The sequence below is a fragment of the Salinibaculum sp. SYNS191 genome, assembly GCF_037338445.1.
In the GTDB taxonomy this organism is placed as follows: Archaea; Halobacteriota; Halobacteria; order Halobacteriales; family Haloarculaceae; genus Salinibaculum; species Salinibaculum marinum.
In genome coordinates this window covers 984360-1093512 of sequence record NZ_CP147838.1, presented here as the reverse complement: position 1 = coordinate 1093512, position 109153 = coordinate 984360, and the positions used below count along the sequence as shown (strand labels likewise).

General features: G+C 67.7%; 111 protein-coding genes and 1 tRNA gene (2 of these 112 only partly in view). 65 read left to right on the top strand and 47 right to left on the bottom strand.

Annotated features, from left to right (window positions below; genetic code table 11):
- Positions 1–452, top strand: partial view of a ferredoxin Fer gene (fer, locus tag WDJ57_RS05910; protein ID WP_338904749.1) — the 3' portion only. 190 nt of this gene lie to the left of the window's left edge; 452 of the gene's 642 nt are visible here — the last part of the coding sequence; its start codon lies off the left edge, out of view; its stop codon occupies positions 450–452.
- Between the two features lie 105 nt (positions 453–557).
- Here fer and WDJ57_RS05905 read toward each other — a convergent pair whose 3' ends face one another.
- Both WDJ57_RS05905 and WDJ57_RS05900 read right to left on the bottom strand, forming a co-directional pair.
- Entirely contained in the window at positions 558–809 is a 252-nt protein-coding gene (locus WDJ57_RS05905; protein WP_338904747.1) for a hypothetical protein, read from the bottom strand.
- A 205-nt stretch (positions 810–1014) separates the two neighbouring features.
- Positions 1015–1488 (bottom strand): NUDIX hydrolase, encoded by a 474-nt coding sequence (locus WDJ57_RS05900; RefSeq protein WP_338904745.1) that lies wholly within the window; start codon positions 1486–1488, stop codon positions 1015–1017.
- Between the two features lie 114 nt (positions 1489–1602).
- Between WDJ57_RS05900 and glyA the strand changes: the two genes are divergently transcribed.
- Positions 1603–2850, top strand: coding sequence for a serine hydroxymethyltransferase (gene glyA / locus WDJ57_RS05895; RefSeq protein WP_338904744.1), 1248 nt, complete (start codon positions 1603–1605; stop codon positions 2848–2850).
- A gap of 184 nt (positions 2851–3034) precedes the next feature.
- Here glyA and WDJ57_RS05890 read toward each other — a convergent pair whose 3' ends face one another.
- The gene (locus WDJ57_RS05890) at positions 3035–3247 is read right to left on the bottom strand and encodes a YgaP family membrane protein (RefSeq protein ID WP_338904742.1); all 213 of its coding nucleotides are present in this window, start codon (positions 3245–3247) and stop codon (positions 3035–3037) included.
- 45 nt (positions 3248–3292) lie between these two features.
- Positions 3293–3532: a DUF7542 family protein gene (locus WDJ57_RS05885; RefSeq protein ID WP_338904740.1), complete on the bottom strand. Its 240-nt coding sequence runs from the start codon at positions 3530–3532 to the stop codon at positions 3293–3295.
- Positions 3533–3613: 81 nt separating this feature from the next.
- On the opposite strand from WDJ57_RS05885, the gene WDJ57_RS05880 reads away from it, so the two are divergent.
- Positions 3614–4141, top strand: coding sequence for a hypothetical protein (locus tag WDJ57_RS05880; RefSeq protein ID WP_338904739.1), 528 nt, complete (start codon positions 3614–3616; stop codon positions 4139–4141).
- Between the two features lie 389 nt (positions 4142–4530).
- Here WDJ57_RS05880 and WDJ57_RS05875 read toward each other — a convergent pair whose 3' ends face one another.
- The 3 genes from WDJ57_RS05875 to WDJ57_RS05865 all read right to left on the bottom strand — a co-directional run bounded on the left by WDJ57_RS05875 (position 4531) and on the right by WDJ57_RS05865 (position 8532).
- Positions 4531–7953, bottom strand: a complete 3423-nt coding sequence (locus tag WDJ57_RS05875; RefSeq protein WP_338904738.1) for a GAF domain-containing protein — start codon at positions 7951–7953, stop codon at positions 4531–4533.
- Positions 7954–8080: 127 nt separating this feature from the next.
- Complete coding sequence (locus WDJ57_RS05870) at positions 8081–8236, bottom strand: hypothetical protein (protein ID WP_338904736.1); 156 nt, start codon at positions 8234–8236, stop codon at positions 8081–8083.
- Complete coding sequence (locus WDJ57_RS05865) at positions 8233–8532, bottom strand: HalOD1 output domain-containing protein (protein ID WP_338904735.1); 300 nt, start codon at positions 8530–8532, stop codon at positions 8233–8235. Before WDJ57_RS05865 ends, WDJ57_RS05870 begins: the two co-directional genes overlap by 4 nt.
- Before the next feature lie 186 nt (positions 8533–8718).
- Between WDJ57_RS05865 and WDJ57_RS05860 the strand changes: the two genes are divergently transcribed.
- The gene (locus tag WDJ57_RS05860) at positions 8719–9612 is read left to right on the top strand and encodes a bifunctional methylenetetrahydrofolate dehydrogenase/methenyltetrahydrofolate cyclohydrolase (RefSeq protein WP_338904733.1); all 894 of its coding nucleotides are present in this window, start codon (positions 8719–8721) and stop codon (positions 9610–9612) included.
- On the opposite strand, the gene WDJ57_RS05855 is transcribed toward WDJ57_RS05860, so the two are convergent.
- Together WDJ57_RS05855 and WDJ57_RS05850 are read right to left on the bottom strand one after the other, a co-directional pair.
- Positions 9609–10313: a TFIIB-type zinc ribbon-containing protein gene (locus WDJ57_RS05855; RefSeq protein WP_338904731.1), complete on the bottom strand. Its 705-nt coding sequence runs from the start codon at positions 10311–10313 to the stop codon at positions 9609–9611. The two genes, WDJ57_RS05860 and WDJ57_RS05855, sit on opposite strands and share 4 nt — an antisense overlap.
- A 297-nt stretch (positions 10314–10610) precedes the next feature.
- Positions 10611–10892 carry an amphi-Trp domain-containing protein gene (locus tag WDJ57_RS05850; RefSeq protein ID WP_338904729.1) on the bottom strand — a complete coding sequence of 94 codons (282 nt, stop codon included), beginning with the start codon at positions 10890–10892 and terminating at the stop codon, positions 10611–10613.
- A gap of 451 nt (positions 10893–11343) precedes the next feature.
- Between WDJ57_RS05850 and WDJ57_RS05845 the strand changes: the two genes are divergently transcribed.
- Both WDJ57_RS05845 and WDJ57_RS05840 read left to right on the top strand, forming a co-directional pair.
- Entirely contained in the window at positions 11344–11619 is a 276-nt protein-coding gene (locus tag WDJ57_RS05845; protein WP_338904727.1) for a PadR family transcriptional regulator, read from the top strand.
- A gap of 14 nt (positions 11620–11633) precedes the next feature.
- Positions 11634–11867, top strand: a complete 234-nt coding sequence (locus WDJ57_RS05840) for a hypothetical protein (RefSeq protein ID WP_338904725.1) — start codon at positions 11634–11636, stop codon at positions 11865–11867.
- Here WDJ57_RS05840 and WDJ57_RS05835 read toward each other — a convergent pair.
- On the bottom strand, positions 11864–13096 hold the full coding sequence (locus tag WDJ57_RS05835; protein WP_338904723.1) for an AI-2E family transporter: 1233 nt from the start codon (positions 13094–13096) through the stop codon (positions 11864–11866). The two genes, WDJ57_RS05840 and WDJ57_RS05835, sit on opposite strands and share 4 nt — an antisense overlap.
- A 186-nt stretch (positions 13097–13282) precedes the next feature.
- Between WDJ57_RS05835 and WDJ57_RS05830 the strand changes: the two genes are divergently transcribed.
- Entirely contained in the window at positions 13283–14623 is a 1341-nt protein-coding gene (locus tag WDJ57_RS05830; RefSeq protein ID WP_338904721.1) for an aspartate aminotransferase family protein, read from the top strand.
- A 6-nt stretch (positions 14624–14629) separates the two neighbouring features.
- Here WDJ57_RS05830 and WDJ57_RS05825 read toward each other — a convergent pair whose 3' ends face one another.
- Positions 14630–15058: a universal stress protein gene (locus WDJ57_RS05825; RefSeq protein WP_338904719.1), complete on the bottom strand. Its 429-nt coding sequence runs from the start codon at positions 15056–15058 to the stop codon at positions 14630–14632.
- Positions 15059–15240: 182 nt separating this feature from the next.
- On the opposite strand from WDJ57_RS05825, the gene WDJ57_RS05820 reads away from it, so the two are divergent.
- Positions 15241–15975, top strand: coding sequence for an SIMPL domain-containing protein (locus tag WDJ57_RS05820; protein WP_338904718.1), 735 nt, complete (start codon positions 15241–15243; stop codon positions 15973–15975).
- Positions 15976–16038: 63 nt separating this feature from the next.
- On the opposite strand, the gene WDJ57_RS05815 is transcribed toward WDJ57_RS05820, so the two are convergent.
- A complete protein-coding gene (locus tag WDJ57_RS05815; protein WP_338904716.1) occupies positions 16039–16368 on the bottom strand; it encodes a hypothetical protein in 330 nt (109 codons plus the stop codon).
- A 157-nt stretch (positions 16369–16525) separates the two neighbouring features.
- Between WDJ57_RS05815 and WDJ57_RS05810 the strand changes: the two genes are divergently transcribed.
- A complete protein-coding gene (locus WDJ57_RS05810) occupies positions 16526–16672 on the top strand; it encodes a rubrerythrin-like domain-containing protein (protein WP_338904714.1) in 147 nt (48 codons plus the stop codon).
- A 3-nt stretch (positions 16673–16675) separates the two neighbouring features.
- Here the strand turns inward: WDJ57_RS05810 and WDJ57_RS05805 are convergent, their stop codons facing one another.
- The 3 genes from WDJ57_RS05805 to WDJ57_RS05795 form a co-directional block, all read right to left on the bottom strand.
- Positions 16676–17131: a hypothetical protein gene (locus WDJ57_RS05805; RefSeq protein WP_338904712.1), complete on the bottom strand. Its 456-nt coding sequence runs from the start codon at positions 17129–17131 to the stop codon at positions 16676–16678.
- Between the two features lie 42 nt (positions 17132–17173).
- Complete coding sequence (locus WDJ57_RS05800) at positions 17174–17608, bottom strand: acyl-CoA thioesterase (protein ID WP_338904710.1); 435 nt, start codon at positions 17606–17608, stop codon at positions 17174–17176.
- Between the two features lie 65 nt (positions 17609–17673).
- On the bottom strand, positions 17674–17949 hold the full coding sequence (locus WDJ57_RS05795; protein ID WP_338904708.1) for a PadR family transcriptional regulator: 276 nt from the start codon (positions 17947–17949) through the stop codon (positions 17674–17676).
- 113 nt (positions 17950–18062) lie between these two features.
- Between WDJ57_RS05795 and WDJ57_RS05790 the strand changes: the two genes are divergently transcribed.
- The 6 genes from WDJ57_RS05790 (at position 18063) to WDJ57_RS05765 (ending at position 25970) form a co-directional block, all read left to right on the top strand.
- Positions 18063–19637 (top strand): TraB/GumN family protein, encoded by a 1575-nt coding sequence (locus WDJ57_RS05790; protein ID WP_338904707.1) that lies wholly within the window; start codon positions 18063–18065, stop codon positions 19635–19637.
- Positions 19619–20278 (top strand): metalloprotease, encoded by a 660-nt coding sequence (locus WDJ57_RS05785; RefSeq protein WP_380630221.1) that lies wholly within the window; start codon positions 19619–19621, stop codon positions 20276–20278. The genes WDJ57_RS05790 and WDJ57_RS05785 overlap by 19 nt, the downstream gene beginning before the upstream one ends.
- A 67-nt stretch (positions 20279–20345) precedes the next feature.
- A complete protein-coding gene (locus WDJ57_RS05780; protein ID WP_338904703.1) occupies positions 20346–21398 on the top strand; it encodes a hypothetical protein in 1053 nt (350 codons plus the stop codon).
- Positions 21399–21455: 57 nt separating this feature from the next.
- Positions 21456–22448 (top strand): phosphoribosylformylglycinamidine cyclo-ligase, encoded by a 993-nt coding sequence (gene purM / locus WDJ57_RS05775; protein ID WP_338904701.1) that lies wholly within the window; start codon positions 21456–21458, stop codon positions 22446–22448.
- A 47-nt stretch (positions 22449–22495) separates the two neighbouring features.
- A complete protein-coding gene (locus tag WDJ57_RS05770) occupies positions 22496–23431 on the top strand; it encodes a metallophosphoesterase (RefSeq protein ID WP_338904699.1) in 936 nt (311 codons plus the stop codon).
- Between the two features lie 136 nt (positions 23432–23567).
- Complete coding sequence (locus WDJ57_RS05765) at positions 23568–25970, top strand: PAS domain S-box protein (RefSeq protein WP_338904697.1); 2403 nt, start codon at positions 23568–23570, stop codon at positions 25968–25970.
- Positions 25971–26006: 36 nt separating this feature from the next.
- Here the strand turns inward: WDJ57_RS05765 and WDJ57_RS05760 are convergent, their stop codons facing one another.
- Positions 26007–26549, bottom strand: a complete 543-nt coding sequence (locus WDJ57_RS05760; RefSeq protein ID WP_338904695.1) for a CBS domain-containing protein — start codon at positions 26547–26549, stop codon at positions 26007–26009.
- A 48-nt stretch (positions 26550–26597) separates the two neighbouring features.
- A complete protein-coding gene (locus WDJ57_RS05755; protein WP_338904693.1) occupies positions 26598–26960 on the bottom strand; it encodes a DUF555 domain-containing protein in 363 nt (120 codons plus the stop codon).
- Positions 26961–27234: 274 nt separating this feature from the next.
- On the opposite strand from WDJ57_RS05755, the gene WDJ57_RS05750 reads away from it, so the two are divergent.
- From WDJ57_RS05750 to WDJ57_RS05735, 4 genes are all read left to right on the top strand, one after another.
- Positions 27235–27405 (top strand): hypothetical protein, encoded by a 171-nt coding sequence (locus tag WDJ57_RS05750; protein ID WP_338904692.1) that lies wholly within the window; start codon positions 27235–27237, stop codon positions 27403–27405.
- A gap of 233 nt (positions 27406–27638) precedes the next feature.
- On the top strand, positions 27639–28355 hold the full coding sequence (psmB, locus tag WDJ57_RS05745) for an archaeal proteasome endopeptidase complex subunit beta (RefSeq protein WP_338904690.1): 717 nt from the start codon (positions 27639–27641) through the stop codon (positions 28353–28355).
- Positions 28356–28402: 47 nt separating this feature from the next.
- Complete coding sequence (locus WDJ57_RS05740) at positions 28403–29497, top strand: DUF445 family protein (protein ID WP_338904689.1); 1095 nt, start codon at positions 28403–28405, stop codon at positions 29495–29497.
- Between the two features lie 60 nt (positions 29498–29557).
- Positions 29558–30904: a phosphomannomutase gene (locus WDJ57_RS05735; RefSeq protein ID WP_338904688.1), complete on the top strand. Its 1347-nt coding sequence runs from the start codon at positions 29558–29560 to the stop codon at positions 30902–30904.
- A 105-nt stretch (positions 30905–31009) separates the two neighbouring features.
- Here the strand turns inward: WDJ57_RS05735 and WDJ57_RS05730 are convergent, their stop codons facing one another.
- Positions 31010–32083 carry a molybdopterin-dependent oxidoreductase gene (locus WDJ57_RS05730; RefSeq protein WP_338904687.1) on the bottom strand — a complete coding sequence of 358 codons (1074 nt, stop codon included), beginning with the start codon at positions 32081–32083 and terminating at the stop codon, positions 31010–31012.
- Positions 32084–32195: 112 nt separating this feature from the next.
- Here WDJ57_RS05730 and cdd point away from each other — a divergent pair, with 112 nt between their 5' ends.
- Together cdd and WDJ57_RS05720 are read left to right on the top strand one after the other, a co-directional pair.
- Complete coding sequence (gene cdd / locus WDJ57_RS05725; protein ID WP_338904685.1) at positions 32196–32600, top strand: cytidine deaminase; 405 nt, start codon at positions 32196–32198, stop codon at positions 32598–32600.
- Positions 32597–33442, top strand: coding sequence for a nucleoside phosphorylase (locus WDJ57_RS05720; RefSeq protein WP_338904683.1), 846 nt, complete (start codon positions 32597–32599; stop codon positions 33440–33442). Before cdd ends, WDJ57_RS05720 begins: the two co-directional genes overlap by 4 nt.
- An 80-nt stretch (positions 33443–33522) precedes the next feature.
- Here the strand turns inward: WDJ57_RS05720 and WDJ57_RS05715 are convergent, their stop codons facing one another.
- The 3 genes from WDJ57_RS05715 to WDJ57_RS05705 form a co-directional block, all read right to left on the bottom strand.
- Positions 33523–36462, bottom strand: coding sequence for a hypothetical protein (locus WDJ57_RS05715; RefSeq protein WP_338904681.1), 2940 nt, complete (start codon positions 36460–36462; stop codon positions 33523–33525).
- A 48-nt stretch (positions 36463–36510) separates the two neighbouring features.
- Positions 36511–38643, bottom strand: a complete 2133-nt coding sequence (locus WDJ57_RS05710; RefSeq protein WP_338904679.1) for a hypothetical protein — start codon at positions 38641–38643, stop codon at positions 36511–36513.
- A gap of 403 nt (positions 38644–39046) precedes the next feature.
- Positions 39047–39577, bottom strand: coding sequence for a hypothetical protein (locus WDJ57_RS05705; RefSeq protein ID WP_338904677.1), 531 nt, complete (start codon positions 39575–39577; stop codon positions 39047–39049).
- A gap of 315 nt (positions 39578–39892) precedes the next feature.
- Between WDJ57_RS05705 and WDJ57_RS05700 the strand changes: the two genes are divergently transcribed.
- The 11 genes from WDJ57_RS05700 to hypF are packed head-to-tail and all read left to right on the top strand — an operon-like array spanning position 39893 to position 50242.
- Positions 39893–41014 carry a hypothetical protein gene (locus WDJ57_RS05700; protein ID WP_338904676.1) on the top strand — a complete coding sequence of 374 codons (1122 nt, stop codon included), beginning with the start codon at positions 39893–39895 and terminating at the stop codon, positions 41012–41014.
- A 6-nt stretch (positions 41015–41020) separates the two neighbouring features.
- Positions 41021–42562, top strand: coding sequence for a nickel-dependent hydrogenase large subunit (locus WDJ57_RS05695; RefSeq protein WP_338904674.1), 1542 nt, complete (start codon positions 41021–41023; stop codon positions 42560–42562).
- A complete protein-coding gene (locus WDJ57_RS05690; RefSeq protein WP_338904672.1) occupies positions 42555–43484 on the top strand; it encodes a cytochrome b/b6 domain-containing protein in 930 nt (309 codons plus the stop codon). Before WDJ57_RS05695 ends, WDJ57_RS05690 begins: the two co-directional genes overlap by 8 nt.
- A complete protein-coding gene (locus WDJ57_RS05685; RefSeq protein ID WP_338904671.1) occupies positions 43474–44040 on the top strand; it encodes a hydrogenase maturation protease in 567 nt (188 codons plus the stop codon). The genes WDJ57_RS05690 and WDJ57_RS05685 overlap by 11 nt, the downstream gene beginning before the upstream one ends.
- Positions 44037–44207, top strand: a complete 171-nt coding sequence (locus WDJ57_RS05680) for a hypothetical protein (RefSeq protein ID WP_338904670.1) — start codon at positions 44037–44039, stop codon at positions 44205–44207. Before WDJ57_RS05685 ends, WDJ57_RS05680 begins: the two co-directional genes overlap by 4 nt.
- Positions 44207–44569, top strand: a complete 363-nt coding sequence (locus WDJ57_RS05675) for a HypC/HybG/HupF family hydrogenase formation chaperone (protein ID WP_338904668.1) — start codon at positions 44207–44209, stop codon at positions 44567–44569. Before WDJ57_RS05680 ends, WDJ57_RS05675 begins: the two co-directional genes overlap by 1 nt.
- Positions 44559–45671 carry a hydrogenase formation protein HypD gene (hypD, locus tag WDJ57_RS05670; RefSeq protein WP_338904666.1) on the top strand — a complete coding sequence of 371 codons (1113 nt, stop codon included), beginning with the start codon at positions 44559–44561 and terminating at the stop codon, positions 45669–45671. Before WDJ57_RS05675 ends, hypD begins: the two co-directional genes overlap by 11 nt.
- A 41-nt stretch (positions 45672–45712) precedes the next feature.
- Entirely contained in the window at positions 45713–46765 is a 1053-nt protein-coding gene (gene hypE, locus WDJ57_RS05665; RefSeq protein ID WP_338904664.1) for a hydrogenase expression/formation protein HypE, read from the top strand.
- Between the two features lie 2 nt (positions 46766–46767).
- Complete coding sequence (locus WDJ57_RS05660) at positions 46768–47157, top strand: hydrogenase maturation nickel metallochaperone HypA (protein WP_338904662.1); 390 nt, start codon at positions 46768–46770, stop codon at positions 47155–47157.
- A 2-nt stretch (positions 47158–47159) separates the two neighbouring features.
- A complete protein-coding gene (hypB, locus tag WDJ57_RS05655; RefSeq protein ID WP_338904661.1) occupies positions 47160–47963 on the top strand; it encodes a hydrogenase nickel incorporation protein HypB in 804 nt (267 codons plus the stop codon).
- A 2-nt stretch (positions 47964–47965) separates the two neighbouring features.
- On the top strand, positions 47966–50242 hold the full coding sequence (gene hypF / locus WDJ57_RS05650; protein WP_338904659.1) for a carbamoyltransferase HypF: 2277 nt from the start codon (positions 47966–47968) through the stop codon (positions 50240–50242).
- A 164-nt stretch (positions 50243–50406) separates the two neighbouring features.
- On the opposite strand, the gene WDJ57_RS05645 is transcribed toward hypF, so the two are convergent.
- Both WDJ57_RS05645 and WDJ57_RS05640 read right to left on the bottom strand, forming a co-directional pair.
- A complete protein-coding gene (locus tag WDJ57_RS05645) occupies positions 50407–51573 on the bottom strand; it encodes an NAD(P)/FAD-dependent oxidoreductase (RefSeq protein WP_338904657.1) in 1167 nt (388 codons plus the stop codon).
- Between the two features lie 124 nt (positions 51574–51697).
- Positions 51698–52231 (bottom strand): Rrf2 family transcriptional regulator, encoded by a 534-nt coding sequence (locus WDJ57_RS05640; protein WP_338904655.1) that lies wholly within the window; start codon positions 52229–52231, stop codon positions 51698–51700.
- Between the two features lie 122 nt (positions 52232–52353).
- Between WDJ57_RS05640 and WDJ57_RS05635 the strand changes: the two genes are divergently transcribed.
- From WDJ57_RS05635 to WDJ57_RS05615, 5 genes are all read left to right on the top strand, one after another.
- Positions 52354–53271: an NAD-dependent epimerase/dehydratase family protein gene (locus WDJ57_RS05635; RefSeq protein ID WP_338904654.1), complete on the top strand. Its 918-nt coding sequence runs from the start codon at positions 52354–52356 to the stop codon at positions 53269–53271.
- Between the two features lie 73 nt (positions 53272–53344).
- On the top strand, positions 53345–54259 hold the full coding sequence (gene rocF, locus WDJ57_RS05630; protein ID WP_338904653.1) for an arginase: 915 nt from the start codon (positions 53345–53347) through the stop codon (positions 54257–54259).
- A 44-nt stretch (positions 54260–54303) separates the two neighbouring features.
- A complete protein-coding gene (locus WDJ57_RS05625; protein ID WP_338904652.1) occupies positions 54304–56139 on the top strand; it encodes an acyl-CoA dehydrogenase family protein in 1836 nt (611 codons plus the stop codon).
- Between the two features lie 37 nt (positions 56140–56176).
- Entirely contained in the window at positions 56177–56875 is a 699-nt protein-coding gene (locus WDJ57_RS05620) for an SDR family NAD(P)-dependent oxidoreductase (protein WP_338904650.1), read from the top strand.
- Between the two features lie 43 nt (positions 56876–56918).
- The gene (locus WDJ57_RS05615) at positions 56919–57749 is read left to right on the top strand and encodes a hypothetical protein (protein ID WP_338904648.1); all 831 of its coding nucleotides are present in this window, start codon (positions 56919–56921) and stop codon (positions 57747–57749) included.
- Positions 57750–57770: 21 nt separating this feature from the next.
- On the opposite strand, the gene gyrA is transcribed toward WDJ57_RS05615, so the two are convergent.
- From gyrA to WDJ57_RS05600, 3 genes are all read right to left on the bottom strand, one after another.
- Complete coding sequence (gene gyrA / locus WDJ57_RS05610) at positions 57771–60293, bottom strand: DNA gyrase subunit A (protein ID WP_338904646.1); 2523 nt, start codon at positions 60291–60293, stop codon at positions 57771–57773.
- Positions 60290–62215: a DNA topoisomerase (ATP-hydrolyzing) subunit B gene (gene gyrB, locus WDJ57_RS05605; protein WP_338904644.1), complete on the bottom strand. Its 1926-nt coding sequence runs from the start codon at positions 62213–62215 to the stop codon at positions 60290–60292. The genes gyrA and gyrB overlap by 4 nt, the downstream gene beginning before the upstream one ends.
- A gap of 293 nt (positions 62216–62508) precedes the next feature.
- On the bottom strand, positions 62509–62664 hold the full coding sequence (locus WDJ57_RS05600; RefSeq protein WP_338904643.1) for a hypothetical protein: 156 nt from the start codon (positions 62662–62664) through the stop codon (positions 62509–62511).
- A 231-nt stretch (positions 62665–62895) separates the two neighbouring features.
- On the opposite strand from WDJ57_RS05600, the gene WDJ57_RS21585 reads away from it, so the two are divergent.
- Both WDJ57_RS21585 and WDJ57_RS05580 read left to right on the top strand, forming a co-directional pair.
- Complete coding sequence (locus tag WDJ57_RS21585; RefSeq protein ID WP_380630207.1) at positions 62896–67002, top strand: DNA topoisomerase VI subunit B; 4107 nt, start codon at positions 62896–62898, stop codon at positions 67000–67002.
- The gene (locus WDJ57_RS05580) at positions 66999–68090 is read left to right on the top strand and encodes a DNA topoisomerase IV subunit A (RefSeq protein ID WP_338904641.1); all 1092 of its coding nucleotides are present in this window, start codon (positions 66999–67001) and stop codon (positions 68088–68090) included. The genes WDJ57_RS21585 and WDJ57_RS05580 overlap by 4 nt, the downstream gene beginning before the upstream one ends.
- A 23-nt stretch (positions 68091–68113) precedes the next feature.
- Here WDJ57_RS05580 and WDJ57_RS05575 read toward each other — a convergent pair whose 3' ends face one another.
- The 4 genes from WDJ57_RS05575 to WDJ57_RS05560 form a co-directional block, all read right to left on the bottom strand.
- Positions 68114–68866, bottom strand: a complete 753-nt coding sequence (locus WDJ57_RS05575) for an MBL fold metallo-hydrolase (RefSeq protein ID WP_338904639.1) — start codon at positions 68864–68866, stop codon at positions 68114–68116.
- A 51-nt stretch (positions 68867–68917) separates the two neighbouring features.
- Positions 68918–71383, bottom strand: coding sequence for a type II secretion system F family protein (locus WDJ57_RS05570; RefSeq protein ID WP_338904637.1), 2466 nt, complete (start codon positions 71381–71383; stop codon positions 68918–68920).
- Position 71384: 1 nt separating this feature from the next.
- Positions 71385–73037 carry a type II/IV secretion system ATPase subunit gene (locus WDJ57_RS05565; RefSeq protein ID WP_338906256.1) on the bottom strand — a complete coding sequence of 551 codons (1653 nt, stop codon included), beginning with the start codon at positions 73035–73037 and terminating at the stop codon, positions 71385–71387.
- 73 nt (positions 73038–73110) lie between these two features.
- A complete protein-coding gene (locus tag WDJ57_RS05560) occupies positions 73111–73686 on the bottom strand; it encodes a DUF7549 family protein (RefSeq protein ID WP_338904635.1) in 576 nt (191 codons plus the stop codon).
- Positions 73687–73789: 103 nt separating this feature from the next.
- Here WDJ57_RS05560 and WDJ57_RS05555 point away from each other — a divergent pair, with 103 nt between their 5' ends.
- Positions 73790–74230, top strand: coding sequence for a DUF5793 family protein (locus tag WDJ57_RS05555; RefSeq protein ID WP_338904633.1), 441 nt, complete (start codon positions 73790–73792; stop codon positions 74228–74230).
- On the opposite strand, the gene WDJ57_RS05550 is transcribed toward WDJ57_RS05555, so the two are convergent.
- Positions 74225–75004: a Sir2 family NAD-dependent protein deacetylase gene (locus WDJ57_RS05550; protein WP_338904631.1), complete on the bottom strand. Its 780-nt coding sequence runs from the start codon at positions 75002–75004 to the stop codon at positions 74225–74227. The two genes, WDJ57_RS05555 and WDJ57_RS05550, sit on opposite strands and share 6 nt — an antisense overlap.
- A 96-nt stretch (positions 75005–75100) precedes the next feature.
- Between WDJ57_RS05550 and WDJ57_RS05545 the strand changes: the two genes are divergently transcribed.
- Positions 75101–75403 (top strand): hypothetical protein, encoded by a 303-nt coding sequence (locus tag WDJ57_RS05545; RefSeq protein WP_338904629.1) that lies wholly within the window; start codon positions 75101–75103, stop codon positions 75401–75403.
- A gap of 6 nt (positions 75404–75409) precedes the next feature.
- Here WDJ57_RS05545 and WDJ57_RS05540 read toward each other — a convergent pair whose 3' ends face one another.
- Entirely contained in the window at positions 75410–75859 is a 450-nt protein-coding gene (locus WDJ57_RS05540; RefSeq protein WP_338904627.1) for an SRPBCC family protein, read from the bottom strand.
- A 114-nt stretch (positions 75860–75973) separates the two neighbouring features.
- Between WDJ57_RS05540 and sucC the strand changes: the two genes are divergently transcribed.
- Complete coding sequence (sucC, locus tag WDJ57_RS05535) at positions 75974–77119, top strand: ADP-forming succinate--CoA ligase subunit beta (RefSeq protein ID WP_338904626.1); 1146 nt, start codon at positions 75974–75976, stop codon at positions 77117–77119.
- Complete coding sequence (sucD, locus tag WDJ57_RS05530) at positions 77119–77988, top strand: succinate--CoA ligase subunit alpha (protein WP_338904625.1); 870 nt, start codon at positions 77119–77121, stop codon at positions 77986–77988. Before sucC ends, sucD begins: the two co-directional genes overlap by 1 nt.
- Before the next feature lie 40 nt (positions 77989–78028).
- On the opposite strand, the gene WDJ57_RS05525 is transcribed toward sucD, so the two are convergent.
- A complete protein-coding gene (locus WDJ57_RS05525) occupies positions 78029–78310 on the bottom strand; it encodes a hypothetical protein (RefSeq protein WP_338904624.1) in 282 nt (93 codons plus the stop codon).
- Between the two features lie 204 nt (positions 78311–78514).
- Here WDJ57_RS05525 and WDJ57_RS05520 point away from each other — a divergent pair, with 204 nt between their 5' ends.
- Positions 78515–78751, top strand: a complete 237-nt coding sequence (locus tag WDJ57_RS05520; RefSeq protein ID WP_338904622.1) for an HVO_2901 family zinc finger protein — start codon at positions 78515–78517, stop codon at positions 78749–78751.
- 9 nt (positions 78752–78760) lie between these two features.
- Here WDJ57_RS05520 and WDJ57_RS05515 read toward each other — a convergent pair whose 3' ends face one another.
- Positions 78761–79183, bottom strand: coding sequence for an SRPBCC family protein (locus tag WDJ57_RS05515; RefSeq protein ID WP_338904620.1), 423 nt, complete (start codon positions 79181–79183; stop codon positions 78761–78763).
- A gap of 74 nt (positions 79184–79257) precedes the next feature.
- Between WDJ57_RS05515 and WDJ57_RS05510 the strand changes: the two genes are divergently transcribed.
- Genes WDJ57_RS05510 through WDJ57_RS05500 form a run of 3 tightly spaced genes read left to right on the top strand, consistent with a single transcriptional unit; the run spans position 79258 to position 83087 of the window.
- The gene (locus WDJ57_RS05510; protein ID WP_338904619.1) at positions 79258–80142 is read left to right on the top strand and encodes an ABC transporter ATP-binding protein; all 885 of its coding nucleotides are present in this window, start codon (positions 79258–79260) and stop codon (positions 80140–80142) included.
- Position 80143: 1 nt separating this feature from the next.
- Positions 80144–82015, top strand: a complete 1872-nt coding sequence (locus WDJ57_RS05505) for a PrsW family intramembrane metalloprotease (protein ID WP_338904618.1) — start codon at positions 80144–80146, stop codon at positions 82013–82015.
- The gene (locus WDJ57_RS05500) at positions 82008–83087 is read left to right on the top strand and encodes an ABC transporter permease (protein ID WP_338904617.1); all 1080 of its coding nucleotides are present in this window, start codon (positions 82008–82010) and stop codon (positions 83085–83087) included. The genes WDJ57_RS05505 and WDJ57_RS05500 overlap by 8 nt, the downstream gene beginning before the upstream one ends.
- Before the next feature lie 27 nt (positions 83088–83114).
- Here the strand turns inward: WDJ57_RS05500 and WDJ57_RS05495 are convergent, their stop codons facing one another.
- On the bottom strand, positions 83115–83999 hold the full coding sequence (locus WDJ57_RS05495) for an ArsR/SmtB family transcription factor (RefSeq protein ID WP_338904615.1): 885 nt from the start codon (positions 83997–83999) through the stop codon (positions 83115–83117).
- Between the two features lie 128 nt (positions 84000–84127).
- Here WDJ57_RS05495 and WDJ57_RS05490 point away from each other — a divergent pair, with 128 nt between their 5' ends.
- Positions 84128–85102 (top strand): aldo/keto reductase, encoded by a 975-nt coding sequence (locus tag WDJ57_RS05490; protein ID WP_338904613.1) that lies wholly within the window; start codon positions 84128–84130, stop codon positions 85100–85102.
- A 12-nt stretch (positions 85103–85114) separates the two neighbouring features.
- Here WDJ57_RS05490 and WDJ57_RS05485 read toward each other — a convergent pair whose 3' ends face one another.
- Positions 85115–85630, bottom strand: a complete 516-nt coding sequence (locus tag WDJ57_RS05485) for a macro domain-containing protein (RefSeq protein WP_338904612.1) — start codon at positions 85628–85630, stop codon at positions 85115–85117.
- A gap of 109 nt (positions 85631–85739) precedes the next feature.
- On the opposite strand from WDJ57_RS05485, the gene WDJ57_RS05480 reads away from it, so the two are divergent.
- Together WDJ57_RS05480 and WDJ57_RS05475 are read left to right on the top strand one after the other, a co-directional pair.
- Positions 85740–86396, top strand: a complete 657-nt coding sequence (locus WDJ57_RS05480; RefSeq protein WP_338904610.1) for a PH domain-containing protein — start codon at positions 85740–85742, stop codon at positions 86394–86396.
- The gene (locus WDJ57_RS05475; protein ID WP_338904608.1) at positions 86393–87856 is read left to right on the top strand and encodes a PH domain-containing protein; all 1464 of its coding nucleotides are present in this window, start codon (positions 86393–86395) and stop codon (positions 87854–87856) included. Before WDJ57_RS05480 ends, WDJ57_RS05475 begins: the two co-directional genes overlap by 4 nt.
- Positions 87857–87883: 27 nt before the next feature.
- Here WDJ57_RS05475 and WDJ57_RS05470 read toward each other — a convergent pair whose 3' ends face one another.
- The 3 genes from WDJ57_RS05470 to WDJ57_RS05460 all read right to left on the bottom strand — a co-directional run bounded on the left by WDJ57_RS05470 (position 87884) and on the right by WDJ57_RS05460 (position 89619).
- Entirely contained in the window at positions 87884–88348 is a 465-nt protein-coding gene (locus WDJ57_RS05470) for a pyridoxamine 5'-phosphate oxidase family protein (protein ID WP_338904606.1), read from the bottom strand.
- 81 nt (positions 88349–88429) lie between these two features.
- Entirely contained in the window at positions 88430–89125 is a 696-nt protein-coding gene (locus WDJ57_RS05465; RefSeq protein ID WP_338904604.1) for a cytochrome c biogenesis CcdA family protein, read from the bottom strand.
- A complete protein-coding gene (locus WDJ57_RS05460; protein ID WP_338904602.1) occupies positions 89125–89619 on the bottom strand; it encodes a TlpA family protein disulfide reductase in 495 nt (164 codons plus the stop codon). The genes WDJ57_RS05465 and WDJ57_RS05460 overlap by 1 nt, the downstream gene beginning before the upstream one ends.
- A 103-nt stretch (positions 89620–89722) precedes the next feature.
- Here WDJ57_RS05460 and WDJ57_RS05455 point away from each other — a divergent pair, with 103 nt between their 5' ends.
- The 12 genes from WDJ57_RS05455 to WDJ57_RS05400 all read left to right on the top strand — a co-directional run bounded on the left by WDJ57_RS05455 (position 89723) and on the right by WDJ57_RS05400 (position 101150).
- A complete protein-coding gene (locus WDJ57_RS05455; RefSeq protein WP_338904600.1) occupies positions 89723–90871 on the top strand; it encodes a DUF3179 domain-containing protein in 1149 nt (382 codons plus the stop codon).
- A gap of 64 nt (positions 90872–90935) precedes the next feature.
- Positions 90936–91550, top strand: coding sequence for a DUF998 domain-containing protein (locus tag WDJ57_RS05450; RefSeq protein ID WP_338904598.1), 615 nt, complete (start codon positions 90936–90938; stop codon positions 91548–91550).
- A gap of 27 nt (positions 91551–91577) precedes the next feature.
- Entirely contained in the window at positions 91578–92330 is a 753-nt protein-coding gene (locus WDJ57_RS05445; protein ID WP_338904596.1) for an ABC transporter ATP-binding protein, read from the top strand.
- A 34-nt stretch (positions 92331–92364) separates the two neighbouring features.
- A complete protein-coding gene (locus WDJ57_RS05440) occupies positions 92365–93768 on the top strand; it encodes a hypothetical protein (RefSeq protein ID WP_338904594.1) in 1404 nt (467 codons plus the stop codon).
- A 98-nt stretch (positions 93769–93866) separates the two neighbouring features.
- Positions 93867–94913, top strand: coding sequence for a hybrid sensor histidine kinase/response regulator (locus tag WDJ57_RS05435; RefSeq protein WP_338904592.1), 1047 nt, complete (start codon positions 93867–93869; stop codon positions 94911–94913).
- Position 94914: 1 nt separating this feature from the next.
- Positions 94915–97272 (top strand): penicillin acylase family protein, encoded by a 2358-nt coding sequence (locus tag WDJ57_RS05430; RefSeq protein WP_338904590.1) that lies wholly within the window; start codon positions 94915–94917, stop codon positions 97270–97272.
- Entirely contained in the window at positions 97269–97619 is a 351-nt protein-coding gene (locus WDJ57_RS05425) for a hypothetical protein (protein WP_338904588.1), read from the top strand. The genes WDJ57_RS05430 and WDJ57_RS05425 overlap by 4 nt, the downstream gene beginning before the upstream one ends.
- Before the next feature lie 48 nt (positions 97620–97667).
- Positions 97668–98459, top strand: a complete 792-nt coding sequence (locus WDJ57_RS05420) for an HAD-IIA family hydrolase (RefSeq protein WP_338904586.1) — start codon at positions 97668–97670, stop codon at positions 98457–98459.
- A gap of 68 nt (positions 98460–98527) precedes the next feature.
- Complete coding sequence (locus WDJ57_RS05415; protein WP_338904585.1) at positions 98528–98779, top strand: MTH865 family protein; 252 nt, start codon at positions 98528–98530, stop codon at positions 98777–98779.
- A gap of 45 nt (positions 98780–98824) precedes the next feature.
- A tRNA-Gln gene (locus WDJ57_RS05410) sits at positions 98825–98927 on the top strand.
- A gap of 231 nt (positions 98928–99158) precedes the next feature.
- Positions 99159–100403 (top strand): hypothetical protein, encoded by a 1245-nt coding sequence (locus tag WDJ57_RS05405; protein WP_338904583.1) that lies wholly within the window; start codon positions 99159–99161, stop codon positions 100401–100403.
- 42 nt (positions 100404–100445) lie between these two features.
- A complete protein-coding gene (locus WDJ57_RS05400) occupies positions 100446–101150 on the top strand; it encodes a DUF502 domain-containing protein (protein ID WP_338904581.1) in 705 nt (234 codons plus the stop codon).
- Here the strand turns inward: WDJ57_RS05400 and WDJ57_RS05395 are convergent.
- Positions 101141–101869: a GNAT family N-acetyltransferase gene (locus tag WDJ57_RS05395; RefSeq protein WP_338904579.1), complete on the bottom strand. Its 729-nt coding sequence runs from the start codon at positions 101867–101869 to the stop codon at positions 101141–101143. The two genes, WDJ57_RS05400 and WDJ57_RS05395, sit on opposite strands and share 10 nt — an antisense overlap.
- Before the next feature lie 458 nt (positions 101870–102327).
- On the opposite strand from WDJ57_RS05395, the gene WDJ57_RS05390 reads away from it, so the two are divergent.
- A complete protein-coding gene (locus WDJ57_RS05390; RefSeq protein WP_338904577.1) occupies positions 102328–103008 on the top strand; it encodes an HD domain-containing protein in 681 nt (226 codons plus the stop codon).
- On the opposite strand, the gene WDJ57_RS05385 is transcribed toward WDJ57_RS05390, so the two are convergent.
- The 6 genes from WDJ57_RS05385 to WDJ57_RS05360 form a co-directional block, all read right to left on the bottom strand.
- Positions 103009–103692, bottom strand: a complete 684-nt coding sequence (locus tag WDJ57_RS05385) for a LysE family translocator (RefSeq protein WP_338904575.1) — start codon at positions 103690–103692, stop codon at positions 103009–103011. It lies immediately after the preceding gene.
- 46 nt (positions 103693–103738) lie between these two features.
- Positions 103739–104401 (bottom strand): hypothetical protein, encoded by a 663-nt coding sequence (locus tag WDJ57_RS05380; protein ID WP_338904574.1) that lies wholly within the window; start codon positions 104399–104401, stop codon positions 103739–103741.
- Complete coding sequence (locus tag WDJ57_RS05375; RefSeq protein WP_338904572.1) at positions 104398–105030, bottom strand: hypothetical protein; 633 nt, start codon at positions 105028–105030, stop codon at positions 104398–104400. The genes WDJ57_RS05380 and WDJ57_RS05375 overlap by 4 nt, the downstream gene beginning before the upstream one ends.
- 46 nt (positions 105031–105076) lie before the next feature.
- Positions 105077–105997, bottom strand: coding sequence for a metal-dependent hydrolase (locus WDJ57_RS05370; RefSeq protein ID WP_338904570.1), 921 nt, complete (start codon positions 105995–105997; stop codon positions 105077–105079).
- 122 nt (positions 105998–106119) lie between these two features.
- Complete coding sequence (locus tag WDJ57_RS05365; RefSeq protein WP_338904568.1) at positions 106120–106425, bottom strand: DUF7116 family protein; 306 nt, start codon at positions 106423–106425, stop codon at positions 106120–106122.
- A 75-nt stretch (positions 106426–106500) separates the two neighbouring features.
- The gene (locus WDJ57_RS05360; protein ID WP_338904566.1) at positions 106501–106740 is read right to left on the bottom strand and encodes a DUF5816 domain-containing protein; all 240 of its coding nucleotides are present in this window, start codon (positions 106738–106740) and stop codon (positions 106501–106503) included.
- Positions 106741–106828: 88 nt separating this feature from the next.
- On the opposite strand from WDJ57_RS05360, the gene WDJ57_RS05355 reads away from it, so the two are divergent.
- A complete protein-coding gene (locus WDJ57_RS05355; RefSeq protein WP_338904564.1) occupies positions 106829–107230 on the top strand; it encodes a universal stress protein in 402 nt (133 codons plus the stop codon).
- Here WDJ57_RS05355 and WDJ57_RS05350 read toward each other — a convergent pair whose 3' ends face one another.
- The gene (locus tag WDJ57_RS05350) at positions 107231–108328 is read right to left on the bottom strand and encodes a mechanosensitive ion channel family protein (RefSeq protein ID WP_338904562.1); all 1098 of its coding nucleotides are present in this window, start codon (positions 108326–108328) and stop codon (positions 107231–107233) included.
- Between the two features lie 85 nt (positions 108329–108413).
- On the opposite strand from WDJ57_RS05350, the gene WDJ57_RS05345 reads away from it, so the two are divergent.
- A protein-coding gene (locus tag WDJ57_RS05345) for an RtcB family protein (protein ID WP_338904560.1) crosses the window boundary here: on the top strand, positions 108414–109153 show its 5' portion. Its footprint extends 736 nt past the window's final position; 740 of the gene's 1476 nt are visible here — the first part of the coding sequence; the start codon lies at positions 108414–108416; its stop codon lies off the right edge, out of view.

Sequence of the window (109153 nt, the reverse complement as noted above, 5' to 3'; positions counted from 1 at the left end):
CCGAGACCGGTCCCACTCGCCGGCGGGCCAGGACGGAGGTGACCTATCTCAACTACGACGTCCTCGCCGACCACGGCTGGGCCGTCGACGACGACACCCTCTTCGAGAAGGCCGCGGCGGCGGACCTCGACACGGAGGACTACGGCCGCTTCTACGCGGAGCCGGGCGAGTCGCTGCTGGAGGCGGCGGAGAACCGCGGGTTCGCCTGGCCGTTCGCCTGCCGTGGCGGGGCCTGCGTCAACTGCGCCATCTTGCTCCACGAGGGGGAACTGTCGATGCCCGTCAACCACGTCCTCCCGACCGAGATGATGGAGCGCAACATTCGCCTGTCGTGCAACGGCATGCCGATAACGGACGAACTGAAGGTCGTCTACAACGTCAAGCACATGGCCGACCTGGAGGAATTGCTCCTCCCGCCGAAGCCCTTCGAGGCGGCTTACGCGGGGGACTGACCACCTTTTTCGCGGTCCTTCATTCAGTATGGTTGCATATTGTGCGGCCGGCCCAGACTCTACCGATCGAGAATACTGTCAGCTAATGGTGAGTATGTCCCTTGTTCAATCGTCTGACGTGGGGCTCGTAGTCTCCTTGTTGTTCAGCTCGATCCAGTTGCTCTCGGCGTAATCCAGCCACTGCCGGATCATCACGTACGTCACCATCGTCTGGGCGATGGCAAACGCCGATAAGTACGCCAGCAGTTGCGCGTGGAGTGAGTCACCGAGTGGAACGTTGCTACCGACGTAAACGGCGACAATTGTCATGAAGACTGCCATACCGATAAAAAGGAACAGGGAGGGCTGTTCGTCCATATAATATCATCTCTCACCGCTCTCAAAAATTGTTAGGGTCGAGTACTTTGATATTGCATGATAAGTAAGGGCGCGGTTACAACGACGAGCCAATACGACTCGCCATTCAGGCCCATCAGCAACAGTTGCCTGCTGACTGTGTGAGCTGTACTGTACACTGACTCCCTTCGTACGAACCGCTCGGTCACCATTCCAGCCGATTGATTCACTCCCTGCCGACGGCTTCGATTGCGCGCTGGCCGATTTCCACCACGTCCGACGCCAGTTGCTCGGCGCGTTCCTCCAGGTCTGCCGGCGTGAACCACTCCCAGTCCTCCGCGGGCTGTTCGCCCGCGGACGGCGTGATGTCGCGGCTGTCGACCGCGCCGTAGAAGACGAAGTCGATGTGCTGGTGACCGACCTCGCCGTCGCAGACGTTGATATCTTCGAGCAGGAAGTGCTGTGGCTGTGGAATCGACTGGACGGTAGCGGATTCGATTGCCTCCTCCGGTGCGACGAGGTCCGGGTCCAGTCCCAGTTCCTCGCGGACTTCCCGCACCGCCGCCCGGTGGGGCACCTCGTCGCGGTCGATGTGACCGCCGGGCGGGAGCCACATGTCGAGTTTGTCATGGTGGTGCAGGGCTGTCGCGCCGTCGTGGACGACGTAGACGGTCGCGACGAAGTGACGCGTCGTCTCCATGGTCGCGGGCAGGGACCGTCGGCGCTTGTGTGTTACCTTCTCTCTCCGTGCACGTCCCTCGCATCTCTCGGCCGGAAAGGTAGATTCTTAGCCCCCACTCCCCTGGCTTGCCACATGAGCTACGACACGGTACGTGACGTGGACCCCGCCGTCGCCGACGCCCTGGAGGGCGAACGCGAGCGGCAGAACGACACGCTGGCGATGATCGCCAGCGAGAACCACGTCAGCGAGGCCGTCCTCGAAGCGCAGGGCTCGGAACTCACCAACAAGTACGCTGAGGGCTACCCCGGCGAGCGCTACTACGCGGGCTGTGAGTACGCCGACGAGGTGGAGACCCTGGCAATCGAGCGCGCGAAGGAACTCTGGGGCGCGGAACACGTCAACGTCCAGCCTCACTCGGGCACGCAGGCGAACATGGGCGTCTACCTCGCGATGCTCGACCCCGGCGACAGGATTCTCTCGCTGGAACTGGAACACGGCGGCCACCTCTCCCACGGCCACCCCGCGAACTTCACGGGCAAGACCTACGAGGTCGAGCAGTACCACGTCGACGCCGAGACGGGCTACATCGACTACGAGGAACTCCACGAGCAGGCCGAGGCGTTCCAGCCGGACATCATCGTCTCCGGCTACTCCGCGTACCCGCGGGACATCGAGTGGGAGGAGATACAGCGCGCGGCCGACGCCGTCGACGCCTACCACCTCGCCGACATCGCCCACATCACCGGCCTCGTCGCGGCGGGCGTCCACTCCTCGCCGGTCGGCATCGCCGACTTCGTGACCGGCAGCACCCACAAGACCATCCGCGCCGGCCGCGGCGGCATCATCATGTGCGACGAGGAGTACGCCGACGCCGTCGATTCCGCGGTGTTCCCCGGCGGGCAGGGCGGCCCGCTGATGCACAACGTCGCCGGCAAGGCCGTCGGCTTCGAGGAGGCCCTGGAGCCCGAATTCGACGAGTACGCCCGGCAGGTCGTCGACAACGCCGTCGCGCTCGGCGAGCAGCTCCAGGACCACGGCTTCTCGCTGGTCTCCGGCGGCACCGACAACCACCTCGTGCTGGTCGACCTGCGCGACTCGCACCCGGACACGACCGGCAAGGAGGCCGAGGCGGCCCTGGAGGAGGTCGGCATCGTCCTCAACGCCAACACCGTCCCCGGCGAGACGCGCTCGGCGTTCAACCCCTCGGGCATCCGCGCCGGCACGCCCGGCATCACGACGCGCGGGTTCGACGAGGAGGCCACCCGCGAAGTCGCGGACCTCATCGCCCGCGTCGTCGACGACCACGACGACGAGGACGTGAAAGCCGAGGTCGCAGACCGCGTCGCCGAACTCACCGACGAGTTCACGCTGTACGAGTAACGACGCTTCTCAACTCACTGCAACCGTCACCGCGGCGACGTCGCGCGTGACCACACCGACTCCGCGACGAGCGGGCCGGGTGCCGCCGGGTCACCAGGAACCCGACGCCGTAGCAGGCGAACCCGACGGTGACGACACAGGGGCTCCTCGTGGTCGGGCGACGAAGGAGAAGGCGCGGTCGCGTTCAGTCGCTTTGCTCGGCCGTGTCGATGCCCAGCGCCTCGTTGGCTCCGCAGTAGCCCGTCGTGACGGTGAATCCGAGTATCAGCGCGCCGATGCCGGTAAGCAATCCTTTCTTGCGCTTCCCGCCGCGGAGCGCGCTGACAGCGACAGTTGTCAGCACGGCGGTGAGGAGCGCGCGGACGATACGGTCGCGGCCGCCGACGTTTCTGTCCATGTGCGTCCAGCGGTACGGCCCGCAGCCATTTGAATTTTCGACTCCCTACTCGCCGTCGTCGGCACCGAGGTCCGCGAAGCCGTCCGCGGACCCGGGTATCCCGCAGACCCCCGCAGCGTCACCGGCGCGGACGACCCCCTCCGAGAGTTCACCCAGTTCCCATATCGGGTCGTGGCCCGTCTCCCGGCGGTGCTGTTCGATGCGCTCGCGGGCCGGGCCGAGTTTCTCGAACGCCTCGGCGAGGTCGCAGTCCGGACAGGTGACGGTCGCGCGGGTGGATGCCATCGTCGACTCTAGCCCGAGAGGGCGGTAAGGTGTTTCGCCCGCAGGTCGACCTTTTTGTCCCGCCGACCCGACTGTGTGGGTGTGTCACCCGAAACTCGGCCAACGCGCCGCCGCTTTCTCGCCGCCGGCGGGACGGCTCTCGCCGCACTCGCCGGCTGTACCGGCGACGGTGCGACGCCGGCGCAGGACCGCGACACCACTACGCCGACGGCCAGCGACGGGACCACTATGACACCCGAACTCGACCTCCGGGAGGCGAACGTCGTCGGCGTCGCCGTCGAGCGCCAGGGCGGGTCGGTCTCCTTCGACGTGACGCTGCACCACGACGACGACGGCGAGGACGGCTACGCGAACTGGTGGCAGGTGGAGACGCTGGACGGCGAGCGACTGGGCCGGCGCGTCCTCACGCACCCACACTCCCGCCAGCCGTTCACGCGCTCGGACACCTACGAGATTCCGGCCGAGACCACTTGCGTCGTCGTCCGCGGCCACGACCAGACCCACGGCTACGGGGGGCAGGCGATGGTGGTGTCCCTCGACACCGGCGCGACGCGGGCCGTCCGGCAGGGCAGCGAACAGCAGTCGCTCTCCGACGCGGCGTGTCCGTGAAAATCCGTAGCGGTCGCTGGTGTCTCTGGAGAGAGAGTATCCGGCGTGATGCTCGTCGTCGAGCGACAAGTCCTCGTCGGCCAACACCGGTCTACTGAGTGTGGTATGGTCCCGCAACGCGCCCCGTTCGGGAGATGTGCCGTGGTGTCCAGACACGACGTGAGGGGGGTTGTCCAGTTCGGTGACGCGCGACGGGGCAATCCGTACCTCTGACAGTATGGTAACCCATCCGGCGGTACGACACGACGTCGACAGCCCACAACTCCTCGTCCGACCGCCGACTACAGGTAGTAGTGTCACGTGTTTATCCTTGCTTACTAATATGCTGCATCCAGCCCCGGAGTAGGGACTAACTATCTAGAGGAAGGCAGTCGCTTCCGGCCGTGCCGTCAGTCGGTCTCCTCGTAGAGCGTCTCGAAGAGGCGGCGCTGGGCCTCGCGGAGGTGGTGTGTGAGCGTCGGCTGGGAGATACCCAGCAGCGTCGCCAGTTCCGCGCCGGTCGTCTCCCGCGGCGACTCGAAGAACCCGCACTCGTAGGCGGTCACAAGCACCTCGCGCTGGCGGTCGGTCAGCTTCGCCTCCAGCGCCTCCCGGACGTCGCTGCGTATCCGCGGCTGGCGTTCGACATCTTGGCGGGAGAGCAGTTCCGTGTCCTGGTAGCTCGTCCGGACCCGGTCGAGGAACACCCGGACGTCCAGTTCCTGGGGGAGGCGGACCACCGCCCGTGTCTCGTCGGCGGTTGCCACGACCTCGCGGGGAATGCTGCCACAGCGGAGGAGCGTGGCGGCGACCGTCTCCCCGCCGACCGTCGCGCGGAAGAGGTGTTCCTCGCCCGCGGCGACGTGCGTGAGCGACTCGACGGAGACGAACTCCTCCTCCAGGGCCAGCACCGCCTCGACCGGGGCGTCCGCGAGCGCGAACAGCACCTGCGCTCTCCCGCCCCGTTCTGGCAGTATCTCCCGGTACGTGACGGGCTGGTCCGCGATTCCGGCGACGGCGTTCAGGAAGGTCCCTGCCCCGCCGATGCGCAGTTCCAGTTCCGTCACCTGCTCCGCGAGGATGCCCCGCCTGGTCTCGGTGGTGTTGATGCCGTAGGCAATCAGTTCGCCGAGGTCGCCGAGCACGCCGGCGACCGGTTCCGCGAAGGCGTCCGGCTCCGTCCCGTAGACGGCGAGGACGCCGTAGGTCGTCTCGCCGTGGACCAGCGGTACGGCGGCCGCCGACTGGAAGTTCCGGTCCAGCGCCGCCCGCGCCCAGGCTGCTCCACGGATGTCGTCCGCGACGTTCGAGACGACCGTCGCGGAACCGGACTCGGCGGTCCTGGCGGCCGGTTCGGCTCCGTCGACGGCCAGGGACACCGCGTCGAGATAGCCGTCGCCGGCACCCGCCCACGTCTGGGGCTCCACCCGGTCGCCGTCCGGCGGGACGGTGCCGATCCAGGCGAAGGTGTAGGGCTCCATCCCGGTCAGTCGCTCGCAGACCTGCTGCTCGATTTCCTCCCGGGTCCCGGCGCGGACGAGCAACTGGTCGACGTCGCGGACGAACTCGAGCATGCCCTCCGTGCGGTCCAGGCGTTCGGTCCGGTCGGCGAGAATGCGGTCGCGCTCGCGGATGCCGGCCCGCCCCGCGACGCGGTCCAGCGCGGCCTCCGTCGTCGCCGCGAGGAGGCCGACGAGCCGCTGGATGCGGTCCTCCAGCCCGCCCGGTTCCGGCGACGAGGCGACGAAGATGCCGTGGTCGCCGAGCGGGACCAGCATCACGCTCCGTGCGTCCGTCTCGGCATTGGAAGCCCGGTCGTCCGTCCGGACGTCCGCGAAGGTCTGTGTCTCGCCGCTGACGTACGTCTGCCAGGCTATCGAGTCCTCGTGGCCGGGGCCGAAGACGATGGGCTCGCCGTAGTACTCCATGAGCGTCTCCGTCGCGGCCGCCGGCGCGAGCACGTTCTCCTCGTCGTCGAACAGGAAGATGCCCACGCCGGGGAGTCCCAGCACGTCCGCTGCGGCGTCGACGACGACCTCGCAGACCTCCTGTTCGGTCTCGACGCCGAGCAGGTCCTGCGTGGTCTCGTACAGGCGGGTGAGCATCTCCTCGCGCTCCCGGCGTTCGACGGCGGCGATGGCGTAACCGACGGTGTCGCCCAGTTCACCCAGCACTTCCAGTTCCCGCTCGCTGAACACGTCGGCCTCCTCGGCGTAGACGGCGATGACGCCGTAGCGCGTCCCCTCGTACGTGACGGGGATGGCGGCGACCGACTCGACGCCGGCCGCGCGCATGTCGGCGTGCCAGTACGGTGCCGCCGCTTCGTCCGGCATCGAGTGGACGACCTCCACCTCCTCGCGTTCGAGCGCGCGCCGGCCGGGACTCGTCTCCGGGTTGGACGCGTCGGTCGGAAACACCTCCTCGACGAACTCCTCGCCGGCGGCCGTCCACGCGTGGGGAATGAAGGTGTCGTCGCCGCGCAACCGGAGCGCGAGCGCGAACCCGTAGCGGCCAGCGCCGGTCAACCGGTCACAGACCGCCTGTTCGACGTCGGCCCTGGTGGTCGCTCTGACCAGCGCCTGGTCGATGGCGCGGATGACGTCGTTGATGCGGTCGAGTCGTTCGAGCGCGTCGCGTTGTTCGGCTATCTTCCGCTCGCGCGCCCGGCGGTCGGTAACGTCCTGGACCGTGACGACCACTCTCGTCACATCGCCGTCGTCGTCGACCATCGGTGCGCTGTTGAGCGAGACCCTGCGCTCGTCGCCGCCGGGCTGTCTGACGACCGCCTCGTAGCCGTAGGCGGGCTCTCCGGTTTCGAAGCTCTCCGCGACCGGGAACTCGGCGGACGACAGCGACTCCCCGTCCGCGTCGTAGACCTCCCACTGCTGGTCGTCGAACGTCCGCTCGGCCAGTTCCTCGGCCGACAGCCCGAGCACTTCCCTGGCCCGGTCGTTCGCGCGGACCAGCGACCCCTCCGGGCCGTAGACGCAGATGCCGACCGGGCTGGTGTCCAGAATCCCCTCGACGAGGTCGCGCTCCGCCTGCAGTTGTCGCTCCCGCTCGCGCTGCTCCGTGACGTCCCGTATCACGCCGACCGAACCCGTCAGCTTCCCGCCGACGGTCACCACCGCGATGCGCGTCTCGCAGGGCACCGCCCGGCCGTCCCTGGTCAGCAGGTCCATCTCCAGCGTGTCGACGCGGTGGTCGTCCGCACGGAGCTGACTCCGTATCAGTTGCTCGCCGTCCTCGATGTGGTCCTGACGCATCACTTTCGAGACGTGTTCCCCGATGAGTTCGGACCGCTCGTAGCCCGTCAGGGAGACTGTCGCGTCGTTGACGGCCACGATGGTGCCCTTCGCGTCCAGTTGATAGATGGCGTCGCCGGCCGTGTTCAGAAGCGTCTCGTAGCGTTCGAGCCGTTCCCGGTGAATGCTTCCGGCCACCGGCGTCCCGACGACGCTTTGCAGCCGCGTCACCACCAGCGACGGGGGCGTCGAGGCGGGTCCGGACTGGATGACGTCGGCCGCCCCCGCCCGGAGCAACTCGCTCACGTACCTGCTGGTGGCGTCCGGGGCGAAGACGACGACCGGAAGGCCCGGCTGTTCGGACTGCAGTTCCCTGACGAGTGCCAGGCACTCGTTCCCCTCGCCGGGGTCACAGAGGACAGAGTCGAAGGTTCCACGCTCCAGTTCGGCGGCGGCGTCGTCGATGGACGTCGCGACCGTGAGACGGAGCGCGTCCTCGTCGAACCGCAGTTGGTCCACTATCGCTGCCCCGTTCGTATCGTCTGCAGCGACGTACAGGACGTCGAGCGTCGTCGTGGTCGTATGCATCTGGACAGTGGACACCGGCTGCTGTCACACGCTCCCGAACGTGTATTGTGGGGTTCAATTGGTCACGACTCCACATAACAGTCTCGGCCAGCCCTGCTGTCCCGCCCGGAGTCGTCAGGGCGCTGGTCTACGGGCGCACGCGCTCGGCGACTGTAGACTGTATCCAGGCGTGCTCGTTCAGCGGGTCGGAAATCATGGCCACGGTCGAGGACCCGACTTCGAACTCGTCGTACTCCTCCCTGATGCGTTCGCCGTCGTGGGTGTCTGTCGTGCCTTTCGTCATCTGTGCTTCCGGGAGTCCGGCCCCGGCTGGCCGTGTTCGGTCAACTGCACCGTTCCGTCGCGATGGACGTGGACCTGCCAGGTGCCGTAGGCGAACGTTACGCGCAGGTTGCTCGCCCGGGAACGGTCGGGCTGGGCGTACAGCAGTTCCAGTGCGTCGGGGTCGACGACGTCGTACAGGCTCGGCCGGAGTTCGATGGGGTCGATGCCCTCCGCCTCCGCGACCGCCTCGACGATGGCTTCTGTGAGCGTTTCCGGGGATTCCTCGGGGACGACCGCTCGCGCCTCTGTATCCATACCCAGACCAGGCCTCCGTTCCCCTTAGCTATACACTCGATATAACCAAACTGCCGCGGGTGGGTGACCCTATGAGTATAGGGCCCTCCATACGCGTCTATAGCTGGCCCTTCGCCGAGTGGTGTCCGGGTCCCGCGACGCGGGATTCCGGGACGTTGAAGGCTGGTCGCCTCCCCACCCCAGGTAATGACAGCAATTATCGACGGCGACGCCGTCGCCAGCGACGTCCGCGACGGCCTCGGCGACGCCATCGACGCGCTTGCCGACGCGGGCCAGACGCCCGCACTCGCCACCGTCCTGATGAGCGACGACCCCGCGAGCGAGACGTACGTCTCGATGAAGCAGGACGACTGCGAGGAGGTCGGCATCGAGGCCATCGACATCGAAATCGACCCCGACGCGCCCGCGGCGGAGCTGTACGACACCATCGACGACCTGAACGCCGACGACGACGTCAACGGCATCCTCGTCCAGATGCCCGTCCCGGACCACGTCGACGACCGCGAGGTGTTGCGCCGCATCGACCCCGAGAAGGACGTCGACGGCTTCCACCCCGAGAACGTCGGCCGCCTGGTGGCCGGTAACGCCCGCTACAAACCCTGCACGCCACACGGTATCCAGAAACTACTCGCCCACGCCGGGGTCGAGACGGAGGGCGCGGACGCCGTCGTCGTCGGCCGGTCCGACATCGTCGGCAAGCCGATGGCGAACCTCCTGATGCAGAAGGCCGCGGGCGGCAACGCCACGGTGACGGTCTGTCACTCCCGGACTGAGGACCTGGCCGCGAAGACCCGCGGGGCGGACATCGTCATCGCCGCCGCCGGCGTCCCCGAGATGATAGACGGCTCGATGCTCGCGGAGGGTGCGACGGTCATCGACGTGGGCGTCAACCGCGTCGATGCTGACAACGACAAGGGCTACGAACTGGTCGGCGACGTGGACTTCGAGAGCGCCAGAGAGGTCGCCGGCGCAATCACGCCCGTCCCCGGCGGCGTCGGCCCGATGACCCGCGCGATGTTGCTCTACAACACGGTGAAGGCGACCAGCCGCCAGACCGGCGTCGAGGTAACCCTCCCCTAACTCCCCTCGAAGCGGTCGCCGGCGCGGACCAGCGCCGTCTCGTCGCCCTCGCGGAGGTACGCCGACAGGTCCCGGACTGCGCGGACGATTCGCTCTGCTTCTTCCGGTTCCACGTCCCCGTCAAGCGCCTCGATTCGCTTGCGCCGGTCGCGCACTGCCGACAGGACCTCCGCGACGGGACGTTCAGGGTCCTCCTGCACCCGCCGCAGGTCCGAGACGTAGGCGTCGACGGCGGCCGCGACGGCCAGTCCGCGCTCGGCGCGCAGCGAGTCCGGGACCTCCGCCGGCGGCGGGCGCTCGCCGTCCGCGCCGCCGCGCAGCAGCGAGAGGAGGTACAGTTCCTCGTCGTCGTCGACCCGCATCGCCCGCGAGAGCGTCGCGCCGACCCGCCGCAGTTCCGCCGCGACGAGATAGGTATCGCCGAAGGGCTTCAGCCGACCGGCGTCCACGAACCCGGCCCTGTGGAGGTACTGGCGGGCCTGGTCGGCCGCGGTCTCCGCGACGGTCCCGAGCGGTTCGGTGTCGACCTGTTCGATGGCGGGCTGGAGGTCCAGTTCGACCGGGCTGTCCGTGTGCTCTGCATGGTCGCCGACGCCGACGCTGCGCACGCTGCCACACTCCGGGCAGGTTATCTCGCCGGTCTCGTAGTACGACCACCGCGTCCCGCAGTCGGTACACTGGCGCTCGCCGCGGAGTTTCATATCACCGCTTACGGCCCCGAATACAATAAATGACTGTCGCTTAGCTAACACCTAATCGGCCGACACCGGTCGGCACGTGACTCGCTTTGCGTCAGGCCGTTACACTTAAGTTCCTACCCGCATTTGCTCCAAGTGACGCTTCGCTTGGAGGGCCGAAGCGTCAGCGGGGACCAATTCAGGGCGGCAAGCGTTCGCGTGGCCTTTTCCGCCACGCGAACTGCTTTCCATTCCGTTTCAACGTACTTCGGAGCGACAGCGCTTCGCTCAGGAGATGTTCAGCGAGCCGTTGCTCTCGCCTCAGGAGATACTCAGCGAGGTGTCGCTCTCGCCGTCGGCGTTCTCGTCCCACTCGATTTCCAGTTCCAGGCTCAGTTCGCCGGCCCCGTCGGCCGGCCCCTCGCGCTCGGCCTTGACCTCGAACTCGACGGTCTCCGGCGGGTCGAGCGTGACGGACTCGCCGCCGGCTTCCAGCGTCACCGGGTCGCCGGATTCGAGTTTGTCCGCGACCGTCCGCATGTACGACGCCACGGCGGCGAGGGTCTCTTTCCGCTCGCTCTCGAAGAGGACAGTTTCTGGCATACGAACACGTAAGCCGCGAGCGAGAATAAGAGTGTCTGGTTTCCACCGGTCCCGACTCGTCATCGAACGGGCCCGGCGATTGCCGTCTCGTGGACATCTCGCAGAGGCGAACAGTATCCCGAACTATCGCAGGGTTGATTACTTCTGGGGCCGTGCGCCTTGCCGGCAAAACCGCGACGGCCGTTCCTGGCGATGACAGAACCCCTTTCACCGCTCGCCCGGGCGTGACGTCTCGCCGTCACTCGAAACCGCTCGTTTTCGCCGGACTGCGACCCGACAATTTCGGGTTCGAGTCGATTGCTACCAAGGAACATGTGACATCTTCTCCGACTGTTTGCATGGTTCACCAACCTGGCGAGACAACTCCTGTCCCTGACCCGTCAGCTCTCGCACGTATTTGGAACGACATATTTAAGATAATCAGACACGAATAGGTAGTCAGACTATATCGATGTACGACCTGACAGGATTCCAGCGTGACCTGCTGTACGTCATCGCGGGGAAGGAGGAGCCGCACGGACTGGCAATCAAGGAGGAACTGGAGGACTACTACGAGAAGGAAATCCACCACGGGCGGCTCTACCCGAACCTGGACACCCTGGTCGACAAGGGGCTCGTCGAGAAGGGCCAGCGCGACCGGCGGACGAACTTCTACAGCCTGACGCGTCGCGGCCGCCGGGAGATAGAGGCCCGGCGCGAGTGGGAAGGCCAGTACATCGACTACTGAGGCTCCCATCCTCGATGGTCTCGTCGCGAACAGCCACTGCCGTCGCCGGACTCCTGCTCAGCCTCGCGGTCAGCGTCATCCTCTGGTGGCAGTTCGACACCTTCCTGTTCTTCCTGGTCGTCCCCTTCGTCCCCTTCCTGTTCCGGAGCCAGGAGCGACCGCCCGTCAGGGAGTGTCCGGTCTGTGGCTTCCGGACCCGCAACGAGGAGTACGACTACTGTCCCCGCGACGGCCACCGCCTCGACTAGCCGTCTGCTGCCGGGTCGCTGTCGGGGGTGCCGGGCGGACTCTCCTCGGCCGACTCCTCCTCGGGAGCGTCCGACGTGTCGGCCGGGACCGCGGCGTCCGTTCCGTCGCCGGCAGTGTCTCCACTGTCCGGCGGTGCCGCCTCGCCAGTCAGACCACCCGGGTCGACGGCGTCGGCCTCGATGGGTTCGCCGGCGAGCAGTTCCGGGAGCACCAGGCGGACGAAGTGCGCGACGAGCACGAGCACGAGCGGTCCGAGGAAGAGCCCGTACCAGCCAAAGAGGACGGGACCGAGGATGTACGCGAACATGACCGTCCCGGTGTGGAGACCCCTGCCGGAGACGTACGGTCGCAGGACGAGGTCGGGTATGAGGTCCACGATGACGATGGAGACGACGGCGACGAGCGCGACGAATCCGAACCCGGACCCGGTGAGCGCGGCCCGCCCGCCGAGGTAGAGCACGAGCGGGACGTAGACGATTTTCATGCCGACGACGGGGATGAGACTCCCGGCACCGGCGAGCACGCCGACGAGCGCGGGGGAGGGCACCGCCAGGTCCGGCGGGGCAGCGAGGTTCAGCAGGCTGTAGGCGATAGCGCCGATGACGCCCGTCAGGAGGGCGTTGAGGATGTTGCCGAAGTAGACGTCACGCAGGCTCTCGTCGACGGCGCGGCCGTAGGACTCCAGCGTCCCGCGGTCGTCGTTGAGCAACGTGCCGTAGCCCGCCAGCCGGTGGCCGTCCCGGAGCAGGTAGAAGGCGATGGCGAAGGCGACGAAAAGCGAGAGCAGGCCGGAGCCGACGAGGCCGAGATAGCCCAGCGCGGAGGCCAGCACGTCGAGTGCGGCCTGGGGGTCGCCGACCTGGTCGAGTGCGGCCTGGGGGTCGTCGACGACAGTCGAGACGTTGAGGTAGGGCTCGATCGTCGAGGCGTAGGGGCCGAAGTCGATGTTGCTGGCGACGGTGGCGAGTTCCTGGAGGGCGACCGCGGCGGTGTAGGCGACGAGCAGGACCAGCGGCAGCGCGAGCACGACCAGGGCCAGCGCCGCCGACACCGTCGGCTGGCCGACGAACCGGCGGATTGCCCGGTGTGCCGGACGGGTCGCGTAGTACAGGAAGATGCCGAAGACGACTGTCCCGAGGAAGGCCAGTGCCACCCACGCCAGCAGCGCGGCGAGCGCGAGACCCACGGCAGCCCAGGCCGCCCGGTACGTGTCGAACCGGTCGAACATGCCTCCCGGTTCCACGTCTCGGGTGAAAAGTGCGTGGGTCGTCCTGGTACCCGCGCGGTCCTGCGCCGGCCCACGACTTGGCACGCGGACTCGTGTTGCTGCCCGACGACGCTGAGGTGATTCCTACGCCAGTGCGTGTCACGTGCTGGCACATAACTTATCTCGTGGCTGCCCCAACGTCGTGGTATGGACCGCGACAGCGCCGAGCCGCAGGTTGCGGGCGTCCCCGGCGACGCCGCCCGGCAGTGGGTCGAGTACCACCACGAGTACGCCGCCCCGAGTACGTACGTCTACGACTTCGTCTGGGACCACACCGCGCCCGCCATCGGCCCCTTCTGTACCGACGTCGACGGCAACGTCCTCATGGACTTCACCGGCCACGTCGGCGCGATGCCGCTCGGGTACAACAACCCCAAGATTCTGGACCCGCTCGCGGAGTTCGACCTCGTCGAGCCGACGAAAATCGCCGGCCAGGACTTCTACACCCGGGCGGGGACCGGCGGCGACACCGTCCCCGACGTCCCAGGCCCGGCGGGCCTGATGGAGCGGCTGACCGACGCCTGCAGCCACTACGGGCTGGACACCGTCTTCCTCTCGAACACCGGCGCGGAGGCCGTCGAGAACGCCATCAAAATCGCCTACGACCACACCAGCGGGAAGTACGCCATCACCTGCGAGGGGGCCTTTCACGGCCGCACGCTCGGGGCGCTCTCGCTGAACCGCTCGAAGGAGATTCACCGCCGGGAGTTCCCCGAGATTCCGAGCGTCCACGACGTCCCCTTCTGCACCGACCGGGCCTGTTGCCCCGACACGTGCGACTGCGGGTTCTTCTTCGCGGAGACCTCGCGACTCCGCCGGATGGTCGGCGAGGGCGGCTACGTCAACCCCGCGGAGACGGCGTATCTCATTCTGGAACCCGTCCAGGGCGAGGGCGGCTACCGCTTCCCAAGCGACGCCTTCATGGACGAGGTGGCGGCCGTCGCAGACGCGTACGACATCCCGATCGTGGTCGACGAGGTCCAGTCCGGGCTCGGACGGACCGGCGAGATGTGGGCCTCGGACCACTACGCCATCGAACCGGACGTCATCGCCAGCGCGAAGGCGCTGCGGGTGGGGGCGACCATCGCCAGCGAGGACGTCTTCCCCGACGAGCAGGGACGGCTCTCCTCGACGTGGGGGGCCGGCGACATCCTCGGCATCGCCCAGGGCGCGCTCACCATCGACGCCATCCACCAGTACGACCTGCTCGACAACGCCACCGAGCGCGGCGCGCAGGCCAGGGAGTTGCTGGCGCAGGCGGCGATGTCCGGTGTCGTCGACGTGCGCGGGAAGGGGCTGATGCTGGCCGTCGAGTGGGAGTCGCCGGACCGACGGGACGCGGTGATGGAGGCGGCGCTGTCGCGGGGACTGCTCACGATGGGCTGTGGACGGAAGACGATGCGGCTGCTGCCGCCGCTGGACGCGACGCCCCGGGAGATACGTCTCGGGACCGGGCTCCTGGCGGAGGCCGCCGAGACAGCGGCCTGACCCGGCTCACCTGACGACCGTCACCGGCACCGGCGACCGACGGATGACTGTCTCGGCCACGCTTCCCAGCAGGACGCGGGTCGTGCCCCTCCGGCCGTGGCTCCCGATGACCACGTGGTCGATGTCGTTGTCCTCGACGTAGTCCACGATGGCCCGGCCGGCCCGCCCGCTCAGCCGCTCCGTCTCGATGTCGACGCCGCTGGCTTCGGCCGTCTCCCGGGCCTTGTTCAGAATCCGTTTGGCTCGTTTCTCGTAGTTCGATATCAGTTCGTCGTAGCTCCCGATGGTCTCGATGCCGGTCATCGGCTCCAGGTCGTGCGGGTCGATGGCGTGCACGGCGACGAGTGTCGCCTCCGGGTACTGCTCGACGGCGAAGTCGAGCGCCTTCTTCGACGGGTCCGATTCGTCCAGCGGCACCAGTATCCTGTCAGGCATGGTCAATTGCGGGAGTTTCCGTCGCTCCTATTTTGTTATCCTTCACGTACTTCTGACGGCAGTAACCAAAGCAGACGCTACCGGGTGGGAAGCGCCGCGTGACCGCCGACGAGCCGGTCGACTCAAACGGTCATTTGACTCTCCGTTCTTTATACCATCTCTCTCGCCGATTGACTGCCTGTATGCAACGCAAGTACCTCGCAGCAATCGGCTTCGCCCTGCTGCTCGCGCTCAGTACAGTCGGTGTCGCCGCCGGACTCGGTCCGTCCGGGGCGGCCCCGGCCACGGCAGACGACCAGCCCACGAACCGCTCGATAACAGTCGACGCCACCGGTGAGGCGAGTGCCACCCCCGACCGGGCCGTCATCCACCTCGCGGTCAGAGCCGAGGGTGAGAACCCGTCGGCGGTCCGTGACGAACTCGTCAGCGGGGCCGAGGACCTCCGCGCCGCGCTGGACGAACTCGGCGTCGAGTACGAGACGGTCGCGTACTCCGTCGACGAGCGCTATCGGCCCCCGGAGCAGTCGGGCGGCCCGACCTACGAGGGGGTGCACCGCTTCGAAGTCACGCTCGACGACCCGAACGCGACCGGGAGCGTCGTCGACGCCGCAGCGGACGCGGACGCGTCGGTCGACCGCGTCCGGCTGACCCTCTCCGACGAGAAGCGCGAGGAACTGCGAACCGAGGCCATCCAGAACGCGATGGACGACGCGCGCCAGCAGGCCGACACCATCGCCGCGGCCGCTGACCTCTCCGTGGCCTCCGTCCTGACGGTCGACGCCGCCCAGAGCGACTACAGTCCCGTGGCCTACGAGCAGGCAGCGGCGGCCGACTCCGGAAGCGCCAGTACCACCATCGACAGCGGCGACGTTTCCGTGACCTACGACGTGCAGGTCAGCTACGAGGCGACGGAGTAACGAGCGTCGCGACTCCGCTCCATTTTTTGCGACCGACCGGCCAGCGACGGTAGCGTCCGCGACCTAGAACTGGTAGCGCCGGTCGTCGTTTTGCTGGGGCTGGGGGAACTGGTTGCCCCCGGTCATCTCCTCGAAAGTCATCCCGGAGAGGTACTCGTCGTAGGTGGCGTCGTAGCCGCTGCGGAGGTGGAAGTCCAGATTGCCGGTCTCGACGGCCGTCTGGAAGAGCATGTGGACGGCCCGCCGGAGCAGTTCGTCGGTGTCGTCGGGCTCCAGTGCCACCGTCAGCATGGCGAGTTCGTTGCGCGTCTCGCGGTCCAGGTCGACACTCAGCTCCTCGCCGAGGTCCGCGTACCGCTGCTCCACGTCGTCGGTGAGCTCGTCGAGACTCATGTTCGTCGCGTGGGCAGGCGCGTGGATACGGGTTTCGACTCCCCGGCAGGGGCGTCCGCCCGCCCGAGACCGCGTCCGCGGACGACATTGGAAGATGGTGTTCAAATATTGCCGGAAAAGTCCCAGTTAGGTCAATCGCGGCCGAGTAACAGGACAAATGAATAGAAATGATCCGTACACTCCGACGGGGGCGTACATCTACGAGTGCACGGTCTGCGGGGCGCGAATCGAATCCGAAGAGCGAATCGGGGAGTGTTCGTCGTGCGGGGGCGCGGTCCAGAACATCGCGGTCCCGCGCGAGTGACGGTCAGTAGTCGGGGAGGTCGTCCGGCGCTTCGTAGTTGCCCTCCCAGTCGATGTACTCCTCTTTGAGCACGTCGCAGACGATCTGCCCGAACTCCGTCAGCGACGCGTTGATGGCCGAGACGGTCCCCCAGGAGTCGATGTCGGGGTGTATCTCGCGTTCGCGCCAGTCCTCCGGTAGCCCCGGCGCGTGGTACCCGACGCGGTCCGCGAAGTCGTCCCAGAAGAAGTCGAACTCGGCGACGAGTTCGAGGTCGAGCACTATCTCCCACTCCGACTCGTCGAGTTCGGTGTGCTCGGCCCACTCGTCGAACGAGCGCTCCCAGGCACCCTCCTCGAGGTACTCCTGGAGTTCGTCGCGGCGGTAGTCCTCGCCCTGGACCTCGACGTCGTCGTACTCGTCGACGTTCGTCGTGGGCGAGAGTTCGGGCGGTTCCGGGGCTTCGACATCGAGTGTCATGTCTCCCTGTAGGGTCGTCCCGGAGATAAAGACACGCGCCGGCTACGTCGCGTCGCGGGCCTCTGCACGCAGGCGCTCGCCAACCTCTGTCTTCACGGTGAGGTCGGGGACGGAGACTGTCTCCCCGTCCTCGTCGACGGCGGCCAGGACGGAGATAGCCTTCACCGCCAGGTCCCGCTCGCCGGTGTAGCGGTCCTCGTCGTAGCAGCGGACGTGGACGGTGACGCTCGACGACCCCGCCTCGATGACATAGGCGTCGAGCAGCGCAATCGAGCCCTGCGGAATCGGGCGGCGGAAGGCGATGTCGTCCATCCCGACGGTGACCGTCTCACTCCCGGCAAAGCGCATCGCGGCCATCGCCGCCACCTGCTCCATCCACTTCAGCAGGTCGCCCCCGTGGGCGGTCCCCATCGCGTTGGACTGCCCGGGGAAAATGTAGCGTCGCGTCTCGACTTTCGTTTCGAGCAGCGTGGGCATACCCGGACGTCGCCGCTGGGACAGATGTGTCTACCGGGTCGTCGTCGCGGTCGCTCGGGCCGCGCTCACGCGGAGACGTACTGTGCTTCCCACTCCTGACGGGCGTCCAGTTCCCGCTCGCCACGCTGTGTCAGGTGGTAGACGTTGGTTCGGCGGTCCTTCTCGCCCTTCTCGACGAGCCCCTTCGTGACGAGTTCGTCGAGGTTCGGGTAGAGCCGCCCGTGGTTCACCTCACCCTCGTAGTAGTCCTCCAGTTCCTCCTTGATTGCCAGTCCGTGCGGTTCGTCCAGTCCCGTGATGACGACCAGGAGGTCCCGCTGAAAGCCAGTCAAATCGTGCATCAACGGGGATATGTTGCTTCCGGTTTATTACGTTAACTGTTTACTTGCTTACCTAGTTCGCCCGTCCGGACGATGCCGACAACGGTAAACCGTCCGACCCAGTAACGCCACTGATGACCGAGAGCGGCCGCGACGGTGACCCAATCGAGACCGAGACGCCGGCTCCGCCCGGCGAACCCTCGGGAGAGGGGTCGGTCACCGTCGTCGGCACCGCACACGTCTCCCACGAGAGCGTCGCGGAGGTCGAGGAGACCATCGAGCGCGAGCGGCCGGACGTCGTCGCGGTAGAACTCGACGAGAATCGCTACCGGCGCATGCAGGGCGAAGCGCCCGAGGACATCGACGCCGGCGACCTCATCAAGGGCAAGACGGTCTACCAGTTCATCGCTTACTGGCTGCTGTCGTACATCCAGACCCGTCTGGGCGAGCGCTTCGACATCGAACCCGGCGCGGACATGAAGGCCGCCGTCGACACGGCTGAGGAGGTCGGCAGCGGCGTCGCGCTGGTCGACCGGGACATCCAGCTGACCATCCAGCGCTTCTGGAAGCGCATGCGCTTTCGCGAGAAGGTCAGCATGTTCACCTCGATGGCCGTCCTCACCGCCGGCCCCTGGGGCGTCGGCCTCGGCGTCGGCTTCTTCCTGGGTACCATGGTCGCCCTCGTCGGCGGCGCACTCGCCGGCCCCTTCTTCATCCCGCCCGGCCTCAGCGTCGACGTTGGCGTCCCGCTGCTCGGCGGGGTCGTCGGCCTCCTGCTGACGGTCCTCGACGGACTCGTCCTCGCGACGCTCGTGGCCGGGGTCGTCGGCATCCCGATTGCAGTGGTGCTCGCGACCACCACGGGCGACGCCGAGGACGTCGACGAGTTCGACATCGACGAACTGACCGAGGCGGACGTGGTGACGGCGATGATGGAGGAGTTCCGCCGGTTCTCCCCCGGCGGCGCGGAGGCACTCATCGACGAGCGCGACGCCTTCATCGCCCACCGGCTCGTCGCGCTGCGCGAGGCCGGCTACAGCGTCGTCGCCGTCGTCGGGGCCGGCCACCGCGAGGGAATCGAGGGGTACCTGGAGAACCCCGAGACGCTCCCGCCCGCCGAGTCGCTGGTCGGGATGCCCGACGGGAACCGGCTGGGGAGCATCCTCTACAAGGCCTTCGGCTACCTCTTTACCGTCGGCTTCCTGGTCTTCTTCGTCCTGCTCGCGATGGCCGGCGTCCGCCAGCAGTACCTCATCGTGCTCTTTGGCGCGTGGTTCCTCGTCAACGGCATTATCGCCGCGGCGCTGGCGAAACTCGCCGGGGCACACTGGACGAGCGCGTCCGTCGGCGGCGGGGTGGCCTGGCTCACCAGCGTCAACCCGCTGCTCGCGCCCGGCTGGTTCGCCGGCTACGTCGAACTCCGGTACCTGGACGTCAACGTCGGCGATATCAGCCGGCTGAACGAACTGCTCTCCGACGAGGAGACGCCGCTTGGCACCCTGTTCAAACAGATGCGCGAGGTCCCCCTCTTCCGTCTCATCCTCATCGTCGGCATGACCAACGTCGGGAGCTTCATCGCCAGCATCCTCTTCGCGACGGTGTTGTTGCCGCAACTGTCGACCGAAATCGGCGGCGTCTCCGGCCTGGCCGACCAGATGGTCATCGGCGCGCGCAACAGCGCCGAACTCATCTGGGAGGTGCTGACGTGAGCCGGCGCGTCGGCTACCGGGTCGGCGACATCCGATTCAGCCAGCGGGAACTCCGCGACTTCGGGGTCGCCTGGCTCGCCCTCGCCGTGGCCTTCACGTTCTTCCTGAACCCCGGCCTCGTCCAGGGGCTGCAGTACGGTAGCGTCCGGCCGGCGGCACTGGTCGAGGCGTTCGCCCTCTCGCTCATCACGGTCGGGACGGGCTTTCTGCTGCACGAACTCGGCCACAAGGTGATGGCGATTCGGTTCGGGCAGGTCGCCGAGTTCCGCGCCGACTACGGCATGCTCGGGCTTGCCGTCGTCGCGGGACTGGCTGGCTTCCTCTTCGCCGCGCCCGGCGCGGTCCACCACCGCGGCCGCATCACGCGCCGCGAGAACGGCCTCATCGCGCTGGCCGGGCCGCTGGTCAACGTCGCGCTCGCCGCCGTCTTCCTCGTTCCGGCGACGCTCGCCAGCGGTTTCGTCGCCGCCGTCGGTGGCCTCGGCTTCGTCATCAACGTCCTCCTGGCGGGGTTCAACATGATACCCTTCGGCCCGCTGGACGGCCGGACGGTGCTGGACTGGAACTCGGCCGTCTTCGCCGCCGTCTTCGTGCCGACGGCAGGTCTGGGCGTCTGGCTGCTCTTCGGCGGCCTGCTCTGAGTACCTGCCAGGTACGTATCACTTCGATTGAAATAGGTTCATACAGCCGGGCCAGAAAGGTCACTTCATGACCTCCACACGACGCGACGTGTTGAAGACGGGCGGGCTGGCCGCGCTGGTCGGCGTCACCGGCGGCCTGGCCGGCTGTACCGACGGCGGCCTGCTCGCCAGCGGCGGCGACGAGTCGGGGAGCTGGCAGTACGACCCCGCCGCGCTGGTCGAGACGCAGAACCGCTTTTTCGGCACGCTGGACTACGCACAGCTGTACGACAACCGCCAGTACCTCCCCGAGTCGAGCCGCGAGGACTTCGAGACCGACGCGGATTCGCCGCTCGACGCGGCGGACATCGGCGAACTGACCGGCGTCGGTGCGGGCCAGTACTCGCCGGAGACGACCGCCGGCGTCGTGGTGGGCTCCGCGGCAATCACGGGCGAGTTCGGCGCGGACGAGATAACCGAGGCGATGGGTGAGGACGGCGAGAGCGACGCGGAGCAGGTCGGCGAGTACGAGGGGTACGCGCTCTACGAGAACGCTCAGCCGGTCACCGGCCCCACCGCCATCGACAGCGGCGTCTCCGCGACGTTCGGCGTCGGCGACGGCGCGGTCGTCATGGGCGTCGTCTCCGCCGAGGGGACAGAGGCCGACGTCACCGGCCGGGACGCGGTCGAGCAGATGATCGACGCCTCGAACGGGGAGGCGCCGCTGCTGGCCGACGACAGCGAGTACGCCGGTCGACTGACGGACGCGCTCGACGGGCAGTCGATGGAGGTCGGCGGGGAAGTCGACCCGGAACTCGTCGCCGAGCTGACGTCGGGTGCCGCCCCGACCACCGCGCAGTTCGTCGACGGCATCCGCGCGGTCGGGTTCGGCGCGAACGTCGCCGGCGAGACGACGACGTTCACCTTCACGGGCGTCTACGAGGACGAAGAGACGGCCGACGACACCGGCATCGTGGGCGTCGTGAACGCCGCCGCAGAGCAGGCGGTCGCGGAATCGCAGGGCATCGACGACGTGACTGCCAGCCGCGACGGCGCACTCGTCTCCGTCGAGATGAGCGGGGAGACGAAGACCATCTTCGCCGAGCAGGTCCCCGACGGCGGGACGACGCTGTCGCTCTGAGCGGCCGCGAGCCACCAGAGCGATGGGCTTTTGCCGACCTCACGCGCACACTCGGACATGACCGAAGACGAAGACGAGGAGGGGCTGACCTACGCCGACGCGGGTGTGGACATCGCGGAGAGCGAGGCCGCGACCGCCGCGCTCATCGGCGCAGCCGGCGAGTTCGAGGGCGACTACGCCGGGCTGGTCGACATCGGCGACCGCTACCTCGCGCTCGCGGCGGACGGCGTCGGCACGAAACTGCTCGTCGCCGAGGCCATCGACGACTACTCCACCATCGGTATCGACTGCATGGCGATGAACGTCAACGACCTCGTCGCACAGGGGGTCGAACCCGTCGCCTTCGTCGACTACCTCGCCGTCGAGGAACCGGACGACGAGACAGCCGAGGAAATCGGCGAGGGGCTGCGCGAGGGCGCCGAACGCGCCGGCGTCGCCCTCGTCGGCGGCGAGACGGCGGTGATGCCCGACGTCATCAGGGGGCTGGACATCGCCGGTACCTGCGCCGGCCTGGCACCCAAGGACGCGCTGTTCCCGGCCGAGGCCGAACCCGGCGACGCCATCGTCGGCTGGCCGTCCTCCGGCATCCACTCCAACGGCCTGACGCTCGCTCGGGAGGCGGTCACCAGAAATCACGAGTACACCGACCCGTTCCCGCCGAACCCCGACCGGACCGTCGCCGAGGAACTGCTCGAACCCACGCGCATCTACACGGACGTCCTCGCGGGCCTGCGCGCACACGAGACCCACGCCGCGGCCCACGTCACCGGCGGCGGCTGGACGAACCTGACCCGGATGGGGGCCCATCGCTACGAGATTACGGACCCCTTCGACGCCCAGCCCGTCTTCGAATTCGTCCAGGAGGAGGGCGACGTCAGCGACGAGGAGATGCACCGGACGTTCAACATGGGCACCGGGTTCGTGGCCGCGCTCCCGCCGGAGGACGCAGAGTCGCTCGTCGAAAGCGACGAGGACGCGCGGATTATCGGTGAGGTGCAGGAGACGGACGACGACGAGGCCAGCGTGGCGATTCGCGGGCTGGAGTTGTAGGACCGACCCGAGCGCTTTTTGTACTCCGACCGGAATCACGGGTGACTGTGTTCGACGACAGGCCGACAGCGCCCGTGGAATCGCCGGTACGCGACGGCGTCGCGGCACTCGCCGCGGGGTCCGCGGACCCGCCGACTATCGTGAGCATCAGCGACGTCCACGGCTACCTGGAGGAGGCCCGGAGCGCGCTGCTGACGCTCGCCGACCACGACGACTACGACCCGGTGGTGACGGCCGACGCCGCCGGCCGCCTCCAGTGGGCGGGCAACGACTACGTCCTCGTCTTCAACGGCGACCTGGTCGACCGCGGGCCGCACAACGCGGCCGTCGTGGAGATGGTTCGCCGACTGCTCGAACAGGCCCCGGACGGCCGCGTGCGCGTCACGCTCGGCAACCACGAGATGGGCATCATGATGCCCCACCGCTTCGGCTGGGACGGCTGCTACTCCACCGACCGGACCAACCAGGAACGCCGCGGCTTCCTCGACCGCATCGCGGACGGCCACGTCGTCGCCGCCTACGAGGGCCACAACGTCACCTTCGCGCACGCGGGCCGGCCCGACCCCTACGAGGCTGCCACGCTCAACGACGCGCTGGTCTCGGCGGCGCGGACGCTCCGTGAGGCCGTCGGGAGCGCGGACGACGCGACGGTCCAGCAGGAACTCATCGACGGCTACCCCGCCGTCCTGGGCCTCGGCGGTCGGACCGGGCGCGGTCCCGGTGCTGGCGTCGCCTGGCTGGACTTCGAGTACATGCCCGCCGACGCCCCGCCACAGGTCGTCGGGCACACGCGCCAGGACAACCCGCGCCGGCGCGAGGCGGTCGTCTGCCAGAACGTCATCCGGAACAACCACCGGACCGGCGGCGGCGAGGCCGTCGTCGTCGAGACGCCCGAGTGCGTGGTCGCCCTCGGCCGCGCGGCCGACGGGACCGTCATGACCCACGAGTTCTCGATGCCGGACGCGACCGACCCGGTCGAGTGACAGGCGAGCGGACGGCGGGACCGGGCCCCGGTCTCGATGGAAATCCGTACATTTATATCGCATTTGTCGACGGATTCTCAGTTTTTAGGAACTAAATCAATCGTATTTATTCGAAGTGACGAACGGGGCTCCACGGATGGTCCCGGAGACGACGATTGCGTGGGGAGCGTTCGCGCTGGTTCCGGTGTTGGTCGGCCTGGCCGGGCTGGCGTGGCGCAAGCGAGCGGAACCCGCCGGCGTCCCGGTCGCCGTCTACCACCTGCTGCTCGCATTCGGGGCCGCGGATTACGGACTCGCGCTGCTGGCCCGCGAGCCGACGCCCAAGTTCCTGTTCACCGGGTTCTCCCTGGTCCTCATGTCCGCGTTCGTCAGCAGCTGGGTCGGGGTCGCGCTCGCGTACACCGGTCACCGGGACTGGCTGACCCGGCCGGTGACGGGGCTGCTCGCCGTCGAACCGGCGGTGCTGGCAGTGGCCACCGCGTTCCCTTCCCTTCGCCCGCTCGTCTACGAGATTCCGTCGACGGCCGGCGTCGGATCGATTCGGGCCTTCGGTGCCGAGGCGGGCCTGCTCACCGTCGGCCACTTCCTCTATCTCTTCGCGCTCATGGTCGTCGCGACGGGACTTTTCATCAATCTCTTCGTGCGCTCACGATATCTCAACCGGGGGCAGGCGGTGGCGCTGCTGGGCGCGGCCACCGCCCCCTGGTTGACGATTCTCGTCCAGGCCTTCGACATCGTGAGTACTGTTGACGTCAGCTTCGCCGCCTGGACGCTCGCCGGCGTCGCAATCACCATCGGCCTCTACAGGATTCGGTTGCTCGACCCCGTGCCCGTCGGCCGGTCCGCCGCCATCGAGGAGATGGCCGACGGCGTCTTCGTCCTCGACGGGGACGACCGCATCGCCGACGCGAACCCGGCGGTCGAGGACTTCTTCGGCGTCGACGGCGACGACATCCGCGGCGAACACGTCAGCGCCGTCGTCGCGGACTGGGAGTCGATACCCACAGCGGCGGGCGAGTGGACGGAACAGGCGGTGACCGTCGACGGCGACCGGCGCTACGTCGAGGTCCAGACTGAACCGTTCACCGACCACCTCGACCGCCGCGTGGGTCGCCTGGTGGTGGTCCGCGACGTGACCGCCCGCAAGCGCCGCGAGCAGACGCTCGCCCGGTACGAGACAGTCTTCGAGACCGTCCAGGACCGCGTCTACGTCCTCGACTCGGACGGCCGGTTCCTGCTCGTCAACGACTCGCTCGCGGCACTGCTCGGCCGGGACCGGGACGCGCTGGTCGGCGAGCCGTTCGAGTCGGTCCTCGCAGAGTCGGTCGAACCGTTCACTCCCGTCCCGGCGGGCGACGGCGAGGTGACCGGCGAGCCGGTCGAACTACGGCTCCGCACTGCCGATGGGGGGACGGTACCGGTCGAGACGCAGTTCAGTCCCGTCGAGTTCGACGACGTCAGCGGCGTGGTCGGATACGTCCGCGACATCTCCCGCCGCAAGGAGACCGAGCGCTCGCTCGCGAAGACCTCAGAGCGGCTGGACACGCTCGTCCACGCGTCGCCGCTGGCGGTCGTCGCCACCGACACGCAGGGCAACGTCGTGACCTGGAACCCGGCGGCCGAGGAGATGTTCGGCTACACCGAGTCGGAGGCGCTGGGTGACGTGCCCCCGATTATTCCCGACGAGCGCGAGGGTCCCATCGTCGAGCGGTTCACCCAGGTGCTCGACGGTGCGCAGTTCAGGGACGTCGAGACGCGCCTGGAGTGCAAGGACGGGACCGTCATCGACGCCAGCGTCTCGATTGCCCCCCAGTACGGCCCGGCCGAGGAGGTCCGCGGTACGGTGTCGATTATCGCCGACATCACCGACCGCAAGGAGCGCGAGCGACAACTCCAGCGCCAGAACGAGCGCCTGGACCAGTTCGCCAGCATCGTCTCCCACGACCTGCGGAACCCCCTGAACGTCGCCACCGGGCGGCTGGAACTGCTCGCCGAGGAGTACGACGGCGAGCACCTCGACCCGATGGCCGACGCGCTCGACCGGATGGGGGCGCTCATCGACGAGACGCTGACGCTGGCCCGCGAGGGACAGACCGTCGCCGACATGGAGCCGGTCGCACTCGCCGACCTCGCGGCGGAGTCCTGGGACCGCGTCGACACCGAGGGGACCGCGGCCTCGCTGACGGTCGCGACTGCTGCCGCCGTCGAGGCCGACGCGGACCGCCTCCGGCAGGTCTTCGAGAACCTCTTTCGCAACGCCGTCGAGCACGGCGGCGCGGACGTGACTATCCGCGTCGGGGACCTCGCCCACGGCTTCTACGTCGAGGACGACGGCCCAGGCATCCCGCCGGACGAACGCGATACCGTCTTCCAGCCGGGGGTGACTTCGAACCAGGACGGGACCGGGTTCGGCCTGGCCATCGTCCGGGAAATCGTCGAGGCCCACGGGTGGGACGTCGACGTGTCCGTGGGGGCCGACGGCGGGGCGCGCTTCGAGGTCACGGGCGTCGAAACCGCCCGGGTGCTGACGCTCGACTGATGGAGAGGGGGCTGGGGCGCGGGCGACGGCGACGCGTCAGGAGAGGTGGCGCGCGATGTCGGCCTCGGTGATGATGCCGACGGTCTCGCCGCTCTCGACGACGAGGACGGCGGCGTTGTGGTCGAGGTGGGCGTCGACGGCGTCGATGGTGGCGTCCGGTTCGACGGCGGTCATCGACTCGTGCATCACCTCCGCGACGGGGAGTTCGCCGACGTTCTCCTCCTCGCGCTGGCGGATGTCGGACGTGGCGATGAGCCCGTGTGGCGTCCCGTCGCGGACGACCGGTACCTGCGAGTAGCCCTTCTCGTCCATCAGTTCGGCCGTCTCGTGGACGCTGGCGTCCGGCTCGACGCTGACGACGGGCGAGTGCATCAGGTCCCGGGCGCGCAGGATGCCGCCCTCCGCCTCCTGGAGCGCGTTGACGATGCGCCGCAGCGTCGAGAGCCGCGGGTCGACGTCGCCGCCCTCGATGCGGGCGATGAGCGGCTGGCTGACGTCGGCCTTCTCGGCCAGTTCGCTCTGGGTCAGGCCCAGTTCCGTCCGGCGCTCGCGCAGGTCCTCCGGCGTCGGCAGGTCCATACCAGTGGATAACTGCAAGTAATACAAAAAACTTCGGGCTGGGAAGCTTCAGGCGTCCGCGTCGTCGTCCTCGGCGAACTCGATGGTGTCGATGACCGTCAGCGGGACGTCCCGGAGCGCGCCGCCGATGTCGCTTTTGGCGATGCGCTGGGCGTGTTCGGTGCTCTCGGCGTTGAAGACCTTCATCTCCAGCATGAGTCCGACAAGCGCGGTGTCGGCGGCGATGAAGGCGGAGTCGAATGGCTCGGCACACGCCGGGCACTCGGTGAAGCCGACCTCGACCTCGACGTAGTCCATGTCCTTCTCGTTCAGGCGCTTCCCGGCCTCGCTGACGGCGACGCCGATGGCGTCGTCGATGTCGTCCACGTCGTGGACCAACCAGGCCGCCTCGAGTACCACTCGATAGTTCATACACGACGTCAGCGCCGGCAGATACACGTCTCTTTTGGATTCGCCCGGCGCGCACGTCACCCCGATAATGGCTATAACTTATCCAGAGTACGACCCTCTCCAACCCCTCGATTACGTGTCACTGCGCCGTCGACCCCACTCGATTTGACCTGTGCGCAACTTCGCTTGAATCGCAAGACGGGGCGGCCGTGAAACTCGACCTGGATGATAAATCGTGAGGGATTTCCGCGACAGGTTTATACGTCTCCTCACGCCGACTGGCTATCGAGGTACGATGGAACGCATCCACCGCGCAACCCTGCTCGTGCTGTACCAGCTCACCCTCGTCGCCGGCATCGCGCTGTTGCCGATTGCGATGGTCACGGAGCGGCTGGGAATCCGGCTCCCGGTTCACCGGGTCGTCCGCCGACTCGGGAACGCCTACGAGCAGGCCCAGCCGTCGTAGGCCCCCGCCTGCGACTCTCCAGACTCGAACGACCACCAGCCCTTCTCTGTCGCGTCGGCTCCCCGGCACACGCGGCTACCCACTGTTCCCGTCCCGCAGGTCCGTCAGTACCAGCCGAACAATCTTCGTCAGTCCCGCGAGGATGCAGAACTCTCGCTGTGTGCGGAGACGAGCGGGCCCACGGTGGTCGTGAACGAGTACTTTATTAGGCGACGGGCCAGTAGGCGAGGGTAATGCAGGACCCTAACTTCTCACCGAGCACGCCCCGTCTCGACAGTCGTCTCCACGACGACCCCTACGAGCCAGAACTCGGCTCGCTGCCCAGCGGCGACCGCGACGAGGACGCGGTCAACAAGACCGGGACGACGACCATCGGCATCGCCACTGGCGAGGGCGTCGTCATCGCGACGGACAAGCGCGCCAGCCTCGGCGGCCGCTTCGTCTCGAACAAGAACGTCCAGAAGGTCGAGCAGATTCACCCGACGGCCGCGCTGACGCTGGTCGGCTCCGTCGGCGGTGCCCAGTCGTTCATCCGGACGCTGCGCGCGGAGGTCAACCTCTACGAGGCCCGCCGCGGCGAGGACATGAGCATGACCGCGCTGTCGACGCTGGCGGGCAACTTCGCCCGCGGCGGCCCGTTCCTGGCCATCAACCCCATCCTGGGCGGCATCGACGAGGAGGGCAGCCACGTCTACAGCATCGACCCCGCCGGCGGCGTCATGGAGGACGACTACACCGTCACCGGGTCCGGCCTGACCGTCGCCTACGGCACCCTGGAGGACCGCTACGAGGAGGGCATGAGCAACGAGGAGGCCCAGCGCGCGGCCGCGGCCGGCATCAAGGCCGCCGCAGAGCGCGACACCGGCTCCGGCAACGGCATCTTCATCGCCGACGTGACCGCCGACGGCGTCGACATCTCCGACTACGACCTCGACGAAGTCGAAGTCTGAGCGACACGGACGGCTTTTATGACTGCAGGGTGTCTCTCCACGGGTAGATGAATCCGAATCGCGTCGACGCCATCATCGACCTGTTGTACGGTGCTCTCATTTTCGTCGCCGTCGCGCTGATGGCGGCGGTCGGCGGGGAAATCGGTATCGCGTTCGGGCTGGGTGTGCTCGTCTCCTACGCGTTGCACGTCGTCTGGAAGATGGCTCGCTACGACCCCGACTGGATGACCCGCGAGGTCGCCGAGAAGGTCGAGGAGGACCTCTCCGAAGACGTCGCCAAGAGCGTCGAGGAGTCGGTTACCGAGGACGTGACCAAGGAAGTTGCGGATACAGTCTCGAAGAACGTCGAGGAGACGGTCACCGAGGAGGTCGCAGCCAACGTCACCAAGAGCGTCGAGCAGAGCGTGACCGACGAGGTCACCGAGAGCGTCACCAAGAACGTCGAGGAGACGGTCGCTCAGGACGTGACGAAGGAGGTCGCGGACACCGTCTCGAAGAACGTCGAGGAGACCGTGACCGAGGAAGTCACGGACTCGGTGACGAAGAACGTGGAGGAGTCGGTGGCCGCCGAGGTCAGCAAGAGCGTCGAGGAGTCCGTCGCCGAGGACGTGGCCGAGAGCGTCACCGAGGACCTGACGAAGGAGGTGACCGAGACTGTGACCGAAGAAGTCACGGAGGAGGTGGCGGAGAATGTGAAGGAGGAAGTCGCAGAGAACGTCACTGAGGAGGTGGCGGAGAACGTGACCGAGGAGGTGGCAGAGAACGTGACGGAGGAAGTCGCAGAGAACGTGACGGAGGAAGTCGCAGAGAACGTGACGGAGGAAGTCGCAGAGAACGTGACGGAGGAAGTCGCAGAGAACGTGACGGAGGAAGTCGCAGAGAACGTGAGCGAGGAGGTCACGGAGGGAGTGGCCGAGGACGTGACGAAGAACGTCGAGGAGACGGTCACGGAGGAAGTCGCGGAGGAGGTCAAAGAAGAGGTCACCGAAGAAGTCGCCGAGAACGTCGAGGAGACGCTGAGCAAGGAGGTCGACGAGGTCAAGGAGAAACTCGACGAGGTCGAGGAGGCGGTCGAGGAGTCGGGCGGGGGCGACGGCGCGGACGCCGAGGACGGCGAGGAAGCCGCCAAAGGAGACGACTGACCGACACGACGCCGGTGGCACTCCGGTCGGACTTTATGGGGGCGGCATATACCAGGGGATATGGAGCTGTTCGGGACGGCAGGTATCAGAGGGCCAGTCACGGAGGTGACGCCCGACCTCGCGCTCGCGGTGGGGCGTGCGGCGGGCGTCGACGGCGACGCGTTCGTCCTCGGCCGGGACGGTCGCGAGACAGGGGCCGCGCTGGCGGACGCGCTCGCGGCGGGCCTCGAATCCGCGGGCGCGACCGTCCTGCGCCTCGGCACGGTCCCGACGCCGGCGGTCGCCTACGCCTCGCGGGGCCGCCGCGGCGTGATGGTCACGGCGAGTCACAACCCGCCGACTGACAACGGCATCAAACTCTTCGTCGACGGCCGCGAGTACGACAGCGAGTCCGAGCGGCGCATCGAGGCCCACGTCGACGCCGACGAGGGACAGGCCGAGTGGGACGCGTGGGGCACCGGCGAGCGCGTCGACGTGCTGGGCGAGTACCGCGACGCCGTCGCCGACTACGCGGCGGGCCACGGCGCGACGCCCGAGGACCTCACCGTTGCCGTCGACTGCGGGAACGGGATGGCAGGCCTGGCCACGCCGCAGGTGCTGACCAGCCTCGGCGCGGACGTGGTGGCGCTGAACGCCAACGTGGACGGACACTTCACCGCGCGCGAGTCCAAGCCGACGCCGGAGACGCTTGCGGACCTCCGCGCGTTCGTCGCCGACGGCGACGCCGACCTCGGCATCGGGCACGACGGGGACGCCGACCGCATCGTCGTCCTCGACGGCGACGGCGACGTCGTCCACGAGGACACCGTCCTCGCCATCGTCGCCGAGCACTACACCCGCGCCAGCGACGCCGGCGACCCCGTCGTCGTCACGACACCCAACGCCTCCGGGCGCATCGACGAGCGCGTCCGCGCTGCCGGTGGTCGCGTCGAGCGCGTCCGCCTCGGCGCGCTCCACGAGGGCATCGCCGAGGCCCGCGGGGCCGGGGACGAGGACACCGAGGTCGTCTTCGCCGCGGAACCGTGGAAGCACATCCACCCCGCCTTCGGCGGCTGGATAGACGGCGTCGCCTCGGCGGCGGTCATCACGCGACTCGTGGCCGACAGCGGCCTCGACGCGCTCCGGGAGCCGATTGCAGAGCGCCCGTACCGCAAGGAGAGTGTTCCGTGCCCCGACGAGCGCAAAGAGGCGGCGATGGAACGGCTGGAGACGGCGCTGCCCGACGCCTTCCCGGAGGCGGGCGTGAACACCGACCACGGCGTCCGCCTGGACCTCGACGGCGGCGCGTGGACGCTCGTCCGCCCGAGCGGGACGGAGCCGTACATTCGCGTCTACGCCGAGAGCGAGACAGTCGACGACCTGGTGGAGACCGTCGTCGGCGTCGTCGAGGACGCTATCGAAGACTGAGGCTCCCGGGTTTCACGAGGCCAGAACAACCACTCCTGTCTAGACCCGTTCCCCAGCAGACACGGGCGGGGCCTTTCTTGTTCTTATCGACGCCACTGGCACTCCCTAGTCGAATCCGCTGACGAAGATGGCAATCCACTGCCCGAGGTCCTGCGAGCGGGTCACGTCGACGCGCTCGACCCACTTCACCCACTGGAAGCCGCGACGGCCGGGCGCAACCAGTCGCAGCGGTGCGCCGTGGCCGTGGGTCAGGCGCTGCCCGTCGACGTGTGTCGCCAGCAGTGCGTCCTGCGCCTCCTCGATTGGCAGGCTCCAGCGGTAGCCGGTCACCGAGACGAAGCGGACCCACCGCGCCGCGTCGGTCGTGCCGGTTTCGGCCAGCAGGTCGCCGACGCGGACGCCCCGCCAGTCGCGCTCGGCGTACCAGCCGCTGGTGCAGTCCAGTAGCGCCCGCCGCTCGCTGTCGCCGACGCCGGTCAGGTCGCCGTAGTCGAACGCCAGGGCGCGCTCGACCTCGCCGTCGACCGCCAGCGACCAGTCCGCCACGTCGACGGGGTCGGGGTCGTCGGCGACCCACGAGGTGACCGGGAAGTCGTTTCCCTCCCCTTCGGCGTCGGTCGACCCGGTGAACCGGCGGTCCGCACCCGCCAGGCCGACCAGGCTGCTCGCGACCTCCTTCAACCGCCAGGTTACGGCCCCGAACCCGACGAGGGCGGTGAAGCGGATGGCCTCCCGACGGCCGTCGACGGTCCGTCGATTCGGCCAGCGAAAGCGGTGCCGGAGGTGCCACAGCAGGACCGGCACGACCAGCACACCCAGCACCATGTGGACGGTCAGCAGCGTGTACCGCCCGATGCGGACGACGCCGGTCAGCGCCCATATTGTCCCGGTGACGAAGGCAGCGAGCGCGAGCGTTCCCAGCAGTATCGACACCGGGGTCCCGCCGTCCCACAGCGACCGCTTCGTCACCCGCGGGCGGACGCGCCGGAACTTGAAGAACAGCATGACGAGCAGCGTCACGCCGCCGACGGAGTGGACGACGAACAGCCAGCCCCAGTCGGGCGTGCCCGCGACGAGGCTCACGAGACCGGAGCCGACCTCCAGCGCGACCAGCGTCAGGATGGACCAGTCGACGAGTCGCGCCGGCGGTGCGAGTCTGTCGAGACGGCTGGGGGACACACCCCTCCGTTGGACCTGTGTGTGCTTGAGTCACACGGCGACGGTCGCCATTCCCGGCCGTTCGGCCGCCGCGGGCGGTGGCTATTTCCCGCCGCCGGCCGTCGCCGCGCACATGCACGACCTGGTCGAGGCCGCCCGCGACGCCGTCGACAGCGCCTACGCCCCCTACTCGGAGTACGCCGTCGGCGCGGCGCTGCGGACGGCCGACGGCACCGTCTACACCGGCTGTAACGTCGAGAACGCGAACTACTCCAACAGCCTCCACGCCGAGGAGGTGGCCGTCGGAAAGGCCGTCAGCGACGGACACCGCTCGTTCGACGCCGTCGCCGTGACCTCGGCGGCCCGCGACGGGGTGACCCCCTGCGGGATGTGTCGCCAGACCCTCGCGGAGTTCTGCGACGAAAACGTTCCCGTGTACTGCGACGGGGGCGATGATGGCGACGAGGCGACTACGTATCGCCTCGGGGACCTCATCCCGGACACAATCAGTCCGGGGACGCTGGGGGTCGAGCCATGAGCGGGGACGCTGGCGACGCCCCGGACGGCGCGGGTGCAGAAGACCCACGCGAAGACGAGCAGTACCACCTCGAAGTGGCCAGCGGCGACGTGGCCGACAGCGTCCTCCTGCCGGGTGACCCCGAGCGCGTCCCGAAGGTCACCGACGAGTGGGACGACGCGGCGGTGGTCGCCGAACACCGGGAGTACCGCACGGCGACGGGCACCTACGACGACACGCCCATCTCCGTCACCTCGACCGGCATCGGCTCCCCGTCGGCGGCCATCGCCGTCGAGGAACTGGCCCGCGTCGGCGCGGACACGTTCCTCCGCGTCGGCTCCTGCGGGGCCATCCAGGAGGAGACGGACATCGGCGACCTGATAATCACCTCCGGCGCGGTGCGCCAGGAGGGGACCAGTTCGGAGTACGTCCGCGAGGACTACCCCGCCGTCGCGGACCACGCTGTCGTCGCCGCGCTCGCGGCGGCCGCCGAGGAACTGGGCTACGACTACCACGTGGGCCTCACCGCCTCGACTGACTCCTTCTACGCCGGGCAGAGCCGCGAGGGGTTCGAGGGCTTCCGCGCACGCGGCGCGACCGAGGACATCGAGGAGCTGAAAGCCGCCGGCGTGTTGAACTTCGAGATGGAGGCGTCGGCGATTCTGACGCTGGCGAACGTCTACGGTCTGCGGGCCGGCGCGGTGTGTACTGTCTACGCCGACCGGACGACCGGCGAGTTCCGCGTCGAGGGCGAGCGCCGCGCGGCGCGCACCGCCAGCCTCGCCGTCGCCAAACTCGCGGCGATGGACGAGCGCGTCGACGAGACCGGCGCGGACGCCTGGCACGCCGGTCTGGGCATCTGACGCCAGAGTCTCCTGTCGCGCTGGCGGCGTCGCCACTGGCGGGGCGAGTCCGAAAGAAAGTGAGCGTGTGTCGATAGTGGTCAGGCGCCAGCCTGCGTCTGGTTCGCAGTCTGGGTCTGACTCTGCGTGCTGTTGTCGCCGACCTGGACCTGCACCTGGTTCTGCTTGATGTCCTGCTCGTCGCCGCTGGTGGCCTGGTCGGTCGTCTGCGTCTGCGACTGGCTCAGGTTGTCGCCGACCTGAACCTGCACCTGGTTCTGGACTATCTTGTCCGCACCGTCACCGTCGTCGGGGGTGCCGGCCTCGACGGTGTGTTCGTGGACCTGGTCGCCGGCCTGGACCTGCACGCCCACCTGCACGTCGACGTGGACGTCGTTGCCGTCGGTGCTGGTGGTCGCCTGCGACTGTGCCTGGCCCTGGCCGCCGGAGCCGGAGCTGGACTGCGTCTGCTCGCTCGTCGAGCCGTCGGTGCCGTCACCGTTCTGGTCCTGGGTGCTGGACTGGCTCTGGGTCTGCGAGCTGTCGTCGCCGACCTGGACCTGGCGCTGGTCCTGGTCGGTGGACTGTGACTGGCTCCCGCTGTCGCCGTCACTGTCCTGGTCCTGCGAGGCTTCCTGGTCCTGGTTCTGGTAGCTGTCGTCGCCGGACTGGGACTGCGTCTGGTCCTGGTCCGCCGTCTGGTCCTGCTCCTGCGAGGCGTCGTCGGCCGACTGGTCCTGCGCGGCGCTCTGCTCGACCAGCTGTGACTGGTCCTGCCTGCTGTCCTCGCCGGACTGGCTCTGGGACTGGTCCTGCTCGCTGTCCTGGTCCTGGCTCTGCTCGCTGTCGTCGCCGGACTGGCTCTGCTCGCGGTCCTGGTCCGTTATCTGCGACTGGTCCTGCTCGTTGTCAGTCCCCGTCTGGGTCTGGGACTGGTCCTGTGCGGTGTCCTGCGAGCCGTCCTGCTCGTTGTTCGACCCGGACTGGTCGCCGGCGGCGTTCTGCTCGTTGGCCTGGTCCTGGTCCTGGTCGTTGTCGGTGCCGGACTGTCGCTGCGTCTCCTCCTGCGTGGCGTCCTGACTGCTCGTCTGGACGCTGTCGTCGGCATCCTGGACGTGCTCCTGGGACTGGTCGTTCTCCTGGGTCTTGCGTTGCTCGTTGTCAGTGCCCGACTGGCGCTGACTGCTGTCCTGCTCGACCGTCTGGTCCTGGTCCTGGGTCACGTCGTCGCCGGCCTGCTCGGCAGTGTTGTCCTGTTCGCTGTCCTGGGACTGGTACTGCCGGTTGTCGTCGCCCGTCTGGCGCTGACTGGCGTCCTGGTCGGCGTCCTGGGACTGTTCCTGGTCGCTACGGTCAGCGTCCTGGGTCTGGTCCTGCTCCTGGTCGGAGGTCTGGACCGCCTTCTGGTCGCTGTTCGTCGCGTCCTGGACGTTCGTCCCGGTCTGTTCGGCGTTCTGTGCCTGTGCCTGGTCGCTGTCGGTCCCGTTCTGGTCCTGCGTCTGGTCGCTGTGGGCCCACTGCGACTGGTTCTGGTAGTTGTTCGCGCCCGACTGACTCTGGCGCTGGAACTGCTCGCTCGTCTGGCGCTGGACCTGGTCGTTGTCGTAGCCGCTCTGGTCCTGTGACTGGGTCTTGCGGACCGTCTGGTCCTGGTTCTGGTAGCTGTCGGTCGCGTCCTGGCTCTGGGTCTGTCCGACCAGGCTCCGCTGTGACTGGTCCTGGTCGTTGTTCATCCCGGACTGGCTCTGGGACTGGTCGTGGCTCGCGTCCTGGCTGCGGTTCTGGCCGGTCTTGTCGTGTGGCCGACCGTCCCAGCTCTCATCCGACTCGTCGTCCGAATCGTCGGTGCCGTCGGAGCCGTCGGTGCCGTCAGAGCCGTCGGAGCCGTCGGTGCCGTCGCCGGCGTCACCGCAGGAGCCGGTGCGAATCGTCAGCTGCTCGGTCATCGACAGCGTCTCCCGGTCGGGGTTCGAGCTGTCGCCCGAGAGTAGCTGCCACTCCTCGACGGTGCCGTCGTAGTACTGGCCGAACAGCTTCGCGTCCTCGTTGAACTGCGCGTCGACCGTCACGTCGAGGCTGTCGCCGAACCCACGGAGTGCGCCCCCGTCGGTCCGCTGGTCGGCCCAGGTCCAGTCGACCTGGCGCTGACCCGCGCTGCGTTCCCACTCGTCGTACGAGGTGGGACCGTCGTACCGGTCGTCCTCGACGGCCCAGTCGGCCGAACCGGGAACCCCGCTGACGGTGACGGAGACGGACCCGCCGTCACCCGCCTGCTGGTAGGCCCCGTGGATGAACACGAGGCTCAGGCCCTCGCTCCCGTCGTAGAGGAAGACGAGGCTGGTGTCGGGGCGCTGGAGGTCCATCGTGCCGGCCGAACTGAAGTCGGTCGACTGGCTGTAGTCGTAGAACGACTCGACGCTCTCGGAGCCGTCGCCGAGCGGTTCGACGACGCGGCAGGTGTCGCCCTGCTCGACGACGAACCCGTCGCTGGCACTGCCGGAGTCGTCGGAGTCATCCGAGTCGTCGGAGTCATCCGAGTCGTCGGAGTCATCCGAGTCGTCGGAGTCGTCTGAGTCGTCCGAGTCCTGCTCGTTGCGGTCGTCGAACTCGTTCTCTTCGCGGTCGGTCTGGTCGTCGCTCGAACTGCCGTCGTCCGAGTTGTCGTCGCTCTCGTCGCTCGAACTGTCGTCGTTCGAGTCGTCGGTTTCCTCGTCGCCCGAGGAGCCCGACTCGTCGTTCGAGTTCTCGCCGCCGTCGTCGTCGGTGGATTGCTCGTTGCGCTCGCCGAACTCGTTCTCCTCACTGCCGTCGTCCGGGTTCTCGTCGGCGAGTGGCGAGATGACGGCGCCGCCGTCGTCGGAACTCCCCAGCCCTGATGCCTGGCCGAGGAGGCCGTCGTCCAGCGACGTGCTGGCCGCGTTGTCGGCCGCGGTGCCGCCGAGCGACCCGAGCGGGCCGCCGGCGAACACGAGACCGACCGTGACGAGCAGCGTCGCCACGAGCACCAGGTACGGGTGCGTGTCTGTTGTGCGTGCGTACATGTTTTTTATTCCTGACATAAATCTGGGATTACCACTGTCTGGTGTGGATTATCCCTGGCTTTGCGCCTGCGTCTGGACGATACCCGAACTCTGGGTCTGCTCGTTGTTCTCGCCGGTCTGGTCCTGGGTCTGGTCGCTCTCTGCGGTCTGGTCCTGGGTCTGAGTGTTGTTCGTGCCCTCCTGGGTCTGGGTCTGCGATTGGCTGGTCGTCTGGCTCTGGTCCTGGTCGCTGTTCGTGGCGTCCTGGTCCTGGTCCTGCTCCTGTTCGCTGTCCTGGGTCTGGCTCTGCTCGTTGTCCTCGCCGTCCTGGGTCTGGCTCTGGATCTGAGCGTCGGACTGTTCCTGGCTCTGGGTGTTGCTGTCACCCTCCTGGGTCTGGCCCTGCTCCTGGTCGCTGGCCTGACCCTGACCCTGCGTGCTATCGTCAGCCGTCTGCTCCTGCGCCTGGACCTGCGTGCCGGAGCCGTCCTGGCTCTGGACGTTCTCCGTGCCGCTCTGGTCCTGGCTCATCGTCTGGTCGTTGTCCTGCTCCTGGCTCTGCGTGCTGACGTTACCGTCCTGGGTCTCCGTCTGGCTCTGCGTGCTCGTCAGGCTCTGGGCCTGGTCGCTGTCGCTCGCGTCCTGGTCCTGGCCCTGGCTCTGGTCGTTGTTCTGCTCCTGCGTCTGGTCGTTGTCCTCACCGGCCTGGTCCTGCGTCTGGGCCTGGTCGTCGGTCAGCGTCTGGGACTGCGTGCTGTTCTCGCCGAGCTGGTCCTGGCTCTGCGAGCGGTCGCTGTCCTGACCCTGGGCCTGGTTACTGTCGTCGGCCGTCTGCGTCTGCGTTTGCGTCTGGCTCTCCGACTCCGTCTGGCTCTGCGTGTTGTTCGCGCCGTACTGTTCCTGGTCCTGTTGCTGGTTCGCGTCCTGGTCCTGGACCTGGCTACTCTCGACTGCCGACTGGTCCTGCTCCTGGAACTGGTCCGTGGACTGCTCCTGAGTCTGCTCGTTGTACGCGCCCGACTGCGTTTCTTCCTGTGACTGCGTACTCTCCTGCACGGCAGACTGGCTGTTGTTCTCGCCGGACTGGTCCTGGCCCTGCTCCTGGGTCAGCTCCTGGTCCTGGTCCTGGTCGTTGTACTCGCCGACCTGACTCTGCTCGCTCGTCATCTCGTCGGCCTGAGTCTGGCTCTGCTCGTTGGACTCGCCGGACTGGTCCTGACCCTGCGACTGGTCGGCAATCTGGGTCTGGCGCTGCTCGCTGTAGTTGGCGTCCTGCGTCTGGTCGCCGTCGAGCGTGCTCGTCTGCTCCTGGTCCTGCGTGCTGTTGTCGGCGTCCTGGGTCTGCTCCTGACCCTGCTCGCTCACCTGCGCCTGGCCCTGGGAGCTGAACCGGCCGTCCTGCTCCTGCTGGGCCTGCTGTTCGCGCGACTGGGTCTGGTCCTGGACGTTGTTGATACCGTACTGTTCCTGCGTCTGGGATTGGTCTATCTCCTGGGTCTGTGCCTGGTTGTTGTTGTAGCCGTCCTGCGTCTGACTCTTGAGCTGGCTGGCGCTCTGTGATTGGGTCTGCTCGTTCGCCTCACCGTACTGGAAGGCGTTCTGAATCTGCTCGATGATGTCGAGCTGGCTCTGGTCGTTCTCCTCGCCCGCCTGGCTCTGGTCGTCGACCTGCGTCGACTGCTGTGCAGTCTGCATGAAGCTGTCTATGGCGTCCTGCAGCTGCTGCTGGAACTGGGCGACGCTCTGCAGTTGCGTCTGGTCGTTGTAGAGCCCGACCTGGTCCTGGGCGGCGGCGAGACCGACCGTCTGGTCCTGGCGCTGTTCGTTGCTCTCACCGATCTGGGTCTGGTCCTGTTCCTGGTCGCTCTCCTGGGTCTGGTCCTGCTCGTTCTCCTCGCCAGTCTGGTCCTGACCGGCGTCCTGGCCGATGGTCTGGCCCTGCGACTGGAGGCTGTCGTCAGCGTCCTGGTCCTGACCCTGCAGGAGGACCCCGGACTGACTCTGTGTCTGGGCGTTCTCCAGGCCGCACTGGTCCTGAACGCGGATTTGCGACCCGGTTACCTGTTGAATCTGTGTGCTGTTCGCCCCAGTCTGGTCCTGCGATTGGGTCCATGTGACCGTCTGGACACCCGACTGGGTGCTGTTCTCCGGCGGACACGGCGCTGCTGAGGTGTGCCCCAGCGCGGCCCCGCTCATACTCATACTGAGCGTGAGGCCGACTGCCAACATTACGACGAGTATCTTTCGTGTGGTTGTGCGTGCGTAACTCATACCTATCCGCGCTCACCGTCCGGTCGCTGAGCGCACGCCAACGTTCCTGCGAATAACCAATTAGTATGAGTACAATTACTCTTCTGGCGAATTTTACACGTTTGGAGTTCGATGGGCTTACTCAGGCGTAAAAGATAACTTAAGTGATTATTTCGTCCCGAACGAGATGGTTACTCCCCGGGGGGCCGTTCGCAGAGACGGCTTACTCGTCGTGACGCCCACAGGAGCGCCCCGCCGGAGAGCGGTCACGCCGGCCGATACCGTCCGTTAACAGTGCTTACTCTGTCCAGCGGTCGTCCGCCGGTGGGTAAGTGTTACGTATCGGGTAGGTGTGTCACGGACCGCCGGTGTTCTGGACCGCCGCGGCGACGATGCCGACGGTCTGTCCGACGCCGACGACGGCGAGTCCGGCGACGGTGGTCGTCTCCGGTGCGATGCCCCCGATATGGCCCGCGGCGTAGACGAGGCCGCCGGCGAGCGACAGGGCCGCCGCGGCCAGGTACACCCGCCGGTAGCGGCCCGGGGGGTGTGCCAGCCCGGTCTGGACGTAGGCGACACCGGGGAGGGCTACCCAGCCGTAGAGGCCGACGCCGGTAAGCACGGCCTGGTTCGGGTCGAGCGCCAGGCCAGCCGTCCCCGCGACGGTGACGGCGAACCCGGCGACGAGCACGCGCCGCCATATCGGGAGAACGGGGCCGGTCATCTCGCCCCGCGAGGCGACGATGAAGGCGAGCAACAGCACGTCCATCACGCCCAGTGCAATCAGCAGCGTCCGTTCGCTGACCAGCGACCGGTGCGCCCCGATGGTCACGAGCCACGCCGCAGGGACCAGTCCGGCCGGGCCGACGTCGGTGAGTCGTCCCATCGTTCGCGCGTCGACGCCGAGCGAAAAGACTGTTCCGGCGGGTGGCCGCCGCCTGCCCCACGGGGCCTTCGAGGCCGTCCGTAACACATACTTGAACTGTCAAATTTGTGGACGAGCAGCGGAGAACGCTCCGTTCTAGTGCCTGTACGTCCAGTTCTGGAAATCACGTTCTCATACGATGAAAATCCTATTATTCTATTATATCTATTGTTCGTGATATAGGAACTAGGTATGTCCCAGACAACCGACGCCTCGGGTTCGTCCGCGACACGACGGAATTTCCTGAAGCTCGCGGGGACAGTGGCGGCTGGTGCGGTGGTATCGGACTACTCGACTGAGGTCGCATCGGCGCTGAAACAGGCGACGGACGGCGAGTTGGAACTCGTGTGGCTGCAGGGCCAGTCCTGTTCGGGCTGTACCATCTCGATGCTCCAGGGGCAGTATCCGACCCTGGAGGAGACCTTACGCGAGTTCCGGATGGAGGTCACGTTCCATCCCACACTCATGCCGGAACAGGGTGAGGCAGCCATCGAGTCGATGAGCACGTCGCCGGACGTGCTCGTCCTCGAGGGGTCGGTGCCGACAGAGGTGCCGTCCGCCGCGACGCTCGGCGAGCGCCCGGACGGGACGAGCAAGCCGCTCGTCGACTGGGTCCAGGAGCTGGCCCCCGAGGCCGAGTACGTCATCGGCGTGGGCAACTGCGCGTCCTTCGGCGGCTGGCCGGCGGCGGAGAACAAAAACCGGCTCTACGGTAACGAGAGCGTCACAGGGGCGAAGGGCCTCCAGTTCGAGCAGCGCGAGCAACCCGGCGTCCTCGGTCCGGATTTCACCGCCGGGTCGGGGCTTCCGGTCATCAACCTCGGGGGCTGTCCACCCCACCCCGACTACATGCTGTTGACGATCGCGACCGTTCTCAACGGCCACACGCCGGAACTCGACCAGTACAACCGGCCGAAGCCCTTCTACGAACCGCTCGTCCACGACAACTGCAAGTGGCGAGGTTACTTCGACCGCGGCGAGTTCGCGGACAAGCCCGGCGACAAGGGGTGTCTGTACAAGGTGGGGTGTGCCGGCCCCTACACGCACTGTGACGACCAGGACCGGCTGTGGAACGACGGGACGAGCGTCTGTCTCAACGTGGGCGCGCCCTGTGTCGGCTGTATGGAACCCGGGTTCTGGGACCGCTTCCAGCCGCTCGACAAGGAGGTCGAGCGACAGTCCTTCGTCGGACCGGTGACACCCGAGGACGCTGGCTGGGCGGCCCTCGTCGCCACGGGGGTCGGCATCGGCGCACACGCCGCCCGGAAGCTCACCGGATACGGGAAGTTCGAAAAGGGCGACGAAGGGGACACTTCGGACGGGACCGACGAGGAGCGCACGTCGCCGGACGCCGGCACGGAGCCGGGAACGGAAACCGGAGACGACAGAACGGAGTGAGCCACCATGGTGGAAGTAACTATCGACCCGACGACACGTATCGAGGGCCACCACGGGATGGAGCTGGAAGTCGAGGAGGGCGCGGTGACGGAGGCCAGGAGCACGATGAAGATGTTCCGGGGGGCCGAAATCATCACCGTCGGCCGGTCGCCCCGGGACGCGGCGCAGCTCACCGGAAAAGTCTGCGGTGTCTGTTTCATCTGTCACCGTATCGGCTCGGCGCGGGCCGCCGAAGACGCCGCGAGAAACGCCGGGGCCTTCGACGGTCCCCCGGAGAACGCCCAGATTCTCCGGGACGCAGTCGAGGGCATCTTCTTCCTGTGGAACCACGCGATACACCTGTTCGCCCTGGTCGGTCCCGACTACAGCGATGCAGTCGCCGACACGGGCTTCGAGCGTCTGGACCCGCTGGAGGGCGCTGGCTACGTGGGGGCACTCGAAAACCAGCGAAAGCTCATGCAGGCGCTGGCGGAGTTCGGCGGGCGCGCCCCGCACCCGCTCGCCTTTATCCCGGGCGGGGTTGCGACACATCCGGACGCCGCCACTGTCGAGACCGTCAAATCCCGCGTCAGGGAGGTCAGCGAGTGGCTCGGACCGACCGAGGCGGTCCCGGAGGTTCTCGAGAACGTCCAGAACGGGGAGTTCGACCCGGAACTGGGCGAGGGGCTCCACGACATCGTCTCGATTCTCGTGGCCGCCGCCAGGGAGGGAACTGCCGACCTCGGTTCGGGCCCGAACCGCTACTACAGCAACGGGCTGTTCCGGCTGCCGGACTCCGGCGAACGGATCTTCAAGCGCGGGGTGTATCGCGACGGCTCCGTCGAACGGCTGACGAAAGACGAGATCGTCGACGGCATCACCGAACACACGGAGTACTCCTGGTACACCGACGACTCGGGCGGGAGTCCGACCGAGGCGAAACCCCCGGAGCCAGAGCCCGAGAAGGAGAACGCCTACTCCTGGGGGAAAGCACCGAGGTTCGAAGGCCAGACGATGGAGGTCGGACCGCTCGCCCGGCTGGCAATCTCGGGGTACGACCCGTTCGACCTCCGGGCGAACCTGGGGGGCGGGCCGGCCGAGAGCAACACGCTCAACCGCCTCGTCGCCCGTGCGCAGGAGGCACTGATCGTCCGCGACCGGGTGCTCGACCTGCTGGGCGCGTTCGACCCGAACGAACCGCTCATGGCCGACTTCCCCGATAATTTCACCGGCAAGGGTGTCGGCCTCTGGGAGCCGTCCCGCGGGACGCTCTCGCACTACATGGACGTCGAGGACGGGACGATCGAACGCTACCAGATAATCACGCCGACGCTGTGGAACATCGGCCCGCGGGACGGAGAGGGCAACCCCTCGATCATCGAGGGGGCCATCGTCGGTGACGAGGTCGACGACGTCGAGGACCCGCTGAACGTCATGCGCACCATCCGGTCGTTCGACCCGTGTCTGGCCTGCAGCGTCCACATCAGGAGTCCCGACGCGGAGTACGAGACCACCGTCGAGCCCCCGAAACCGGGCGACGAGCAATGCGTGGTGAACACCGATGGCTGACACGAACAGCGACACGGTTCCCGACGGCGGTGCGGTCGACAGCGACCGGCCGCCGGACGAGTCGATGGACCACGGCGGCATCATCGACATCGAGCGCCTGCCTGGCGGAAGCCGGCTGACGGCTATCCGGGCCGACCTCGTCAGGAAGTACGAGGGGTACCAGACGCTCGACGAGTCCGACAAGGAGTCGATACGACGCTGGGGGCTGGGCTCGATCGTCTCCCACTGGGTGACGGTCGTCGCGATGACCGCCGCCGCGATCACCGGGCTCATGATCTGGACCGGGCTCTACGGTCCCGTCGACGTCGGCATCTGGGGGGGCTACCAGACGGCGTTCACGATTCACGTCTGGATGGGACTACTGCTGGCGGTCGTCGCGCTCGTCGTGTTCACCTACTACCACAGGGTCGTCGACAAGCACAGGCTGTTGCTGAGCACGAGCCAGCTCAAAGAGCAACTCGTCATCGCGTTCGCCCTCGTGGGGCTGGTGCGGTACATCCCCGGGTACAAGCAGGCCCGCCGAGCCTACGACGAGGACCGCGAACACTGGGTGGGCTACCACCCGGCGCAGACGGCCTTCTGGTACGCCCTCTGGTTTTTCGTACTCCTCCTCACGCTGACGGGCTTTGCGCTGTGGGCCGGCCTCGCGACCGACCCCGCCTGGTGGGTCTCCGCGCTCGGGTTCATGCAGGGGTGGCTCCCCTTCGAGCGGATGCTCCAGCTCCACCTGGTCGCGACGTTCCTGACGCTGGCGACGATCGCGGTACACGTCTACGTGGCAGTGCTCCCCGGCAACCGGGACTTCTTCGGCTCCATGCTGAACGGGACCGTCGAGGCCTGGGTCGTCGACGAGGAGAGCCGTCCCGAACCGGCGGACCCGACCGCGGAGGCCGACCCGGGGGAGGCGAAGGATGACGACTGAACGCTCGGCGAGCGGAGGGAACGACGCGGCCGGAGACGCCCCCGGTCCCGACCTGGCCATCGTCGGCGTCGGCAACCCGCTCATGGGCGACGACGGCGTCGGGCCGACGGTCGTCGAGCGACTGGAGGACTCACCGGCCGGCTCCGCGGCCGGCGTCCGCCTGATGGACGCCGGCACGACGGGCTTTCTGGCGCTGGAGGGGATGAGCGGGGCCGAGCGAGCCGTCGTCGTCGACGCAGTCCAGACCGGCGAGACTCCCGGTACGATCCACGAGTACCGGTGTGTCGACGGCAATTTCGAGACGGACATCCCCGAGATGACGATGCACGACGTCTCCTTCACGGAGGCGATGGTCGCCGGCCGTGACGTCTACGACCTCCCGGACGAGATACGGATTCTGGGCGTCGAACCCGCCGACGTCTCAATCGGGGACGAACTCAGCGAGGCGGTCGAGGAGGCGGCCGACGAATTGATGGAGCTCCTAATCGATAGAATAGACGACACGAACGCGAAATCCACCGCAACCGAGCACACAGGTTCGGAGGGTGAATCATGAACACAACGTGGTACTGCACCGACTGTGAGACCCAGATCGAGACCGAGGAGATAGACGAACACGAGCGCGAGGGACACCACGTCCGGGGCGCGATGCAACCGGAACGGCTCATCGGGAACGACCCCTGGAACATCAACGTCCACGACGAGAGCCAGGAGGGTCAGTGATGTGTCTGGCTATCCCCGGTGAGGTCGTCGAGATAGACGGGATGGAGGCCCGCGCGGAGTTCTGGGACGTCGAGAAGACCGTCCGGCTGGACATCGTCGGCGAGACGGTCGAGGAGGGCGACTACATCCTCAACCACGCGGGTTTTGCCATCCGCAAACTCCCGGACGACCAGGTCGAGGAGACCATCGAGATATACGAGGCGTTCCTCGAAGGTGACGAGGACGAGGCGCTGGAGGAGATCGGAGCCGAGGGCGGCGACCTCGGCATCGAGCGGGGACCATCGACGCCCGGACCGATGGGCAAGCCGGACCCCGAACTGGACCCGATGGCCGACCGGGAGGAGACCTCCGATGGCGACTGACTCCGACAAGGACCTCCAGTTCCGCGACCCGGACACGGCGGAGGAACTGACCGAGCGCCTGGAGGAGCTGATGGACGACATCGGCGAGCCGGTGGACGTGATGCACGTCTGTGGCAGCCACGAGCAGGCCATCGCCAAGTTCGGCCTGCGGAGTCTCCTGCCCGACGGCCTCTCCGTGCGGATGGGCCCGGGTTGTCCGGTCTGCGTGACGAACATGCCGGAGGTCGACGAGGCGGTCGCGCTCGCGGAGGACGGCAAGGTAGTCGCGACCTACGGCGACATGTTCCGCGTGCCCGGCACGGCCCGCAGCCTCGAAGACGCCAAGGCCGACGGCGCGGACGTGCGCGTGGTCTACAGCGCCAGCGAGGCCGCCGACATCGCCGCGGAGAACCCCGGCGAGGAGGTCGTCTTCTTCGCGACGGGCTTCGAGACGACGGCTGCGCCGACCGCCGCCGTGCTGAGCGACGACCCGCCGGAGAACTTCTCGGTGCTGTCGGCCCACAAGTACGTCCCGCCCGCGATGGAGGTGGTCGCTGAGATGCCCGACACGAACATCGACGGCTTCCTCGCCGCGGGCCACGCCGCGACCATCACCGGCTACGGCCTCTTCGAGGAGTTCGTGGCGGACTACGACATCCCGGTCGTCGTCGGCGGGTTCGAGCCCCTGGACGTGCTGCTCGGGCTAGAGCGTCTGCTGGAGTACGTCCGCGACGGCGAGGCCGGGCTGGAGAACGCCTACCCGCGTGCGGTCAGCGAGGAGGGCAACGTCCAGGCCCGCGACACGATGTGGGACGTCTTCGAGACCGAGAGCGGCGAGTGGCGCGGCATCGCAGAGATACCCGCCGCGAACCTGGCGCTCCGCGAGGAGTACGCCGCCTCCGACGCCCGCGAGCGGTTCGACATCGACCCGGACGTCGGCGGGGAGGACCCGCTGACCGAGCAGTGCATCTGCGGCGACATCATGGCCGGCAAGGCCGACCCCGACGGCTGTGACCTCTTCGGCGAGGAGTGCACGCCGCAGAATCCGGTTGGAGCCTGCATGGTCAGCAGCGAGGGAACCTGCAAGATCTGGTACGAGTACGGCGGGCAGCCTGACCTCTGACCCATGCGGACAACGACTGCAATTCGACGGAGTGAGCCAGTATGAGTGAGACCGAGGACGCAGATGGGACGGAGGCATCGGGCGAGGTAGTGACGACGGCCCACGGCTCCGGCGGCGGGCAGATGCGCTCGCTGATCGGCGACCTCGTCCTCTCGCGGTTCGAGGACGCCGGCGACGTGGGCCTGCACGACCTGGACGACGGGGCCGTCCTGCCGGTCGATGACGACCAGTCGCTGGTCGTCACGACCGACAGCCACGTCGTGAAACCGCCGGTCTTCCCCGGCGGCGACATCGGCCGGCTCGCGGTCGCGGGCACGGTCAACGACCTGGCGGTGATGGGTGCGACCGAACCGCTGGCGCTCTCCTGCTCGCTGGTCGTCGAGGAGGGCGTCGAGATGGACTTCCTCGACACCGTCCTGGCGTCGGCCCGGGCGACCTGCGAGGAGGCGGGCTGTTCGGTCGTCACCGGCGACACGAAGGTGATGGGCAGCGGCGACGTGGACAGGCTGGTCGTCAACACGACCGGCGTCGGCCTCGTGCCGCGGGGTCACCACGTCGCCGACGCCGGCCTCTCGCCGGGGGACGCCATCGTCGTCTCGGGGACGCTCGGCGACCACGGCATCGCCCTGCTCTCCGAGCGCGAGGGCTTCGACTTCGAGGGGGACCTCGAAAGCGACGTCGCGCCGGTCAACGACCTCGTGGCGGCGGCACTGGACGCTGGCGAAGTCACCGCGATGAAGGACCCGACCCGCGGCGGCTTCGCCACGTCGATAAACGAGATGGTCGGGAAGGCCGACGTCGGCGCGGAAATCGACGAGCGCTCGGTCCCGGTCGCAGACAGCGTCGCCGCCGCCGGCGAGGTACTCGGCATCGAACCCTTCGACGTGGCCAACGAGGGCAAGGTCGTCTTCGGCGTCGCGCCGGAGGACGCCGAGGACGTACTGGCGGCGTTGCAGGACCAGCCGCTGGGTGCGGACGCGGCCATCGTCGGCGAGGCGACCGCCGACCATCCCGGCCGGGTCGTGCTGGACACCGGGTTAGGACGGCGCTACCTGACCGAACCGGAGGGCGAACAGCTCCCGCGAATCTGTTGACAATGCACGAACTCAGCGTCGCCGAGGCGATTCTCGACCGGGCCCGCGAGGCCGCCGACGACTACGGGGCCAGCGGGGTCGAGGCGCTGACCGTCGAACTCGGCACGGCGACGCACGTCAACCCCGACCAGCTCCGCTTTTGCATCGAGACGGTCGCCGAGACGCGCGACCTGGCGGACGCGGCGGTCAGCATCGAGACGGTCGAACCCGAGGCCGCCTGCGACTGCGGCTGGGAGGGCGAGCCACCTTCTTTCGACGGCACCGCCGGGGCCGTCCCGAGCGCCCGCTGTCCCGAGTGTGGCTCCCAGACCGAGTTCACGCGGGGCAAGGAGTGCCGACTGGCGAGCATCGAGGTCCCCGACGAGGCCGCGGGGACCGCACCCGAGACCTGACCATGACACGCTACCTCTCGCACCGACGGCAGCACCGCCCGCTCATCGACCGCCTGCTGGACGCGCTGGTGGGTGACCCGCTGGTCGCTCGCACCCACCGCTTCGGCCACGGTGACGACGGCCACGACACCGATGGCGACGCCGACGACGTGCTCGCGCAGTTCCGCGAGCAGGCGCGGGACCTCCACGAGCGGGTCGTCCACGACCACGGCGTCTTCGCGGTCGAGTTCCTGGGCGCGACCGGCGGCGGGAAGACGACGCTCGTCGAGCGCCTCCTCGAGCGCGCGCCGGACGAGGAGCGCATCGGCGTCGTCGTGGGCGACGTGGCCGGCGACGACGACGCCAGCCGGTTCCGCTCTCACGGCGTCGCCGTCGCGAACGTCACGACCGGCAAGGAGTGCCACCTCGACCCCGGCCTGCTCGAAGACGCCATCGACGAGTTCGACCTCGGCTCCCTCGACCGGCTGTACGTCGAGAACGTCGGGAACATGGTCTGTCCGGCCGACTTCCCGCTGGGCGCGCAGGCCCGCGTCCTCGTCGTGAGCACGACCGAGGGCGACGACGTGGTGCGCAAACACCCCCTCCTCTTCGAGGCCTGTGACGCCGCCGTGGTCAACAAGGTCGACATCGCCGACGCAGTGGGGGCCGACGTGGCGACCATGCGCGAGGACGTGGCGGAGGTCGCGCCCGATATGCCGGTCTTCGAGACGAATGCCCGCGCCGACGAGGGGGTCGACGCGCTCGCCGACTTCCTGGCGGAGGTCCGGACGAGCGGGCACCACCACGCTCACGCGCACCACGACTGACCATGGCCCCCCGCTTCCGCGCGGCGGTCCGCGTCACCGGCGTCGTCCAGGGGGTCGGCTTCCGTCCCTTCGTCTACCGCCAGGCAGTCGGCGCGGGCGTCGACGGTTACGTCCGCAACACCGGCGACGGGGTCGACGCCGTCTTCGAGGGGCCACGCGCCGCAGTGGAGTCCGTCGTCGAGACTATCCACGAGGACAACCCGCCGCTTGCCCGTGTCGACAGCGCGACCGTGGAGTGGGCAGACCCGGAGGGTCTCGACGGCTTCGAGATACGCGACTCGACCGACTCGGGCGACGCCGGCGTTCCCGTTCCACCCGACACGGGTGTCTGCGACGCCTGTCTCGACGACATCCGCGACCCCGACTCGCGATATCACGGCTACTGGGCGACGGCCTGCGTCGACTGCGGGCCGCGGTTCACCGTCGTCCGGGACGTGCCCTACGACCGGGCACGGACGGCGATGGACGAGTTCCCGCTCTGTGCCGACTGCCGGGAGAGCTACGAGACGCCGACGGACCGCCGGTACCACGCCCAGACCATCGCCTGTCCCGAGTGCGGCCCGACGCTGAGATTCGAGGCCGGCGGGGAGACCCTCGCCGACGGCGATGCGGCCATCGAGACGGCGGGCCAGCGCCTGGCTGAGGGGGACATCCTGGCGGCCCGCGGCATCGGCGGCACACACCTGGTCTGTGACGCGACGGACCCGGCGGTGGTCGAGCGGTTGCGCGAGCGCACGCACCGGCCAGCGAAACCGTTCGCGCTCATGGCTCCGTCGGTCGACGCCGTCCGGTCGTTCGCCGCCGTCGACGAGCGGACCGAGGCGGTGCTGACGGACGTCAGGCGTCCCATCGTCCTGCTCGGCCGGGACGGCGACGCGCCGTGGACCGGTGCCGTCGCGCCGGGACTGCACACCGTCGGCGTCATGCTGCCCTACGCCGGTCTGCACCACCTGCTGTTCGACTACGTCGACGGGCCGCTGGTGATGACCAGTGCCAACATGCCGGGCCGGCCGATGGTCACGACCGTCGCCGAAATCGACGACCGCCTCGGCGAGGTCGTCGACGGCGCGCTCGTCCACGACCGGGACATCGTCGCCCGCTGCGACGACAGCGTCGTCCGCGTGGTCGACGGCGACCGGCGATTCGTCCGCCGGTCCCGCGGCTGGACGCCCGCTGCACTGCCCAACCCCGCCGGGACCGACGAGTCTCCCACGATACTCGCGCTTGGGCCGGAGATGGACGCGACTGCCGCTCTCGCCGACGGCGAGCGGGTCGTCCTCACGCAGCACCTCGGGGACGTAGACGGCCCCGAGACGCTGTCATTCGTCCGGGAGGCCGTCAACCACCTGACGGACCTCACCGGCATCGACCCGGCCGTCGTCGCTCGCGACATGCACCCGGACTTTCTCACGACCGCGGAGGCCGACCGGTACGCCGACGAGGGCCTCGCCGGGCCGGTCGCGGTCCAGCACCACCACGCCCACGCCGCCGCGCTGTGTGCCGAACACGGCGTCGAGCGGGCCGTCGTCGTGACCGCAGACGGGACTGGCTACGGACCCGACGGCACGGTCTGGGGCGGCGAGGTGCTGGACGCGACGCTTTCGGACTTCGAGCGCGTCGGCGGCCTGGACACCTTCGCGCTGCCCGGCGGCGAGGCGGCCGTCGAGTACCCCGCGCGGACGCTGGCGACGCTACTCGACGACACCGACGGGGTGGACGACCGCCTGGTCGCGACGGGTGCAGTCGATTCGCGCTCGGAGGCGGCTGTCGTCCGCCAGCAGGCCGAGCAGGGCGTCAACACTCCCGAGACGACCAGCGCCGGGCGGTACCTGGATGCCGTCGCGGCGCTGGTGGGTATCTGCGACCGTCGGCGCTACGAGGGCGAACCCGCCCAGCGGCTCGAAGCGGCCGCCAGCGAGGGGACCGTCCGGGACATCGCCGTCCCGTTCACGGAACGCGATGGCGACCGGGTCGTCGACACGGCTGCACTCGTCAGGGACCTCGACGCGCTGGACGCGCCGGCGGCAGACGTCGCGGCGACGGCCCAGGACGCGCTGGCGCGCGGACTCGGTGAGATAGCGGTCGAGGTCGCGAGGGACCGCGGCGTCGATACAGTTGGATTCTCCGGCGGCGTGGCGTACAACGACGCCATCTCGCGACGTCTGCGCGCCGAGGTCGAGTCGGCGGGTCTGGACTTCCTCGCCCCCGACCGCGTGCCCCCGGGCGACGGCGGCATCGCCTACGGCCAGGCCGTCGTCGCGACTGCGCGGCGGGGGTGAGGTCTGGGTCAGACACTGGGCTTTTGGGGTTGCGGTCGCGAGAGCGTAGCACCTGCGAGCGGCCTACCGGCCGCGAGCAGCCTTTTTCCCCACGTTTTTGCAAGGAGTGGGCCGCACGCGCCTTCGGCGCGTTGCGAGCCCCGACGAAGCAAAAAGTGGGTCTCCTACATATCGGGCCAGGCACTGAGGGCCCGGCCGGTGCCGCCCATGTCGCGAATCCAGCGGGCGGCGATGGCCTTCTTCAGGAACTTCGCGGGGAGGCCGCCGAACGTGTCGACGACGGGGACGACGAAGACGTCGTGGGCGACGGCGGACTCGCCGACGGAGACGACGGTGCCCTTGTCCTTGTAGCTCCACTTCTGGAGTGGCTGGCCGCGGATTTCGCGGGCGATGTTCTTGCCGACCACCTCGGCGGCCTGCCAGGCGGCCTGTGCGGTCGGTGGCGCGGGATTTTCACCCGGCTGGTCGACGAGTGCGCAGTCGCCCAGCGCGAATACGCGGTCGTCGGTGGTCTGGAAGGTCTGGCCCGCCTGCAGGCGGTGGGAGCGTTCGTCCTGCTCGACGGTGCAGTTCTTGGCCGCCTCGCGGCCGGTGATGCCGCCGGTCCAGACCAGTACGTCGTAGTCCAGTTCGATGTCCTCGCCGACGTAGACGGTCTCCTCGTCTACCTCGCCGACGAACTCCCCGCACATGATGTCGACGTCGCGGGCTTCGAGGCGCTTGCGCAGAGCGGCCTGCAGGCTCGGGTCGCTGTTGGGCAACACCTCGTCGAGGCCTTCGACCAGGTGGATGTCGATGGGATGGCTGTGCTCGTCGCGGAACTCGGCGATTTCGCCGGCGGTCTGGATGCCCGACAGCCCAGCGCCGCCGACGACGACCTGCACCGGGTCCGCCTGCGACGCCGTCCGGACCTGCTCGGCGAGGTCCTCGTGGATGCCGAGCGCGTCGTCGAGGCTCTTGAGGGTGTGGGCGTGCTCTTCGAGGCCGTGGATGCCGAAGAACGCGGTCCTGGTGCCGATGCCGACGAGCAGGTAGTCGTAGGGAACGTCGTCGCCCTCGGACAGCGAGACGAGTCGGTCGTCGGTGTCGACGCCGGTGACCTCGTCCTGGATGAACTCCGTCTCGGGCGATTTGATGTCCTCGACGGGGACCGTAACTTTCTCCTGGACGCTGGGGTCTTTGATGCAGCGGTGAGACTCGTGGAGGACGAGGTGGTAGTCGACGTCAGAAATCCACGTGATGTCTGCCTCCCCGTCCAGGGCCGATTCGAGGCTCTTGATTCCGCCTGCCCCGGCGTAGCCCGACCCGAGGACGACGACGTTCTCCGTCATACCCGCCCCTCAGGATTGTGGTGATACAAAGGCTACGAAGTTCCGATGAAGGACGCCATATGTTATCAAGTGACGAGAGATGGAAATATCTACCAGCAGGGACCAGAGAGCGTCGGCGGCCCGCTCAGTGTTCCGGTTCTTCGACGGGTGCCTGCATGTCGTCGATGGTGAGGATGAGGACGTTGTCCGTACCGTCCTTGCCCTCCAGCGTGCCGATAATCTGGAGCTTCGAGAGGGGTGTCGGCCCGACGGTCACCTTGTCACCCTCGTGAAAGTTCCCGATGGAGCCCCGGAGCTTCACCTCGGCGCGGCACGCTTCGGGGTGCTGGACGCTCGTGAGGTCTATCTCCTCGACGTTCGAGTCCTCGACGAGTTCGCCGTTGTGGTACAGCGGGACGTCCGCGGCGTGGTCCATCTCCTGTATCTGGAGTGCATCGTAGGCCGATGCAGTCGGCTTGTAGCCACCTTTCGGCCCCGGTACGCCCTCGACCAGCTGCAGCGCCTTGAGACTCTGCATCTGGTTGCGGATGGTGCCGGGGTTGCGGTCGACACGCTCGGCGATCTCCTCACCCTTGACAGCGGTCTCGTCTTCCCGGTAGAGATTGACGAGTTCCTGGAGAATATTCTTCTGACTCGGCGTGAGCTCTATGGATGACATAATCTTTCATTCGATACTCGATTCCTTAAGTCCGACGGTGAAGAAAATCACTGCTCACCTGACGTTTCTCCCGGCGGACTGAATTGGAACCGCTTTTGTATCCGCTGTCCGCGTCACCACTCATGGACGATTCGCGTGTACTCGTGACCGGCGGTGCGGGCTTCATCGGGTCGAATCTCGCCAACCACCTCGCCGAGGACAACGACGTCGTCGCCGTCGACGACTGCTATCTCGGGACTCCGGAGAACCTCGACGAGAGCGTCGAGTTCGTCGAGGCGAGCGTACTGGACGACGACCTGCCGACCGACGTGGACGTCGTCTTCCACCTGGCCGCACTGTCGTCGTACGCGATGCACGAAGACGACCCCACGCGCGGCGCGCGAGTCAACGTCGAGGGCTTCGTCAACACTGTCGACCAGGCCCGCCGCGACGGCTGTGACACAGTCGTCTACGCGTCGACCTCCTCCATCTACGGCTCGCGCACGGAGCCCTCGCCCGAGGACATGCCGGTGGCGGTCAACACCGGCTACGAGGCGTCGAAACTCGCCCGCGAGCGCTACGGCGAGTACTTCCGCAACCACTACGGGCTGGACGTCGCCGGCCTGCGTTTCTTCTCGGTCTACCAGGGCTACGGGGGCGCGGAGGAACACAAGGGGGAGTTCGCCAACGTCATCGCGCAGTTCGCCGACGACGTGGCCCACGGCCGCGCGCCGAAACTCTACGGCGACGGCGAGCAGACCCGCGACTTCACGCACGTCTCCGACATCGTGCGGGGCATCGAACTCGCCGCGGACCACCGCCTCAACGGCATCTACAACCTCGGCACGGGCGAGGCCTACGACTTCAACACCGTCGTGGAGATGATAAACGACGAACTCGGCACCGACGTCGACCCGGAGTACGTCGAGAACCCCATCCCCGACGAGGTGTACGTCCACGACACCTGCGCCGATTACGAGAAGATTCACGAGGCCACCGGCTGGGAGCCCTCTATCGACTTCGAGGAGGGCATCCGCCGCGTCTGCGCCCAGTACAAGTAAGTCGAGTTGCTTCCGCAGTCTCGCTTTTCTTCCGTCCCTATCCTTATATTCGAGGGCGCGAGACGGACAGGTAATGGACCAGACAGTGCGGGTCCTCGGCGTGCCGATGGACCTCGGGGCGGACCGCCGTGGCGTCGACATGGGTCCGTCGGCCATCCGCTACGCGGGCCTGGCCGAGGAACTGGAGGCCGTGGGGACGACCTGCGTCGACGGCGGCGACATCGCCGTGCCGCGGCCGGAGGAACGGGACCCAGACACCGAACCCTTCGAACACGGGCGCGCGAAGTACTTCCGGGAGACGAGAGAGGTCTGCGAGGACGTGGCGACGGCGGTCAGCGCCACCGTCGCCGACGGCGAGTTCCCACTGGTGCTGGGCGGGGACCACTCCATCGCCATCGGCACGGCGGCGGGCGCGACGAACGGCCGCGACACGGGCATCGTCTGGTTCGACGCCCACGGCGATTTCAACACGCCCGAGACCACGCCCAGCGGGAACGTCCACGGCATGTCCCTGGCGGCCATCCTCGGCAAGGGGCCGTTCGCGGAGGTACCCTGGGCGCACTCCCCGCGGGTCCGCGAAGAGAACGTCGCCCTCGTCGGCACCCGCGCCCTCGACGAGCGCGAGCGCGACCTGGTGGCCGACAGCGACGTCTCGGTCTACACGATGACCGACATCGACGAGCGCGGCATCACCGACATCGTCCGCGAGGCCCTGGACGTCGCCACGGCCGGCGTCTCGCAGGTCCACGTCAGCCTCGACATGGACTGTCTGGACCCCGACGAGGCCCCCGGCGTCGGGACGCCGGTCCGCGGCGGCATCACATACCGCGAGGCCCACGCGGCGATGGAACTCGTCCACGAGCACGCCGGCCCGCGCCTGTCCAGTTTCGAACTGGTCGAGGTCAACCCCATCCTCGACCAGCACAACCGGACCGCGGAACTGGCCTGCGAACTGACCGCCAGCGCATTCGGCAAGAGCGTGCTGTAAACTCTCCCACAGTGTTATTGTGGCTTCGCGTGTAGTGTGCAACCATGTTACGGGACCCGCTCGACTACGGCCAACTGGCGGAGGGGCGCTGTAACTACTGGGCGTGGGACCCCACCCTCCGCTTCGAGGCCCGCCGGACGTACCCCGACGACGAGTTCGACTGGGCCGAGGACCTGCTGGACGAGTACGGTGCCGTCGTCGGCGACACCATCGCCGACAACTCCGACGTCGTGGACCGCCACGAACCCAAGTTGCACACCTACGACAGCGATGGCGAGGTGCAAAACGAGGTAGAGTACCACCCGCTGCAGTTCGAGAACGAACGCATCACGTACGACAAGTTCCGGCTGACCCACGACGCCTTCCACGCGCCGCCGGACCGCGACGAACCGGTCGGCCTGCTGCACACCCTCACGATGCAGACGCTGCTCTGTTACGCGGACGTCGGCTTCGCCTGTCCGGCGTCGATGACCGTCGGCGCGGCCGTCGTCCTGGAGAAGTTCGACGACGGGAGCCTCGACGACTACTTCCAGGGGCTCACCGCCGCCGACTACGACGACCACGTCGAGGGCGCGATGTTCCTCACCGAGAAGCAGGGCGGCTCCGACGTGGGGGCAACGGAGACCCGCGCGGAGCCACAGCCGGACAGCACCTACGAACTTCACGGCGAGAAGTGGTTCTGCTCGAACACCGACGCCCAGGGCGCGCTCGCGCTGGCTCGCACCCCCGACGCGCCGGAGGGCACCGACGGGCTCTCGCTGTTTCTCGTCCCCCGCGTGCTACCCGACGGGACGCTCAACGACGCCACGTTCCGGCGACTGAAGGACAAACTCGGCACGCTGTCGGTTCCGACGGGCGAAATCGAGTTCGAGGGCGCGACGGCCTATCTCGTGGGTGAGGAGGGCAACGGCTTCCGCCAGATGACGGAGATGCTGAACTACGAGCGCCTGACGAACGCCACCGGCGCAGTCGGCGTCATGGGCCGGGCACTGCTGGAGGCGAAGGTCCACGCCGCCAACCGCGAGGCCTTCGGCGAGACCATCCAGGAGTTCCCGCTGTTGCGACGAGACCTCGTCGAGATGACCGTCGACTACGAGGCTGCGGCCGCGTTTGCCTTCGAGGCGGCGAAGTGGTACGACAGACGGGAGCGCGCGTATCCCGACGACAAGGGGACGGACGCCTACAGACTGATGCGCCTGCTCGTCCCCATCGCGAAGTACAGGACGGGGGAGATGGTCGTCGACACCTGCTCGTACGCGATGGAGGTGCTGGGCGGCAACGGCTACGTCCGCGAGCACGTCACGCCGCGGTTGCTCCGGGACGCACAGGTGTTGCCAATCTGGGAGGGAACCTCGAACATCCTCTCGCTGGACGTGCTGCGGGCGCTCTCCCGCGAGGACGCCCACGAGGCGCTCGTCCCGCTGGTGAACGGTCACCTCGACAGCGCCGACCACCCCGCGCTCGTCGACCTCGCCGACACCGTCGAGTCGGCGTTTCACGACCTCCAGACCGCACTCGCCACGCTCGCCGCGGAGGGCGACGACTACGCGCAGTACCACGCCAAGCGCCTCGCGGACCTGATTTTCGACGTGGTGGCCGCCGCCGTCCTCGTCAGCGAGGCCCAGTGGCAACTCGACGCCGAGGACGATGCCCGGAAGGCGCTGGTCGCGGAGTGGTTCGTGGCGGACCGCTTCGGCGAGGCCGAGGTCTACGGCATCACGAGCGGCGAGACGCCGGGCGACGACCACTTCGACGCCATCGCACGCTACGGGTCGGTCGCGCCGGAGGTCCTGGTCGACGCGGCCGACGACCACTTCGACGCCATCGCACGCTACGGGTCGGTCGCGCCGGAGGTCCTGGTCGACGCGGCCGACGACTGACCTCACGGTACTTGTCGCTCTCGCCCGTACAGCAACCATGGACGTCGACCGTTACGATTCGCTGGACGGACAGGTCGCACTCGTCACCGGCGCGACACGCGGTATCGGCGCGGAAATCGCCCGCCAGCTCGCGGACCTGGGTGCGACGGTCTACGCCGGTGCCAGGGACACGGCGGACGTGACTGCCGCCGACCTCCGTGCCGTGGAACTCGACGTCACCGACGACGAGACGATGCGTGCGGCGGTCGAGTACGTCGCCGAGGAGACGGGCCGGCTCGACGTGCTGGTGAACAACGCCGGCGTCGGCGGGTCCGCCGCGCCGCTTCACGAACAGTCCATCGCCGATATCGACGGCGTCCTCGACGTGAACCTCCGCGGGCCGGTCGTGTTGACCCGCCTGGCGCTGCCGCTGTTGCTCGAACAGCAGGGGCCACGCGTCGTCAACGTCTCCTCGGGGATGGGCGCGCTCGGCGAGGGGATGAGCGGCGGCCACCCTGTCTATCGCATCTCGAAGACGGGTATAAACGGCCTGACTGCTGCGCTCCACGGCGAGTACGCCGACGACGGCCTGCTGGCAAATTCGGCCTGTCCCGGCTGGGTCCGCACCGACATGGGCTCGTCCTCTGCCCCGCGGAGTCCTGCGGAGGGGGCCGACACGCCGGTCTGGCTCGCACAGTTCCGCCCCGGGAGCCCGGCCGGGCGCTTCTGGCGCGACCGCGAGGTCGTCGACTGGTGACGGTGTGGATACACTTTAGTGACCGTCCCGTCTCGATTCGCGCATGGACGCCCTCCCTCTCCCGCTCGCAGCGGGTGGTCCCTCGCTGTTGGTCGTCGGTCTCCTCGTCGTCCTCGGGGTGCTCGCGCTCGCCTTCGTCGGTGCCGCCGCGCTCGCGCTCTCGCGGTGGTGGCACCTCCGCCAGTCCAGTGCCGAGGAGTTCCGCGCCAGCCTCGACGGCCCGATCGAACTGGTCGGGCAGGCCCAGCCGGCCGACGACGCCGAGCCGTTCACCGCGGCCGTCTCGGGGACCGAGTGTCTCGTCTCGAAACTGGACGTGCAGGTCTACGAGACGGACGGGAAGACGTCGTCCTGGCAGACCCGCGAGTCTCGCACCACGACCCGGCCGTTCGTCGTCGACACCGCCGCGGGTCGGGTGCGCGTCGAACCCGAGGGGGCGGACCTCGTTCTCGCCACGGAGACGGTCGACGAGATCGACGGCGGCGAGGACGCGACCGGCCGGACGGCCGCCGTCCTCGACGCGCTGGACGTGAAGCGCACGAGCGGGAGCGTCGACATCGGCATCACCGAACTCGACTACGGCGACCGGACGCGACTCCGCGAGAGCCGCGTCGACGTCGGCGAGGCGGTCTACGTGGCCGGCACCGCTGTGACGAACGACCCCACCGTCGGCGGCTTCGGCGGCCCCGACGCAGTGGTTCGCGAGCGGACCGACCGCTCGCTGGCCGAGCGCCTGTTCGGGTTCCCCTTCGTCGTCGGCGACGGCGGCGAGTCGGCGGTGCGGTGGCACTTCCTGAAGCGTGGCCTTCTCTTCGGGGGCATCGCCGTCGTCTTCGCCGCCGTCTGGACCCTCGCCCTCGTCAGTATCCTCTAAAAATCGGTCCCGCTGCGACGGCTATTCCTCGTCGTTGCCGGGCACGACGGTCACGCTGGCGACGCCGTCGCCGGCTTCGACCTCCATGACTTTCACACCCTTCGTGTTCCGGCCGACCGTCGAGATGTTGGCGACGGGACAGCGCATAATCTGGCCTTGCGCGCTCATCACGACGATGTGGTCGTCGTCCTCGACGGCCTTGACCGTCGTGACGGGCCCGTTGCGCTCGTCGGTCTTGATGTCGATGAGCCCCTTGCCGTACCGCGACTGCGCCCGGTACTCCGAGAGCTTGGTGCGCTTGCCGTAGCCGTTGGTGGTGACGGTGAGAAGCGAGCGGTCGTCGCCGTGTTCGGTCGCGACGAGGCCGGCGACGTGGTCGCCCTCCTGGAGTTTGATGCCGTTGACGCCGCGGGCGTTGCGCCCCATCTCGCGGGCCTCCGTCTCGTCGAAGCGGATGGTCATCCCCTGTTCCGTGGCGATGACGAGGTCCTTCGTCCCGTCGGTCACCTCGACGTCGACGAGCGCGTCGCCCGCTTCGAGGCTGGCGGCGATGATGCCCGTCGAGAGGATGTTCTCGAAGTCCGCCGCGCAGGTCCGCTTGACGTAGCCGTTGCGGGTGACCATCGTGATACACTCCTCGGGCTCGAAGTCGTCGGTGTTCACCACTGCGGTGATCTCCTCGCCGTCGTCGAGGTCGATGAGGTTCACTGCGGACTTCCCGCGTGCCGTGCGGCTCATCTCCGGAATCTCGTAGGTCTTCAGCCGGTAGACCTGTCCCTGGTTGGTGAAACAGAGCAGGTAGTCGTGGGAGTTGGCCCGGAAGACCTTCGAGACCCGGTCACCCTCCTTGGGGTCGGAGCCGATGATGCCCTTCCCGCCGCGCTTTTGCGGGTCGAAGTTGGCCGCCGGCATCCGCTTGATGTAGTCGTCCTCGGTGATGACCACCAGCACGTCCTCCTCGGGGATGAGGTCCTCGTGTGTGACCTGCCCCTCGGCCTCCATGATGGTCGTCCGGCGCTCGTCGTCGTACTCCTCCTGCATCTCGCGGAGTTCGTCCTTGATGACGCCGAGCAGTTTCTGCTCGTCCGCGAGGACCGCCTGGAGGTAGTCGATAGTCTCCTGGACGTCCTCGTACTCCTCCTCTATCTCGGCGGCTTCCATCGACGTGAGCGACCCCAGTTGCATCCGGAGGATGTGGTCGGCCTGGTCTTCGGAGAAGTCGAGTTCGGCCTGCACGTTGGGATACTCGAACTCGGCGTCCTCGACCTCCGCGAGAGCCACGTCGCCGGTCAGAATCGCCCGCGCCTCGTCGCGGTCGGCGGACTCGGTGATGAGGTCGACGATGGCCTCGGCGTTGTCGACGGCCCTCAGGCGACCTTCGAGGATGTGCGCGCGGTCCTGGGCCTCTTCGAGGTCGTGTTCGGAGCGTCGGCGGACGACCTCCTTGCGGTGGTCGACGTAGTGCTCCAGCGTCTCCTTCAGCGAGAGGACGCGGGGCTGGCCGTCGACCAGCGCGAGGTTGATGACGCCGAAGGTGGATTCGAGGTGGTGTTCGAGCAACTGGTTCTCCACCACGTCGACGTTCGCGCCGCGTTTCAGGTCGATGACGACGCGGACGCCGTTGCGGTCGGACTCGTCGCGCAGGTCGGAGACGCCCTCTATCTTGCCCTCGTTGACGTCGTCGGCGATGCGCTCGACGACGCGGGCCTTGTTCTCCTGGAAGGGGAGTTCGGTGACGACGATGCGGTCGCTCCCCTTCTCCGAGCGCTCAACATCGTACTCCGCGCGGACGCGCAGGCGGCCCCGCCCCGTCGAGTACGCCGAGTAGATGGCGTCCTTCCCGACGATGTTCGCGCCCGTCGGGAAATCGGGGCCCTTGACGTGGTCCATCAGGTCCTCGACCGTACAGTCGGGGTTGTCGATGAGGTGGACCGTCGCGTCCACGATTTCGCCGAGGTTGTGCGGCGGGATGTTCGTCGACATTCCCACGGCAATCCCGGACGACCCGTTGAGCAGGAGGTTCGGGAGTTTCGCGGGCAGGACCGCCGGCTCTTCGAGGCGGTCGTCGTAGTTCGACTGGAAGTCGACGGTGTCCTTCTCGATGTCCGCGAGCAGTTCCTCGGCGATGGGGGCCATCCGGGCCTCGGTGTAGCGCATCGCTGCGGCCGGGTCGCCGTCCATCGACCCGAAGTTGCCCTGGCCGTCGACCAGCGGATAGCGCATCGAGAAGTCCTGGGCCATCCGCACGAGCGTGTCGTAGATGGCGGAGTCGCCGTGTGGGTGGTAGTCACCCATCGTCTCGCCGACGATGGAGGAGGACTTGCGGTGGCTGGAGCCGGAACTGACGCCCATCTGGTCCATGGCGTAGAGGATGCGCCGGTGGACCGGCTTCAGCCCGTCGCGGACGTCGGGCAGGGCACGGCCCGCGATGACGCTCATCGCGTAGTCGATGTAGCTCTGCTCCATCTCGTCCTCGATGCGGACGTGCTCGACGTTGGCCGCCGGCGCGTCGACGTCCTCGGGGTCGGGAACGTCCGAACTCATATGTCCACCCACTCCGCTTCCGGCGCGTGTTCCTTGATGAACTGCTTGCGCGGTTCGACGGCGTCACCCATCAGCACGGAGAACATCTTGTCCGCCGCGGCGGCGTCCTCGATGGTTATCTGCTTGAGGTGGCGCGTCTCCGGGTTCATCGTCGTGTCCCAGAGCTGTTCGGGGTTCATCTCGCCCAGGCCCTTGAACCGCTGGACCTGGTCCGGGTTGCCGTCGCACTTCTCCTGGACGATCTCGTTGCGCTCCGCCTCGGTCATCGCGTCGTAGGTCTCGCCGCGATAGCGGATGCGGTACAGCGGCGGTTGCGCGGCGTAGACGTAACCCGCTTCGAGTAGCGGCTTCATGTGGCGGTAGAACAGCGTCAACAGCAGCGTGCGGATGTGCGCGCCGTCGACGTCTGCGTCGCACATGAAGATGATTTTCTCGTAGCGCGCGTCCTCGATGTCGAACTCGTCGCCGATGCCCGTCCCGAGTGCGGTGATGAGGTTGCGGATCTCGTTGTTCTCCAGAATCCGGTCCAGGCGGTGCTTCTCGACGTTCAGAATCTTCCCCCGGATGGGGAGGATGGCCTGGAACTCCGGATTGCGGCCCTGCTTCGCGCTGCCGCCCGCGGAGTCGCCCTCCACGACGAACAGTTCGGACTCGCTGGGGTCGCGCGTCTGGCAGTCCGCCAGTTTCCCGGGCAGCGCCGTCGAGTCGAGCGCGGACTTCCGGCGCGTCAGTTCCTCGGCCTTCTTGGCGGCCTTGCGGGCTTTCGCGGCCTCGACGGCCTTCGAGACGATGGCCTCGGCGGTGTCCGGGTGTTCCTCGAAGTAGGTCCCCAGTTCCTCGTGGACCGCCGACTCGACGATGCCCCGCACTTCGGAGTTGCCGAGTTTCGTCTTCGTCTGGCCCTCGAACTGCGGGTCGGGGTGCTTGATCGAGATGACCGCCGTCAGTCCCTCGCGGATGTCGTCACCCTTGAGGGTGTCGTCCAGGTCACGGAGCAAGCCGTTGTCCTGGGCGTAGTCGTTGACGACGCGGGTCAGCGCGGTCTTGAACCCGGTCATGTGGGTGCCGCCCTCGCGTGTGTTGATGTTGTTCGCGAAGGCGTGCAGCGACCCCTGGAGTTCGTCGGTGGCCTGCATCGCCACCTCGACGTGGACCGGTCCCTCGTCGATGGCCTCCTCGTCCTCGAAGTAGATAACGTCCTCGTGGAGCCGGGTCTTCGTCTCGTTGAGGTACTCGACGAACTCGCGGATGCCGCCCCCGTAGTGGAACGACTGCTCGGTGTCCTCGCGCTCGTCGACGAGGGTTATCTCGACGCCGGAGTTGAGGAAGGCCAGTTCGCGGAGCCGCGACTCCAGCGTCGAGGAGACGAAGTCCCTGGTCTCGAAGATGTCGTCGTCGGGCCAGAACCGAATCTCGCTGCCGGTCTCCTCGCCGGGGTCCATGTCCCGCACTCGCTCCAGTTCGAACTCGGGTTCGCCGTGGTCGAAGCGCTGGTGCCAGACCGCCCCGTCGCGCTTTATCGTGACCTCCAGCCACTTCGAGAGTGCGTTGACCACGCTGACGCCGACGCCGTGGAGGCCCCCCGAGACCTGGTAGGACTTGTTGTCGAACTTCCCGCCGGCGTGGAGCACGGTCATGATGACCTCCACTGCGGGCCTGCCGTGTTCCTCGTGGGTGTCGACGGGAATCCCGCGGCCGTCGTCGCTGACGGAGACGGAGCTATCCTCGTGGATTGTCACTTCGATGGTGTCGCAGTGGCCGGCCAGTGCCTCGTCGATGGAGTTGTCGACGACCTCGTAGACGAGATGGTGAAGCCCCCGTGTGTCGGTCGAACCGATGTACATCGCCGGTCGCTTCCGGACGGCTTGCAACCCCTCGAGTACCTGAATCTGCCCTGCGCCATACTCGCTGTCCTCAGCCATGAAAATCTTACATCTGTGTAGTAGCCACCGTTTCTTAAAGGTCACGGGCGCGCGCGAGCGCACGACGCATTGCTCAAATATCACGATTGTTCCGACCGGATGCAACCTCCCCTCGGCAGCCACCGTCACGGCGCAGACGTGGCTCACCCTCGATACGTTCAGAACTCTCTGAACTCGGTACGTTCCCGTGTGACGAAAACTCGCGACAGACTGCCCCGGTACTACGTGCTGACGGCCCGTTCAGTCGCCGGCAGCGCCCGTCACCGCGAGCGGTCGTCCGGTCGGGGCCCTGCTCACTCGTCGTCTGCCTGTTCCTCGTCCTCTGTCTCGCTCTCCTCTATTTCGTCTTCGGCCTCGCTCTCCTCCAGGTCGTCCTCCATGTCGCGCTCGCGCTGGCGTTTCTCCTCGTCTCGTCCCTTCTTCTGTCGCCCCTCTCGCGTGTCTCCCATAGCGTCTGCGGTACGCGCTCGTGTCGCATAATCCCCCGCTCGGACGTCGCTATCCGACCCGTAGCTGGACAGTGTCGATATCCTATCTACCGCTATCTGTGCGTATTTGTAGCTATCTCGACCCGGGGGCGGGAACTCGATGCCCTCCCTCGCCACGCGCAGCAGGGGCCGCTTCCACTTTCACCCCGCTGCCACACAACATTTAAACTCCGGTCGTAAACGTATAGCCACATGACCTCCTATCAGTCGCGGCTCGGCGAGGGAGAGGGGATCGCCGAGGAGCTGGCCGAGAGCCAGCGGTCGATCTCCATCGCCGAGTTCTTCGAGAAGAACAAGCACATGCTCGGGTTCGACTCCGAGGCCCGGGCACTCGTGACAGCCGTGAAGGAAGCCGTCGACAACGCTCTGGACGCCACCGAGGAGGCCGGTATCCTCCCCGACATCTACGTCGAGATTCAGGAGGCCGGCGACTACTACCGGCTCATCGTCGAGGACAACGGGCCGGGCATCACGAAGGAGCAGATTCCGAAAATCTTCGGGAAGCTCCTCTATGGCAGCCGTTTTCACAAGCGTGAGCAATCACTGACGCCGGAGCAACGGGTCCTCGTACGACGGAACGATACCATCGAGTTCGTTCCGGTCGGTGTGCTGTGTGACGCATATCTTCCTGCAGACGGTGCGGCAACGCGGCCAGTTCCGGACGAAATCGAGGTACCGTCGTTCGACCGCGAAACACACGAGATGACCTGGCAGCCAGTCACCCACGCCATCCGCCACGAAACGGACGAGCGTACCTACGAGATAACGACAGAGAAAGGCCGCACGGTCGAAGTCACCGGCAACCACAGTCTGTTCTCGGTGACGAAAGACGGCGAGACGACGGAAGTCGAAGCCAGCGACATCGGAGCTGGTGATGCCATTCTCACACCTCGGACCCTTCCCGGGTTCGCGGAGTCTACCGAGGAGGTGAACCTCCTTGCACACCTCGACGCCGAGCAACTCGCCGACAAGCGAGTGTACGTCTACGGGTTCGAGCGCGAGACGCTGGAGCGACTGCAGGAGGGTGACCGTATCCGAAAGAAACCGTCTCCGGATAGCTCGCGAAAGCGGACGTACTACCGCTACGACGGCGTCGATATCCTGAAAGACAGCCTCGAAACCAACTACCTGGAAAAGGGCTACCTTCCCGCCGAGACCGTCATCGAACTCGGCTGGGAGGAGAAAGCGGCGCGTCAGGAGTGTCAGTTCAAAACGTACCAGGTCGGTGGAGAGGAGACGACACTGCCAGTTTCGCTCCCGGTCTCCGAGGAGTTCATGAAACTGCTGGGCTACTACGTCGCGGAGGGCCACGCTGGACCTCGGCAGGTCGGATTCACGTTCGGTTCCCACGAGTCGGAACTGATCGAGACGACGGAACGGGCACTCGCCGGCGTCGGCGGTAAAACGACGACCGTCGAACGGGAACGAAACTCCACTCGCGTGAAAGCGTTCGGCTCGCCGCTTGCACTGTTTCTGAAAAACGTCTGTGGTGAGCAGGCCGACGAGAAGCGAATTCCAGACTTCGTCTTCAGTGCTCTCCCCGCGGCACAGAAGCAATTCATCACCGCTCTCTACCAGGGAGACGGTTCCGATACGCACCCGAGTAACGAACTCTCCCACACGACGACGAGTGAGACGCTTGCGCGACAGCTCTCCGTGCTGTGGAACATGCAGGGCGTGCTGGCCAGTACCGAAGTCAGCGACGACGCTGGTGGGTACAGTGATACGTCGAGGACACAGTACCGGACGAAAGTCTACGGTTCGGATGTCGACGTTCTGGACGCCTACGGCGGCTCGACTGACACCGGTGAGCAGGGATACAAGCGCATTCCGACGTCACTGCTCGAAGACGTGCGCGTCGGCGACGTCGAGAACCGGACGGTGCCCGATTCGATTCCGGGATTGTTGATGGGTGCGGGTGTGGGCTCCTCACTCGACCACGCCGCGGTGTATCAGTCACTCATCGAGGATGCCCTCGACGGTGAACACGTCGAAAAACCGCGGTACGTCCACAACCTCAAAGAGATGGGGCTCCTCGACGACTCCCACCAGCCGACGCCTGTCCTGGAGGAGCTGTGGGAGACTGTACAGAACCTCCACGGACTGACCGGGACAGACATGTGTCTGCTACCGGTCGAGTCCGTCGAAGAGACCGAACCGCCGGAGTACGTCTACGACATCTCGGTTCCAGGCGCGACTGGCTACGACGAGAACTTCGTCGTCGCGAACGAAGGGGCACTCGCCGTCAAGAACAGTCGCGGCCAGCAAGGTATTGGAATCTCTGCAGCGGTTCTCTACTCGCAATTAACGTCCGGAAAGCCAGCGAAAATAACGTCCCGGACCCAGGGCAGCGCCGAGGCGGAGTACTTCGAACTCATCGTCGACACGGACACCAACGAACCGGAAATCAGCGTCGAGGACACCACCTCCTGGGAACGCCCGCACGGGACGCGCATCGAACTGGAGATGGAGGGGAACATGCGCGCCCGCCAGCAACTCCACGACTACATCAAGCACACGGCGGTCGTCAATCCCCACGCCCGCATCGAGATGCGCGAGCCCGGCGAGCACTTCAAGTACGAGCGGGCGACCGACCAGCTCCCCGACGAGACCGACGAGATTCGCCCGCACCCCCACGGCGTCGAACTCGGGACGCTCATCAAGATGCTGGAGGCGACCGACTCCTACTCCGTCTCCGGCTTCCTGCAGGGGGAGTTCACCCGCGTCGGCCAGAAGACCTCCGACTCGGTCATCGACAACTTCCGCGACCGCCACTTCGGCCGCGGGATGACCTGGCGGTCGCCCCAGAGCCACGAAGACGCCGACGTCGAGGCCGCGGTCGAGGAGGCCGTCGCCAACAAGGGCGCGGAGGCCACCGCCGACTTCGCCGCGACTGTCGCCGAGCGCGTGGACGAACACGACCGCATCGCCCACCACGAACTGGCCGCCATCGCCGCGGCGGTCGCCGACGACATCGAAGCGGAGTACGACACGACCTTCGGCGACACGGTCCGGGCAAACGCCGTTGAGGCGGCGTGGGAGGCCGTCACGGCGGAACTCACGCCCGACATCTACGCGCTGGTCGACGCGGCGACGACGAAGCGCAAGGACGACGCCCACGTCCAGGGGCTGGCCGAGCGCATCGCCGCGAAGTTCGAGAACCGCACCGAGGACACCCGTCACCGCGTCACGCACGACGAACTCGTCGAGTACGTCGACAAGTCCGCCGAGGATACCGAGGAGTACGACGACGCCACCTTCGGGGAGACGGCCCGCGAGAACGTCGTCGAGGCCATCTGGACGGAGATGGAGACGGTGCCGGACGACCCGCCCCACGTCCACGACATCGCCGCCGAGCGCGACGTGGCCTCGCACCTGCTCGAAGCGATGCGCGAGACGGACATCATCTCGCCGCCGACGGACTGCCTCTCGCCCATCACCGCCGACCTGGTGGAGGCCGGTCTCTCGAAGGAGTACGACGCGGACTTCTACGCCGCGGCGACACGCGACGCCGCGGTCCACGGCGGCGACCCGTTCATCGTGGAGGCCGGCATCGCCTACGGCGGCGACGTCGAGGCCGAGGGCCAGGCGGAGGTGATGCGCTTCGCCAACCGCGTCCCGCTGGTCTACCAGCGCGGGGCCTGTGCCACGACGGACGTCGTGAAGAATATCAACTGGCGCAACTACGGTCTCGACCAGCCCGGCGGCAGCGGCATCCCGAACGGCCCGGCCGTCGTCATGGTCCACATCGCCTCGACGAACGTGCCCTTCACCAGCGAGTCGAAGGACGCCGTGGCGAACATTCCCGAAATCGAAGACGAAATCGAACTCGCCATCCGCGAGGCAGCCCGCGACCTGAAGAGCTACCTCAACAAGCGCCGCTCGATGCAACAGCGCCGCGAGAAGGAGAACAAACTCGCGACCATCCTGCCGGAGATGGCCGAGAAGATCTCCAGGGTGACCGGCAACGAACCGCTGGACATCGACGACACGATGGCGCGCATCATGAACAACGTCCTGGTCGAGCGCCGGCGCGAGAACGGGACGGTCGAACTCGTCGTAGAGAACAACGACGACACGAACGCGGACCTGGAGATAACGGACATCGTGACCGCCGAACCCGAGGGCGTGGAGGGCGGCACGGTCGTCGAGATGGACGGCGAGTGGTTCGTCAAGTGGTCGCCCACGGTGGCCGGCGGGGAGGAGGCGACACTTGCCTACGACCTCCCCGGCGATGCCGACTGTAACATGTCCGTGGATGGTATCGAGGAGGAGAAACTCACGGTGACAGACAAATGAGCGTTGACACAGATTCGGAGGCGCGAGAGCAACTCATCGACCTCGCTGCACAGTTCTACGACCAGTTCGCCGACGGCGACGTCCCCTCGATGGAGGTCCCGACCCGCACGAAGTCCAACATCGAGTACGACGCCGAGAAGAAGGTCTGGGTCTACGGCGACCGCACCTCGACCCGTTCGGCCAACAGCGTCCGCGGCGCGCAGAAGCTCCTGAAGGCCATCTACACCATCGACTTCCTCGCCCAGCAACTGGACGAGGACCGCTCGTCGACCCTGCGTGAACTCTACTACCTCAGCGAGTCCTGGGACTTAGACGAGGCGCAGTTCTCCAGCCAGGACGAGTCCAACGACCTCGTGGAGGACTTAGAAATCGTCTCCGGTGCCACCCGCGAGGACTTCCACATGCGCCCGGAGGAATCGGGTGCGACCATCATGGGGCCGCTGAAACTCCGCGAGCAGACCCGCCGCGGCGAGCGCGAGATTCACTGCCAGGAGGACGTCGGCGAGGGCGGCTACCAGATTCCGAACAACCCCGACACCATCGACTTTCTGGACAACGACGCCGACTTCGTGCTGGCAGTCGAGACCGGCGGTATGCGCGACCGCCTCGTCGAGAACGGCTTCGACGAGGACTACAACGCCCTCATCGTCCACCTGAAGGGTCAGCCGGCGCGGGCGACCCGGCGCATCACCAAGCGCCTGCACGACGAACTCGACCTGCCGGTGGCCGTCTTCACAGACGGTGACCCCTGGTCGTACCGCATCTACGGCTCCGTCGCCTACGGCTCTATCAAGAGCGCGCACCTCTCGGAGTACCTCGCCACGCCGGCGGCGCAGTTCGTCGGCATCCGCCCGCAGGACATCGTGGAGTACGACCTGCCGACGGACCCGCTCAGCGACTCGGACGTCAACGCCCTGGAGTCCGAACTGGAGGACCCCCGCTACCAGACGGAGTTCTGGGAGGAGCAGATCGAACTGCAACTCGACATCGAGAAGAAGTCCGAACAGCAGTCGCTGGCCTCCCGCGGCCTGGACTTCGTGACCGACACCTACCTGCCGGAGCGGCTCACCGAGATGGGCGTGCTGTAGCGGGCTGACGGCGATTCTCCGGCCTACGTCTCGTCCAGTTCGACAGCAACGCCCCGCTCTCGCAGGTCCTCAGCGAACGCCGCCGAGTCCGTCTCGATTGCCGCGAACGTGTTGTAGTGGACCGGCACCACCAGGTCGGGGTCCATCTCCTCGGCCAGCGTGGCCGCCTCGTGGCGGTCCATCGTGAACGTCCCGCCGATGGGCGGGCAGAACAGGGACACGTCGAGCGCCTCGTGGCCGTCCAGCACGTCGGTGTCGCCGGGGCAGAACACGCGCGTTCCGCCGACCGAGAGCAGGAAGCCACAGCCCAGCCCCTTCGGGTGAATCGGCGTGCCGTCGCCGCGAGTGTGGGGGCCGTCGGGTTCGTTGTACGCCTCGACGGTCCAGAAGAGCACGTCGTCGACAACTCCCTCCGCGTTCATGCCGACTTCACGCACCTCGTAGGGGAGGTCGGCCAGACGGGTGTCCGTCCGCTGGGTGTCGTGAACGTTGATACCTTCGAAGGCGAGAACGGTCGCGTCGTCGGCAGCGACTCGTTCGATGCCGTCGGGGTCGTAGTGGTGGACGTGGGTGAGACAGACCACGTCGCCGTCCTCCGGTCGGTACTCCCGCGCCGGCGGGTGCGCGGCCGCGGCGCCGTCGCTGTCGGCGGTCCACTCGCCGGTGAGGACGCCGTAGCGGCCGGGGTCGACGTAGACCACGGTCTCGTCGTGCTCGATGCGGAGGGTGGCGTAGCCCAGCCAGTCGACGGTCAGGTCGTCGTGGGTGACGGTCATGGGAGAGCGGTAGACGCGGCGGCCAGTTAACGCCCACTCTTCGGCCGCGACTCAGCCCACGTAGGTGACTTCGACCTCGACGCCGGACTCGCGCGCGCCCGAGGCGCTGGCGTAAGGCACGTCCTCGCTCTGTCCCCGTGGCGGGAGCGGCGGCCCGGGATAGTCGAAGGTCCGGTTGCCGTTGGTGTCACGATGTGCAACGACGTAGACGGTCCGATTCTGCTTTACTTCCCGGTCCAGCGACACGACGATGCCGCCTTCCTGGGTTCCCGGCGGGACGTACTCGGAGTGGCCGAGCATCGTCGAGTTGATGCCGTCCTCGTAGACGACGACGTAGCCGCCGTCTGACATCGATGCCCCCTCGATGCGGAGCGTGTCGCCCGTCGAGACGGCGTCGCCGGCGGCGATGGAGGCGACCGGCGACGAGATGAGCAGGAAGGCGACGTAGGCGACGGCCAGCATCGCGGCGGCGTGTTTCGCGCCGTCCTTGAGCGTCCCCTCGCCGAGTTGTCCGCCGATGAACCCGGAGAGGACGGCCTGGATGAGCGCGGTGTGGAAGAAGACGAGCGTGTAGGCGGCCTTGTCGACGCTGCCGAGACGCCCGGCGATGCCGGCGCTGACGCCCAGCCGTCTGAGGTCCTCCTCGCTCGGGGTCGGGACCGACTCCGGGAGACTCGGAACGAGCACCTCGTTGACGGCGACGATGATGACCAGGAACACGACGAAGGAGATGTAGATGACGATGAGGTAGGTGAGCATCTGCTGGCGTCGCCGGCGGCGGAGTTTCAGGTCCGCGCGGGACTGCTCGGCCGCGATGCGAAGCACCGGCCCCATGTTCCCGCTGGCGCGCATCGCGTTTGTGAGCAATACGACGACGCGGGTGACCGTGGCGGTCCGGACGCGCCGGCCGAAGCGCACGAGTGCGTCGTCGACGTTCGAGCCGTACTCTATGTCCCGCCAGATGCGGTCGACTTCCGGCGTGAGCACCCCGAGGTCGCTGCCCCTTACTCTGGAGAACCCTTCCACGACGGACATCCCGGCCTCGTTGAGGCTCGCCAGCCGTTCGAGCAGTTCCGGCGTCGCCGCCTCTATCCTGTCGATGCGGCGGGTGTAGAGCCACCGGACGGCCGCGTAGGTCACGAGGACGAACAGCGCCGACTGGACGAGGATGTCGTCGAGCACGCGCCGGTTGACGCCGGTCCCGGTCAGCGCGTCGGGGAGCCGAACCGCGATGGCGACGAGCGCCAGCGGCACGGTGACGTAGAGGACGGTCTGGGGGTTCCAGACGACGGTTCGCAGCGGGTCCTGCAGGACACTCTTGACCGCCGCCAGCCGGTCGTACCACGCCAGCGTCCGCCGGTTCTCGCTGTCCTCGGCCAGGCCGCCGTCGGCCCGGCGGGTGTCCGTCGACGGCTGCTCCCTGACCGGGGTCTGGACCGCGTGACGGTCGAGGATGTCCGTGCCGCCGCCGCGTGCGATGCCCAGTTCGTCCAGTCGCTGGGCGACGAACACCGCAAAGCCCGCGTTCGCCAGCGGCACCATCAGGTAGGCCAGCAGCATCAGCAGCCACAGCGTGTCGGTGGTCGTCAGCCCGAAGACCAGCAGGATGGTGATGAGAAAGAGCACGCCGGCGACCAGCACGGTGACGTACCCCTCCGCGATAGTCGCCAGCACCTCCAGCACCTCCTCCTGGCGCTCCTCGGCGTCTTCGCGAAAGCGCTCGTACTGCTCGCTGAGGAAGGTCGGCAGGTTGCTCCCGCTCTGGAGGACGCTCGCCAGGTTCTCAGAGAAGGTCTTGAACTGCTCGCTGGGCGTGCGCCTGGACATCCGCCGCAGCGCGGTTATCATGTCCCGCCCGAAGAGGTCCATCTCGCGGACCGCGATGGCGAACTCGTCGGCAGTCTCGCCGTAGACCGCGCGGTTGCGGGCCAGCGACCGGAGAATCGCGGGGAACTCCAGGCCGCCCCGCGAGAGCGCGTACATGAACGCGGTCGTCCGGGGCAGTCCCTCGTCGATGCTGCGCCGCCGGACCTCCGCGTCGCTGGCCGGGAGCTTCCACCGCAGGACGTAGGCGAGGACGGCCGCGACGACGGCGACGACGGCGCCGCCGCCGAGTACGATGGCCCACCACTGACTGTCGGAGAGAATCAGCCGGTAATCGACGCGGGCCCCGAGTGCCACGACGATGGTGTCCGGCAGGCCGGTCAGCAGGCGCACGAAGTCCTCGAAGACGAGCAGGACGCCCGCCGTCAGGTACGCGCCGGTGACGAACCCGGCGACGAGCGCCAGCGCCGTATAGAGAAGCGTCGTCGCGGCGTAGCTCCGGTAGGAGGTGTCGATGTAGGCCGACTGTATCGTCCGCCTGCGGTCGGCGCTCTCGGAGACGACCCGGTCGAACAGCAGGCGGGCGAAGCGCGAGACCAGGCGGTCGATTCGGCCGTCGACCTTCGCGCCCAGCCAGGCCGCCAGGGCCACGGCGACGACGACCGGCGGCAGGAGCCAGACGGGGTCGACCATGTCAGCCCTGGACCTCGACACCCGCGCTGTCTATCCGCGCCATCACCTCGTCTGCGTCGGCGTAGTACTTGTTGACCATCGCGGTGAACCGGCGGTAGTCGGTGACGCCCTCCCGCTGGAGGTAGCGCAGGAACCGCCGCCGGTTCTGGAGTTCCCGGAGTAGCTCCGACCGGTTCCAGCCCCGCTCCTCGCGTATCTCCTCAAGCAGGTCCGAGTTGCTCTCGGAGAACTCGTCCTCGGTGGCGTGCCAGTTGTAGGTCGTCGAGTAGTCGAGTTCGCCGGTCCGCTGGTCGATGCCCTCGATTTCGGCCAGCGTGCGGGCGCGGCGGACCCGCTCGCCCTGAGAACGCCCCAGCACCTGCACGCAGAGGATATCCAGCGAGGTGACCATCGGCCGCGGCACGTTGATTGGCTCGTTCTCCAGGCGATTGATGACCGTCTGCACGCTGTCGGCGTGCATCGTCGAGAAGGTGGTGTGGCCGGTGTTCATCGCCTGGAACAGCGTGATGGCCTCCTCGCCGCGGACCTCGCCGACGACGATGTACTCGGGCCGGTGGCGCAGCGCCGACCGCAGCAGGTCGTACATCGTGATGTCCTGGTCGCCCATCCGCTCGCGGGTGACCGAGGAGAGCCAGTTGTCGTGGTACAGCGAGAGTTCGCGGGTGTCCTCGATGGTGAGCACCTTCGAGCGGGGCGGGATGAACATCGAGACGGCGTTCATCGAGGTGGTCTTGCCCGCCGCCGTCCCGCCGGCGAAGATGAGCGACTTGTTGGACTCGATGGCCAGCCAGAGGTAGGCGAGCATCCGGAGGCTGAACGTGCCGTAGTTCAGCAGGTCGATTGGTGTGAACGGCTCCTCGGCGTACTTCCGGATGGTGAAGGCGGACCCCTTCGGCGTGACCTCCTCGCCGAGCGCGAGTTCGATGCGCGAGCCGTCGGGGAGCGTCGTCGACACGACCGGGTCGGAGACGGAGACGTGCCGGCCCGACCGCTGGGCGAGCTGGATGACGAAGTTGTTCAGCTCCTCGGACTCGTAGACGAGGTTGGTCTCGATGTCGGTGTAGTCGTCGTGGTAGACGAACACGGGCAGGCCCGGGCCGTCGCAGGAGATGTCCTCGATGTGGGGGTCGTACATCAGGGGGTCGAGCCTGCCGTAGCCCTGGAACGAGCGGTGCAGGTAGTAGAACAGGCGGTAGAACGTCTCCTCCTCGATGGTGACGCCGTACTCCTCCAGGCGCTCGCGGAGTTCCTCGCGGAGCGCGCGTTCGGGGTCGTCCTCCACGTCGTCGCGGTACAGGAGCGGGTCGCGGATGTCCTCGTACAGCCGGTCCAGCAGGTCCCGCTCCAGGTCGTCGAGTTCGGGCTCGACGACGTAGTAGTAGTGCTCCTGGGCCTCGGGGTCGTAGTTGATGGAGACGAACGAGAAGGGCGCGTCGACCCAGTAGCGGTCGATTTCCTCGTACCCCGACAGCCCGTCGAAGGAGACGAGCCGGTCGTGTCGCCGGGGGTCGTAGTCCGTGACGGTGACCAGCGAGCCGGTGAGCAGCCGGGCGGTCCGCGAGAGCCAGTCGCGCACGCCGTCGAGCGTCCCCTCGCTGTCGTCCTCGACGGGGCTGGTCGCCGGAGTGTCGCGTTCGTGGTCGTACTCGGACATGATGAGGTGGTGCCCGCCTGCGGGCACGCGGTTGCGCTGGGGTTGCAATCCCAGGCACTTAAATTCGCACCTGTCAGACGCGCTCGGTGCGGAGCAGGACGGCTCCCAGCGCCCCGACGACGAGGACGCCGACGGGAATCGGCGTCCCGACGAGCCCGCGTTCGAGGTAGTACAGCGCCGTCGCGACGGCTGTGCCGGCGGCACCGGCGAGCAACAGCGTTCCCATGAGTTGGACCTCCCGGCCGTCGAGGGCGTCCGCCACGGCGTCCTCGCGGGTGTAGAGCGCGACGCTCAGCGCGAGCGCGGCGAGGAAGGCGAGTGCCCCGCCAGTGGCAGCCAGCCCCGCCTGCTGGAGTTGCGGGGACTCGTAGAACGTTATCGCGGCGGTGGGCAAGGCGAGGAAGGCGTCGCCGAGGAAGTGTGTCCCGGGGTAGGTCTCGGCCAGGGCGCTGGCCACGTCCAGTTGCTGCCCGTCGAAGACGAGTTCCGAGGGGAAGCGAAACTGCACCTCGAAGAGGGCAAAGCGGAGAAAGACGACGGTACTGTCGAACGGTGCCTTCGTGAGAAACGCGACGTTCCACGGGACCAGCATCGACACCCACGCGGAGAGCACCGCGAGTTCCCCCGCGTACTCCGACTTGACCCACATGGCTATGTCCCCAGCACCGCAGCGCTAAAAGCTGTCGCCTCGGTCTGATAGCGCCGCCGGCGTTACGTTCATTGCGTCGCGTGTCCTACTGTGGAATAGCCAGATGAGGCGCGACCACTTCACACTGACCGCCACGCACACCGACCCCTCAGCCGACGGTGTGCCGACGCTCGTCCTCCAGTACGACGGCCCCGGCGGAACCCTGACTGCCCGGCTCGAAGACGAGACGGGCCAGGTCCCCGACCGCTCCGATATCGACGCCGCGTTCCGACTCCAGACACCGCTGTCCGACGACGACGCGACGGGCGTCTTCAGCGTCTCCCGCCGCCTCACGGGCGACTACGTCTTCGAGGCGGCAGCAAGCGCCGACGACATCCTCGCCGTGGTCGACGCCGCCCGCGAGGAGTCCGGCGAGTACTCCCTCCGCATCGAGCGGCCGGGCGCGTCCCCCGTCACGGTGTCGCTCGAAACGCTGCTCGTCTACGACACCGGCGGCGAACTCCTCCGACAGCAGAGCCTCGTCCCCGGCGGCGTGGAACTATAGGAACCGGCCGGCGACTGCCGGCAGCACCTCCGTCACGTCGGCCAGGAACTCGTAGTCCGCCGTCCCCGACAGCGGCGTCTCCTCCAGGTTCACGACGACCAGCGTCCCGTTTCTCGCAGCCAGCCGCGGAAGCGACGCCGCGGGCTGGACCGACAGCGACGACCCGACAGCAAGGAACACGTCGGCGTCCTGCGCGTGATTCCGGGCCGCCTGAAACGCCCCGGGCGGCATCTCCTCGCCGAACAGCACCACGTCCGGCTTGAGCAGGCCGCCGCAATCCTCACAGGTCGGCGGCACGTCGCCGTCGCGGACCCGCTCGTGGACCGGCGCTGCGTCGAAGCGGCTGTCACACTCCTCGCAGGCCACCCGAGTACCGGTCCCGTGGAGTTCGACGACGGATTCGGACCCGGCCGCGGCGTGGAGGCCGTCGGTGTTCTGGGTAACGACGGCGTCCAGCACGCCGGCCCGTTCCATCTCGGCCAGCGCCTCGTGGGCGGCGTTGGGTTCGACGTCGCCGCCGAAGGCCGCCTCGTGCATCTCGACGCGCTTCTCCCAGAACGTCGTCGGGTCCGCGAGAAAGCGCTGGTAGTGGAACTCGTTCGGGTCGAACTTGTCCCAGATACCGCCTTCGCTGCGGAAGTCGGGGATGCCGGAGGCCGTGCTGACGCCGGCCCCTGTCAGCGCGACGGCGTGGTCGGCCGCCCGGAGCTCCCCTGCGACCGCGTCGATGTCCCGGTCTGTCCATCCCTCGGTGGACGCTGTCTCGTCGCTCATTACGGGCTACTCCGGCGGGAACGCCGAAAAATCGCTCGGCGACTGACGCGGCCGACCGGACCAGCGCTTTTGTGTCAGCGCCACTAACGGAGGGGCATGTGCTTCGGGGCGCTCATCGACGGCGACGCGACCGAGAAGCCGTTGCGGGAACTCCTTCGCGACGAGACCGGCAGCGCGCTGAAAAACGCCGGCGTCACCACCGTCACGGTCGGCCTGGTGCTGGCGCTGGCCGGCGGCGTCGCGCTGCCGCTGGTCGCCGCCGCGGCGGCCGTGGCGTTCCTCGCCGGCGTCCTGTTGCACCTGGCGGTGCTCGTCGTCGGCGCGGCCGTGGTCCGCTGGCGTGCGCGGCCGGACGAGCAGGGGATGGCCGACGCGACCGCGCCTCGCGCCGGTCCCTGACGCCGGCTACCACTCCCAGTCGTCGCCGTCTTCCAGCCGCGTCTTCAGGTTCGCCAGCAGCGTCCTGACCTCGCGTTCGTTGTACCGCCGGACGAACGGCTCCGCGACGCGGGCGAGCACCTTGCCGGGAATCTCGTACTCGCCGGTGTAGGTGACCCGGGTACCGTCGTCTGTCGGCTCCATCTCGACCGTTATCGTCCCGTTCAGCTGACCGGACATCTCGAACGCCATCCGTTCGTCGGGTTCGTAGACGGTCTGGAGGAGTTCGCCGCTGAGGGGGACGCCGGCGATGGAGTAGGTGAAGTCGAGTCGCTTCCCGCCGCCGTCGAGGGGCTGGATGTTCTCGACGCCGGCGAGGCTCGGCGTGACCTCGACGTGGCCCTGTGGGTCGTCTAGGTACGCGAAGACGGTCGCCGGGTCGACCTCGAGGCGAATCGAGTCGGAGACGCTGACCATGCCGCAGTCTACGGGTTCCGGTGAGAAAAGTCCCGGGCCGAGGCGTCGCCAAAGCGGGAGTCGACGGGCGAATGAGCGGGTTTTATGCGCCTCCCAATCCCGACTTCAGCACGTATGAGACTCCACGAGTATCAGGCCAAGCAGGTCTTTGCGGAGGCCGGGATTCCGACACCGGCGTCGGCGCTCGCCTCGACGGTCGACGAGGCGGTCGCGGCCGCCGAGGAGGTCGGCTATCCGTGTGCGATCAAGGCGCAGGTACACGTCGGCGGACGTGGCAAGGCGGGCGGCATCAAACTCGTCGACGACGAGGACGAGGCGCGTGAGGCCGCCGAGGACATCATCGGGATGGACCTCAAGGGCTACCACGTCGACCGCGTGCTCGTCGAGGCGGCCGTCGACTTCGTCAACGAACTCTACGTCGGCGTCACGATGGACCGCGGCGAGGGCAAGCCCGTCGCCATGGTCTCGACCCGCGGCGGCGTCAACATCGAGGAGGTCGCCGAGGAGGACCCCGACGCCATCGCCCGCGAGCACATCGACCCCGCCTTCGGGATGCACCCCTACCAGGCCCGCAAGGCCGTCTACGACGCCGGCGTCGACCGCGACATCGCCGGCGACGTCGCGTCTGTTCTCACCACGCTCTACGAACTCTGGGACGAGAAGGACGGCAGCGACGCCGAGATCAACCCGCTGATGGTCACGAGCGACGACGAGGTCGTCGCGGCCGACGCCGTCATGAACATCGACGGCGACTCGCTGTTCCGACACCCGGACCTCGCGGAGATGGAGGAGGAGGCCGCCGAGGACGAACTCGAAGCCAAGGCAAACGAGTACGGCTTCGACTACGTCCGCCTGGAGGGCAACGTCGGCATCATCGGCAACGGGGCCGGCCTCGTGATGACGACGCTGGACCTCGTCGACTACTACGGCGGCAAGCCGGCGAACTTCCTCGACATCGGCGGCGGCGCGAAGGCCGAACGCGTCACGAACGCGCTCGACATGGTGTTCTCCGACGAGAACGTCGACGCGGTGGTCTTCAACATCTTCGGCGGCATCACCCGCGGTGACGAGGTGGCCGAGGGCATCAATACGGCACTCGAACAGTTCGACGAGATTCCGAAGCCGGTGGTCGTCCGACTCGCCGGCACGAAAGCGGAGGAAGGCATGGAGATTCTCAACACCGACCTCGTGCAGGTGGAGGCAACGCTCGAAGACGCCGTCCAGGCGACCGTCGCACTCGCCGAGGAGGTGAACGAATAATGTCCGTGCTCGTCGACGAGGACACCCGCGTGGTCGTGCAGGGCATCACGGGCGGCGAGGGCCGCTTCCACACCGAGCAGATGATGGAGTACGGCACCAACGTCGTCGCCGGCGCGGTGCCGGGCAAGGGCGGCCAGGAGGTCGCCGGCGTCCCGGTCTACGACACCGTCGCGCGCGCGGCCGACGAGGAGGACGCGGACGCCTCGGTCGTCTTCGTCCCGCCGGCCTTCGCCGGCGACGCGCTGTTCGAGGCCATCGACGCCGACGTCGACCTCGTGGTCGCCATCACGGAGGGCATCCCGACCCAGGACGTCAGCCGCGTCTACCGCCGGCTGAACGAGACGGACACGTACATGATCGGGCCGAACTGTCCGGGCATCATCACGCCGGGCGAGTCCAAACTCGGCATCCTGCCGGGCAACATCTTCTCGTCGGGCAACGTCGGCCTGGTCTCCCGGTCGGGCACGCTGACCTACCAGGTCGTCGACAGCCTCACGGACCGCGGCCTGGGCCAGTCCACCGCCGTCGGCATCGGCGGCGACCCGATCATCGGGACGGACTTCATCGACGCGCTGGAACTGTTCGAGGAGGACCCCGAGACCCACGCCATCGTGATGTGCGGCGAAATCGGTGGCGAGGACGAGGAGGAGGCCGCCGACTACATCGGCGAGTACATGGACACGCCAGTCGTCGGCTTCATCGCCGGCCGTACCGCCCCGCCGGGCAAGCGCATGGGCCACGCGGGCGCTATCGTTTCCGGTTCGGGCACCGGCACCGCGGCCTCGAAGATCGACGCTCTGGAGAGCGTCGGCGTCCCCGTCGGTGACACCCCCGAGGAAGTCACCGAACACATCGAGGACATCCTGTAGTCGGCCGCCGCGTTCCGTTTCTCTCGCGTTTTTCGCCCGTTCAGATAGTGTCGTCCGGGTCGTGACTGGCGGCCATCCGCTCCGCCTCGGCGGCGTACTGCTGTCGGGTCTGCTCGTCAGTGACGTCGCTCAGGTTCGTCGGCGAGACGTCCAGCGCCGCTTTCGTCCCGCGCTCGTCGCCGGTGAAACTCGTCAGTGCCCGCTCCTTGCGGAAGGACTGGCTCCCGTCCGGCGTGGCGTAGGTGAGGATGATGAGGTTCTGTTCGTCGTCGCCGTAGGTCCGCTCGACCAGCCATACCCGGACCCTCTCTTCCGTTGACATGCAAGCACCTACGCCGGCGAGGGGCAGAACGGTTCCGGTCGTGCGAGTGTCGCCCGCCGGTACGTCCCGTTTTCTCTCCGGTAGGCAACTCATACCGGGACCGTCTGTGGGCCACGGGCCCCGAAACGGCCCCGCTCAGTGCTGCAACCGCCGTCCGTGAACGTTCCGATGCAGTTTTAAGATGTGGAACAGAATATTTAGAATATGCCACACACTTGCCGGGACTGCAAGCGAACATTTGCATCCGAACTCGAACTCGAACTCCATCAGGACAACTGCTCGGAAGGGCAGCTCTTCTGTGACGACTGTGGCGAGCGCTTCGCGGAACGAGCGGCCACGGAGGACGGCTGGCACTATCGCTGTCCGAACGAGGACTGCGACGGGAAAGGCATCGGCGAGGACATCCACAAAGTGACCGACGTACGTCTCGAAGTTCCCTGAGTTCGGTTCTCACCCAGCGGTCTCACTCCCCTCTAGTCTCTCCTCGATCTTCCCCAGCGCCCGCACACAGACCGGCGCGTACCCGCCCGCCAGCACCGGTATCTCGAACCCGACCCGACAGCCGTCGCCGTCCTCCTCGACGCGGTGACCCGTCGCCGGGACCCGCCCGACCCGCCACGTCCACCGGTAGTCCGCGCAGGTCGTAATCTCGAAGGGGACCCAGACCCCGCCGGGAATCCGCACGCGGCCGGTGGTCCCGCCCTCGATGTAGCGGGTGTCGCAGTCGACGGCCCGCACCGACGGTCCCCACTCCGGCCAGCGCTCGGTGTCAGTCAGCAGGTCCCACGCCGCATCCCGGTCCGCGTCGACGTGCCGTGAGACGACCAGTCGTCTGCCGTCCGGCGTCCGCTCGATGCCGATGTCCCGGCTCATACAGCTATCACGCTATCAAACGTGAAAAAGGGGGAGCCAAACTATACATTCCCGCGTTCGTAACGACGGCCTAGATGATAGAGGCGCGTGACCTCCGCAAGGAGTACGGCGATTTCGCCGCAGTCGAGGGCAGCACCTTCGCCGTCGACGCCGGCGAGGTGTTCGGCATCATCGGCCCGAACGGGGCCGGCAAGACGACGACGCTGAAGATGCTCGCCGGCCTGCTCGAACCGACCGCCGGGTCCGCCACCGTCGCCGGCTACGACGCGGAGGACACCGAGATGCGAAAGCGCCTGGGCTTTCTGCCCGAGGAGTCCCCGCTGTACGAGGAGATGACCCCGCTGTCCTATCTTCGCTTCTTCGCCGACCTCTACGACGTGCCCCGCTCTGTGGCCGACGACCGAATCGACGAGACGCTCTCCGAACTCGACCTGGAACACCGCACGCGCCAACTCGGGGACATGTCGAAGGGGATGAAACGGAAGGTCGCTATCGCCCGGTCGCTCATCAACGACCCCGACGTGCTCATCTACGACGAGCCAGCGAGCGGGCTGGACCCGCTGACGACCAACTACATCATCCAGTTCACCGAGCGCCTCGCCGAGGAGGGCAAGACCATCGTCTTCAGCGCGCACAACCTCTTTCACGTCGAGTCCATCTGCGACCGCGTCGCCATCATGAACGAGGGCGAAATCGTCGCGAAGGGCGACCTCGACGCCCTCCAGCGCGAGTACGGCGACACCGAGTACCACGTCTACACGACCGTCGAGGTGCCCGACAGCGTCCGCGAGAACGGCCAGTACCGCCGCGTCGTCGAGAGCATGGACGCCGTCGAGTCCGTCCGCGAGGCGGCCGAGGCGGCGGGCGGAGAGGTTGCGGACATCCGGACCGAGGAGTCGAGTCTGGAGGAGGTGTTCCTGAACGTCGCGGAGTCGGGCCGCCGGCGGTCGGAGGCCTAGCGTGAACCCCAGGAAACTCCTCCGCATCGCGAAGTGGGAGGTGACCAAGAACGCCGGCGGTATCGACCGCCGGACGATTATCGTCGCCGCCGTCGCCATCGCCTTCATCGGCGTGCTCGCGCCGTTCGTGGCCGGGCAGGGCGCGGTACTCGACGAGGGGCTGTACCGCGTCGGCGTCACCGGGGACAGCCCCTACTACGAGGTGGTGCAGGACGACGACACCTTCGCCGTCCGGCCGCCCGAGGAGGCGGAACTGGGCGAGTCCATCGACCTGCTCGTCCAGGGACGGGACGTCTACGCGGTCGACTCGCCGAAGAGCAAAGCGGCCGCGGAGGAACTGCGCAACTCTGTCGAGCGCTACAACACCGAGCAGTTGCGACAGGAGGACAACCGAACCGCCGCCTTCCCCGTCTCGGTCACGCTGCAGTACCGCGACCAGTCCGGTGCCGGCACGTCCTTCCGCGTCGACAGCGGGGCCGGCGGTGACGGTGGTGCGACTGACGGTGGCAGCGGGACCGACGGCGGCAGTGGCACTGACGGCGACGGCACGACCGGCGGTTCGGGTGACGGGAGCGGAACCGACGGTGGAAGCGGAGCCGCGGCCGGCGGCAGCGGGGGCGGCAGTACCGGCGGCGCGGCTGGTGGCCTCGGCGGCCTCGGCTCGCAACTCACCGGCGACGACACGACCGTCGACTCGCCGTCGAACATCTCGCCGCCCTTCCCCTTCCAGTCGCTCGTGCTCGCGTTCGTCTTCATTATCCCGCTGAACTTCCTCATCCAGGCCTACGGCAGCACCATCCTCTCCGAGCGGCTGAACCGCCGCGGGGAACTCCTGCTGGTCTCGCCCGTCTCCCGGTTCGACATCATCGGCGGGAAGACGCTGCCGTACTTCGCGGGCGCATTGCTCGTCGAGGGCGCCATCGCTGTCGGGCTGACCTACCTCTCGACGGGCGAACTCGGCGGCCTGGTCTCGCTGGTCGCCGTCGCCCCGGTGGTCCTCCTCTTTCTCTCGGCGACGTTCCTCGGCGCGATGTTCGCGCGGTCGTTCAAGGAACTCACCTTCGTGACGGTCACCATCACGGTGTCGCTGACCAGCTACGCCTTCGTTCCCGCCATCTTCACCGACGTCAACCCCATCGCGCTCATCTCGCCGCTGACCATCGTCGTTCGTGACCTGCAGGGCCAGGCGGTCTCTGCGACCGAGTTCCTGTTCTCCGTGACGCCGCCGCTTTTGACCGCCTTCGTGCTGTTCGGTCTCGGCGCCGGCCTGTACCGCGAGGAGGACATGTTCGCCCAGCGGTCGATTCCGCTGAAGGTGCTGGACGCGCTGGCCGGGCGGGTCCACACGCGCTGGCAGGTCGGCCTGCTCACGATGCTGTTGCTCCCCTTCGTCTTCGTGCTGGAACTGCTCGCCATCGCGACGCTGTTTGCCCTGCAGGAGCTGTCGATTCCGCTCGTGCTCGTCGCCGTGGCGGTCGTCGAGGAGGTAGCCAAGAGCCTGCACGTCTACGCCGGCTACGCCCACCGGCGCTTCTCGAAGGGACTGACGACCGCACTAATCGTCGGCGCCATCAGCGGCGTCGGCTTCTTCCTCGCGGAGAAGCTGACGGCCATCGCTCAACTGGTCGGACTGGAGGACATCGCGACCGGCCAGGCGGGACTGCAGACCGGACTCATCCAGGGGTCGGACCCGCTGCTCTTGCTCGGTGCCTCGCTGCTCGCGCCGCTGCTCTTGCACGTCGTCACCGCCGCCATCTCGGCGGTCGGGGCCAGCCGGAACCGGCGGGCCTACGCCGCCGCGCTGACCACCGCCATCGTCGTCCACTTCGCGTACAACTACACGGTCTTCACGGTGGTGAGCGACCTTGTCTGACGACGGCCTCCTCGCGGATGCCCGGACGACCATCGCCAGGCGGGAACTGGCGTCGCTGTCCCGCGAGAAGACCATCGTGCTCGCGCTGCTCATCCAGCTTTTCATCGCCGCGTTCTCGTCGTTCCTGGTGGTCGGGCTGACCTCGCTGTACGACCCCAGTTCCGTCGAGAGCGGCCAGGTGACCGTCGGCGTGACCGGCGAGACGCAGGACGAACTGCTCGCCGCGGCCCGCGAGGCGGACGGCCTGCAGACGCGGGCTTACGCGGACCGCGGGCAGGCCCTGGAGGCGTTCGACGAGGGCCGTGTCAACGCCGTCCTGACGGGCACGACGGTGCCGACGGACTCGGGGAGCAAGCTATCGGTGATAGCGACGGCACCAGCCGAGAACATCCGGACGACGCTCATCGTCGTCCAGATACGGGGGGTGCTGACCGAACTGGAGTCCCAGGAGCGCGACCGGCGGGCGGCGAGTCTCACCTTCCAGCCCATCGAACCGCCGGCGGAGTCCGACTCCAGCCCCTACTTCGGGTTCACCTACACCGTCCTGATTCCCCTCCTGCTCTTCTTGCCCCCCTTTATTAGCGGGTCGGTCTCGGTGGACGCAATCACGGAGGAGATAGAGCGCGGGACGCTGGAGTTGCTCCGGGTCGCGCCGGTGTCGCTGGTCGACATCGTCGACGGGAAGGCCGCGGGGATGATTCTGCTCGCCCCGCTGCAGGCGGCGCTGTGGATTCTGCTGCTGTCGGTCAACAACATCGCCATCGCGAACGTCGTCCCGATACTCCTGTTCGTGACCGCCATCGCCACTATCGTCGTGGTCGTCGGGACGCTGCTCGGCCTGCTGACTGCCAAGCGCCGGCAGGCCCAGTTGCTGTACTCGGTGCTGGTCATCGTCCTCTTCGGCGCGGCCGTCCTGCTGCCAGAACACCCCGCGACGACGGCCGCGAAACTCGCCGTCGACAGCGCTACGGCGACGACCTACGCCCACGTCGCCGGCTTCGCCGTCCTCGCCGTCGCCCTCTATGCGGTCACGCGCCGCTACGCGGACGGTATCGACGCAGAGTCACTGTAGGACGTCTCCGCGCTCGTTCCACGGCGCTCACTCGTCGCCGTAGTCCACGACGTCGAGAGTCTCGTCGAGCGTGACCACGAGTTCCTCGCCGCCGGCGCGTATCGTCACCGCGACCCTGACCGGGTCCTCGCCGACCACGCTCTCCTCCCAGTCGAACGCGCTCGTCTCCCGCCAGAGGAGGCCGTCCCGGTAGTCGACGCCGGCGTCGTGCAGCAGTGAGACGACGGCGGGGTGGTCGATAACCGTCGCCACGGCGGGGGTGTAGGAGGTCGACCCGCACTCCTGGCACTCGTGGACGACCGTCACCCCCTCGTCGTGCCACCCGTCGAGTTCCCCTCGGGCGACGCGCGCCTCCATCGGGCCGCTACAGAGGCGACAGAAGCCCCGAACCGTCTTCTGGATGACCGTGAGCACGAACCGGTCGAGGACGTCCGGGTCCTCCGCGGGGTCGTGTGCCCCCACGAGAATCGGCGGCGCGGAGATTACCGACTCGGCATCGCAGGTGTCGCACTCGACGCTGACGGTACCAGCGCCGTAGCGGGCGGCTATCTCCCCGTCGCACTCGGGGTCCGAACAGGAGCCGACCGGTGTCGCTGCGAGTTCCGTCCCGGTATCCGTGTAGGCCCCGGAGACGGCGGCCCCGATTATCCGCCTGCCGGCGTAGGTCAGCCTGTAGCCGTCCTCCGCGTCGTGGACGAAGTTGGGGACCAGCTGGTCGAGGTGGTAGTTGAACCGACCGGAGTCACGGACGCCGACCGCCTCCCGCAGCGCCGAGAAGGAGACCGGTTCGTGGTCCCGTCCCTCCCCGGCCGTCCGCTCTTCCCAGAGCGCACGGAGGATGGCGAGACGGGTCTCGTCGGCGACTGCGCCGAACACCTCGTCGAGAGTGCTGTCGGAGTCCGTCTCTGACACAGCTCTCACCTGCCGTCGGCGGCGTCTTCAAAGTACCGTCGACCGGACCCCCCGTACCGCCGGGAGGGACGGCCCGCAGAAACCGGCGCATGGCGAACATTTTCGACCCTGCCGCCCGAGGCACCGCTATGGAGTACACGACACTCGGCCAGACCGGCATGGAGGTCAGCCGCATCTGCCTGGGCTGTATGAGCTTCGGGACGCCCGACTGGCGGGAGTGGGTCTTAGACGAGGCGGAGAGCCAGCCCATCATCGAGCGGGCCATCGACCTCGGCATCAACTTCTTCGACACCGCCAACATGTACTCGGAGGGCGAGTCCGAGCGCATCGTCGGGAATGCACTGGAGGGCCGCCGCGACGAGATGGTCGTCGCCACGAAGGGCTACTTCCAGATGGACGACGACGACCCCAACTCCGGCGGGCTCTCCCGGAAGGCAATCGAGCAGGAACTCGACGCCAGCCGCGAGCGCCTGGGGATGGACACTATCGACCTCTACCAGATTCACCGCTGGGACGAGGACACGCCCATCGAGCAGACCATGCGCGCGCTCGACGACGCCGTCCGCCGCGAGAAGGTCCGCTACCTCGGCGCGAGTTCGATGTGGACCCACCAGTTCGCGGAGGCGCTGCACACCAGCGAGCGCCTGGGCCTGGACCAGTTTCTCACGATGCAGAACCACTACAGCCTCCTCTACCGCGAGGAGGAACGCGAGATGCTGCCGTACTGCCAGAAGCAGGACATCGGCGTCATCCCGTGGAGCCCGCTGGCGCGGGGCTATCTCGCCCGGCCCCACGAGGAGTTCGACGCGACGACCCGCGGGGAGTCCGACGACTACGCGAAGGAACACCCCTACTTCGAGGGCAACGGCCAGGAAATAAACGAGCGCGTGCAGGAACTGGCCGACCAGAAGGACGCCACGATGGCCCAGATTGCGCTGTCGTGGGTGCTCCACAAGGACTGGGTGGACGCGCCCATCGTCGGCACGACCAGCGTCGAGCACCTGGAGGACGCCGTGGCGGCGCTGGACATCTCACTCTCTGACAGCGATATCGAGTGGCTGGAGGAGCCCTACGAGCCGGTCAGCGTCAGCGGCCACGAGTGAGGGTCGAGGTGCTCACTCGACGGTTCCCGTCACGCTCTCGGCGACGTCCTGCAGCGTCCCGAACTCCTCGTCGCTGTAGGCGATGAAGCGCACGTCCGACAGCGTCGCCGGTTCGTAGCCGTCGATGACCTCGCAGATGATGCGCGCGCCCTCCCGCAGGTCGAAGCCGGCGACGCCACAGCCAAGCGCGGGGACGACCAGCGACTCCGCGCCGAGTTCGTCTGCCTTCTCCAGCGTGTTCCGCGTCGCGTCGGCGATGGAGTCGGCGGTCGCCTGGCCGTCGCCGTAGTGTGGCATCGCCGCGGCGTGGACGACGTACTCGGCGTCGAGGTCGTAGGCGTCCGTGACCGCGACCGCGCCGAGGTCGACCGGCCCCTTCGACATGGCCTCCTCGTTTATCTCGCTGCCAGCGCCGCGCCGGAGCGCACCGGCGACGCCCGACCCCATCCGGAGGCTGGTCCCGGCGGCGTTGACGAGCACGTCCGCGGACTGCTGTGCGATGTCCCCCTGGACGACAGTGAACTCCATGTGTGAACTGTCCCTCGCCAGGGACAAAATTCCACCTCCGGCCGCGCTCCGTCGCCGCCTCCACAGCATACTTCGGGCCAGCACCCCGAGTGTAGAGTAGAACAGAGCAATGGCTGACTCCGCCGACGACCCACAGGACCCCGAGGGGAGCCCCACGGACCCGACAGCCGAGCAGGATGCCACGAACACGTCCGACCCGGCAGACGCGAGCACGGCGGACTCGGCAGACGCGAGCACGGCGGACTCGGCAGACGCGAGCACGCCAGAGTCGCTTGACCCCGCGGCGCTCGCCGCCCACACGACGGACCGGCGGACGCTCTCGCCGTCCGTCCAGGTCATCTGGGCCGTTCGCGTCTTCTTCGGGGTCGCCGTGGTCGGCGTCCTCGGGTTCGTCGTCGCCGGGCAGTTGAACGTCGACCCGGGGCTCGTGCTGGCCGGCCTGGGCGTCCTCTCGGCGCTTGGACTCGTCTGGGTCCACCTGCGCTACCGGGTCTGGTCCTTCCGCGTGCGCGAGGATGCCCTCTACCTCCAGCGGGGAGTGCTCACGAACGTCAAGACCGTCGCACCCCACGTCCGCATCCAGCACGTCGACACCAGCCGCGGCCCGCTCGAACGCGCCCTCGGGCTGTCGACGCTGGTCGTCTACACGGCCGGCTCCCGCGGCGCGGACGTCTCGATTCCCGGCCTCGGGACCGACGAGGCGGCCGATCTCCAGCAGCGTGTCAAGGAGATGGCAATCGTCGCGGAGGGCGGTGACGCGCTGTGAAACTCGACACCCGAACTATCCCCTACCGCATCGTCGAGAACGGCGTGCGCCTCGGGGGTATCGTCCTCTTCAGCTTCATCACGACCTCCGCCGGCGGTTCGCCCGGTCCCGGCATCTCGTTGCTTCTCGTCCTGGTCACGCTAGGCGTGTTCGCCAGCCTCGCGTGGGAGTACGCCCGCTACAAGCGGTACAGCTACGAACTCACGACGGACACCTTCGACATCCACTCGGGGGTGCTCTCCCGGCGCGACCGCGAGATACCCTACGAGCGCATCCAGAACGTCGACATCTCCCAGAATATCCTCCAGCGCTTTCTCGACATCGCCGAGGTCCGCCTGGAGACCGCCGGGGGCAGCGGGACCGAGGCCCAACTCCGCTACGTCAGACGGAGCGAGGCCTCGCGGCTGCAGGAGGAACTCAGCCGCCTGAAAGGCGGGGAGACGCCGGACGCGACCGCGGCGGAACCGGCCGGGGAACGGCTCTTTCGGCTGTCCGACCGCGAGCACCTGATCCTCGGCGTCGTCTCCGCGGACCTGCGGGTCTTCGGCGTGCTCACGGTCCTCGTCTCGGTGTTCGCGCCGCGGTTCGCCGAGCAACTCGGCCCCGAGTTCGAACTGGTCTCCCTGCTCGGGCCGGCGATAGCGCTCTCGGCCATCCTCCTCCTGTGGGTCGCCAGCGCCGTCCTCCAGATCTTCCGGTACTACGGCTTTACCCTCACCCGCCGCGGCGACGAACTCCGGTACGAGCGCGGCCTGCTCCAGCGCTACAGTGGGACGGTCCCCCTGTCGAAGGTCCAGACCGTCACGCTCCGCGAGAACGTCCTCGCGCGGGCGCTCGGCTACGCCTCGCTGGTCATCCAGACCGCCGGCTACGCGCCGGGACAGGACGGCTCGCGCGTCGAGTCGGCCGTCCCCATCGCCGAGCGCGACCGCGCACTCGCCCTGGCCCGGGACGTCGAACCCTTCGGCGACGTCGAGTTCACCCGCCCGCCGAAGCGAGCGCGCATCCGGTACGCCGTGCGGTACGCCCTCGTCGTCGCCGTCCTGACCGTGCTCGCCTGGGGCGTCGACGCGGCGACCGGCGTGTTCCCCCGCTGGTACCTCCCGCTCGCGGGGCTGGTGGCGGTCCCGCTGGCGGCACACCTCACCTGGAAGCACCGGGGATACTACGCGGACGAGGCGTACGTCGTCACCAGGCGGGGCTTCTGGCGGCGGAACACGGTCGTCGTCCCCTACCACCGGGTGCAGACGGTCTTTAGCAGCCAGACGGTCTTCCAGCGCCGGCGCGCCCTCGGAAGCGTCACCGTCGACACCGCGAGCGGCGGCGGACTCGGCGGCGGTGACGCCGTCGCCGTCGACATCGACGCCGATGCGGCCGAGACACTGCGGGAGGCGGTCGCTGACCGACTCCAGCGGGCGCTCCGGCAACGGGCCAGCGAGCGCCGACAGCCGGTCGACTGACTGGCCCGCGTCGACGCCACGGCCCGCTCAGGCGTCGTCGGGACGGACCTCCAGACCGCGGACCTCGTCCGGGTCGAGTCGCCATCCCTGGAGTCCCCGCACGCTGGGGGCGCGCTCGAAATCCGTCGAGAACCAGGCGTTGTCCGACAGACTGTCGCGCAACGCGTCCCACCGGTCGCCCTGCGGGTCGACTGCCTCGACGGGTCCGGTCACGGCGACGGACTGCCAGTCGAACCGGGCTCTGATGTCCGTCACGAGCAGGCGGGCCGTCGTCCCGTCCGCGATGAACTCGACTTTCGTGTTCGTGGGGCTGTCCTGAATGAACGCGAAGTAGACTGCGTCGCCGGTGTACCCGAAGGAGATGGGGAGGCTGTAGGGGTCGTCGCCGTCGGCCAGCGAGACGACTCCCCACCCCGACGACTGCAACAGGTCGTCGACCTCTCCCTCGTCCATCGGCGTTCCCATCCACTGTCCGTATGGGTCCATAGTCATATGTTCACATTGCACAGGAAACGTTTCAAACTGCCTGAACGATCCCACTCGCTGGGAACGCCCTCGATGGTTCCGTCGTCTTCAGGCGAGCCCCGCCAGCCCGTCGAAGACGAACAGGAAGTAGTACAGCTGGACGAGGCCGGCGATGGCGAGCACCACGCCGGCGACGCGGGTCACCAGACGGGTGTTCGCGGTCAGTCGGCGGACGACAGTCTGCCGGCCGAGCGCCGTCAGGAGCGTGACGGTACCCATCAGCACCACCATCCCGGCGGCGTAGGCCCCGAGCAGCGGTATCGCGTTGGCGGGATTGGCCAGCGCCAGCGACGCGACGCCGATGAAAAGCGGCGCGGTACAGCCCGCCGCCGCCGCGGCGTAGACGACGCCGAAGCCGAAGTACCCGACCGGTCCCCGCCGGCGCTCGGGTAACTGAATGTGGAAAGTGGTCTGCGAGAGCCGTCCGGTCGCCAGCGCGATGCCGAGGCCGACCAGCGCGACGCCCACGACGAGTTCGAGGACTGCGATGTTCCGGAGCACCTGCGTCCCGAGCGCGAAGGTGATGGCGGCGAGGACGCCGAAGACGACGAGGAAGCCGAGGCTCGTCACCGTGGCGACGACGAGACCGCGGCGAAGCCGCGCCGCCAGCGGCTGGTCGTCGCCGTCCTCGTTGCCCACGTAGTAGGCGACGTAGCCGGGCAACAGCGGCAGCGCACACGGCGCGAAGAAGGTCGCGGTGCCGAGGCTGAACGCGAACCCCAGCCGAATCGTCTCCCCGTCCATCAGACGACCTCCGCGACCTTCTCGGCGATGGTCTCCGCGGCCGCCAGGCCGCTGTGGCGCCAGGTGACCGTCCCGCTCCCGTCGACCAGTACCTTCGTGGGCACGTTCGTGACGCCGTAGTGCTGGAACACCTGTAGCGACGGGTCGGAGCCGACGGGCCAGGTCCCCTCGTACTCCCGCCAGAACTGTTCGATTCCCGGCTCGTCGTCCTCGCGCGTCACGGAGACGATGTGCAGGCCGGGGAACTGTTCGCTGACGGTGCGGAGTTCGGCCATCTGCGGCTTGCAGGGGGCACACCACGTCGCGAAGAAGTCGACGATGGCTGGCTCGCCCGCCGGCCGGGCGGGGACGGGACCGCCGGCGAGGTCACCGACTGCGAGAGTCTCGACTGTCGGGGCGTCGGAGCCCGAGCCGCCACCGCCGAGACAGCCGGCCAGGGCCGCCGTCGTCGTCGCGAGCCCCGCGAGATACTGCCGGCGCGACAGTCGTGTCATACACCTCTGTAGGGCGCGAGACGCTAAAATTGGTAGTGCGGGTGTGACCCGGCGGTACACAACCCCGCGCGTTCTATGCCCGTCGACAACCTGGGGTGTCCCTATGGACCGCCGCGCGTACCTCGGGGCAGTCGCCGCCGGCCTCGGCACACTCGCCGGCTGTGCAGTCGAGGCACCCGCTGGTACCGGGGGCACGGACCCGGTGACGCAATCCGCCTCTCCCCCGGTTTCGACGCCGCCGCGGCTCGCGGACGTGGAACTCCCGGTTCCCCGGTCAGAACTCACCTACGCCGCGCCGAAGGACGTGTTCCCGGCCATCGTCGACCCCGTCTTCGGCGAGGACTGGTCGGGCATCGAGTTCGAGAGCTACGGCGGCGCGGGCAAACGGCCGCGACTCACGCCCGAGGACCGCATCGTCGGCGTGGTCCGCGACGGCGAAGCGCGTGCCTACCCGCTGCGTTTGCTCCTCGAACACGAAATCGTCAACGACGACTTCGGCGGGCCACTGCTGGTGAGCTTCTGCCAGCTCTGTGGCAGCGGCGTGACGGCAGAACGGGTAATCGACGGCGAGTCAGCGACCTTCGGCGTCTCCGGGACGCTCTGGAATTCGGACCTCGTCATGTACGACGTGCCGACGGGGAGCTACTGGAGCCAGATTCTCGCGACTGGCATCCGCGGCGAGCACACGGGCGACGAACTGACGCTCGTCCCGTCGACGCTCACCCGCTGGGAGAAGTGGCGCGAGACGCACCCGGAGACGGTCGTGCTACGCCCGCCGCCCGAGTCGGGCACCATCGACGGCAGCGGCCCGCAGTTCTACGCTACCAACCGCGAGGCGTACCGGAACTCGGCAGTCATCGGTGTCGGCAAGAACGACTTCAGCGACGACCGGCTCTACGCGAAACGCGTCGTCGTCGGGGTTACCCACGACGGAAACGCACGGGCCTATCCGCTCACGACCGTCAGTCAGGAGGGGGTCGTCAACGACAGCGTGGGCGACCTCCCGGTCGTCGTCGCCAACGTCGGCACGACGCTCGTCGCCTACGACCGCCGGGTCGGGAACCGGACGCTGACCTTCCGGCGCGTCGACGGCGAGACGCTCGCCGCGGGTGGCAGTCGCTGGGACCTGCTCTCCGGGCGGGCCGAGACCGGTACCTACGAGGGAACCGTCCTTCGCCAGGCCAACGACGTCTCGCAACTCTACTGGTTCGCGTGGGCGCAGCACCACCCGGAGACGACGGTCTACCGCTGACCCACGAACGGCGGTCTCGCGACCGTCGGTACTGTTTTCCCCTCGCCGCGGGTCTGTCTCCGCCATGGACCGCGACACGGTAGTCCGGAGTTCCGGTGGCGTCGCCGTCGGCGTGACGATGGCCGCGATACTGCTGGCGACGCTCCTCTCGCCGGCCTTTCGCTGGACCGGCAACGCGCTCTCGAACCTCGGCGTCACGCAGTCGGCGGCCGGGACCTCGCTGACCGTCCTGCTGTTCAACGGCGGGCTCGTCCTCGGTGGCGCGGTCGGACTCGTCTTCTCGGTAGTCCTCGCTCGCTCACTGCCGACCTTCGGCGGGCGCGCCGTCGGCGTACTGTTCGGGCTAGCGATGCTCGCGATGGCTGCTATCGGGGTCTTTCCCCAGGACCGGCCGCTGCACTTTCCCGTCGCCGTCGGGTTCTACCTGCTCCTGTCGCTCGCGCTGTGGGCCGACGGCGTCGTCTCGCTCCGGCGAGGCTGGCGACGGCGAGCAGTCGCGGGACTCGCTCTCGGGACGGTGAACGTGTTCGGGTGGGTCGCGTGGGGGCTGACCGGCTCTCTCCGCCGCCCGGGGTTGGCGCTTCCCGAAATCGTGGGTGCGCTCGCGCTGTCGGTGTGGGCCGTCTGGGTCTCCGCGGGGCTGGTTCGGGGGCGCTGGCGCGGCCCGTCGAAGGCTTAAGTTGCCGCCATCCGATTGGTCGGTCGAATGCCAGCAGTCGAGACATCGGGGTTGACCAAGCGCTACGGCGACGTGGTGGCGCTCGACGACCTCTCCCTGTCGGTTCCCGAGGGCGAACTGTTCGGTCTGCTCGGTCCCAACGGGTCGGGCAAGACCACCACTATCGAGATACTGACCGGCCAGCGAACGCCCACGGAGGGGACGGTGTCGGTCCTGGGGCGCGACCCGGTCGCGGACCCGCTCGCAGTCCGGGAACAGGTCGGCATCCTCCCCGAACGTGAGGACCCGCCATCCTTCCTCACCGCGCGGGAGTACCTCCAGTTCGTCGGCGACGTGCGGGACGTCCCCGACGTCGACGACCGCATCGAGGAGTGGGCGCGCAAGTTCGAGTTCCGGGGCGTCCTCGACACGCTCGCCGGCGACCTCTCCGAGGGAGAGCGCCAGCGCGTGATGCTCTCCCAGACGTTCGTCCACGACCCAGACCTCGTGTTCATCGACGAGCCGCTGGTGAATCTCGACCCGCTGATGCAGGAGACGGTCAAGCGCCACCTCCGGGAGTACTGTGCGGCCGGCAACACCCTCTTTCTCTCGACGCACTTCATGGCCGTCGCGGAGGAACTCTGTACGAAAGTCGGTATCATCGTCGACGGCTCCCTCGTGGCCGAACGGGAACCCCAGGCTCTGGAGGAGGGGCAACTCCTCGATGCGTTCGTCAACGAGGTGGAGGGAGCCAGCGCGGCCGTCGACCGCGGCCAGCCAGTCGAGGTGGGCGACGAGTGAGAGATACCTTCGAGGGAAACGGTGGTGGGACGAAGTGAACCTCTTCCGGCGGATGCTCGTCGAGGAGTACCGCCTGCACTCCCGGCTGTTCGGGTCGACGCGCTTTCTCGCCTTCCCGCTGTTCGTCGCCGCCATCGTCGGCGGGGGCGTCTTCCTGCTCCAGGCGACGGGAACCGACCTCTCGGCTGTCGTCGCCGGTCTGCACGCGCTGGTGGCCTTCTTCGGCCTCCAGGTCGGCACTCTCGGGCTGGTCGGGCGCGACGCGATGCGGGACGTACTCGGAGATACGACGCTTCTGGTGTTCTCCGCGCGGACGCTCCCGCTCTCCTGGCGGCGGTTGCTGGCGACGTTTCTCCTGAAGGACCTGGTCTACTACGCCGTCTTCTTCCTGACCCCGCTCGTGGTCGGGTTCCTCCCCGTCGCGCTCGTCGGTGGATTCCAGCCCGCGAACGTCGCCCTGCTGTGGGTGACGCTGGTGGCGACGTTCGCGCTCGGGGCCGCCGCCAGCCTCGCGCTCGTCGGTCTGGGGACCCGGAGCAAGGCCGCGCTGGTCGCCGTCGTCGCCGTCCTGGCCGCCGTCGCCGTTCTCCGCGCGGGGGCACTCGTCGCCGCCACGCCCTATGCTGTCTACGCGAACCCGTCGCCGACGACGGCGCTCACCGCGGCCGTCCCCATCGCCGTCGCGGCCGTGCTCGGCCCCCTGCTGTTCGACCCGGCAACCGGGTCCAGTCGGCGGCGGGTACGCAGGGACCGCTACCGGACGCTCCGGCGGGTCCCCGGGCTTGACGGACTGACCGTCCGCCCGTTGCTGGAGGTCGCCAGGTCGTCGGGGTCGGTCTGGAAGGTGGCCTTCTCCCTTGGCGTCCTGTTTGCGGTCACGGCGCTGGTGCTGGACCGCGTCGCGGCCGCGACCGGACTCGAACCCGCTGCGGGGACGGCCTTCGGGACGTTGCTGGGGCTGGGAACGTTCACGACCTACAACTGGGTGACACAGTTCGACGACCCGCGGGAGTACCTGCGGTATCCTGCGGGGATGCCCGGCGTCTTCGGCGCGAAGTTTCGCGCCCACCTCGTACTGGCCGTCCCGGTCGGTCTGGCCTACCTGGCGCTGGCGGTCGTGTGGTACCCGGTCGGAGACCTCCTGGTCGGCGTCGTCGTCTTCCCGCTGGTCGCGGTGTACGTCTACGGGTTGACGGCCTTTCTGACGGGACTCTCGCCGAACGAACTCCTCTTCGACACGGTCCTGTTCGCCGGCTTCGGTGCCGGGCTGGCGATTCTGGCCGTCCCGCTGCTGGTCGCCGCGCTGGCTGCCGGGACCGCACCCGTCGCCGCAGACGCCGCGGCCGTGGCCGTCGCGGCGGTGTTCGCAGTCGTCGGCGTCGTCCTCGCGCGCCGGGCAGGACCGCGGTGGGACCGGCGGCTCCGTGACCTGGACTGACAGGTCGGGGGCGGAAGCATTTTGGTGGCCGTGTGTCAACAGTGCTACGACACTCACATGAGCAGGCCGTGGCTGCGTTCTCGTGGGGAGCTGAACCGATGACGGCGGGCGCACAGTACCGGACGCTGGTTCTCGACCGTCGCGAGTCTGTCGCGGAGCGGACCGCCGAGACGCTGGCCGAGGACTACGGCATCGACGCGACGGCTGTCGCCGACGCCGAAGCCCTCACCGCCGCACTGGCCGACGGGACGGTCGACTGCGTCGTAAGTGACATCGGCCACCCGGAGATGGACGGCGAGGAACTCCTCGGCGCCGTCCGCGAGGAATCGGTGGACCTCCCGGTCGTCCTCCTCGTCGACCGGGACGCGGACCTCCCGGCCGACGCCATCGCTGCCGGGACGGTCGACTACACGTTCCGGTTCGAGGTGACCGAGGACGGCCAGTACGCTCGGCTCGCGAGTCGCATCGAGGCGGTCGTGGACTGTCGCCGGACCCGGGAGGAACTGGCCGGGCAGACCGAGCGACTGGAGAGTTTCGCCGGCGTTGTCTCCCACGACCTCCGGAATCCGCTGAACGTCGCACAGAGCTCCGTCGAACTCGTCCGCGATGATTTCGACAACGAGCACCTCGAGCGCGTCGACCGCTCGCTCGCCCGGATGAACCGCATCATCGAGGACGGCCTGGTGCTCGTCCGCGAGAGCGACCCCGTCGAGAACCCCTCTCCGGTCGCGCTGGAGACGATGGTCAGGGACGCCTGGGCGGGCGTCGACACCGACGGGACGGAACTGGTCGTCGAGGCGACGGACCGCATCGAGGCCGACGCCGACCTGCTCAAGGAAGCACTCCGGAACCTCTTCGAGAACGCCGTAGAGCACGGGGCGGCGACGACCGTGACGGTCGGCTCGCTGTCGGACGCCGCTGGGGATTGTGGCGGTGACTTCTACGTCGCCGACGACGGAGAGGGAATCGCACCGGACCGCCGCGAGGAGGCGTTCGAACCCGGCTACTCGACGGCCCGCGGGGGGACCGGGCTCGGACTCACGCTCGTGCGAACGATCGCGAACGCACACGGCTGGTCGGTGACCGCCACCGAGTCGGCCGACGGGGGCGCCCGCTTCGAACTGACGGGCGTCGCAGCGCGCTGAGATGGCCTCCCGCTGGACCCGCGTCACGGGCGTCGTCTGCGTGCTCGCGCTCGCCGCGGTGTTCGTCTTCGGTGGGCAGTTCGTCGGACTGACGGCGCCCTTCAGCGGGTCGGCCTGGGACGCCGTGGACCAGCCCGACGGCATCACCGTCGAGAATCCGTACGGCGAGGCGACGGTCACCTACGACGACCGTGGTGTCCCGACCATCGAGGCCGAGAACGAGCGGGCGCTCGCCTACGCCACTGGATACGTCCAGGCGCGGGACCGACTGTTCCAGATGGACCTCACCCGCCGGCTGATGGGCGGTCGGCTGGCAGCGGCCTTCGGCGAGCAGGCCGTCGAGTCCGACCGCTTCCACCGCCGGATGGGCTTCGAGGACGCCGCGGAAGCGACGTGGCGGCGGCTGAACGGCACCGAACACGGCGAGAAACTGTCGGCCTACTCGTCGGGGGTCAACCACTACGTGGAGACGCGGCCGCTGCCCCTTGAGTTCGAACTCAACGGCTACGAACCGGCCCGCTGGACCCCGGTCGACACGCTGCTGGTCGGCCAGCAGATTTCCTGGGGGCTGTCGGGGTCGTTCGCCGACCTCCGCCGGGAGGCAATCGCTCAGGAACTCCCGCGGGCGCTGTCGCTGTATCCGGCGGCGTTGGACCACGACGAGGCAATCATCCGTGGGGACCGGCCCGGCCACGACTGGGAACCCCCGGCGGACTCGAACGCGAGCGTCCAGGCGGTCTACGAGAGCGTTCGGGAGTTCGACACCGAGGCGGGACTCGGGTCGAACAACTGGGTCGTCAGCGGCGAGTACACGGCCAGCGGCGAGCCGATACTGGCGAACGACCCGCACCTGACGCTGACCGCGCCGCCGGTCTGGTACGAGATGCGCCTGGAGTCGCCCGAGGCGAACGTCTCGGGTGCCGGCTTCGCCGGCATCCCCTTCGTCATCATCGGCGCCAACGACGACGTGGCCTGGGGCGTCACCAACGTCGGGGCCGACGTGACCGACGCCTACAGCTACGAGTGGCGCGACGGCCAGTACCGCTACGAGGGCGAGTACCGCGACCCCGAGACCCACACGGAGACCATCGAGGTCGCCGACGGCGAGGACACGAACGTCACCGTCCGTCGGACCGTCCACGGCCCGCTGCTGGAGCGTGAGAATCAGACCGTCGCCGTCGCCTGGACCGGACTGACGGCCACGACGCAGTCCCGCGCTATCGACGACATCTCGTCGGCGGAGAACCTCACGGCCTTCGAGGACGGCCTCCGGGAGTTCGACCTCCCCGCACAGAACTTCGTCGCCATCGGGCGCGACGGCGGGACGCTGTACTACCCCGCCGGGAAGTACCCGATTCGCACCGTCGACGGCGAGGTGGTCCCCGGCGACCGGGTGTTCAACGGCTCCGCGGGCCACGGCGAGTGGCGCGGATTCGAGCCCTACGGCCGCTCGAACTGGTCCGGCTTCGTCGACTTCGAGGACATCCCGCACCTGGAGGACCCCGGCTACGTCAGCACGGCGAACCAGCGCGTCGTCGACGACCCGGGCTTTTACCTGGGGACGAGCATGACCTTCGCCAGTCCCTACCGCGGCATGCGTATCAACGACCTGCTGGCCGAACGCGTCGAAAACGGCTCCGTCACCCGTGAGGACATCGTGGCGATTCAGCGCGACACCCACTCGGCCGCCGCCGAACAGTTCGTCCCGCAGATTCTGAACGCCACCGACGAGATGTCGCCGGAGAGCCGCGAACTCGCCCGGGACCTCGACGAGTGGGACTACGAGATGGACCGCGACTCCCGCGGCGCGCTCGTGTTCAGCCTGTGGCTCGACCGCTACCGCAACCAGACGTTTGCAGACGAATACAATGCAAACAACCTCGACGACTCCTACCACCCGCGCTACTGGGTCCTCCAGAACCTGCCCGCCGACAGTCGGTGGTTCGACGACGTGACCACACCCGGCGTGGAGGACCGTGCGGACATCGCCGCGCGGACGATGCAGCGGGTCCGCGAAGAGATAGACCGCGAGGGCTACGAGACCTACGGCGACTACAACGTGGTCGACGTCGACCACCCGTTCCCGGTCGGCTTTCTCGACTACCCCGAGCGGCCGACCGACGGCTCGCCGTTTACCGTCCGGAACTTCCGGGCGGGCGGGAGTCCGGTCGGCAGCAGCTACCGATTCGTCGTCGCCGACGCCGGGTCGATAGCGGTCCTCCCCGGCGGCAACTCCGGGAACTACTTCTCGGGGCACTACGCCGACCAGTTCGACCTGTGGCGCAACGGCGAGTACCGACCGTTCCCCACCGGCACTGAGGGTGACCCGACCATCACCTTCGAGGAGGGCGACTCGTGAGCGCCCTCGCCCGCGTCCTGGCGGTCCGGCGGAGCGTCCGCGAGGGCGACCGGTCGGACCTCGTCTTCGTCGTGGCCTTCGCCGTCGGCGTCGTCGCGGGAGTGGCTCACTGGAGCGGGCTGCTCGCCGGCGGCGTCCTCGTCGGACTGGTGTCGGCGAGCGTCCGCCGGGCGATGCTGCACGGCCTCTATCTCGGTGCCGTGGTCGTCGTCCTCTTCGCGGCCTCTCTGTTCCTCACCGGCGCCCTCTCGGCGTACCTCTCGATGGGCGTCGTCCTCGCGGCGAGTGTCGGCCTCGGCGTGGGCCTGCCGACGCTCGCGGCCGGGGCGGCCCGGGGACTCACCTGAGGCTGCCGACCGGCGGCGTTATGCCGCCGGCGTCCTATCCATCCCCTGATGACGCTCAGTGGCGCTATCGTCGACCTCGACGGGACCGTCTACCGCGGCGACCAGTTGCTGCCGGGGGCGGCCGACGCCGTCGACCGTCTCCGGACGGCCGGTCTCTCCCCGCTTTTCTTCTCGAACAACCCGACGAAGGACGGCGACGCCTACGTCGAGCACCTCCGTGACCTCGGCGTGGACGTCCGTCCCGGTGAAGCCTGCTCCGCCGGCGTCGCCACGACGGAGTACCTCCGGGGCCACCACGCGGCCGACGACATCATGCTGGTCGGCGCACCGGGCCTCCGTCGGCAACTCCGCGCCGCCGACCTCTCGCTCACGACCGACCCCGACCGGACGGACGTCCTGGTCGGCTCCTGGACGCCGGAGTTCGGCTACCAGCACATGAACGACGCGCTCCAGGCCGTCGACGAGGATACTGCCTTCCTGGGAACCGACCCCGACCGGACGTTCCCGCAGGCCGACGGCCGCGTCGTGCCCGGGTCGGGTGCCGTGGTAAACGCTCTCGCCGCAGCGGTGGGCCGGAAACCGGACGCCTTCCTCGGCAAGCCCTCCGACGCGGCGCTGGACCTGGCGCTGGAGCGCCTCGACGTCCCGGCAGAGGAGTGTCTCGTCGTCGGCGACCGCCTGAGCACGGACCTGGCGATGGGCGAGCGGGCCGGGATGACGACGGTGCTGGTCCTGACCGGCGTCAGTGGACGCGACGACGTCCGGGACAGCGACGTCACCCCCGATTTCGTCGTCGAGAGCCTCGGCGACATCGACGAGGTACTCGACGCGACCGAATAAACTCCCAACAACTCGTATAGTTTCTTAATTCGGGTGGTTTTTAGTTCGTCTGCGCCCTCGGGTGGCACATGGCAGACAAAGACGACCTGCGCGAGCAGTTCACCGAGGCGTTCGAAGGAGCCGACTACCCCATCAGCAGTCCAATGGACCTCGTTCCGGCGCTGCCGGAGGGTCCATCGACGAAGTTCGAATCCGGCGACTTCTCGATGACAGCGATGGAACTGAACACGAAGGTCAGCGGCGGGGAGTTCCCCTACGACGACGTGGAGTCCTTCGTCGACGACGTGCTGGCGGAACTCGAGGACCAGGACCTCATCTGAGCGTGACGTAACGGCTTTAAGGAGCGGTTTCAAATTCTGGAGCAGAGTCCCGTGGTGTAGCGGCCAATCATAGTGGCCTTTGGACGTGTCCGGTACGCTCCCACACGGAAGCAAGCCACTGACGGCGGTTCGAATCCGCCCGGGACTATTATCAACTAATCGTATACTTTTGACGGCAGCATCAGGTCTGGGGACAGAGTCCACGACGCGCACGAGAACGACTCTCTTACCGAGAAAGCGGCCGGCACCCGCAGGCCGGCATCTCCCTGTTCGAAGGGATGCTGGACCGATGACGAGAACGAACTGGGGGAGTGAGACGTGGGCCGAGAGCGGGTCCACCCGGACTGTTTACCGTCCGCGGGCCGTTAGAGGCGAGCAGATGACGCCGACGGCCACCGACGACGAGCGAGCCGTGGTCGAGGCACACCTCCGCCGCCTGGACCCCGGGGCCTGCGCCGCGCTGGTCGCCGACCTATGGGCGGAACGGGGCTACGACGCGGTCCGCGAGGGAACTGTCGTCACGGCGACCCGCAGCGGGGAGACACTCGCTATCCGCGTCGGGGGCCGCCGGGGAGACGCTGCCGAGGCGGACGTGCTGGTATCGCTGGACGGCAGCGGCACGGCCCCGGAGGGCGTCCGGGTGCTCGATGCCGCCGACCTCACGGAGCGGCTGTGGTACGCCGTCGACCGGTCGGTCGCGCGCGAACTGTGCGAGCGCCACCTGGGAGCGCCGCCCGCGGACCTCCGGCCGCCGCTGGGGATGCGCGTCCGTCACCACCTCTCCAGCGGCCCGAGTCCCGCCGTCGCCGCGCTGGCTCTCGTCGCGGTGGTCGCCGTCGTCGGGGCTGTCGCCGTCGGGATGCCGGGTGGCAGCGACGTCGCTGCGCCACCGGGTTCGGGTGCGCCCGCGGCGGACGACGTCACCAGGACGCCGTGGGAGGCGCGTCTCCCGCCGGGTATCACGAGCGAGGGCATCGAGGACCTGGACGTCCTCGCGGCGGCGCACCGCCGGGCGGCGGCCGACCGGCCGCTGACGATATGGGTCGACAGGGAGGAACCCACCTACGACGACGGGTGGCGGCTCACGACACTGGACTTCGACCTGCGGAGCAACGGCGAGGAGTACACGGTGGCCGTCTCCGAGGGGCCGCGGGACAATCGGACGCGGCTGGGGACGCTGTACCACGACGGCACCAACTCCTACGTGAAGGTCGCAAACCGCGGGGAGCCGTCCTACAGACAGCTCTCGCCGTCGGAACAGGAGCGGGGGACCGTGCCGACGCCGCCGCGGCTGTCGCTCGAACTCGTCACGAAGTACCTGTCAACGCCGACGACGGAGATGACCGGGACCGTCGAGCGCGACGGGCGGACGCTGTACCGGCTCGTCGGGACCGGCCAGCCCGCCTCCCGGTCGCTCGACGGGGTCGAGAACTACACCGTCACTGCCGAGGTCGGCACCGACGGGCTCGTCTACAACCTGAGGGCCTCGTACGATATCGTCGAGAACGAGCGGCGGTACAGGAAGACCGACGAGGTGACGTACGCTCGCCTGGACGCGACGACCGTCACCGCGCCGGCGTGGTACGAGCGTCGCTTCGCCGGCGAACCGACGCCGACCGGATAGGTCGCCCGCTACGCTTTTGCGTGCCCGTTCGCTGCCTCACGTATGGGGCTGACCGACACGCTGAAGAAGAGCTTCGTCGCGGGCCTGGCGCTGGTCGCGCCGCTCGTGGTCACCGTGGTCGCTATCCGGCTCATCTTTGGCTGGTTGCGCGGGTTCCTGAACCCGATTATCGAGCAGACGGGACTCGTCGAGATCGCCGGGAGAGTCGAAATCATCGCGGAACTCGGTGCACTGCTCATCCTCTTCGGAATCATCGCCGCGCTCGGCTATCTCGCCCAGCGCAGTCTGGGTGCGTACGCCTTCGACGTCTTCGACCGCCTCGTCGGACTCATCCCGATGGTGAGCGTCATCTACAGCAGCGTCCGGCAGGTCTCCGATGCGCTCGTCACCCAGGAGTCACGCTACGAGAGCGTCGCGCTGGTGGAGTACCCGCGGGACGGGCTGTACGTTCTCGGCTTCGTCACATCGGAGAGTCCGGCGGCCGTAACACAGGCGCTGTCGACACAGACGTACAACGTCTACCTGCCCAACAGTCCGAACCCGACGCAGGGTCACTTCACGTTCGTGCCGGCCGAGCGAGTCATCGAACTCGACCTGAGCGTCAGCCGGGCGATACGGCTGCTGGTGACGACGGGCATCGCCGAGAACCAGCAGGAACTGGAGTCGTTCCAGCAGGACGTCAAAGACCAGCTCGAAGAGGAAGATATCTCGTTTTCGGACGTGGTCGACGACCCGACCTACAGGTAGGCGGCGTCCCAGCGGGTCGGTTTGCGGGCGTTGCCACACTCGTCGCACTGGATGCGGCCCATCGCGTCCATCGCGTTCGCGAGCGACTCGCACTTGCTGCACCAGTAGCCGAAGATGTCCTCGCCGTTGCGGTCGGTGTAGACCACGTGGAACGGCGCTATCGACCCGGTCTCCTCGTTCCCGTGGTCGACGTAGACGGTCGTTCCGTCGTCGAGTTGGACCTCCTCCATCTGCTCTGCCTCGACCTGTGCGTAGACGTTCTCGACGTAGGGGGTCCCGTCGATGGTGACCTCCTCCTCGCCGACTTTCACGAGGCCGCGGTTCTCGTAGAAGGCGTTGCCGCCGGGGTTGTCCGCGAGGACGCGCCCGCGGAGGTTCGACGTGCCGAGGGTGGCGAGGTGGTTCTGCGTCGCCTTGTAGAGCTGGATGCCGATGTCCTCGCCGCGGTAGTCGGGGTCGATGTGCAGCCAGAGTATCTCGGCGGTGTTCTCGCCGGTCACTTCGCTGTCGGAGAAGCCGACGACCTGGTCGTCGACGATGGCGACCAGCAGGACCTTGTTGTCGTCTTCCATCAGATTCCGGAGCCGGTTCTCGTCGTACCACTCCTCGATTGCGCCGATGATGGCCTTCGGGTCCAGCGAGTACGACGCCTGCAGAGAGCGACGGGCGACGTCTCGAATCGCGGGCCTGTCGTTGGGTTTGGCTTCTCTGACTTCCATATCCACCCGTTCAGTCTGGGTCGGCATAAAGCCACACCACTGCTGGCTCGCCGACACGTCGGCCCGTCGGCACTCCTCCGGGGACGACAGGTTATCGAGAGCAGACTGTCACATATACCCGCGTTTGCAATATGTGCGTTCGGAAAAAATATTATATACTACCCGAGTGTACGGGTAATTGCGACATAACGAAGCAAACTCACAGAAACTCTCGACCACCGGCCGTATCGCCTCGACCGAACGCAGCAACGTCCGAACCACAGTTCAGTCCATTCCGAGTCACGCTCGGAGGCATGTCAGTGTCCTGTGACGCGCCGGCTGTCCGCCGCCGCGTCCACCTACCGATATCCCAGTCAGGCAGTCGCAGACGTCTCTGACGATTGTCGTAACGCTAAAGAGTCGAACATACCTTTATGTGCGTAAGATGGACAACACGCAGTTCTTACGGAGGTGGTGCCGTGGGTGTTGAGATACGGGAGTCGCCAGTCTCGGCCGAGGACTACGCCGCGATGGAGGAGTTCGTTCACGACTACCTCGCCGCCAGCGTCGAGAACGAGGACGAGGGCGGCCGGATGCGGTGGTACCCCTGGCACTCCGCAGAGTACCGCTTCAACCACATCCGCAACGTCGTCGACCTCGCGACCGACATCGCCCGCGAGGAGGGCGCGAACGTCGACGTCACCCGCGTCGCGGCGCTGTTCCACGACATCGCCAAGCTGGAAGTCGACCAGGACGTCCACGCCGAGGAGGGCGCCCGCATCGCCCGCGAGTACCTGGAGACCCACTGCGACTACCCCGCGTCGTTCGTCGACCAGGTCTGTGCCGCGGTCACCGACCACTCCTACCAGGGCGACCTGACGGACCTGCCGCTGGAGACCCGCTGTCTCATCGAGGCGGACATCCTCGACAAGGTCGGTGCGAACGGAGCGGCGCTGATGCTCCTCCGGATGGGCTACGAGTCCCGCACCCACATGGACGCCGCCGAGATGGTCGGCCGGGTGCTCGAACGGGGCGTCGACGCCAAGCAGCGCGTCGTCAGCGAGACGGCCCGCGACGTCGCCCACCAGCGACTCAAGCGCGTCAAGTGGTTCCGCGAGTGGCTCGACGCCGAGGTCGCCGGCATCGACGTCGAGGAGTAGTCACAGCAGGGTCGAGAGCGCGTCCCACAGGAAGGCGACGCCGAACCCGACCAGGACGACGGCGCTCCCGCCCGCGACCAGCGGCGCGAGACTGTCGACCCGCCGGCGGGCCGCCACGAGCGTCGCCGGGAAGCCGACAATCCAGACGACGATGCCGCCGAACAGCCCCAGGAGTAGCGCCACACTTCCCGTCTGGACGACGAGCGTCCCCGCCAGCTGGTCGCCGACGTACGGCGTCTCCGCGAGCAGGTCGTGAGTCCCCGGCTTCAGGAGGCCGACCCCGACCGTCAGCCAGAACAGAATCTGGTAGGGGTTTGTCAGCGCCAGCACGAACGCCTTCCGGAAGCCGTTGCTCTCCCCGTCGGTGCCGGGTTCGGGCGACAGCGTCTCCCGGACGCCGCGAGCGGCCCCGTAGGCGAAGTACAGCATCAACAGGCCGCCGATACCGACCATCACCGCCCGGAGCAGCGGGCGGCGGTCGACGAGGGCGACCAGCCCCGCCAGCGACAGCAGGAAGAAACAGAAGTCGGCGGTCATCGCGCCGAGGCCGGCCCGGAAGCCGGCGCTCCACCCGCGCAGGACGCTCTCCTCGGCGATGATGGCGTTCATCGGCCCCGGTGGCGCGGCCAGCGCGAGCCCGAAGACGACGCCCGCACCCAGTGTCGTGACCGTCTGGAGGACCATCTGCCGGCGCTTGACACCGGAGGGGAATAAAGTGTCCCCTGTCGACTCAATCCGCCCGCCGGGCGTCGAGCTGGTCGGCGATGTAGCCGGACACGTCGGTGAGGTGGGCCGTGCCCCAGATGGCGACGATGACAGCGCCGACAGTGTCGAAGACCAGGTCCAGCATCGAGTCCTCCAGGCCGTACTGGGTCAACAGCGCCTCGTTGCCCAGCGCCCGGGCGGCCTCGCCGAGCGTGAACTCGATGACCTCCCAGAGGACGCCGAAGGCCAGCACGAACAGCAGGATGTAGACGAACATGAACTTCGGGGGGAGGTAGATGTCCTCGGAGTGTTCGTCGAGTGCCCGCGCGGTGGCGTAGCCGGCCGCGGCGACGACAGACGACGACAGCGCGTGCGTGAAGTGGTCCCACCACGGGATGGACCCGTAGAAGTTCTGCTCGCTCCCGGGCAGTCCGAGCACGCCGAGTGCGTGGAAGAAGACGGCGGCGGTTATCCACAGCGTCAGCGCGGGGTCCATCGGGATGTCGTAGTCGCGTTCGAGAATCGGGGGAATCTGGGTCACGACGAGGCCGACCAGCGCGTTGACGACGACGGTCGTGCTCCCGCGTTCGAGCCCGGCGAAGAGGATGCCGACCATCGCCACCTCCATGACGTAGGAGGCCTGCCTCTGGCGACGCTCGCTGATTCGCAATCGCTCGCGCACCCTCATCGGTCCCCCTCCGGTTCGACCATCTCGGGGACGCGGGAGTCGATACGTGCCCGCCGGCGGACGTAGAACTCGAAGACCAGGCCCGCGACGACCCCGGCGATGGTCGAGGCGACGAACTCCAGCATAATCGCCCGCTCGATGGCCGCCTCCGTCGGACCGAGCGCGTCGAGGAAGACGGTCCCGAACAGGATGTCGGACGACCAGCGGGCGGCCGCCCAGACCCCGGCGACGGCCATCGTCGTGATGGCGACGAACGCGACGGCGAACCCGGGCGTCATCCGGACGCTCGTGAAGGTGTGCAACTCGACGACGACCACCAGCGCGAGGGCAGCAACCGAGAGGTAGGCAGCGATCTGGCTACTCGTCTGGAACGTGGCGAGCGTCCCGCCGAGGACCGGCAACGCGGCCAGCGTGAGAATCTCCCACGGGAGCATCGTCCGGGGCGAGCGGAAGGCGACCGGCGGCACGAGTATGAGTGCCGCGATCGCTCCTGCGAAGACGGTCCAGAGGAGGTCCCCGGTCAGGAAGCTCCCGATGGCCGTGACTACCACGACGGCCGTGACCACCCAGGCGAGCGCGGCGTTGAGTCGCGCGTCCCTGAGCAATGCCCCCACGTCTACCTCAGCCATACTCTCCTTTTCCGCCGAGTCGGTGAAAAGGTGTTGGGCACCGGCGTCAGACGACCAGGTACGCCGCGGTGTAGGCCAGCCCGGCCAGCGTGACGGCCGTCAGCGCCGTCGCGACCGTCTGCCAGCGGGTCCGCCGGCTGCGGTCGAGTTCGGTCGGCACTCCGACCACGCCCACGCCGAGGACGCTGAAGACGAACGGCCAGGACACCTGGAGCGTCGGCGCGGGGATGGCGAAGACCGCCCCGGCGTAGGCGGCACCGAGGGCCGCCCGCGGATGGACCAGCCCGCGCACACGCCACCCCCGGAGACGGGTGTACACGGCCAGCGCCAGCCAGATGGTCGCGAGTTCGACGAAGAACGCGCCGAGCAGGTGGACGGTCGGGTCGGCGGCGAGGGTGACCCGCTCCCCGACGAGCGTCACGTCGAGGGGATAGAGCAGCCCCGGCGGGGCCCCCGTCAGGAGGTCACCGAAGGGGTGGGTCAGCAGGCCCAAAAGCGCCGCCGCCAGGACGGTCCGCCGGCCGAAGCCGGCCGACCGCGCTACCCGGACGATGCCCAGTCCGGCCGCGACGAACAGCGCCATGATTGCCCCGCCGAGTGCGCCGCTGACTGCCGCGGCGACGCCGACAAGACCGACCAGGACGACGGCGGCGGTGCCCAGCGCGGCGGGCCGTCCCCGACCGTGCCAGGCGGCGAAGCCGACAGCGGCGACGGCCCCGACGACCAGCGAGTGGGTGACGGTCCGGTGGACGAGCGACGCGGCCGCCCAGAACGCGTCGGAGGCACCGACCAGCCCCTCCGCGCCGCTGGCGAGGCCGAACAGGGCGTAGGCCATGTCGACGTCTGGCAGGGTCGCGAAGAGGCCGGCGACGGCTCCCACCGTCAGCGCCCGGTCGGTCGCCCACCCTCGCCGGGTCGCGACGCTGGCTGCAACCGCGAACGCGAGCAGGCCGTGGCCGATGAACACGAGTGCGCGGCGTAGGCACCTGTCGATTATAAACTTCTCGTATTGTTGCCGAATGAACAGGAGCGGCCGCTATCCATCGACTGCGACCGGAGAACGGTATCGTCGGGACTGCGAGAGGCCGATTAGCCGCCGGAGCGGTGTGTGACCTCGTAGTCGTTCGTGTCGCGGACGCCGATTATCGCCCACTCGTAGTCGACGTCGCTCCGCAGGATGCGGCGTTCGAGGTCGGAGACGCGCTCGGACCAGGTGACGAAACAGCGCATCTCACCTGTGGTGGGCGGGTCCCGCGGCTCGGGCATCGGCGTGACCTGTACGACCCGCCACTTGCGGGTCGCCCGCAGTTCGCCCCCTTCCTCCGCGACACTGTACCCCAGGTCGTCGAATATCGACTGGGCCTGCTGACTGAGTGAGGTGGTAACAGTCCCCATTCGTCACTGGCTACGACCCACCACGGCTTAAGCGTATCTAACTGACACTGACACAACACAAGCGCCGGTGCGGGCTCACTCGTGGGCCGCGTCCCACTCCTCGGCCTTGCTCCGGTTCGAGCACCTGTTACACTGGACCCGGCCCATCGCGTCGACGGCGTTGTCCAGGGTGTCGCAGTTCCCGCAGTAGAAGCCCCAGCGAACGTCGCGGTCCTCGCCGGTGTAGACGACGTAGAAGGGACCTTTCGCCCCGCGCTTGCCCTCGCGTCGGTCGACGTACACCGTCTCGCCCTCGGGGGCTGTGACCGTCTCCATGCCCGGCCTTTCGCCGTCCACGGCCAAATGCGTGTCCTCTCGTCGCAACGGGAAAGGTTCAGGTGGGCCGACGACGAACTGCGGGGTAATGCCACAGGTCGTCGTGCCGGTCCGGTATCCGCTCACGGAGCACTCGCGTGCGACGCTGGCGGAGGCCATCGACATCGCCGGAGAGCGCGATGCCGCGCTGACCGTCCTCCACGTCAATCTCTACCAGAACGGGGCCACCACCTCCCGCAGACAGCTCAAGGACGCCGTCGAGTCCGAGTTCGGCAACCTCTCCAACACGCGATACGTCGTGCGGCGGGGACTGCTGGTCGAGGAGACGATTCTCGAAGAGATCGCCGCCGAGGAGGCGGACCTGGTGGTCATCGGGAAGAAACAGGTCAGCCGCTGGCGGCGCATGATACGGCGGCTCATCGACGACCCCAACGTCGAGCAGTACCTCCAGAGCGAACTCGACTGCGACGTGGTGACTGTCTCCCCGTAGTTACGAGGGCGGCCCGCCGCCGGGACGGTCCCGCGAGTTCCCGGAGAGTGCATCGTCCTCCTCGCTCACATCGCGTTCGCCCTCGTCCTGATTCTCGCCGCCGGCATCCGTCGGTGCGTCGGCCGGCAGGTCCGGACCCTGTCCGCTCCCCTGTTCGCGCATCGACACCTGCAGTTCGCCGCTGGTGTCGTCGAAGTACAGGTGCGAGTGCGGGTAGGCGATTTCCACGTCCGCCTCCGCGAGTTCGTCCCAGATGTTGGTCTGGATGACCGATCGGACGGTCTGGATCTTGTAGGGCTCTTTCACCCAGTAGCGCAGTCGCAGGAGGACGCCGTGGTCCGCGAAGTCCGCGATGAGGCAATCGGGGTAGGCCGGATAGCGCGAGGCCCCGATGCGGATGCGCGGCCCGCCCTCGATGACGGCGTCGACGTTCCGGGCGCTCCGTTCGATGAGGTCGCGCGCCTCCTCGATGTCGCTCTCGTAGGTGACCATCACGTCCAGGGTCTGGCGGGTGCGGGTGTCCTCCGCCGAGTAGTTGTACACGTCACGGTCGCGGATGTTGCCGTTCGGCACGACCAGAAATGTGTTGTCGAGCGTGAATATCTTCGTGTACCGCAGGGTGATGTCCTCGACGAACCCGCGCTTGCTCTCGTCGGTGAGTTCTATCATGTCGCCGATTTCGTAGGGCTGGTCCGCGAGCAGGAAGAGCCCGCTGATGACGCTGCCGACGATGGGCGCGAGGATGACACCCACCACGGCCGAGAAGACGGTGACGGACAGGGCGATGTTCCCCAGGTCCAGGCCGTTGAGCCGGAGGACCACCAGCAAAGCGAGTACGAAGATTCCGACGCGGATTCCACGGAGTGCGGTCCGGGTGAGGCTCGGGCGCTGGAGCTGACGCGCGACACGCCGGCCCACCAGCCGGACGACGAGCCGCGAGACCAGCCACGCCAGTGCAAGCACCACGATAGAGGCGAGCACGCCGGCGGTCCCCTCCGGCACCCAGTCCGGGAACCAGGCCGGGGACTGCAACCCGGTGCTGGCCGCAGCCGCGGCAATCTCCGTCCGTCCCGGGACGACGGCCGTATCCCAGCGCATGGACATGTCGACTTTGCGCTCGGGAATAAGAATTGCGTCCGGGCGGGGCGAACCTTATTTTGCCGTCGCTATCGCAGTCTGTAGTATGACCACCTACGACGCCGGCGAGTTCACGCTGGAGAAGGTACGCGACTACGTCTGGGAGATCCCCCAGGAAGGCGAGATGCGCGTGCCGGCCCGCATCCTCGCGAGCGAGGCACTCCTCGACGAAATCTCCGACGACAAGACGCTCGAACAGCTCCGGAACACGACTCACCTGCCGGGCATCCGGAAGTACGCCATCTGCATGCCCGACGGTCACCAGGGCTACGGCTTCCCCGTCGGCGGCGTCGCCGGCATCGACACCGAAGACGGTTGTATCAGCCCCGGGGCGGTCGGTTACGACATTAATTGTGGTGTAAGGATGATGAAAACAAACCTCACCTACGACGACCTCCAGGGCCGCGAGGAGGAACTGGTCGACAAGCTGTTCGCCAACATCCCGTCGGGGCTGGGCGGCGGCGGCATCTACGAGGGCGACAACGAGGACGTCGAGGCCGTCCTGAACCGCGGTATGGACTGGGCGCTGGAGCACGGCTACGCCGTCGAGGACGACCTCGCCCACTGCGAGGACGAGGGCTACCGCCCGGAGGCCGACGCGAGCAAGATATCCCAGAAGGCCAAGGACCGCGGGAAGAACCAGATCGGCAGCCTCGGCAGCGGGAACCACTTCCTGGAGGTCCAGCGCGTGACCGACGTCTACCGCGAGGACGTGGCCGCCGACTTCGGGCTGGCGGAGGAACAGGTCGTCGTCCTCATCCACTGTGGCTCCCGCGGCCTGGGCCA

Excerpts from the sequence above, each read along its gene's own strand:
- WDJ57_RS05710 (WP_338904679.1), bottom strand. The coding sequence starts at position 38,643 with ATGAGTATGAGCGGGGCCGCGCTGGGGCACACCTCAGCAGCGCCGTGT.
- WDJ57_RS05560 (WP_338904635.1), bottom strand. The coding sequence starts at position 73,686 with ATGTGGGTCAAGTCGGAGTACGCGGGGGAACTCGCGGTGCTCTCCGCG.
- WDJ57_RS05840 (WP_338904725.1), top strand. The coding sequence starts at position 11,634 with ATGGTCTCGTCGCGAACAGCCACTGCCGTCGCCGGACTCCTGCTCAGC.
- WDJ57_RS05685 (WP_338904671.1), top strand. The coding sequence starts at position 43,474 with ATGACGACTGAACGCTCGGCGAGCGGAGGGAACGACGCGGCCGGAGAC.
- WDJ57_RS05435 (WP_338904592.1), top strand. The coding sequence starts at position 93,867 with ATGACGGCGGGCGCACAGTACCGGACGCTGGTTCTCGACCGTCGCGAG.
- WDJ57_RS05525 (WP_338904624.1), bottom strand. The coding sequence starts at position 78,310 with ATGTCAACGGAAGAGAGGGTCCGGGTATGGCTGGTCGAGCGGACCTAC.
- hypE (WP_338904664.1), top strand. The coding sequence starts at position 45,713 with ATGAGTGAGACCGAGGACGCAGATGGGACGGAGGCATCGGGCGAGGTA.
- WDJ57_RS05455 (WP_338904600.1), top strand. The coding sequence starts at position 89,723 with ATGGACCGCCGCGCGTACCTCGGGGCAGTCGCCGCCGGCCTCGGCACA.
- WDJ57_RS05405 (WP_338904583.1), top strand. The coding sequence starts at position 99,159 with ATGACGCCGACGGCCACCGACGACGAGCGAGCCGTGGTCGAGGCACAC.
- glyA (WP_338904744.1), top strand. The coding sequence starts at position 1,603 with ATGAGCTACGACACGGTACGTGACGTGGACCCCGCCGTCGCCGACGCC.
- WDJ57_RS05545 (WP_338904629.1), top strand. The coding sequence starts at position 75,101 with ATGTGCTTCGGGGCGCTCATCGACGGCGACGCGACCGAGAAGCCGTTG.
- WDJ57_RS05480 (WP_338904610.1), top strand. The coding sequence starts at position 85,740 with ATGGCTGACTCCGCCGACGACCCACAGGACCCCGAGGGGAGCCCCACG.
- WDJ57_RS05855 (WP_338904731.1), bottom strand. The coding sequence starts at position 10,313 with ATGAAACTCCGCGGCGAGCGCCAGTGTACCGACTGCGGGACGCGGTGG.
- WDJ57_RS05735 (WP_338904688.1), top strand. The coding sequence starts at position 29,558 with ATGGAGCTGTTCGGGACGGCAGGTATCAGAGGGCCAGTCACGGAGGTG.
- WDJ57_RS05905 (WP_338904747.1), bottom strand. The coding sequence starts at position 809 with ATGGACGAACAGCCCTCCCTGTTCCTTTTTATCGGTATGGCAGTCTTC.
- WDJ57_RS05885 (WP_338904740.1), bottom strand. The coding sequence starts at position 3,532 with ATGGCATCCACCCGCGCGACCGTCACCTGTCCGGACTGCGACCTCGCC.
- WDJ57_RS05760 (WP_338904695.1), bottom strand. The coding sequence starts at position 26,549 with ATGGACCTGCCGACGCCGGAGGACCTGCGCGAGCGCCGGACGGAACTG.
- WDJ57_RS05860 (WP_338904733.1), top strand. The coding sequence starts at position 8,719 with ATGACAGCAATTATCGACGGCGACGCCGTCGCCAGCGACGTCCGCGAC.
- WDJ57_RS05510 (WP_338904619.1), top strand. The coding sequence starts at position 79,258 with ATGATAGAGGCGCGTGACCTCCGCAAGGAGTACGGCGATTTCGCCGCA.
- WDJ57_RS05845 (WP_338904727.1), top strand. The coding sequence starts at position 11,344 with ATGTACGACCTGACAGGATTCCAGCGTGACCTGCTGTACGTCATCGCG.
- gyrB (WP_338904644.1), bottom strand. The coding sequence starts at position 62,215 with ATGGCTGAGGACAGCGAGTATGGCGCAGGGCAGATTCAGGTACTCGAG.
- WDJ57_RS05615 (WP_338904648.1), top strand. The coding sequence starts at position 56,919 with ATGGACGCCCTCCCTCTCCCGCTCGCAGCGGGTGGTCCCTCGCTGTTG.
- WDJ57_RS05660 (WP_338904662.1), top strand. The coding sequence starts at position 46,768 with ATGCACGAACTCAGCGTCGCCGAGGCGATTCTCGACCGGGCCCGCGAG.
- WDJ57_RS05705 (WP_338904677.1), bottom strand. The coding sequence starts at position 39,577 with ATGGGACGACTCACCGACGTCGGCCCGGCCGGACTGGTCCCTGCGGCG.
- WDJ57_RS05780 (WP_338904703.1), top strand. The coding sequence starts at position 20,346 with ATGACCTCCACACGACGCGACGTGTTGAAGACGGGCGGGCTGGCCGCG.
- WDJ57_RS21585 (WP_380630207.1), top strand. The coding sequence starts at position 62,896 with ATGACCTCCTATCAGTCGCGGCTCGGCGAGGGAGAGGGGATCGCCGAG.
- WDJ57_RS05470 (WP_338904606.1), bottom strand. The coding sequence starts at position 88,348 with ATGACTATGGACCCATACGGACAGTGGATGGGAACGCCGATGGACGAG.
- WDJ57_RS05815 (WP_338904716.1), bottom strand. The coding sequence starts at position 16,368 with ATGAGTCTCGACGAGCTCACCGACGACGTGGAGCAGCGGTACGCGGAC.
- gyrA (WP_338904646.1), bottom strand. The coding sequence starts at position 60,293 with ATGAGTTCGGACGTTCCCGACCCCGAGGACGTCGACGCGCCGGCGGCC.
- WDJ57_RS05790 (WP_338904707.1), top strand. The coding sequence starts at position 18,063 with ATGACCGAGAGCGGCCGCGACGGTGACCCAATCGAGACCGAGACGCCG.
- WDJ57_RS05800 (WP_338904710.1), bottom strand. The coding sequence starts at position 17,608 with ATGCCCACGCTGCTCGAAACGAAAGTCGAGACGCGACGCTACATTTTC.
- sucC (WP_338904626.1), top strand. The coding sequence starts at position 75,974 with ATGAGACTCCACGAGTATCAGGCCAAGCAGGTCTTTGCGGAGGCCGGG.
- WDJ57_RS05580 (WP_338904641.1), top strand. The coding sequence starts at position 66,999 with ATGAGCGTTGACACAGATTCGGAGGCGCGAGAGCAACTCATCGACCTC.
- WDJ57_RS05875 (WP_338904738.1), bottom strand. The coding sequence starts at position 7,953 with ATGCATACGACCACGACGACGCTCGACGTCCTGTACGTCGCTGCAGAC.
- WDJ57_RS05835 (WP_338904723.1), bottom strand. The coding sequence starts at position 13,096 with ATGTTCGACCGGTTCGACACGTACCGGGCGGCCTGGGCTGCCGTGGGT.
- WDJ57_RS05395 (WP_338904579.1), bottom strand. The coding sequence starts at position 101,869 with ATGGAAGTCAGAGAAGCCAAACCCAACGACAGGCCCGCGATTCGAGAC.
- WDJ57_RS05890 (WP_338904742.1), bottom strand. The coding sequence starts at position 3,247 with ATGGACAGAAACGTCGGCGGCCGCGACCGTATCGTCCGCGCGCTCCTC.
- purM (WP_338904701.1), top strand. The coding sequence starts at position 21,456 with ATGACCGAAGACGAAGACGAGGAGGGGCTGACCTACGCCGACGCGGGT.
- WDJ57_RS05565 (WP_338906256.1), bottom strand. The coding sequence starts at position 73,037 with ATGTCCGAGTACGACCACGAACGCGACACTCCGGCGACCAGCCCCGTC.
- WDJ57_RS05645 (WP_338904657.1), bottom strand. The coding sequence starts at position 51,573 with ATGACGGAGAACGTCGTCGTCCTCGGGTCGGGCTACGCCGGGGCAGGC.
- WDJ57_RS05755 (WP_338904693.1), bottom strand. The coding sequence starts at position 26,960 with ATGAACTATCGAGTGGTACTCGAGGCGGCCTGGTTGGTCCACGACGTG.
- WDJ57_RS05625 (WP_338904652.1), top strand. The coding sequence starts at position 54,304 with ATGTTACGGGACCCGCTCGACTACGGCCAACTGGCGGAGGGGCGCTGT.
- WDJ57_RS05820 (WP_338904718.1), top strand. The coding sequence starts at position 15,241 with ATGCAACGCAAGTACCTCGCAGCAATCGGCTTCGCCCTGCTGCTCGCG.
- rocF (WP_338904653.1), top strand. The coding sequence starts at position 53,345 with ATGGACCAGACAGTGCGGGTCCTCGGCGTGCCGATGGACCTCGGGGCG.
- hypD (WP_338904666.1), top strand. The coding sequence starts at position 44,559 with ATGGCGACTGACTCCGACAAGGACCTCCAGTTCCGCGACCCGGACACG.
- WDJ57_RS05740 (WP_338904689.1), top strand. The coding sequence starts at position 28,403 with ATGAATCCGAATCGCGTCGACGCCATCATCGACCTGTTGTACGGTGCT.
- WDJ57_RS05515 (WP_338904620.1), bottom strand. The coding sequence starts at position 79,183 with ATGAGCCGGGACATCGGCATCGAGCGGACGCCGGACGGCAGACGACTG.
- WDJ57_RS05750 (WP_338904692.1), top strand. The coding sequence starts at position 27,235 with ATGGAACGCATCCACCGCGCAACCCTGCTCGTGCTGTACCAGCTCACC.
- WDJ57_RS05675 (WP_338904668.1), top strand. The coding sequence starts at position 44,207 with ATGTGTCTGGCTATCCCCGGTGAGGTCGTCGAGATAGACGGGATGGAG.
- hypF (WP_338904659.1), top strand. The coding sequence starts at position 47,966 with ATGGCCCCCCGCTTCCGCGCGGCGGTCCGCGTCACCGGCGTCGTCCAG.
- WDJ57_RS05360 (WP_338904566.1), bottom strand. The coding sequence starts at position 106,740 with ATGGAGACGGTCACAGCCCCCGAGGGCGAGACGGTGTACGTCGACCGA.
- WDJ57_RS05810 (WP_338904714.1), top strand. The coding sequence starts at position 16,526 with ATGAATAGAAATGATCCGTACACTCCGACGGGGGCGTACATCTACGAG.
- WDJ57_RS05485 (WP_338904612.1), bottom strand. The coding sequence starts at position 85,630 with ATGGAGTTCACTGTCGTCCAGGGGGACATCGCACAGCAGTCCGCGGAC.
- WDJ57_RS05450 (WP_338904598.1), top strand. The coding sequence starts at position 90,936 with ATGGACCGCGACACGGTAGTCCGGAGTTCCGGTGGCGTCGCCGTCGGC.
- WDJ57_RS05680 (WP_338904670.1), top strand. The coding sequence starts at position 44,037 with ATGAACACAACGTGGTACTGCACCGACTGTGAGACCCAGATCGAGACC.
- WDJ57_RS05870 (WP_338904736.1), bottom strand. The coding sequence starts at position 8,236 with ATGACGAAAGGCACGACAGACACCCACGACGGCGAACGCATCAGGGAG.
- sucD (WP_338904625.1), top strand. The coding sequence starts at position 77,119 with ATGTCCGTGCTCGTCGACGAGGACACCCGCGTGGTCGTGCAGGGCATC.
- WDJ57_RS05355 (WP_338904564.1), top strand. The coding sequence starts at position 106,829 with ATGCCACAGGTCGTCGTGCCGGTCCGGTATCCGCTCACGGAGCACTCG.
- WDJ57_RS05900 (WP_338904745.1), bottom strand. The coding sequence starts at position 1,488 with ATGGAGACGACGCGTCACTTCGTCGCGACCGTCTACGTCGTCCACGAC.
- WDJ57_RS05555 (WP_338904633.1), top strand. The coding sequence starts at position 73,790 with ATGAGGCGCGACCACTTCACACTGACCGCCACGCACACCGACCCCTCA.
- WDJ57_RS05380 (WP_338904574.1), bottom strand. The coding sequence starts at position 104,401 with ATGAGGGTGCGCGAGCGATTGCGAATCAGCGAGCGTCGCCAGAGGCAG.
- WDJ57_RS05430 (WP_338904590.1), top strand. The coding sequence starts at position 94,915 with ATGGCCTCCCGCTGGACCCGCGTCACGGGCGTCGTCTGCGTGCTCGCG.
- WDJ57_RS05620 (WP_338904650.1), top strand. The coding sequence starts at position 56,177 with ATGGACGTCGACCGTTACGATTCGCTGGACGGACAGGTCGCACTCGTC.
- WDJ57_RS05385 (WP_338904575.1), bottom strand. The coding sequence starts at position 103,692 with ATGGTCCTCCAGACGGTCACGACACTGGGTGCGGGCGTCGTCTTCGGG.
- WDJ57_RS05540 (WP_338904627.1), bottom strand. The coding sequence starts at position 75,859 with ATGGTCAGCGTCTCCGACTCGATTCGCCTCGAGGTCGACCCGGCGACC.
- WDJ57_RS05695 (WP_338904674.1), top strand. The coding sequence starts at position 41,021 with ATGGTGGAAGTAACTATCGACCCGACGACACGTATCGAGGGCCACCAC.
- WDJ57_RS05570 (WP_338904637.1), bottom strand. The coding sequence starts at position 71,383 with ATGGTCGACCCCGTCTGGCTCCTGCCGCCGGTCGTCGTCGCCGTGGCC.
- WDJ57_RS05720 (WP_338904683.1), top strand. The coding sequence starts at position 32,597 with ATGAGCGGGGACGCTGGCGACGCCCCGGACGGCGCGGGTGCAGAAGAC.
- WDJ57_RS05795 (WP_338904708.1), bottom strand. The coding sequence starts at position 17,949 with ATGCACGATTTGACTGGCTTTCAGCGGGACCTCCTGGTCGTCATCACG.
- cdd (WP_338904685.1), top strand. The coding sequence starts at position 32,196 with ATGCACGACCTGGTCGAGGCCGCCCGCGACGCCGTCGACAGCGCCTAC.
- WDJ57_RS05445 (WP_338904596.1), top strand. The coding sequence starts at position 91,578 with ATGCCAGCAGTCGAGACATCGGGGTTGACCAAGCGCTACGGCGACGTG.
- WDJ57_RS05715 (WP_338904681.1), bottom strand. The coding sequence starts at position 36,462 with ATGTACGCACGCACAACAGACACGCACCCGTACCTGGTGCTCGTGGCG.
- WDJ57_RS05690 (WP_338904672.1), top strand. The coding sequence starts at position 42,555 with ATGGCTGACACGAACAGCGACACGGTTCCCGACGGCGGTGCGGTCGAC.
- WDJ57_RS05520 (WP_338904622.1), top strand. The coding sequence starts at position 78,515 with ATGCCACACACTTGCCGGGACTGCAAGCGAACATTTGCATCCGAACTC.
- WDJ57_RS05635 (WP_338904654.1), top strand. The coding sequence starts at position 52,354 with ATGGACGATTCGCGTGTACTCGTGACCGGCGGTGCGGGCTTCATCGGG.
- hypB (WP_338904661.1), top strand. The coding sequence starts at position 47,160 with ATGACACGCTACCTCTCGCACCGACGGCAGCACCGCCCGCTCATCGAC.
- WDJ57_RS05850 (WP_338904729.1), bottom strand. The coding sequence starts at position 10,892 with ATGCCAGAAACTGTCCTCTTCGAGAGCGAGCGGAAAGAGACCCTCGCC.
- WDJ57_RS05365 (WP_338904568.1), bottom strand. The coding sequence starts at position 106,425 with ATGGGGACTGTTACCACCTCACTCAGTCAGCAGGCCCAGTCGATATTC.
- WDJ57_RS05640 (WP_338904655.1), bottom strand. The coding sequence starts at position 52,231 with ATGTCATCCATAGAGCTCACGCCGAGTCAGAAGAATATTCTCCAGGAA.
- psmB (WP_338904690.1), top strand. The coding sequence starts at position 27,639 with ATGCAGGACCCTAACTTCTCACCGAGCACGCCCCGTCTCGACAGTCGT.
- WDJ57_RS05350 (WP_338904562.1), bottom strand. The coding sequence starts at position 108,328 with ATGCGCTGGGATACGGCCGTCGTCCCGGGACGGACGGAGATTGCCGCG.
- WDJ57_RS05550 (WP_338904631.1), bottom strand. The coding sequence starts at position 75,004 with ATGAGCGACGAGACAGCGTCCACCGAGGGATGGACAGACCGGGACATC.
- WDJ57_RS05490 (WP_338904613.1), top strand. The coding sequence starts at position 84,128 with ATGGAGTACACGACACTCGGCCAGACCGGCATGGAGGTCAGCCGCATC.
- WDJ57_RS05865 (WP_338904735.1), bottom strand. The coding sequence starts at position 8,532 with ATGGATACAGAGGCGCGAGCGGTCGTCCCCGAGGAATCCCCGGAAACG.
- WDJ57_RS05375 (WP_338904572.1), bottom strand. The coding sequence starts at position 105,030 with ATGGCTGAGGTAGACGTGGGGGCATTGCTCAGGGACGCGCGACTCAAC.
- WDJ57_RS05765 (WP_338904697.1), top strand. The coding sequence starts at position 23,568 with ATGGTCCCGGAGACGACGATTGCGTGGGGAGCGTTCGCGCTGGTTCCG.
- WDJ57_RS05460 (WP_338904602.1), bottom strand. The coding sequence starts at position 89,619 with ATGACACGACTGTCGCGCCGGCAGTATCTCGCGGGGCTCGCGACGACG.
- WDJ57_RS05825 (WP_338904719.1), bottom strand. The coding sequence starts at position 15,058 with ATGCCTGACAGGATACTGGTGCCGCTGGACGAATCGGACCCGTCGAAG.
- WDJ57_RS05600 (WP_338904643.1), bottom strand. The coding sequence starts at position 62,664 with ATGGGAGACACGCGAGAGGGGCGACAGAAGAAGGGACGAGACGAGGAG.
- WDJ57_RS05420 (WP_338904586.1), top strand. The coding sequence starts at position 97,668 with ATGACGCTCAGTGGCGCTATCGTCGACCTCGACGGGACCGTCTACCGC.
- WDJ57_RS05805 (WP_338904712.1), bottom strand. The coding sequence starts at position 17,131 with ATGACACTCGATGTCGAAGCCCCGGAACCGCCCGAACTCTCGCCCACG.
- WDJ57_RS05575 (WP_338904639.1), bottom strand. The coding sequence starts at position 68,866 with ATGACCGTCACCCACGACGACCTGACCGTCGACTGGCTGGGCTACGCC.
- WDJ57_RS05830 (WP_338904721.1), top strand. The coding sequence starts at position 13,283 with ATGGACCGCGACAGCGCCGAGCCGCAGGTTGCGGGCGTCCCCGGCGAC.
- WDJ57_RS05400 (WP_338904581.1), top strand. The coding sequence starts at position 100,446 with ATGGGGCTGACCGACACGCTGAAGAAGAGCTTCGTCGCGGGCCTGGCG.
- WDJ57_RS05465 (WP_338904604.1), bottom strand. The coding sequence starts at position 89,125 with ATGGACGGGGAGACGATTCGGCTGGGGTTCGCGTTCAGCCTCGGCACC.
- WDJ57_RS05415 (WP_338904585.1), top strand. The coding sequence starts at position 98,528 with ATGGCAGACAAAGACGACCTGCGCGAGCAGTTCACCGAGGCGTTCGAA.